The sequence below is a fragment of the Clostridium sp. 16K-1-R1 genome (assembly GCF_023921145.1).
Lineage (GTDB): Bacteria > Bacillota > Clostridia > Clostridiales > Clostridiaceae > Sarcina > Sarcina perfringens.
Genome location: NZ_CP046515.1, coordinates 346,029 through 461,371, shown reverse-complemented (window position 1 = coordinate 461,371; position 115,343 = coordinate 346,029). Strand labels below are relative to the sequence as shown.

Genomic DNA, 115,343 nt, shown 5'->3' with positions numbered 1-115,343 from the left:
TCTTATTTAAAAACTTAATTATCTCTAAGTCTGTTGATGTTATTGTTATTTTGAATCTTTTACAATGTTTATCATAACTTAAACATCCATCTGAAATTATTAAGCCTAATATATAAGCACTAATTTCATTTATACCTTTATCAAATATACTTAAATCTTCAATTTTTCTTAAAGTTGTATTGTGTGAATTTGCACAACTTTTTGAACAAAACCTTTGCCCTTTTTTTCTAGTTAAAAATTCTTTTGAACACTTTTCACATATATACTTATGCATAGATTCCTCCAAAATAAAAGTCTTACTTATATTTTGGTTTGCTAAATATATTTATATTCAATATGTCGGGCACTCGTGGAAAAGATTATTGCTTAGCTACTCACTTTTCTAGTCTCTGAACCTTTCTAGTACTTTTCTGCTATTCCTAGACTTGGCTGCTGATTGGCATATCTTTCGACTTAGCTTCCCAGCAATTCACCCGATTTAAACAGCGCATCTTAATTTACGCTCGAAGAGTAAGCTGTATTTCATAGGATCTATTTTTGTTATTCCTAAGGTATAGGCAACTAAGGCTCCAGCTGCTGATCCTCTTCCTGGGCCAGTTGGTATCCCATTATCATTGGCATACTTAATGAAATCCCAAACTATTAGGAAGTAATCAACATATCCCATTTGCTTGATTACTCCAAGCTCATATTCAAGCCTTTCAATATCCTCTTTTACTTTTTCATTATTCTCACCAATTTCATAAACCTTATCTATATCATATATTCCCTTTTCCTTAAGAGGCTTAAGTTCTTCTAATCTATCTATAAGACCATCAAAGCAAGTCTTTCTTAGATATTCAAAAGGCTCTACCCCTTCTGGAAGTGGGAACTTTGGAAGCTTTGAAACATGGAATTCATAATCAAAATTACATTCTTCTGAAATCTTTAATGTATTTTCTAAAGCTTCTGGAATGTAATCAAACATATCCCACATTTCCTCTGGTGATTTTAAATAGAATTGGTCAGAGGGGTATCTTCTTCTATTTGGATCATCTACAGTTTTTCCAGTTTGTATGCACATAAGTATGTCATGTGCCTTTGAATCTTCCTGGTTTATATAGTGAACATCATTAGTTGCAACTAAAGGAATATTAAGCTCTTTAGCTAACTGTATATTTACCTCATTAACCTTTTTTTGCTCTTCTATTCCATGATTTTGAAGTTCTAAATAAAATCCATCCTTAAATGTATCTCTATAGAATATTGCAGCTTCTCTCGCTTTATCTATATTTCCATTTAAAATAGCTTTTTGAACTTCTCCTCCAAGACAAGCACTTAGGGCTATTATTCCCTCTGAATGTTCTTTTAAATATTCTCTATCAATTCTTGGTTTATAATAAAAGCCTTCAATAGATGCTACAGAAACAATTTTCATAAGGTTCTCATATCCCTTTTCATTCTTAACAAGAAGAACTAAGTGATATGTTTTATTATCTTCATCATTGCTCTTTATCTTTCTAGACTTAGGCACAACATAAACTTCACATCCTAAGATAGGTTTTATTCCTTCTGCCTTAGCTTCTTTATATAAGTCAACACATCCATACATAACACCGTGGTCAGTTAATGCTATACTTTCCATTCCAAGTTCCTTTGCCCTTTTAATAAGTGGCTTTATTTTTCCAGAACCATCAAGCAAACTATACCCAGAGTGTAGATGCAAGTGACAAAACTTCTTATCCCCCATTTCCTTCACATCCTTTCATCTAATATTGTTTCTATAAAATATTTTTAATCATATATAAAATGCTATTTTTTAAGTTTAAATCTTAAAAATAATCTCTATTTTTTTATTAAAGTAAACACTTAAAAGTTATGTTTTAAATTAAGTGTAATATATTAATTTTACCATATTAAAGAGAAATACACTAAGAAAACTTTATTGTATTAATTCTAATTATTAACCTCTTAAGGAAAAATAATCTTTTTATACAAACATATCTAAATTACCATATTAATTCTAACTATCGTTTCTTAAAATTCTAATTTATATGGTGAAATTATCAACCTAATAATTTTTAATAGAGCTTAAAACCAGTTAATTTTTAAATAATATTAAAAACTTTTTATTATTTGTAAATAAAATAAAAACACCCATTTTTTATGGAACAATTCTGTATAATTTACTCTCTAATAGTTGAAAAAGAAGGGATGATGTTGGAACTAATAAGCTTTTTTAATAAAAATTCATTTAATAAAGTTTCGTATAAAAAATTAACCAAAGAGAGATTGTCTCAAAACTTTGAACTATTAATAAAAGAAAATCTCACTTCTATGTATAGGGTAGCTAAAGGAATTTTAAAAGTTGAAGAAGATATTGAAGATGCTATTCAAACTACTATTTTAATAGCCTTTAATAAAATTAATACTCTAAAGGATGAAAGGTATTTTAAAACATGGTTAATAAGAATTTTAATAAATGAGTGTAATAAAATCTATAAGAAAAATAAAAACACTCCAAAGGAGTTAAGTTCTGAATTATATATAACTGAAAACTATGAAAATATAGATTTATATGATGCAATCAAATGTTTAAAAGAAGATTTAAGAGTAATAACAATACTTTTCTACTTCGAGGACATGTCTTATAAAGATATTGCAGTGGCACTAAATATAGCTGAAGGAACTGTAAAATCTAGACTTTTTAGAGCTAAAGAAGCTTTATATGAAATTCTTAAAGATAATATTTAAGGGGGATGTATTTATGATTGATGATTTTGATAGAAAACTTTTTGAAATGGCTAGGGAGTCTAAAGTAAAAGAACCAAATGCTTTAAAAGCTAAAGTTGATTATACTTTTAAAAAACTTAAAAAAAATAAGTTTAACTTCAGACATTTAGGATCAATAGCTGCTATTTTAATCTTTTGTATTTTAAGTGTCGGAATTTACTTTCCAACGTATGCAATGAATATTCCTATCCTAGGTGATGTTGTAGAAATTTTAAGCAATAAATTCAATCTAAGTGGCTATGAAATAAATGCACAAAACCTAAACTATCAAGTTAGTAATGAGGACTATACCCTAACAATAGAAAGTGCTTATTATGATGGAATTGAAACAACATTTTTCTTTAAAATTAAAGGAAATGAAAAATTAAATAAATCTGGACAATACTTCTTTGAAGCAAATTTTAAATATAATGAAGATATTTCCTATGAAGGTAGTCTTGAAAAAGGTGAATTTATAGATGAGTACACTTTTGCTGGTATGATGACTTTCTATATAAATCCTTATAGTGGAAATAAGTTACCTGAAAAATTTAATATTAAATTCAGTATTCCAAACATAATTGCAGATTCTGAAATACTTGCAGTTAATAGCGATACTTTAAATCTTTCTTTTGATATAAAGGATTTAAATGTAAAAGAAACTAAAATTAATAAAGAAATACAGGCTAATGAGAACTCAATTTTAATATCCTCAATAAAAAAATATCCTACCTCCATAGTTATTGACTATGATGAAAAATTTAATAATCCAGAAAACAAATTATCTTTTATACTTTGGCATGAAACTTTAGGTCAAATTAATTATTTACTTCCTAGAACTCCTGAAAAATTATTTATAGTTCCTAAAACCAGAAGTAAACTTAATGTAGATAACCTTATAAAAGAATCTATGCCTTTATCAATAGGAGAAACTAAAACTTTTGGAAAAGTTGGAAAAGTATCTATAGAAAATATAGAAACTAAAGATGGGAAAACTTATATATCAATAAGAAAAACAGGTGATATAAATTCTTATGATTTTAATATTATAAAAAAAGAAAATATTAATTCAAAACTTAATATGTATGAGTATTAAACAAAAGTTATAGGCATACTAGATACCCTAACAACATATGTTATACCAGACTTTACCTCTGATATTGATTACCTTTTAGAATATGAGTATATTTCAAATGATGATATTGAAATATTATATGATCAAATAATAGAAATAAATTAATTTAAACTCATTTGTTTTTACTGAAACTTAACTTAATTTCTTTAAATTAATTAATTTAAATAGTTAGCTAAATTAACATTTAAACTAAATTAAGCCTATATTAAAAATAAAATTTTAATATAGGCTTAATTTCTTATTTAAAACTATTTTTTGCTGCATCTATAGATTCTTGAACTTTAACTCTAGCATCATATGCAGATTTTTCAATATCTTTCATTGCACCAATAAACTCATCTTTAGGCATTGCTAATATTTTATTTCTGTTAGCATCTAAATCGCTTTTAACAGTGCTTATAGACATTTTTAAATTATCTATACTTTCAACTATCTTTCTGTTGGCATCATTAACTTTTCCATCTGATGGAGAAACTTTGCTGTTAAGTTCATTTTTTAGATTTGTAAGTTCAGTATCTAGGTTTTTATAATATTTTTCATACTCTTCATAAGTTGCTTGCTTAGTATCCTCAGTTACCTTTGAAAAATCATATTCTGTACCTAAGTTCACATCACCAATATAAGTTTTTATTTTTTCTTCTAGCATTGTTTTATATTCTGCTGGAGTAGTTGCTGATAGTCCTGAGTTCTCTGTCATTTCATTAGTCTTCTTTGTACATCCAACCATACCTATAATTCCAAAGATCATTACTCCTACTAAAAGCCAAATTGTCTTTTTAAAATTTCTTGCCATATTAATACCTCCACTTAAAATAATATTTTTTCAAAATTATCTTCCCCATAAAAACAAATTAATATTATTCAATTTGGTAGGTATTTTTTTGCATAAAAAAACTTTTAAGTTTTTTAACAGCAAATTTAATATTCGCTGTTAAAATAATTACTTAAAAGATTTTAAAAACTCTGCTAGAAGTTGCCTGTTCTAAGCTCTTCAGCTATTTTTTCAATTTTTCTTAATCTATGATTTACTCCTGATTTTCCAACTGGTGGTTCAAGCATTTCACCAAGCTCCTTTAAGGATTCCTCAGGATAAGTTAATCTAAGCTCTGCAACTTCTCTTAAATTCTTAGGAAGTCTTGCAAGACCTATTTCTCTTTCTATAAGCTTTATACTCTCAACCTGTCTAACCGCTGCATTTACAGTCTTACTAAGGTTTGCAGTTTCACAGTTTACAAGTCTATTTACATTATTTCTCATCTCTTTCATGATTCTAATGTTTTCAAGTTCTAAAAGTGCAGTGTGAGCTCCTATTATATTTAATAAATCTACTATTTGCTCTCCCTCTTTTATATAAACTATATAACTATTTTTTCTTTGTATCACCTTAGCTTTTAAACCAAAAGTATTAATTAACTTTCCTAGATCTTCTGCATATTCTTGAGAGTGAGTAACAAACTCTAAATGGTAAGTTTTTTCTGGATTACTTATACTTCCTCCACCAATGAAGGCTCCTCTAATATAAGCTTTTTTCTTTTCTTCTGTATCAACTAAATTCTCATCTATATGATAGTCTAGTGACATTATTCCATCTATCTCTCTTAATATACCTGTTATTTCAAGTAATTTTTTTACTCCCATTTCTTCGGTTACAACAACCATATAAATATTATTTTTCTTTAAGGAATTACTTTTTTTAACCATAAGCTTTGCATGTATGTCGAAGTAATCCTTTAATATAGTAAACATCAATCTTGCAGATGCAGGATTTTCTGTTGTCATTTTGAAGCTTATTTGTCTACCACTAAAAGCAAGTGTACCGCATACTTTCATGATAGCTGATATTTGAGCAAGAGCTTCCTCTTTTGATATATCAATATATCTACATATTTCTCCCTTTACTTTTGCTGAAAATGACATGGCTACTCCTTCCTATTTGAACCTTCTCTTTTCTTAATTCTTTGTGATAAATATATATACTCTAAAATTTTCTTTCTATCATATAATAAATGCTTTTCCATTACTGTTTCAATGAGAAGTTGTGCTAAATAATCCGAATTATGTCTTATATAATCCCCTTTAACCTTAGTTAAATCTCCATCAACAACACATAGTCCCATCTTTTTAAGCTTATTAATATCAAGTTCTACAAGCTCAGAATTTTTATCTAAGTACTTTTCTTTTAATTCTTCTGAAATATCTTTAGAGTTTGCAATTATACAGTCTACCATATCTTTTCCACAATGATCTAATATAACTTGAACATGGTCAGATACCTTAAATCCATCAGTCTCACCTGGTTGAGTCATTATATTGCAATTATATATTTTAAATGCTTTACTTTTCTTTATAGCTTTACTTATATCTTTTACCAAAAGATTAGGTAATACACTAGTATATAAACTTCCTGGTCCTAAAACTATAGCATCAGCATCTTCTATAGCCTCTAAAGCCCTATCTAAGGCCTTAGCATCCTCTGGTATTATCTTTAATTTTTTTATTGGACTACTTTGGTCTATTACTTCCTCTCCTATTAGAGATTCCCCTCTTACCCTATGTCCATTCATAAGTTCTGCTTCTAAAACCATATTTTCTAAAGTTACAGGTAAAACTTCACCCTTAACGGCAAGTACAGAACTCATTTTTTGGACAGCGTCCTCAAAATTTTCAGATATTCCATCCATAGCCGCTAAAAATAAATTACCAAAACTTTGGCCCTTTAGTCTACCATCATTAAATCTATATTGCAATAATTCGTTCATCAAAGGCTCAGTATTAGCTAAGGCTAAAATACAGTTTCTTATATCTCCAGGTGGCAGTATTCCTAAGTCTTCTCTTAAAATACCAGATCCACCCCCATCATCTCCAACTGTTACTATAGCCGTTACATTAGATGTATAGTGTTTTAATCCTCTAAGCATGGTGGAAAGGCCTGTCCCCCCACCTATAACAACAATCTTTGGCCCTTTAATTAAAAGTCTATCATCTTCTATTAGGTCTTCTAAATCATCTTCTTCAATAGATAAATTTATATATCCTTTATTAACTAATGAAACCACTGACTTCACGCACCAAACTATTGATTTATATCCTACTAACCCAGAAAAAATTATTAGTATTATAAATACAGCTTTATCATGAATGGTGGTTAAATGCCTCTCATCAATTAACTTTGCAATGGCAACAGCCATTGTAATTATAGATGCTAAAGCCAAAAAAATGTATCTTTTAACTCTGATACCAGGCTTAAGCATTTTTTTCATCATCATAGTTTTCTATCTCCCCTATTTATATCCTCATTAATATCTCTATGCTCTAAGGTAACGTGGAAGTTCTTACATAGAAGGTCTTTATATAAAGCATTAGCTATGGCTACTGATCTATGTCTTCCCCCTGTACATCCAATAGAGATAATAAGTTGTCTCTTTCCTTCTTTTATATAATTAGGGATTAAGAATTCTGCCATATCTGAAAGTCTTGATAAAAATCCTTTTGTTTCTTCTTGAGCAAGAACATAATTTTTAACTGGTTCATCTTCCCCTGAAAATGGCTTTAATTCTGGAATATAAAATGGATTTGGTATAAATCTAACATCAAAAACTAAATCTGAATCTGATGGAATACCATACTTAAATCCAAAGGATAAAACAGTTATTGAAAGGTTTTGCTCAACTGGCTTACCATCTCCATATAAAAGATTTATTTTTTCTCTTAAATTTCTTATAGGATAATTTGAAGTGTCTATTATATTATCAGCTCTATCCTTAAGTTCTCTAAGTCTCATTCTTTCTTCACTTATACCAGTTATTATTCTTCCATCTGGTGAAAGCGGATGACTTCTTCTTGTTTCTTTAAATCTCTTAACTAAAACCTCATCAGAAGCCTCTAAGAATAAAATTTCGTAATTAAAATCATTAGCCTTTAAATACTCTATACTTTCAAATAAATCATCAAAGAATATTCCGCCTCTTATATCTATTACTAATGCTATTTTATCTATTTTACCTTCACTTTGAACACAGGCCTCTGCAAACTTAGGTATTAACTTTGGAGGTAAGTTATCTACGCAAAAGTATCCTAAATCTTCTAAACTTCTTGTTGCTTCTGTTTTTCCAGCCCCTGAAAGTCCAGTAACTATTACAAATCTCATATTATCATCTCCTATAAATCTATAATCTGTTTAATAACTTCAAAACATAAGAAATGCTTTAATCACTTAGTAATTAAAGCAAACAAACTAATTTCTTAAATAGATTATAACATAAAATAAGTCAATTATTACTTATTTTATAAACCTCTAATTTTATATATTTTTCTATTTTCTAAGTAAAGAATTTTTATATTATGATACGGCTAAAAAAAGAGTATGCACATGCATACTCCTTCTTACTAATCTCTACCAATTATTCTAACTTCAGTATGAAGTTCAACATCAAAATTTTCTTTAACTGTTTTTTGAACATGAGCTATAACATCTAAGACATCCTTAGCTGTAGCTCCACCTTTGTTTATTACAAAACCTGAATGCTTTTCTGAAACAGCAGCTCCTCCAATTGAGAAACCTTTTAATCCTGAATCTTGAATAAGTTTTCCAGCAAAATATCCTTCTGGTCTTTTAAATGTACTACCTGCTGATGGATATTCTAAAGGTTGCTTACTCTCTCTTCTGTTTGTAAGATCATCAATCTTATCTTTTATACTAGCATACTCTCCGCTTTCTAGTTCAACTGTAGCCTCTATAACTACATATCCCTTTTTCATAACTATTGAACTTCTGTAACCAAGTTCTAATTCCTCTTTAGTTAAATTTTTAATATTACAATTTTCATCAATTACTCTAGCTGATTTTATTACATGTGCCATTTCTCCATCATAAGCTCCAGCATTCATAAATACTGCGCCTCCTATGCTTCCTGGTATTCCACATGCAAATTCAAAGCCTCTTAAATTATTTTCTAAAGCAGCCTTTGATACATCTTTTAATAAAGCTCCACTCTGAGCTGTTACGCAATTTCCCTCTGTTGTGATCTTGTTTAACTTGTTAAATTTAATTACAACTCCAGAAATGCCACCATCTTTAACTAAAATATTAGAACCGTTACCTAATATAAAATAAGGTACATTATATTCCCTACAAAGTTTTAAAGTATTAACTACTTGTTCTTCATTAACAGGAGTTACTAGTATATCTGCTGGTCCTCCTACTCTAAAATAAATATGTTCGCTCATTGGAGAATCCACAGTAATATCTTCTTCATTATAAAATTCACCTAATAATTTATAAAACTCCATGTATTGATTCATACCCAAACTCCTCAATTTTAAATTTAATATCCTAATTTAATAGTATAAATTAATTCTTGACATATTTTCAATATTTAGTACAAATTTTTTTATTTTCCTATGCCATAATATTATATATATTATCCTAAGTCAATTTCTGTTAATAAAATTAACTTGAAAAATATTGTTTTATACTCTCTGCTGCTCTTTTGTCTATCCCTGGTGTATCTAATAATTCTTCCATAGATGCCTTTTTAATATTATCTATACTTCCAAACTTCATAAGAAGATTTCTTCTTCTCTTTTCCCCAATTCTAGGTATATCTTCTAATATGGAATGTAAGGTTCTTTTATCTCTTAAACTCCTATGATATGTTATGGCATATCTATGAACCTCATCCTGAACTCTAGTTATTAGATTCATAAGGCCTGAACCCCTTCTAATGAGGATTTCTTCGTTATTGAATATAATTCCTCTAGTTCTATGTTTATGGTCTTTAACAAGGCCACAGACAGGAATTTCTATACCAAAGTCCTTTAGAACCTCTAAGGCTATGTTTACTTGCCCTTTTCCCCCATCCATCATTATCAAGTCTGGGAAAATACAAAACTTTCCCTTTGAGTATTCTAAATTTCTCTCTTTTATTTTATTTACTTCCTCTAATCCATGAGAAAATCTTCTGCTTAATATTTCTCTCATACTTTCATAATCATTAGGACCTTTAACACTTTTTATCTTAAATCTCCTATAATCTGAATTTTTTGCTTTTCCATTTTCAAAGACTACCATGGTTCCTACTGAGTCTACACCCTGTATATTGGATATATCATAAGCCTCTATTCTAGCAGGCAAAGAATCTAATCCTAAAACATCTGCCAGTTCAGTTAAGGCAGACTTATTTAACTCTTTTTCCTCAACCATTTTTTCTTTAAATTGATCAAGCATTATCTTAGCATTATTTCTAACCATATCTAAAAGATTCTTTTTATCCCCCTTCTTAGGGACTTTTATCCAAACCTTAGATCCTCTTTTTTCTGTAAGAAACTTTTCTATAAGCTCTTGATCCTCTATTTCCTCTGGCACATAGATAGTCTTAGGTATTTGTGCAGTTCCTCCATAAAAGGATGCTATAAAGGAACTTATTACCTCTTTAACTGGATCATCACTAATATTTTCAATCATAAAGTGCTCTCTGCCTGTAACTTTTCCCTCTCTAACAAAGAAAACTTGAGCACATCCATCTTTTTCATCAGTATATAAGTCTATAAAATCCTCATCGCCCTCTTTTACAGTAAACATTTTTTGTTTTTCGCTAATCAATTCTATGGCCAAAATTCTATCTCTAATTTTAGCTGCTTTTTCAAACTCTAATTCTTCTGCAGCTTTTTCCATCTCTAATTTTAATTTTTTTATTATGGATGTGTCTGTACCATTTAAAATGTTTATAATTTCATCTATCATTTCCCAGTACTCAGCCTTAGATATATAGCCAGCACAAGGAGCTTTACAAAGGTTAATATGATAATTTAAACATGCTCTCGTAGGCTCTCCACCTTCCACAATGGCCTTTTTACAGGTTCTTAATGGGAATAACTTCTTTATAAGCCCCATAACCTCATAAACGGCTGTACCATTAGTATATGGTCCAAAATATCTATTCCCATCCTTAGCAAAATTCCTTGTAACATAAACCCTTGGAAAATCCTCATTAGTGGTTATTTTTATAAAGGGATAAAACTTATCATCCTTTAAGGCTATGTTATATCTTGGGCTATATTTTTTAATAAGATTACATTCTAAAATTAATGCTTCCATTTCAGAATCTGTAACTATGTACTCAAATTCAGCTATATTCTTAACCATAGCTCTAACTTTTTCAGAGTGATTCTTAGAGTTTTGAAAATATTGCCTTACTCTATTTTTCAATACCTTTGCTTTTCCTACATAAATAACTTCTCCAAGAGAATTTTTCATTATATAAACTCCTGGTTTATCAGGCAATATCTTTAATTGGTGTTGAAAATCAAACATCATTATCACCTCGCATCTTTTATTATAAAACTTATTTTTATAAATTAAATAACATTTATGTAAAATCACTATAAATTAATACGCCCTAACATACTATTTTTCATAGTAATATTAGGGCGATTATTTTTTTATTAAGTATTTAGTTATATTCTATAATTATTTATTAAAATATGCTTGCATTACCCTAGCTGTAACAGGAGCTGCCACCTTTGAACCTGAGCCACCATTTTCAACTATTGTTGCAACAGCTATTTTAGGATCATCAGCTGGAGCAAAAGCTATTAACCATGCATGAGAATTTCCATCAGGAACCTGTGCTGTACCAGTCTTAGCTGCCACATTCATTCCTTTAAAATATCCCCAGTTATCATTTATTCTATCTTTTGCAACGCCTTGCATATATTCATTTATGATTTGAGCTTGTTCTTTGCTCATAACTGTATCTTTTTTAGTTGAGCTAAACTCTTTTACAGTATCCCCATCTTTATCCACAACTTTACTAACTATATAAGGTTCCATTCTAACCCCATTATTAGCTACTGTTGCTGCAACCATTGCCATTTCAATAGGACTTGATAAAACTTCCCCTTGACCTATAGCATCATAAGCTATAAGTCCTTTGTCAACAGTTTTTCTATCTGGGAAACTTCCAGAATAAGCTTTAAGATTTCCTAAATATAAATCTTTATTAAATCCATACTTTTCTGCTGTCTCTCTTAGTTTTTTGTTTCCAAGCTCTTCTCCAAGAATTCCTCCAAATATTACGTTACTTGAAACTGATAAAGCTTTTCTTAAGCTTATATTTCCATAAGCATTTCCATTTTCATTTGGTAAATCTTTTGTACCAACATTTATAGAACCAGTATCATTGAAGGTTCTTTCAGTTACCCCTGGAAGATTTTCTAAAGCAGATGTTAAAGTTACAACCTTAAATGTAGATCCTGGAGGATATTGACCATTTAAAGCTCTATCAACTAATATAGCATCCTTAGGATTTCCATTAGGGTTATTAGCAATTTCATATGTTTCTTTCATGTTATTAGGATTAAATCCTGGCTTTGAAACACTGGCTAACACCGCTCCAGTCTTAGGATCTAAGGCAACTACAGCTCCTCTATTAGCTCCTAAAGCTGCATAGGCTGCCTTCTGTAAATCAGTATCTAAAGTTGTTACAATACTATTTCCTACTTTTTTATCACTTTCATTTCTTTCTTTAAAATCTTTTTTCAAGTTAAATGATTTTAAGAAAGCTTTTAATGATACATTTTCATAAGTAGTTAACTCTTTTGAATATGCTCCTTCTAATCCTGCATTTCCATATATTCCACTAGCATATCCAATTGGATGAGAATATATTTCTCCATAAGGATATTCTCTTTTTTGAGTTAAATCACCACTTTTAGTACTTTTAGCTAGAACATTTCCATCTCTATCTTTTATTTCTCCTCTTATGACCTCGTTCTGAGCAGCCATAACAGCAGAGTTGCTATCCATCTCAGCTATCTTTGGAACTTGTATTAATTGGAAGTAAGCTATATAACTTATAAGCCCTACTAATAGCACTAAATAGACAAACATAACTTTTTTTATACTTCCTGATAAATCTTTTTTCTTTGCCATCTATCTTAGTCCCTCCTCTGAAATTTTCTGAAGTATTCCTAAGGCGATGAACACTGTAAGCATAGATGTTCCACCATAACTAACTAAAGGTAAAGTTATACCTGTTAATGGAATTACTGCAAATACTCCTCCTATAATTACTAAAACTTGAGCAACTATAAGTGTACTAAATCCAACAGCATTTAATTGTGAAAATGGATCATCTGTATTTAATGCCGCTCTTATTCCTCTATAGAATAATAAGAAATATAATAATAGTAATCCTATACCAAAAACAAGACCTAACTCTTGCGCTATTAATGTAAATATGAAATCCGTAGATGCAAAAGGTACTAATTTAGGATAACCATTATAAAGCCCTGTCCCAAACATTCCACCTAAAGACATGGCATAAAATCCTTGAACTATCTGATAACTTTCATTGCTAGCATATTTCCAAACATCTTTCCAAATCATTACTCTTTTTTTAACATGGCTAAACAAGAAATAACTTACTGTTCCACCTAGTGAAAATAATACTAATCCAGTACCAACATACTTCCAATTACAAGTAGCTATGTAAAGCATAGTTATAGATACAAAGAAGAACATAAGAGCTGATCCTAAGTCTTTTTGTAAAACCATAAATCCTAAAGAGTACATTACAACTAATGCAGGCTCTAAAAGTTGTTTAAATTCATATTTTATATTATCTTTCTTTTCATACTTCATTAAAGCAGATGCTAAATAAAGTATTAAAAATATTTTACCTATTTCAGAAGGTTGAAAACCAAAGCTACCTATATAAACCCAGTTTTTTGAACCATTTACAGTTTTACCAATAATCATAGCCATAGCCATAAAAATTAAAGTACCACCCATATAAATATACTTATACTTAGCAAAACTTTTTAAATCTGGCATAACTATTACAATTCCCATATAAAGGGCTATTCCTAAACTAAACCAAACTAATTGCTTAATTGCTAATTTAGGATCTAATCTATAAAGAACTGCTATTCCAACTACAGCTAAAACCGATGCAAAAATAAGCATATATTTATCCCCATCAGGATAAAACTTTCTTATTATAAAATGTGAAAACCCAATAATAATTATTAATATACCTGCTATTATAAAAGCCATTTTGTCTATAGGGGTTTGCTTAACAGCTATATTAGTAAATAAGGCTAAGCATAAAAGATAGACTAATAGCAACATCCTTTTTTCATACTTTAAAGTAGTATTCATATTATCACCTCTTTTATCCTATAACCTTAAATACGGTGCTTCCCATTCTTATTTGATCATTTACTTTTAATCTCACTCTTCCCTCTACTTTTGAGTCATTTATAAATGTACCATTTGTACTTGCTAAATCTTCTAAATAAAAATCATTGTTTTTAACATAAATTTTAGCATGATATGATGATACAAACTGATCATTTAGCACAATTGAATTATCTTCTCTTCGCCCAATAGATATAGTACTCGTCACTGGTATAACCGAGCCAATGCCTAGAGTTCCATTAGAGATTGTCTTTAAGACTTCTAATCCATGTGCTTTCTTTCCAGGGGCTTTCTTCTTTTTCCCGCCTTTAACATCTTTATACATTATCTTTAATGCATAATAAATTATGGAATATAGTATTACTATAAATATTATTCCAAAAACCCATGTCATTAGTTTCGAAAACATCACTTCACCTCTACATATTTTATATTTCTTTTATATTTTACTTTATTTAATAACTTGATTATACAATAAAAGATTACAATTTCATAATCATAATTAAAATCCCTAATTATTATATCATCTAAAAAAGGGGAAATTATGATATTTATATTTTTATTTTACTTCTTTTTATATTTTTCTAACATTATTTTAATTTTATAACCATTAACTTACTAAATTAATATAATATCTATGAATAAAATATAGCTATCAGAATTTATAGCCATAAATTCTGGTAGCTATTTAAATTAATCTATTCTTAAATAATATATTTACTTTTTAAAATTATATTCCTTTATTAAAGATATTTCTTTAAATATTTACCTGTATAGGATTCCTTAGCCTCAGCTATTTTCTCAGGAGTTCCTGTAGCAATAATAGTTCCACCCTTGTCTCCGCCTTCTGGACCTAAATCAACTATATAATCTGCACATTTAATCATATCTAAATTATGCTCTATTACTATTACTGTATTTCCTCCATCAACTAATCTTTGAAGTATTTTTACAAGTCTATTTACGTCGTGTATATGAAGGCCTGTTGTAGGTTCATCTAAGATATATAAGGTTTTTCCTGTACTTCTCTTAGATAATTCATAGGCTAATTTAATTCTTTGAGCTTCTCCACCTGATAATTGAGTTGAAGGTTGACCTAATCTTATATATCCTAAACCAACGTCCATTAAGGTTTGAAGCTTATTTTTTATTCTTGGAATATTTTCAAAGAACTCTAAAGCCTCCTCAACAGTCATGTTTAATACATCAGCTATATTTTTTCCTTTGTACTTAACTTCTAAGGTCTCTCTATTATATCTTTTTCCCTTACAAACTTCACATGGAACATAAACATCAGATAAAAACTGCATTTCTATCTTTATTATTCCATCTCCACTACAAGCTTCACATCTTCCACCTTTTACATTGAAAGAAAATCTTCCTGGTTTATACCCTCTCATTTTAGCTTCTTGAGTTTGTGAGAACAGCTCTCTTATTATATCAAAGGTTCCAGTATAGGTAGCTGGGTTACTTCTTGGAGTTCTTCCTATAGGGCTTTGATCTATATCAATAATCTTATCAATATTTTCATAGCCTGTTATTTCTTTAAACTTTCCTGGTAAATCCTTAGCTTTATTTACGATTTTATTTAATCCTTTATAAAGAATTTCATTAACTAAGGTACTCTTTCCAGATCCTGAAACTCCAGTAACCATAGTTAGAGTCCCTAAAGGAAATTTAGCAGTAACATTTTTTAAATTATTTTCCTTAGCACCCTTAACTGTTATGAAATTTCCATTGCCTTTTCTTCTTTCCTCTGGAAGCTCAACCTTTTTAGCCCCAGTTAAATACTTACCAGTTAAGGAATTTTCATTTGACATTATTTCATCTAAAGTTCCTGAGGCAACTATCTCTCCACCATGCTCTCCTGCTCCTGGCCCTATATCAACTATGTAATCTGCTTCTCTCATAGTATCTTCATCATGCTCTACTACTATAAGGGTATTTCCCACATCTCTAAGTTGTTTTAATGTGGATATAAGTCTATCATTATCTCTTTGATGCAGACCTATTGAAGGCTCATCTAAGATATATAATACTCCCATAAGTTGAGAACCTATTTGAGTAGCCAGTCTTATTCTCTGAGCTTCTCCCCCAGATAAAGTTCCTGCTTTTCTAGCTAAGTCTAAGTAATCTAAGCCAACATTTATTAAGAAACTTAATCTTGATTGAATTTCTTTTATAATTTGACTACTTATTATCTTATCTTTTTCTGAGAAATTTATTGAGTTTATAAAATCTAACTCTTCTCTTATAGCCATGCTTGTGAATTCAAATATATTTTTTCCTCCCACTGTAACGGCTAAAGCTTCTGGCTTAAGCCTTGCACCCTTACATTTAGGACATGGATTATCACTCATATATTTTTCTATTTCAGCCTTCATGGTATCTGAGTTAGTTTCCATATATCTTCTTCTTAAATTGTTTATTTCTCCCTCAAAGGAATGATTATATACAGACGTTACATTTTCTTTTGTATATGTAACCTTTAATTTTTCTGGCTCTCCATACATTAAAACCTCTTGAACCTTCTTAGGTAAATCCTTATATGGAGTGTCTAAATCAAAGTTATACTTTTCCATTAAAGCTTTAAGAACACAATAAGTCCAAGATTCTTCCTTCATTCTTGAGTCTCCCCAAGTAGAAATAGCTCCTCCTCTTATGCTTAAATCCTTATTAGGAACAATTAAATCTTCATCAATCTCCATTAAAGTTCCTAATCCATCACATCTTTCACATTTTCCAAAGGGTGAGTTAAATGAGAACATTCTTGGTGCAAGTTCATCTATACTTATACCACAATCAGCACAAGCAAAATGTTCACTATAAAGTCTATCTTCCTCCCCTATTATATTAACTAAAACTAATCCTTCAGCCATTTTAAGAGATGTTTCTATAGAGTCTGTTAATCTACCTTCTATTCCGTCCTTAACAATTATTCTGTCAACTACAGCTTCTATATTATGCTTTATATTTTTTTCAAGTTTTATCTCATCTTCTGTTAAATCATAAATTTCTCCATCTATTCTAGCCCTAACAAAACCTTGCTTCTTTATATTTTCAAGAACTTTTTCATGAGTTCCTTTTCTTCCTCTTATTATTGGAGCCAAGATCATTATTTTACTTCTCTCTGGCAATTCCATAATTTGATCTACTATTTGATCCACAGATTGCTGAGTTATTTCTTTTCCACACTTAGGACAATGTGGTACCCCCACTCTTGCATATAATAATCTTAAATAATCATATATTTCTGTTACTGTACCTACAGTTGATCTTGGATTTCTAGAAGTTGTCTTTTGATCAATAGATATAGCAGGTGAAAGTCCTTCTATGGACTCAACATCTGGCTTATCCATCTGTCCTAAGAATTGTCTTGCATAAGATGATAAAGATTCTACATATCTTCTTTGTCCTTCTGCATAGATTGTATCAAAAGCTAGAGAACTTTTACCTGAACCTGAAAGTCCAGTAAAAACAATAAGCTTATCTCTAGGAATTTCTAAACTTACATTTTTTAAATTATGTACTTTTGCACCTTTTACTATTATCTTATCCTTCATAAAACTCTGCTACTTTAACTCTATCTCAAAATATCCATATTAAGAAATCATCTTCTCCATATAATAACTTATTATATGAATCTCTCTTTAATAAAAAGTTATATTTTCACTACTTCAAAAATTATGTTTTAACTTCTTCCTTTTGAATATTTTGAGTAGTAGCTTCTCCCTTCTTTTATATTTTTTAAATTTATATTTCCTTTAAAATCTGTCTATCCCACTTAATATCTCTCTATAATTTGTGCTTAATATATAGATTATAAATATTTAGTAATATATTTCTTGTACTTTATATTACTATACCTCTTATAAATATTGAGTTTTATATTTCTTTACATAACTCATTATTCTTAAAACTACCTTTATATCTTATAAACCTTTGGTTTATAGTAATAAGATTACGAAAATCTAAATAACTTCATATATTATTATGTCTCTAAAATTCGTGTATTATCTAATAAAGTACACTAAGATTTCTCCAAAGTTATTTAAGTAAATTCAACATATTACCCCTCAAACCAAACATAAGTTCGCATAATAATATTTTAATTCTCTCTCATTTATATGTCAAATTCTTTTTTTATAATAATTATTATCCTTGATTATTTTCTTAATTTTCAGACAATTAAGAATAATTCTCCATATTTTTCATATTATTATAATAAGAAAACTTTTAAAAGCCATCTCATTTATACATTAATATTAATCTTTTACTTTTAATAAATACTCCTCCAAAACAAAATCTATTATAAAAAAAATAAAGAGTGGTTAGCATGAATTTGCTCACCACTCTTTTATAGAATTTAAAGTATTAAGGCAATTTTATTGTTAATTCAGTAAACATTTTACATATACATCTATTAACAAATTCATTTTATCATGTATACTATAGGTATAGTTATGACATATGTCTTATAATATTTGCTTTTATAGGAGGTAAGCCATTGTTATTAGTAAAAAATGAAGAAAAGCTACTTGAAGTAATAAATAAATACGAACTTAATTCCATATTTTCACAAGAAATTATGCCCTTTTTAGAACTTCATATGTTTAAAAAAAATGAGCATATATGCTTTATGAATGAAGAACTTAATTACCTTTACTTTTTTGTTCATGGCAAAGCAAAAGTATACAAAACCTTACCTAACGGAAAGTCTTTACTTTTGGAATTTTATGAACCTGTCCAATTAATAGGTGATTTAGAATTAATATCTAAGATAAAGGCAAACTGTAATGTTAAAGCATTAAAATCTAGTCTTTGTATAGCTATTCCTATACAAGCTGTAAATTCAATAGCTCTTAAAGACCTTAATTTTCTTATGTACATAACTAAAAACCTTTCAAACAAACTTGCAAAATGCTCTGTAACAAGCTCCATAACTATTACCTATCCACTTGAAACCAAACTTGCTAGTTATCTTTTAGCAATGAATAGTAATAATATAATTATGATTGATAATTATTCAAATTTAGCTGATTTATTAGGTACAAGCTATCGTCACTTAAACAGAGTTTTAAATAAATTAGTTGAAAAGGGAATAATTTTAAAAGATAAAAATGAAATAAAAATTCTTAATAAAGAAGAGTTAGAAAATATTTGTGTAGACTTAAATTAACCATAATAAAGTAAAAGAACCCATTTATATTTAGATAATAACTATTTATCAAAATATAAATGGGTTCTTCTTTTTTATACTGTTTTATTAATTTTTTCAATTTTAATTTTTAATCTATACTTATTAACTATAAAACTTACTATAAATAATACTATTGACACTATTAGATTATTTAAAAATCCAGATATATTAAATCCAATAGTAAATATATCGGCTATATATACTATAAATGCATTTACTAGAAAAAGAAATATTCCAAAAGTAAGAACTGTAATTGGCAAAGATATAATTTGAAGAATCGGTCTTAAAGTAAACCCTAGTATAGTAAAAATTGCTGAAAATAGAACTATATTTAGCACACTTTTTGCTTCTCCAAGATTAAAAAGGTAAATTAATATCAATACCACTACTAGATTAATAAAAAAATTACTAATTATCCTCTTCATTTTTCCTCCTATACTAGTTTAATCTTTATACTTATATTTTCTTTTCCTAAACTTAAATCAAGAATTTCACTTTCTTCACACGCTCTAAATTCCTTTAATGCTTCTAAACCACCATATAGATAATTAATATAATTTTCTAATTTTCTTAATCTAAATATCCACTTTAGAAAACTTAATAAATCTATAATATCATTTAAGATAAGATTAATCACAGCAATAGGAAGGCTAATTCTTAACCAGTTAATACTAGGTAAAGTTATTTTTATATAAACAAAATTTTTCTTAGTCAACATAAATTTTTACTATAACTTTTCCATCATCTTTATTGTTTATATCAACATCACAGATAGTTGGATCATCTAATTCACCATTTTCAATTTCTTCAATTACTTTTTTAAAGTCAATATCCTTTAAATTAACTCCACCTTTTTCAATATTATTCATAGCATCTTCTGGTATAAATTTAGTAAATCCACTAGCAACCTTTATTAAACTTAGAGGAATACTTAAATTAACTTTTACTTCCTCATTTTCAACTTCAACTTTAACTTTAAGTGTTTTGTATATCTTTTTCTTTATAACAAACTCTTCTTTATTTTCCCCTAAGGCATTTAATAATTTCATTCCCTCTTCTGGACTAATCTTACCTTCACTTATCATCTCTAATATTTTTTTCTTTTCATCCATAAAAATTCTCCCCCTTTATTTTAATTTCTCTAATTCCTTTAAAGCTTCACTAGATGTTATTTCTCCTCTATCTAGCTTTCCAAGTATAATCTCTCTCTCCCTTTTTTTATCCTTTTTTTCATCTTCTAATTCTTTATCTTCAAACCCTAAAGCTGTTATTAATTGATTTAATCTACTCTTTACAGTTGGATAGGATATATCTAGTTCTTTTTCTATTTCTTTTATACTTCCTTTGCACTTAACAAATATCTTTAGAAAATATTGCTCTTCTGGAGTTAAATTACAAAAATCACAGCCCTTAAATTCACCTTCAATTTTAGTTTTGCATTTTTCACATTCTAATTTAACTATTTTTAGTTCACTATTACACACTGGACATTTGCTTGGTCTTACGTATCTCAAAAAAACACCTCCTTTTATATACATTATACTATCTTAAATTAATAAAAATCAATATATAAATTAATTTTATTAATTTATATATTGATTTATTTAATATAAATATTAATTATTTTAAGTTTTGTTTTTGTTTGTTTAAAATAAACATTAATTTTCATTGCAATAATAATTCATTGCCTCACTTAAAAAGTTAGTAAATCCTTCTCCATATTTATCTATATTCTTAGTAAACCTTTCATCATAAATATACATATCTGCAAGCCCTTTAAATATCTCAATACTACATTGGTAGAAATTTTTACTTATAAGCATTCTCCACTGATGAACTAAACTCTGAACCTCTTCATCTGAAACCTCTCTATCCATGAGTTCTGCTAAATTTTTATATAAATCATCTATTTCTCCCATTATATTATTCCAGTCTTCTTTTGAATATTTACTTGTTTTTTCCTTTGACTCCTTATAAGCATCACTTTTTCCATACTTATTTTCTACTTCTTCCTCATAAAGTTTATTGTGTTTTTCTATATCAAATCCTTCAAACATCCCTTTTTTGTTCATTATAAATTCCCCTTCCATATCTTTAATTGTGTTTTCTATGGTCTCAACTATTTTATTTAATCTATTTCTCTTATCTATTATGAATTGTTTTTGTGTCCTTAAAGTTTCCTTTAAGTCTAAATTTTCATTACTTAAAATCTCTTTTATTTCTTTTAAAGAAAAATCTAATTCACGGTAAATTAATATCTGTTGAATAAGCTTTAGATCATTGTCATTATATAATCTATATCCAGATTCACTTATAGCTGTAGGTCTTAAAAGTCCTATTTTATCATAATGATGTAGCATTCTAACTGATATTCCTGTTAATTCTGAAACTTCCTTAACTCTATACATATAACCACCTCCTGGAATTTATATTACTCTCTAACACAATGTTAGAGTCAAGGAGAAAATATTAATATTACTAATAAATATATCCTAAAATAAAAAGGTTACACTCACTTAATATGAATGTAACCTCTTAACTAAATTAATATAATTTCTATTTTTTAAATATTATTACCCACTTATTTCTATGTCTTTAGTTAAATTAACCACCCAAACCTTTGATAGAACTCTAGGCAATCCAAAGATGGCTTTAACTATTTCTTCTGAATAAGTAAATAATACTAACATATATATTGGAAAGCCATTTATTGCTCCAAAGAATGTTGATGGTATTGATACAAGCCACATACAGCCAAATTCTAGTGCAAAGGCATACTTTGTATCTCCTCCACTTCTTAATATTCCTACAATGACAAGAATATTAAATGATTTTAAGCCCATTAGAACTCCCATTATTACAAAAATTTTGCTTAAGTCTCCAGCCATAGTTGAAGATGTACTATAAACTTTAAGTAATATTGGAATACTTAATATTAACATTCCTCCTAAAATACTTCCCACAACAAAAACTATCTTAGAAAACTTATTAGAATAATCTATAGCCCTATCAGTATTATCTGCACCAAGCTCATTGCCAAGCATAATAGCTGCTCCAGTAGCAATACACATAGCTAACATTATAAATAAATTAGCTGTGCTAGTTGCAATCTGACTTGCCGCTATTGCTGATGTACCAACCATTGCATAAGCTACAGAGTATGAAACTGATCCAATAGCCCAAGCGAAGTCATTTATAAATATAGGCATTCCCTTAGACATATAAACTTTGAAAAAGTCTTTATTTATTCCTTTAATATCATTTATATTAAACTTAATTATATAATCTTTATCTTTTAAAATAACATATCCAACTAGTAATAAGCATTCTATTATTCTGGCAAATACAGTAGAGATAGCTGCTCCCTTAACACCTAACTCTGGGAATATACCTATTCCAAATATTAAGCAATAATTAAATATAATATTTATAATAAGAGAAGCTCCACTACAAAACATTCCTAGTTTAGGATTTCTCACAGCCCTAGCCCCTGCACTTATTACCATGCTCAAGGCTGTTAAAGGATATGAAATAGCAATAACAACTAAATAATTTTTACAAAGTTCAACTACTTTTGGGTCAGTAGAAAAGATTCCTATTATAAGCTCTGGAAAGAAAAATGCTAAAACAAAGAAAATAAAACTAAATCCCACACATAAAATAGTACTTAGTCCCATAACTTTCTTTATACTTTTTCTATCATTGCTCCCATAAAATTGAGATATAAAAAGTCCTGTAGCTCCTGTTAATCCTATTAATCCCATATTAAATAAGAAAAACACCTGATTAGCCACACCAACAGCTGCTATAGATTCCTCACCTAAACTACTTATCATAACTGTATCAATTACATTTACAGAAGTTGATATAAAGTTTTGAACTATTATTGGAATACATAAAACTAATAATACCTTATAAAATTCTCTATCTTTACCTACTAGCTTCTTTTTTAGAAATAAAGTTACTCCTAATATAATCAAAGCTGTAACAAAGAAATAGACTCCAAAATACATTGGTGAAAGTCCAAACAAAAAATCTCCCCCTAATTCATATATTTTATTTTAAAAAATTTATCTAATGACTAAAGAATTCATCAGATAAAAACACTATATCATAATAACATGATTCTTAATAAGAAATAAATCTCAGTAAAAATTATTCAATATAAAAATATAAAGTACTACATGTAAATCCTCCACCAGCTTTTAAAATCTCTGAATAATCTAAATAAAACACTTCAAAATCAGCCTTTTTTAATATATGAAACACTGTTTTATTTGAAGTCAATATTCTCCCATCACCTAAGGCTACTATATTAGCTCCTAGTTCTTCAGATGTCTTTTTATCAATGTTATAACAAGTTTTTATTCTCTTTTTAATTTTATCTTTATCATATAAATAATCACTAATTATGCATTGATCCTTACCTAATATATTAAAAACACAATCTAGATGAAGCATCTTTTCCTTATTAAAATTTATTTCTATAATTTCATATCCCATATTATATTCATTTATATATTCTTTTAGTTCCTTAATCGCTTCTAAGCTAGTTCTTTTGCTTAATCCTACAAAGATGTAATTTTCATATACTATTACATCTCCACCTTCTATTTTATTTTCCATTCTATATACTTTTAAGTTATGATTTTTTATATACTTTTCTAAGGCTTTAGTTTCTTCTATTCTCTCTTTGTTGCTCATACTAGAAATAAACAATGTATCCCCTATAACAAAACCTACATCCCTTGTAAAAACTTGATTCTCCCCATATATAGGTTCTAAAAGTTGAACTTTAACCCCTTCTCCGCTAATTAAATTTATAAAATTATTGTATTGTTCATACATTAAAGGATAATTTATTTGTACCTTCCCCTTAACTTTAAAATTACAAGGATAACACACTATTACAGTTTTAAGTTTTCCATATCCCTTATTATTTCTTATTTCCATACTTTCACCTCATTTTATACAAAATACTTATTACTTATTATTTGAAAATTATTATTCATATATCCTAGTAATTTATTCTTACTAATATTAAATAAAAAACTCCATGAAAAAGTCTTTGCACTCTTAGGTGGATATAAAAACATTGTTGTATTCTTTTTATATATTTAAATAAGGACTATGTCACTCTTGACATAGTCCTCCTTACTTTTCATCACAAACCTAAATTAACATTATTCTTTTCTTAAATTATTTATAGTTAATTTAGTAACTATAAACCTTATTTTTTCATAGGAAACATCCTCTTCTAGATTTTCCTTAATAGGTTTTAACTTGCTATACCCAACCTTATCTATGGCATCTAAAACCAATTCTTCTTCTCTTTTTGAAAATAAGGAATCAAAATCTATTTCAAAGTCTATTTTATTTCCCTCTTCTAAATATTGCTGAATATGAGAAAGCACTGTAGTAATAGAAGGTTCTCTTTCCTTTGCAATAGTATGAAACTTATCCCCTTCTCTAAGCATATCTATAGTAATTTCAAAAGACTTTTTCTTTCCATCTTTACCATTACTTTTTTTAAATTTTTCTTCCAGCTCATCCTTATTAATTTTTAATCCTGATTCCCACTTAACCTCAATATTGTTTACCTTAACATATTCCTTTATTACATTTAAGAACATTTCTCCATACTTAAGTATTTTCTTTTCCCCAACACCACTTATTTCTGAAAGTTGACTCTCATTTACTGGTATTCTTACACTCATCTCTTTAAGTGTATTATCACCAAATACTATATATGGAGGCACCCCTTCTTCTAAAGCAATTTCTCTTCTTAAGCTTCTTAATAAATCAAACAATTCATTATTTTTAGATACGCTCTTAGCTTTTATTTTTTCCTTAAACATAACTTTTTCATTACCCTTAAGAATATCTATGGAGCTTTGATTAAGTCTAACTACAGGGTACTCCCCTATATAATCTATATATCTATGCGAAATTAGAGTGTTTATAAAGTCCTTAAGCCCTTCTTTAGAATAATCCTTCATTATGCCATAGGTACTTAGCTGATCTAACCCTAAGTCAATTATCTTTTTATTTTTTGAGGCTCTTAAAACATCTATTATTACTCCTATTCCAAAGGGTCTTTTCATCCTATAAACACAGGAAATAACTTTTTGAGCATCTATTGTTTTATCAACTAATTCTCCTTCCATTTCACAATTGCTACAATTATGACAATCTTCCTCTAAGTCTTCTCCAAAATAATTAAGTATAAATCTTCTATAACATCCATTGGAATAAACTAAATCCATCATTGTTTGTAGCTTACTTAATTCATTTATTTTTCTTTCAGGATTTAAAGTTCCAGTTTCTATTATATATTTCTGTGTCTGAACATCTCCTGGTGAAAAAATAAGAATACACTCTGATTTTTCTCCATCTCTTCCCGCTCTTCCTATTTCTTGATAATATCCTTCTATATTTTTAGGCATATTATTGTGAATTACATATCTTATATTTGGCTTATCTATACCCATTCCAAAAGCATTAGTAGCAACCATTACACTTACCTTATCAAAAACAAAATCCTCTTGATTTTTCTTTCTTTCCTCATCAGAAAGTCCAGCATGATATTTTGTGCACCCTATTCCTCTTGAATTTATAAGCTCACATAAGGAATCTACCTCTTTTCTAGTAGCACAATAAATAATTCCAGAAACATCCTTATTTTCTTTTAAATAATCTAATATATAGTGAGCCTTGTTAACTCCCTTTTCTATTATTATTTTTAGATTATCCCTATCAAATCCGGAAACAAAAACCTTTGGATTATTAAGCTCAAGTAATTTTACAATATCTTTTCTAACTTCCTCTGTTGCAGTTGCTGTAAAGGCTGAAACTACAGGTCTTTTTCTTAAAAGATTTATAAACCTTCCAATAAATTTATAACTACTTCTAAAATCATGCCCCCATTGAGAAACACAATGTGCCTCATCAACAGCCACCTGTGAAATATCTATATTAGAAACTAAATTTAAAAACTCCATAGATTCAAGTCTTTCAGGTGCTACATATAATATTTTTATATGTCCATCTTTAACACTTTGAAATATATTATTTATCTCTTCATTACTAAGAGTAGAATTTATATATGCTGACTCTATTCCCATACTATTTATGGCATCAACTTGGTCTTTCATAAGAGAAATAAGTGGTGAAATTACAACTGTAACCCCTTCTAAAATCAATGCAGGAATTTGATAACAAATTGATTTTCCTCCACCAGTTGGCATTATAGCTACAACATCATTTCCATTTATAATCTCATTTATTATTTCCTCTTGTCCTTTTCTAAACCCACTATATCCGTAAAAACTTTTTAAAATCTCTTTCGCTCTTTTCAATATTTCTCTCCTTCCAATTTATAAACCAACAAAATTATTTGATAAACACTACTTATTTTCATGCTCTAAATTAAGTAAACACTCCTTTTTGCTTAATCCTCCACCATATCCTGTTAATGACCCATCTTTTCCTATAACTCTATGACAAGGAATTATTATAGGAATAGGATTTTTATTATTTGCTCCTCCTACTGCCCTAACAGCCTTTGGATTTCCTATTTTCTCAGCTATTTCTTTATATGAAACTGTCTCTCCATAGGGAATATCTCTTAAAGCATTCCATACCTTTCTTTGAAATTCAGTTCCCTTTGCTAAATCAACCTTTACTGAAAACTCACTTCTTCTACCACTAAAATACTCTTCTAATTCTATTTTACACTTTTCTATCTCTTCACTAATAAATTCTTCTAAACAATTATCATCTTCTACAAAATTAATCTCTACTATATATCCATCTGACTCTATTATCTCTAAAATTCCTATAGGAGAATTGTAATATCCCTTTTTTATTAAACTTTCCTTCATAAACATCATCTCCTTTTTAATTATTTACACATATTAAACTAAAATTAACATTATCAATATTTAAACATGCATTTATTATCTATAGATTAATAGTGTTTGGCTAAATATATAAATTAATTATACTATATATTTTTCATATAAAATTTTATATATTCTACTAATAATAATTGTTATAAACATAAAAACTAAAACTTCTAAAATATAAAAATAAGGCAAATAATATCTAATATTACTTGCCTTACTTTTATTATTTACCTACTATTAATTTTTAAGCTTGTCTTTTTTTCTATATAACTTATTCTATACTAATTTTGTGATTTATATTGATTATAATATTCAGATAACAATTCTAAAACTTGTTTTGCTATTTTCTTATATGCCTCATCTGGCAAGTTAGCTTCAGAAACACGCAATATTCCTGGTGCTGCTCCAAAGCCTACTCCCTCCATTAAGACTACTCCATTTATCTCTGCTAAACGTAATAAGAAATCAATAGGTTCAAAATTTTCCTTTAGATATTCCTTAAACTTATGATCATATAAATCTCCAGCTAACTCATAAATATCTATTAATGAATAGTATTTAGCATTTTCTCTACTATCATCTTCTTTAATTCCTAGGGTATTGCATAAATCATGATATCTCTCTCTTACTAAATTTTTAGAGCTTTCTATATATGGATCTCTGCCCTTAGTAATCAATGAAGTTAAAGCAAATAAAGCCATTTGAATTTGTTGAGGTGTTGATAAGCCTGAAGTGTGATAAAGTCCAACTGAACGGCTATCTGCAACAATCCTCTCAATAAATTTAAACTTTCTTGGTTCAAAAGTTACAAGGCCATATCTTTTCTCTAAATCCTGTAATTTTTCCTCTGGTAATTTACTTATTAACTTATCAAAAACATTGTTTTCATTAGCAGCTATTAATCCTAATCTCCACCCTGTTACACCATATAGTTTAGAGAATGAATAAACTAATAAGGTATTATGAGGTGCTACTGAATATATGGTCTTAAAGTTTTCAACAAAGGTTCCATAAACATCATCAGTTATTATCATTAAATCCTTACGTTCTTTAACTATATCAGCTATGTGATTTAAAGCCTCTTCACTTAAGGCCTTAGAAGCTGGATTTGAAGGATTTACAAAAAATAAGGCTTTAATCTCCTTATCTCTTAACTTGTCTAATTCTGAATCCTCTATAACCCAATTATTTTCTTCCTTTGAAATTAAATCTACTTCAACCATCTCATAATCTTTTAATTCTGGTATTTGTAAGTAAGGTGTAAATATTGGAGTGTTTATAGCAATCTTATCTCCAGCTTTTATTAGTCCATTTTCTTTTAATGAATTAAATATATAGCATATAGCTGCTGTTCCCCCCTCTGTTGGGAATACATTGGTTTCCTTAGCTAATTTTACTCCTCCAAAAAGTTCTTTTTCTAAATACAATTTTAAAATCTTTTCTGTATTTACTAAACATCTATTTGGAACTGGATAATCATTCCCAATTGCTCCATCCACAAATTCTTTAACTAATTCATCTTTATTAACACTTAAAGTTTTAATGCTATAATCTATGGCATCACGTAAAAATTTATCTACTTCATGACCCCCATTTAAGAAATCCATTAATCTTTCATATATACCATCTAAATTGGTGTATCCAGCTAAATTTCCCTCATGTATAGTTCTTCTTGATTCAAAAACACCAAATTCCACTATTCTACTTAAGGCTAGTCTTCCTTCAGTATTTATCCAGTTAGGATTTCCTCTTCCTGCATTCAAAAATTTATTGTGCTTTTCATTGTTTTTAGCTAACTTTAACATCTTGCTACTAATTTCAAAAGCTCCTAATCCTTCTAGCTTTTTTTCAAGATCTTTTGTTATCATGAATAACCACTCCTTATAGTAAATTATCCCCAAATGGTTTATACCTTTATTTTAACACTTTGTTAACTTTTATGGTTAAATTCCCACATTATTTAAGCATAATTTTCCTATAAAGATACAAAGTCAATCCCTTTAATAATTACTATATTCCACTAAGATTTTAGAATTATTACTCTAAACATCCTTATGAAAATTATATAGGTATTTTCTTTATACTATTTGTAAGTTTTATAAAAAGTTATTTTAATACAAACCCTTAAATCTTATTTTGGTATAGCCCTATAATACAAAACTATTAATAATAAATATTATTCTCCAGCTACAGAAAGTTCCTTAATAAGAATACTTGGACTACCATATCCAGAAGTTACTCCACTTTCCTCTAAATCATTTCCTACCTCTTCAATATTATTTAGTAAATCAAAGAAGTTTCCTGCAATAGTTATATGTTTTATTGCCCCTTTTAAAACTCCATTTTCTATTTTTATCCCCTCAGCAGCTAAGGAAAAGTCTCCTGTTACTGCATTTGCTCCTGAATGAAGACCTGCTAAGTCTATTATATAAATTCCATTTTCCACAGAACTTAAAAGCTCTTCAAATGACTTATCCCCTTCTTTTATATAAAGATTAGTAGGACTTGCCTTTACTGTAGATTTAAATCCTGCTTTAAAACCATTTCCAGTTGGATTAACCTTTGACTTCTTCGCAGTTTTCAAACTGTGTAAAAATCCTTTAAAAACTCCATTTTCAATTATATTTTTAACTCTTGTAGGCACCCCCTCATCATCAAAGGAACAAGTTGAAATTCCTCCCTCTAAGAAAGGATCATCCACAAGGGTAACTTTATTAGACGCAACCTTCTCTCCAATTTTATCCTTTAAAAGCGTTTTGTTCTCTTGAGCTATATGACCTAAGAAATTATCTTCCATAGTTCTTATTAAGGCAGCCATAACTTCTCCATCTATAATAACTTTGTATTTACCTGATTTTATGGAAGTAGCTCCTTTTTTTCTTAAAGTATTGTTTATTGCTTTCTTCATTAATTCATCTATATTAACATCATTTAACTTAGTTGAAACCCTAGAAACTCCATCTACAATCATATTTTCTCCATCTTTAGCTATAGGAGAAATTGAAGCTTGAACAATAGTTTTTTCTTCTTTTAAATCAATTCCTTCTGAATTAACTATTACTCTCTCTAACTTAGTTGTATTAAATTTAGTGTACTCACTTTTTATTATTTCAAAATTTATCTTTGATGGCTCAGTACTTAACTTTAAAGCCTTTTCTATTTGCTCCTTTGGAGTTAATTTACTAATATTTTCATCATAGGAATTTACTTCTACATACTTGGCTTTATCCCCAAATATAAACTCCTCATCTTCACTTTCTACAAGTTCAGCACATTCAATTGCTTTTAAAAGTAAGATTTCTATTGATTCCTCATCTAATTTCTCTGTATATGAGTATCCCATTTTTCCATTATATATACCTCTAAAAGAAACTCCTATAGATGTACTTAGGCCGTATCTTTCAACCTCTCCATTAGATGAAGTAATATTTAATGATTCACTTTTACCATAATATAATTCATATTTTTTAAAATTAAGCTCCTTAGCTCTATTAAATAATCTTTCTTTAAAATCCTTAAATTCCATAATAACAAATACCTCCTATCTTCCCCCAACTGTGATTTCTTTAACTCTTAAAAGTGGCTGACCTACGTTAGTTGGGACTGCTCCACTTAAGGAACCACAAACTCCTTGCCCATGATCTAAGTTTTTTCCAACCATATCTATGTTCATTAAGATATCAGCACCATTTCCTATTAAACTAGCTCCTCTTACAGCCCTATCAATCACTCCATTTTTAACTAAATATCCCTCAAGAACGTTAAAATTAAAATCGCCAGTTATAGGATTTACTGATCCTCCACCCATTTGCTTAGCATATAATCCATTTTCTATAGATTTTATGATTTTTTCATTATCGTCTTCTCCATTTGCTATAAAAGTATTTGTCATTCTTGAAGTAGGAGCATATTTATAAGATTCTCTTCTTCCACTTCCTGTAGAAGGCATACCCATTCTTCTTCCATTAAACTTATCAATCATATATGACTTAAGTATTCCATTTTCTATTAAAACTTTTCTTCTAGTTGGTTCTCCCTCATCATCTATATTTAATGAACCCCATGCATTAGCTATAGTTCCATCATCTATTGCAGTAACCTTTTTAGAAGCTATTTGCATGCCAAGTTTATCACAGAATATAGAATTTCCTTTAGCAACAGCAGTTGCCTCAAGGGAATGGCCACAAGCTTCATGGAATATAACCCCACCAAAGGAATTTTCAATGGCTACAGTCATCTTACCTGCTGGGCAATAATCTGCATGAAGCATTGTTACTGCTGACTTAGAGGCTTCTTTTCCTAAATTACTTAAATCTATAGTATCAAAAAACTCAAATCCCATAGATGCCCCTGGAGATCTTGTTCCGGCTTGATTATCTACTCCATTTGAAGCTATGGAACTTATGGCTATTCTTGATCTTATTCTTCTATCTTCAGTAAATAATCCTTCACTATTAGCAATTAAAACCCTTTGATCCTCATCCTTCATAGTAACTGTAACTTGAGATATCTCATGATTATATCCCTTTGCTCCCTTATAAGCTTCCTTCATTTTCTCAATTTTCTTAGCTGAACTTATAGATGAAGGAACATATAAAATAGGATGAATATTGGTATTTATTCTTTCAACTAAATTTAAATTAACTGTATGTCCATCTATAACGTCCCCTAAAGCTAAAGCCGCCTTTTTAGCAGTATTAACTAAACTCATAAGGGAATCATCATTTGTATATGCATATATGCACTTTAGTCCTTTAAAAATTCTTATACCAATTCCATAATCTTTTCCTGAAATAATATCCTTAACAGCCCCTGAAGTTAATACAATATTATTATTTAACTTTTCTTCAACAAAAACTTCTGCAAAGTCTCCTCCTGTACTAAGAGCTACAGAAAGTACTTTTTTAATAGTATCTTTACTTAACATAAAATCACTCCCCAAATTAATAAACAATTATCTTTAATAAGATTATGCCTTGTTTTAAATATTTAATTCTATTTTAATTGTATAAACATGAAAATTATATAATTAAAAGAAATATTATCATTATAAAAAATTTTAAATTAATTAGCTTTTTCAATCCATCTTAAAGTTATCATCTATTTACATAAGATTTGAAAAGTGACATACAATGTTAATTAGCTTAAAATATAGGTTATTGAACTTATTTTTAAATTAAAGGAAAAGAGGAATTAATGTGAGTATTACTAAGGAAAGATTCTTTAATGAATTTAAGAAAGATCAAGCTACATATGATGAAATTCATGAAAATATATTAGATGGGGTTAATATAGGCGGGGCTAATTTTATCATATTAATGTGTGCCATAATAATAGCCTCTGTTGGTTTAAATATGAATGCTACTGCTGTTATTATAGGTGCAATGCTTATTTCTCCACTTATGGGGCCAATAATAGCCATCGGATATTCAGTAGGAATTTATAATTTAAAGCTTTTAAAAAAATCTGCAATTATACTAATAATAGAAATATTCATAAGTATAACTACTGCCACTATTTATTTTTCTTTAAGTCCAATATCCAGTGCAGGAAGTGAGATTTTATCTAGAACCGCCCCTAATATATGGGATGTAATAATAGCTTTTACTGGAGGAATTGCAGGAATAATAGGTATAACTCGTAAAAAATCAGGAAACATTTTACCTGGAGTTGCCATAGCAACTGCCTTAATGCCTCCACTTTGTACAAGCGGTTATGGTTTAGCCACTAAAAACATTCATATATTCTTAGGTGCAGGTTACTTATTTTTTATAAACTCATTTTTCATAGCACTTTCAACCTTACTTGTTGTGAAATTTATGAAAATACCAACTAGAAATACTTTATCAGAAGTAAAACAAAAGAAACTAAAAAAAATGATCATAGTTTCAACCATTTTAGTTACTATACCAAGTTTAATCTCAGCAGCAACTATGGTTAATAGCTTTTTAAACAATGCTAATCTTAGTAACTTTATTGAAAATGAAATGCCTTCTGAATATATTCTTAACAAGGAAATAAACACAAAGAATAAAACAATAGACTTAGTTATAATAGGTAACACCATAGATAATTCAGAGGAAGAAAAATTACAAGAGGCATTAAAATATTATAATTTCAGCGGATATAAACTTATAATTCAACAATCAACTGATAATTTCCCTGAATTAAAAATGTATTTAGATAAAATTAAAGAACAGGATTCTGGTTTTATAGGTGATTTAGAAATAAATAAAGGAAAAAATAACTCTAGTATCAATAATAATGTTACATCAGCATTAAACTCAGTTACTTCATCATTACCAGGAAAGTTTGATGACATAACTAAAGTTTACAGTGGAGTTTTAGATAATGAATTACCTGTGTTTATTATAAATCACTCTAAAGATTACATTGATAAAGATGCTATTAAGGCTTATATTCTATCTAACCCTGAATTAAAAAATGCTAAAATTTACTTTGAAAAAGAAGATTCAAATAAGGAAAATACAAAACCTCAATAGCTTTTATATTAAGAAACTTCTAAAAGGTAATTTTTAAAAAAACAATAAAAAAAATGATTCTAAAAGAAAATAGGAAATTTTAAACTTCATAATATAAAACACAAATAAAGAGCTACAAAAGATTTTAAAATAATTTATGAGTTCTAAAGGTTTATAAACCCTTTAAAAAACTTATAAATTTAAAATAACTTTTATAGCTCTTTTTATTTATATAACTTAAAAGACTTTATTTCATTTTAAATATAATCAAACTAAAAATAATTAAAAACATACTTTTATTAGCTTTATAACTCTTTTAATTTAATTAATTCTAAAATAAAATCCCTATATTAATTATCATTGTTTTTATTTATTAATGAATGCTTTCTTCCATAAATTAAGTAACTTATGATTAATAAAACTAAAACCACAATAAATATTTTCCATGTTTCTTCTGATAAATTGCCCATTAAAAATAAGCAACTAAATGCCCCTAATAAAGGAATAAATGGCACTAATGGGGTTTTAAATCCTCTTTTTACATGAGGATATTTTTTTCTAAAGGCTATTAAAGATATACAAACTAAAGTATATGTTAATAAAAAGGCTATATTAGCAAAGTTAGCTAACTGTCCTAGATTAAAAAATCCTGCTAATAAGGCACCTATTATACCAACAGTCCATAAGGCTGTATATGGCACATCTTTTTTATCAACTTTACTAAAGAATTTTGGTAATAATCCATCTCTACTCATGGCTAAAAGTATGTGTGATGTTGTAAAGTTCCCTGCAAATATTACAGCAAGGATTCCTATTACAGTTCCTAAGGATACCACAAAAGCAACTCCACTTTGCCCTACTAATTTTAAAGCATAGGATAATGCATCACCAACATTTAAATTAGTATATGAGGTTACTCCTGTTAAGACTAAGGAGACAGCTATGTATATAATTGTGCATATTACTAAAGAACTTATAAGACCTAATGGTAAAGATTTTTGTGGATTTTTAACCTCTTCAGCAGCTGAGGCCGTTGCATCAAATCCACAATAAGCAAAGAATAAAGAAGCTGTTCCAGTGACTATACCCTTAACTCCAAAGGGAGCAAATGGATGCCAATTACTAGTGTTTACATGAAAAGCTCCAACCCCTATGAATAAAGCAATAACTGCAATCTTTATAAATACCATAATATCATTAACCTTCTTACTTTCTTTAGTACCTAAAGATATTACAAAAACTATAAATAAAATTGATATCATTGCTGGTAGATTTACTATTCCCCCTTCACTTGGAATAGCTGTAAATGTCTTTGGTAATTTTATTCCTAGAATATCTAAAAGACTTAAAAGATAAGCTCCCCATCCCGATGCTACTGTGGCTGTGGACAAGGTATATCCAATAACAATGCATAATCCTGATATATATGCAATAATCTCACCTAAGGAGACATAAGTAAATGAATAAGACCCTCCAGCACTTGGAATACTTGAACTAAATTCTGCATAGCATAAAACAATTATAGCCGCCGCAATTCCTCCTCCAATAAATGCTATGGAGGTAGCTGGTCCAGACTGTTTAGCTGCAACGATCCCAGTTAAAACCATAACTCCAGTACCAATTACTGACCCAACACTCATCAGTGTTAAATCCAAAGCACTTAGGGTTCTTTCCTTATTTTCATTTGCTTCGCTAAGTATTCTTTTTAAGCTTTGCTTTTTAAAAATCTCCATAAATTAATCACCCTTTTAAATTTAGTAAATTTTGCTTTATACATTATATGTTAACACTTTATTCATTATTAAGAAATATTTTATTACATAAAAAAAGGCTGCATCTAAATAGATACAGCCTAATCAATAATTTATAATATTCATTTTAAGTCAGGGATTTTTAAAATTTATATTATAATTTATTAGCTAATTAATTTTGATTTATAAATTTCAACTTAAATACATTGTTTATTCTTTCTTTATCTAATTTCAACTCTAATATTATGGCAGCTATAATTATTAATATAGCACCAACTATTTGCTTACCATTTAATACTTCTCCAAAAATAAAGAAAGCAAATATACTTGATAGTACTGGTTCCATAGAAGCTAATATACTGGTAACACTAGCCTCTATGTATTCAGTTGATTTTATATAGAATGTATTAGATATAAATGTACTTAAAATACCTATAGATAATATATTTAATATGACCACCCCAATATTAGGTGCATTTGCAATTATATCAAATGATTCTTTAAAATCTGTAAATAAACCTATAAATATACTTGCAAATATATAGCCATAAATAAGCAATGTGTCTTTTCTATAACCACTAAAAAATTTAGGAAATATTATTTGAAAAGCAAATAAAAATCCTGTTCCTAATCCAGCAGCTATTCCTATTGCACTCATATTAAAATGTCCTAAAGACATATTTGAAACCATTATGCATCCTACTAAAGTTAATAGGATAACAGATCCCTTTTTCATATTGAACTTTTCACCAAAGAATAATACCCCAAAGATTGTTACCCATATTGAGTTAGTAAACATCAATACTGTAGCTACAGATATAGGTATATATTCTACGGACAAGTTATATCCAATAAAACATAAGGCAAAAGTTCCTATTCCATATAATGCTGAAATAGCTAAGCCTCTTGGATCTATCTTTAAAATTTTTCTATCAGTTATCATTATCCAAATAAAAAAGCAAATAGAAGATAAAAAACTTCTACTAAAAGCTATAAACATTGTGCTTAATCCCGCTTCATATAGGATTCTACTGCTTATGCCCATTATGCCCCAAAAAACTGTCGCTATTAAAACTAGACTTATTCCCTTCTGCTTATTGTTCATTACAATTCCTCTTTTTCTAAGTTTTTAACACAAATTCTATTATATACTTATTAAGAAAATTTAAAAGCTCCAAAAATGACATTTTACTTTTGTTAACTTTCATTTTCTACCCTATTATATAATTTTAGTTGTTATATCTTAAAATTGCTCAAATTAGCTTATAATGTGGTTCTTGATTAAAATTAAAAACTTTTTACTTTCTTAAAAGTTGTCAGTTCTATATCATTTTTGAATGAAAATTTTAATAATTATTCAACACTAAGTTTATAAAATTAATTTTTTTAACACTTTCATAAAATAAATCAAAGCTCTATATTTTTATAAAGAAAAAGAAGCTGCATCAAAACTAATAAATAAAACTTATGAATATATAAAACTTCATATTATTTTTAAGCTTTATTTACATGTTATTTTGATACAACTTCTTTAAACAATATCTTTATATTTATTATGTAACTAACTTATGTGCTAAAAGTTTCTATAAATTATTTAAAGTAAACTTTATTATCTTCTAATTTATCTATTATTGCAAGAGATTCAACTCTTACCCCTAAATCTTCTAAAACTTTTCTTCCGTCTTGGAATCCTTTTTCTATAACTATTCCTATTCCCACTAACTCAGCACCAGCTTGCTCAACTAAGTCTATCATTCCTTTAGTTGCACATCCTTGAGCTAAGAAGTCATCAATTATTAAAACTCTTTCACCTTTATTTAAGAATTGCTTTCCAACTCTAACTTTGTAATCTTTTTTCTTTGTAAATGAATGTACATTTGATTCATAAACATCTTTATCTAAATTTAAACTTTCAGTCTTTTTAGCAAAAACTACTGGAACATAATCAAAGTATTGAGATGCTATCCCTGCAATAGCTATTCCTGAAGCTTCTATTGTAAGTATTTTATCTACTTTTTCACCTTCAAATCTTTTTCTAAATTCCTTACCAACCTCATTAAGGAATTTTATATCCATTTGGTGATTTAAGAAACAATCAACTTTAAGTATGTTTCCCTCTCTAACTTTTCCTTCTTTTAATATCTTTTCTTTTAATGCTTCCATCTTCCTTTTCCCCCTGCTATAAAAATTATTTCATTATAATAAATAACTCTGTTTAGAATTTTCTCATTGAATCTATTAAAGCTCTATGTAGAGGCCTACTTTACTACAAAGATAATTTCTATAAAGCATATTAAAAAGAAAGCTTTATTAAAGCTTTTACATAGTAATTTTATATGAATTAAAAAAATTCCTAAGCCAAAAAGCCTAGGAATATATAATAATCTCACAAAAAAATATAGAAATCACCTATATATTCGTAGTTAGGATGTTTACGGCCTCCTAGTAGAAACACTCAACCCATATCGTCGAGCATATACGATATACTTATATAAGTACATATTAAGTTATTAAATAGTATTATAACTACTTATTCTTTCAATGTAAAGTTTTATCACTAAAAAAATTTTAATGAACATAAGAAACATTAAATAACCTATTTAGTTTATTATATCTTAGAAATGAAACATTACTAATTTTATATTTTCTAAAAATGAAAACTTTAAAACTTACTCTGATAATTTTAAAATAGAGTTATTATATATATAATCTTATTTGAAATCTAGTCTTGGAATAATCGTCCAAACTCTCCTAATACGCTACCTTCCCCAACATCTCTAGATCCTGGAACTTGAGGTGCAGATGAAACAACCTTAGATGCAAGTCTACTAAATGGTAAACTTTGAATCCAAACTTCTCCTGGCCCTACTAAACTTGCAAAGAAAATCCCTTCTCCTCCAAAGACAGCATTCTTTATTCCCTTAACATACTCTATATCATAATTTACATCCTTTGTCATAGCAACTAAGCATCCTGTATCCACTTTTAATTTTTGTCCTGGTAGAAGTCTCTTTCTAACAATAGTACCACCAGCATGAATAAAAGCCATACCATCTCCCTCAAGTTTTTGAAGTATAAATCCTTCTCCCCCAAAGAACCCAGTTCCTAATTTTCTTCTAAAATCAATTCCTATACTTACTCCCTTAGCTGCACATAAAAAAGCATCCTTTTGGCATATAAGTTTACCACCATAATTTCTTAAATCTACTGGAATTATCTTTCCTGGATATGGTGAAGCAAAGGCAACCTTTTCTCTTCCTAATCCCATATTTGTAAATGCAGTCATGAATAAGCTTTCCCCTGTTAAAACCCTTTTAGCAGCTCCTCCTAACTTTCCAAAAAAGCCACCTGAGCCACTATTGCTCCCATCGCCAAAAATAGTTTCCATCTCTATGCTACTATCCATCATCATCATTGCTCCAGCCTCGGCAACAACAGTTTCTCTTGGATCTAATTCAATCTCTACAAATTGCATATCATCTCCAAAAAGTTCAAAGTCAATTTCATGTGAATTCATCATATACACATCCTCCAATAAATAAATCTATTCCAACACTAAATCATAATTTTATTTTAAATACTATCATAGAATATATAACTTCTACAATAAAAATATTCTAAGAAATAAAGCCCTTATTATGCTTTTCGTAATTACTAAAGCCTTTATTCACATATCTTTATATAAGCTCATAGTATTTATTAAGATGGTTTTCAAAATCTTAATAAAATCATAGTATTTTCGTAATAAAAACTTATTGACAGACAACTCAAAGAGATATAATATGATATTAAACTTAATAATACTTAATATCTATTGTATTAAGAGGGAGTAGTTGCAAGTTATAATATCAACATCGCGGTTAACGAAAAGTTACCTGGTATTATACACCAATTTGGTTACAAGACTTTTAATATAATCTAAGGAATTTAAGGTATTTTATATACTATTCCTTAGATTATATTAGGAGTCTTATTTTTTTGCCTCCTATACATAGATATTATTTGTTAGAAATTATCCTTAATCAATAATTTATATTAAAGAAAGGAGATAATAATATGAAGAAAGTTTATTCAAAATCAAAAGAAGAACTTTTTAAAGAACTCGGTGTGAACAAGGACGGTTTAAATGACACTGAGGTTAAAAGCATGGAGGAAAAATATGGTAAAAATGAATTAGTTGAAGGTAAGAAAAAATCTACTTTCCAAGTATTTCTTGATCAATTTAAGGACATGCTAATAATAATTCTTATATGTGCTGCCGCTATTTCAATGTTTTTAGGAGATATTGAAAGTGCTGCTGTTATCATATTCGTATTAATAGTAAATGCTACTCTTGGAACTATTCAGCATCTTAAAGCTGAACAATCATTAAGTAGCTTAAAAGCTCTCTCCTCACCTTCTACTAAGGTGCTTAGAAATGGTGAAAGAATAGAAATAGACTCAAAGGATGTAGTTGTTGGAGATATTATCTTTCTTGAAGCTGGAGACTATGTTCCTGCTGATGGTAGAATTCTTGAAAACTATAGCTTACAAGTTAATGAAAGCTCATTAACAGGAGAATCTGAAAGCATAGTTAAAATGTCTGAAATAATAAAAGGAGAAGAAATTCCTATTGGTGATAGAAAAAATATGGTCTTCTCTGGAAGCTTAGTAACTTATGGTAGAGCTACTATTTTAGCAACAGCCGTTGGTATGGATACTGAAATAGGTAAAATAGCTCAGTTATTAAATGATACTAAGGAAAAGAAGACTCCTCTTCAAGCTAACTTAGATAACTTTGGTAAAAAGCTTGCAATTGGAATACTTGTTATCTGTGCAATAGTATTTGCTCTTAGTCTTTATAGAGGTGAAGCTATTATAGATGCATTCATGTTTGCAGTTGCCTTAGCAGTAGCTGCTATCCCAGAAGCTTTAAGTTCTATAGTAACAATAGTTCTTTCTTTAGGAACTCAAAAAATGGCTAAAGAAAATGCCATCATAAGAAAATTACAAGCAGTTGAAGGCTTAGGTAGTGTATCTATTATATGTTCAGATAAAACTGGTACATTAACTCAAAATAAAATGACCGTTAAAAAGATTTTTGTTGATGGAAAAGTAATAGATTCAAATGAATTAAATTTAGAAAAGAAAATAGATAATGATTTATTAACTATGAGTTTACTTTGTAATGATGCAATTACAGATTGCGAAAAAGAAATAGGTGATCCAACTGAGGTTGCCCTTGTAAACTTAGGTGATTTATACGGAGTAGATGAACTTGTTCAAAGGGATAAATTTAAAAGACTTGGTGAAATTCCTTTTGATTCAGATAGAAAACTTATGAGTGTTGTTTATAACATTCATGGTGAAAATATTATAGCTACTAAGGGAGCTGTTGATGTTCTTCTTAAAAGATCTACTAAGATTGAAACTTCTGAAGGGGTTAGACCTATAACTAAAGAATATATAGCTAAAATAGAAGAAATTAACCAAGAATTCTCAAAAACAGGTCTTAGAGTTTTATCTTTTGCATATAGAAATATTGAAAGTAGAACAGATATAAAACTTGATGATGAAAATGACTTAACCTTCATAGGTCTTATATCAATGATGGACCCACCAAGAGAAGAATCTGCTGAAGCCGTAAGAGCTTGTATAGAAGCTGGAATTAAACCTGTAATGATAACTGGTGACCATAAAATAACAGCTTCTGCCATAGCAAAACAAATAGGTATATTAAAAGATGAAAGTGAAGCTATTGAAGGTTCTGCTTTAGATAAAGTTAGTGACGAAGAACTTAAGAATATGGTAGAACACATTTCAGTATATGCTAGGGTTTCTCCAGAGCATAAAATAAGAATAGTTAGAGCATGGCAAGAAAAAGGCAATGTAGTTGCCATGACTGGTGATGGTGTCAATGACGCCCCTGCTTTAAAACAAGCTGATATAGGTGTTGCAATGGGTATTACAGGATCTGAAGTTGCTAAAGATGCCGCTTCTATGGTCTTAACAGATGATAACTTTGCAACCATAGTAAAAGCTATTGAAAATGGTAGAAATATTTACTCAAATATTAAAAATGCTATTAAATTCTTATTATCTGGTAATACTGCTGGTATATTATCAGTATTATATGCTTCCATATTAGCATTACCAGTTCCATTTGCTGCGGTACACTTATTATTTATAAACCTTTTAACTGATAGTTTACCTGCAATTGCTTTAGGTCTTGAACCTCATAAAAAAGAAGTTATGAAAGAAAAACCAAGAAAAGCTAATGCTTCTATATTAACAAAAGACTTCATTACAGATGTATTATTTGAAGGTGTAGTTATTACTATTGTTACTATGATAGCCTTCCATATTGGATTAAACCAAGGTGGACCTCTATTAGCAAGTACAATGGCCTTTGCTACTTTATGTTTATCAAGACTTGTTCACGGATTTAACAGTAAATCTAAAAAACATGTAGTATCAAAAGAATTATTCTCTAATAAATATTTATGGGCTGCATTTGGTGTAGGATTTGTACTATTAAACATTGTTCTTTTAGTACCTGCATTTGAAGGATTATTCCAAGTTGCTCCACTTACACTTAATAACTTATTAACTATATATGGATTATCATTATGTACTTTCATAGTTGTTCAATTTGTTAAATTTATAAGAGAAAAATTTACTGAAAATAAAACAAACACTGTTCAAGAATCAAATAAAGAAAATAGAGCAGCTTAATTATAGTTTTCTATAGACCATGCCAATTCGGTATTAGCATGGTCTATATTTATATCTAATAATACCAATTAAGAATAGACAGGAGGATTATTTTGCATGGAGTTTTTAGGATCTCTATTAACATTTTTAATTGATATTGTAGGTTCCTTTGGATACTTTGGAATCTTATTAATAGTTGGGTTAGAATATGCTTGTTTCCCATTACCTAGTGAAGTGGTTTTAACCTTCTTTGGTCTTAGTGCATCTCAAGGAGAATTTTCACTTATTGGAGTTATAATATTTAGTATTATAGGTGGATTATTAGGTTCATTAATCTGTTACGCCATTGGCTACTATGGTGGTGTCCCTCTTCAAGAATGGTTAGGACGTAAATTTCCAAGCAGTCAAAAAAGTATGTTAGCATTAAATAAATGGTTTAAAAAATATGGAAAGCCAGCTGTATTGCTAGCTAGGATAGTTCCACTTACTCGTACATATGTATCTTTATTAGCTGGCGCTGAGAAATTCAGCTTAAAATATTTCATCTTATACTCTTCTTTAGGTATAAGTATTTGGAACATTTTTTTAGTTTCCTTAGGATATTTTATAGGTGATAATCTACCACTTATAAATTCAATAATGGAGAAATACACCTTTGTCACTTTAGCTATTTTAATTATTGCTGTGATTATTTTCATTTATCTTAAATTTTTCAAAAAAGAAAAGAACACATCAAAATAATTATAATTAAAAAGACTATGCTAAAATCTTATTTCTTAGTTTTAGCACAGTCTTTTTTTAATTAAATAACAATCTCAACTTTTATTCTAAATTATCTATTTCACTACTTATTATTCATTTAATCTTTCTTTAATTAAATAATAGTTTTATCAATTATGATAAAATTTATTTTTATTCCTTTGTATATTTTTATTAAATAGTAGTGTTAGCACTTCTTATTCCTTTATAGAAAAGATAGTAAGTTAACATCATATATGGTTGTAACCAAAGCATACCTATTCCAAAAGTAAGGAAAGATAATATCATCCATCCTATAAAGCTTAAGTTCATAACTATATACTTCCATCTATATCCCTTAGTTATATTAAAGCTCATTTCTATAGCTTCCATTACTCCAACACCCTCATCTTCTGTCAATATCATAGGTACAGGGAATAATATTGCCTCTATAAAAAATCCTAAAGCAACTAAAATAATAAGAACTACAATAAATACTACGATGCTTTGACTAGCTATAAAAGCAACTGAAAATATCATTGTAAATATAATCCAACCTATTCCTACAACTAATCCAATTAAAATATCACATAATAAAATTTTAAGAGTAGTCTTGAAACTTATTAAGCATTCTAAGTATTTTACTTTTCCCTCTGTTTCATTTAGCTTAATACAATACTTTATAAAGCTTCCAGTTAAAAATGTTGAGATTAGTGCAATTATAATCCACCCGAATACAGGTATTGGAGATAATAAAAAACTTAATAAAAATGTTGAAACAAAAAATAACAAACATGCTCCTACAGCATTTTCCCATCTTCCTCTTAATAATTCTTTGGCTTTTAGTTTACACTCTACTCTATCAGTCACTAAATAGCGCCTCCTAAAAATTGATTGCTTAATTAAATACATCTAATTACTTTTATATTATTCATAACCTTTAAAAATTAACACAAAAACTTAAGGAATATATTAAAATATAAATTTCACTTTATTATCTGATATAATTTAAACAATAGGATTCCTATAAAACTATGATTTAGGTAATAAACCTTTTAAATCTATTACTAATTATAAAGTTTATCTCTTTACTAAACCAAGATTTAAAAGAACCTAATTAAGCTAATCTTAATGAGGATTTCTATAAAGCTTTTTAATAAAATATAATTTAATGAAAGGTATAAATTTATGAGAAAAAAATATTTTATATTAACCATTTTAACCATGATACTTGGTCTTTTATCTAGAAAATTCATGTCCTATGTTCCTAGTTTAATATCACCATACTTAGGTGATGTCCTTTGGGCAACTATGGTTTATTTTGGCTTTAGATTTCTACTTCCCAAACTAAATACTAATACTTCTTTTTTAATCGCTATTCTTTTCTCCTTTGGAATAGAATTTAGCCAAATATATCAAGCAAAGTGGATTAATAATATTAGAGCTACAACCCTTGGCGGCTTAGTTCTTGGACATGGCTTCCTTTGGAGTGATTTACTTTGTTACACCATAGGGATATTAATTGGATCTTTTATAGACAGGCTTGCTCTTATTAAAAAAAAGCTCTAAGGTAAGCAAAAAACCTTAGAGCACAGAAGAGGTATCTACAATAGCAACCACTATGTGATAAATAGCTTTAAGTTTCTATCTTTAAGCTATTTATTATCTTATATTCAAATCTTTCTTAAAATATTCCTATTTATATAATACCTCTCCATTTAACTTCAAAGTGCTTCCTTTAGTTACATACTTATTTTCTCCAACATCAACTTCTACTTTCATATCTGAAATCATCTCATGAATTTCAATATATCCACCATCGCCAATTCCATAATTATATGAAACAATAGAAATTATGTTTTTTCTAACAGATTCCATATATTCAAACTTTAAATCATTATCTAATTGTTCAAATTTATCATTACCCTTTGCTATAACAGTAGAGTTTCTAAATCCCGATAATTTATAACTTGATATATACTGATTTAATCTTGAACCTCTAATAAAAGTTTTTATTTCATATGTATTTTTTACTAAAGGAAATGTAATAATAATTACTATTATAGTAGTAATTAAAATTCCAATTAACCATCCAAAACTCGCCTTTGCCCCTAGTTTATTAGTTAAAAATTCTCCTTTAAGCAGATCATAAATCCACCATATAATTAATATTAAAAGCAAGCAATCTATAAATAACCATGTACTCATAAAAACCTCCTTAATTTTATTCTTTAGTTTGCAAAGTTAAACCTATTTAAAGGCCATACTGTTATTTGAGCTTTTCCTAATATATCATCCCCATCTATATATTTATCACTCCAATACCTTGCATCTTTGCTGTTATCTCTATTATCTCCTAATAAAAGATATTTGTCTTCTGGAACTTCAAAATTCATATTCACTTTCCCACCTGGGTATTTTATATAAGGCTCATCTAACTTTTCATTATTTACATTCACTGTTCCATCCTCTTTTATTTCCACCTTATCTCCTGGTAATCCTATTAGTCTTTTTATCATTCTTTCATCAAATTCCTTTGAATAAAAAACTATCATATCTCCTCTTTCCATCTTAGATAAATTATGTATTCTTGTAGCAAAAAGTTGATCTCCCGGCTCAATAGTTGGTGCCATGGATGGGGTTGGAACTACTATTTTAAAAAGTAAAAATTTATTTATAAGAAGTGTTAATACTATTGCTGTAAAAATAATAACTACGTACTCTTTTAAATTTTTAGACATTTCTATTCCCCTTTCTAAACCTAATTTTTTATTATAATTAATTACATCTATTATATCATTAAATACATTTTTTTCTTTAATTTCTTTTAAAATACAAATTATTTCCCTAAAAATTAATTTTAATTAGATAAATATGTTAAACTAAAAATAAATTTTATTTTTTAAACAAATTGTAAACAAAACTTTCTCATTAGGTCTATGAATTTTTTGTGAATATGTTATTATTAATATGAACCTAGTCCACAATGAAAATTAATTTTCACATATTAAAGTAAATCCAAACTTTAGATTTCTTTTAATATATGAAAACTTCAACTTAAGGACAGGCTATAAAATTTTATTCTAATTTAAGAAAGAAGGTTTTTTTATGCCTAAATTATTAATTCCAGCTATTATATTTATAACATTAGCACTAATATTTTATACAATTGGTGTTTGGAGCGAGCATAGAGCAGGTATATTAAAGAAAAAACATGTAATAATCTTTTGGTGTGGTTTAGTATGCGATACTCTTGGAACTTATACAATGAGTAGAATCGTTGCTGCAGGAACTGACAAAGGTATTACTCCAACTGATTTATTAATACATCAATCAACAGGTATGCTTGCTATTATTTTAATGCTTATACATGCTGTTTGGGCAACAATTGTTTTAAACAGAGGTAGTGAAAAAGCAAAGGCTATATTCCACAAATTCAGTTTAGTAGTTTGGTTCATATGGCTTATCCCATACTTTGTAGGTATGTATATCGGAATGACATCATAATAAAAAATACTCCTTTTAAACTAAGTTTAAAAGGAGTATTTTTATTGTTAAATTTTATATGCTAATTAAATTTTCAACTTATTTTATTCACAAACCTTACCTGGATTTAAAATATTATTTGGATCAAAGGCTAATTTTATTCCTCTCATAATATCCATTGTGGCCTTATTTAAGGATTCATTTAGATATAATCTCTTAGCTAAGCCTATTCCATGTTCTCCAGAAACTTGTCCATTAAGTTCTCTTTGTTTTCTATAAAGTATTTCCATAGCTTCATTAAGTTTTTTATGCCATTCATCCTCTGACAATTCATCCTTTAATATATAAATGTGTAAGTTTCCATCACCAGCATGTCCAAAACTTCTTATTCTAACATTAAGTTTTTTCTCTACTTCATTAGTGAATTTTACAAACTCTGCTACCTTATTTCTTGGTACAACAACGTCAACCTCATCTAAATCACTTGTTGATGCCTTTATGGCTTCTAAGAAAGCTCCCCTAGCTGACCATATTGATTCTTGTCTTTCTTCTGTATCTGATATAAATACATCTAAAGCTCCTTCTTTTAAACATATGTCAGCTACTTTTTCATAATATCCTTCAACCTCTTCCTTTGAGTTTCCATCAAAGCTTAATATTAAATAAGCATTTGATGAATTATCAGGAAATTTCTTTCCTAAGAATTCCTCTGCTGAAATTATTAAATCTCTTTGCATAAATTCTATAGCTGTAGGAATATTCTTAGATTTTATTATTTTAGGCACTGTTTCTATGGCACTTTCTAAATCATTAAATGGAACTAAAAGGCTTATTACCTTCTTTGGAAGTGGTAATAGTTTTAATACTATTTTTGTTATTATTCCTAATGTTCCTTCTGATCCAATAATTAAATCTTTTAAGCTATATCCTGAACTATTTTTAACAACTTTTCCACCAAGCTCTAAGACTTCTCCACTAGGAAGAACTACTTCCATTCCTCTTACATAATCCCTTGTTACTCCATATTTAACAGCTCTCATTCCTCCTGCATTTGTACTAACATTACCACCTATGGTTGCTGTTTTTTCTCCTGGATCTGGTGGATAAAATAAATCATGTTCCTCAACAAATTTAGCTATTTCCATAATAAGAACTCCAGGTTCAACTGTAAGAGTTAAGTTATCTTCATCTAACTCTAATATTTTATTCATTCCACTTAAATCTAATAAAATTCCTCCTAGTATTGGAACTGCTGCTCCAACAAGTCCAGTACCAGCTCCTCTTACTGTTACAGGAATATTGTTATTATTTGCATATTTCATTATTTCTACAATTTCATCTCTATTAATAGCCTTAACAACAATATCAGGCATATGCTTTTCTGAACCTAACTCATCATGAGAATAGTCTTCACTTATTTCTTCTCCAATAAATACTCTTTCATTATCATTTATTATTCCTTTTATAAATTCAATTCCACTTTCATTTATTTTGTTATAACTCATATTAAAGCACCCCTTCCCCTTTTATTTTTTCAATAAGTTTAGGAACAATTTCATAAATATCACCAACTATTCCATAGTGAGCAACCTTGAATATAGGTGCTTTTTCATCTTTATTTATGGCAAATATGTAATCTGCATTGTTCATTCCTGCTACAAATTGAATAGCTCCAGAAACTCCACAAGTTATTATAAGTTTTGGTCTTACTGTTCTTCCGCTTAATCCAACTTGTCTATTAGCATCAGCCCATCCATTTTCTATAAGAGGTCTTGTAACTGCAAGCTCTCCACCTAATAGATCAGCAAGCTCTTTTATGATTTCTAAATCTTTTTCTGATTTAACTCCTCTACCAGCTACTACTATTACCTCAGCATCAGATATACTGTGTTCTTTAGGTTTTTGTTTAATTTCTTTAACTTCTATATCTGATTTTAATTTATCCTTTTCTATTTCAAAGTACTTAATTTCTCCAGTACATTCCTCATTTCTTTCAGGAGCAGACATAACTTTATATCTAACAGTTGCCATTTGAGGTCTTGAATTTGGAGTTACTATTTGTGCCATAATATTACCACCAAAAGCTGGTCTTATTTGAACTAAATCTGTATTTTCTTTTATATCAAGTATAGTGCAATCTGCTGTAAGTCCTGTTCTACATCTAGCAGCTACTCTTGGGGCTAATGATCTACCTAATGTAGTTGCTCCTACTAAAATTGAACAAGGTTTAATCTTGTTTATAAAGTCATAAAAGACAGCTGTATATGGCTCAATTCTAAAGTTTTCAAGCTCTTTATAATCATATACAATAACTTCGTCTACTCCATAATGTAAAAGCTCTCCAGCCTTATCTTTTATTCCATTCCCCATAAATAAACAATAAACTTTTTGATTAACTTTATCAGCTAATTCTCTAGCTTTTCCTATTAGTTCTAATGTAACTGGATGAATTTCTCCATTTACATGGTCAACATAAACGGCTATACCTTTCCATTCATCCTTATTTACTAAGACCTTATTCTCATCTTCAACAAACTCAAAGGCTCCTTTAGGTCCTTTTCTAACACATACCTTACACATTCTACAACTTGCATTTATTTCAACTTTCCCATTAGCTATTTCCATAGCTCCAAAGGGACAAATTTTTATTACACTATTTGCATCCTCTATTTTATCTTGATGAACAACTAATCTTCCCATAACTCTTACCCCCTATATAAACTTAAGCTCTCTTAATTTATCTTCCATTCTTTCACTTAATTCAGATGAATCTCCTGTCCAAATCTCATGGTCATCATTATTGCTTGGTGGAAATATTCTTTCAACTTGAGTTGGTGACCCATTTAAACCATATTTTTTCTCATCTTTATCTTCAAAATCATTTAAAGATATTACATTTATTTCTCTTTCATCTGTTTCAAGTTTCTTTTTATAGGAAGGTAATCTAGGTTGAAAAATATCTTTATCTACAGTTAAAAGACAAGGATATTTTACTTCTAGTACCTCTATTGTATTAGGCATATCCATTTCAACTTTAATAAAATCATCATTAACATCTAATATTCTTCTAACATTAGCAACATGAGGAATTCCTAAATATTCAGCCATTTCTGGTCCAACCTGTGCTGTATCTCCATCTGTAGTTTGTTTTCCACAAAGAATAATATCAAAATCTCCACATTTTTTAACTCCTTGTGATAATGTATATGAAGTTGCTAAAACATCAGCCCCAGCAAACTTTCTATCTGAAACTAAGGTTCCTTCATCTGCTCCCATAGAGTAAGCTTCTTTTATTACTGCCTTAGCTTGTGGTGGCCCCATACTTATAACCTTTATATTTCCACATTTCTTTTCTTTTATCCTCAATGCAGTTTCTAAAGCATATAAATCATAAGGGTTCATTTTAGAATCTACTCCATCTCTCTTTAAAACCCCTGTTTTTTCATCAACCTCAACCTTTGAAGTTCCTGGAACCTGTTTAATACAAACCATAATCTTCATAAAAATCACTCCATTCCCTTTATAAATCCTTTAATTTTTAATACTTTAATAATTGAGACTTTAATTAATAAACATCAACAAACGTTTTCAAAAATTACACAAAAATTAGGCTTCCTAAATAGCTTATTAAACCTAATAAAATTACATATACTATACATACTTTTAATGTTGAATTTAATATCTTTCCTTCTTTACCTGCTAGTCCTGTTGCCGCAGTGGCCACAGCTATGCTTTGAGGAGATATCATTTTACCTGCAGTTGCCCCACAAGTATTTGCTGCCCCTAGCCATGCTGGGCTTATTCCTAAAGAATTTGCTGCCTCAGCTTGAAGAGAACCAAATAATACATTGGCAGATGTATCACTTCCTGTTACAAAGGTTCCTAAAGCTCCAATAAAAGGTGCTATAAAAGCATAAAATGAACCTGTTATCATAACTAATACTGTTGCTATAGATGCAACCATTCCACTATAGCCCATTACCTTAGCTAGAGCTATTATTGCAAGTATGGTTATGGTAGATTTACTCATTTGTTTAATCGTCTTCAATAAAATTTCTACCATTTCTTTAAAAGAGGCTTTTTGTATAAACCCTCCAATAAAAGAAGCTATTAATATTAATATTCCAGGAGTTGTTAACCATACAAAAGTATATGGTTTAGCTCCCACACCAGTATATATATTAACTGATGTCCTTACTTCGCTTAATTTATTATATAAGCCTGGAAATAAAGGACTAATTCCTATTATTATGACTAATATTAATATAAATGGTGAAAAGGCTACTAAGACACTTTTTAATTCAAACTTTTCTTCTCTTTTTGTTTCTTCATTATGTTTATAGAATTTTTTTGCTATAAAAATTGTAACTAATAAAGAAACTATTGATCCTAAAACTGCTGGTAATTCAGGTCCTAAAAATTTTGCTACAAGGACTTGAACTATTCCAAAGGAAAGACCAGAGGCTAAAGTTATACCAAAGACTCCTTTTATCCCCTTTAAACTTTTTTCAGTTAAAGCTACCAAGGCAAATGGAATTAATAGCACAAAGAGAAATAATTGTAGTACTACATAATAACTTAAGGATTCTATAGGAATTCCTGATACATTAGCTAAGGTTATAACAGGAAGACCAATTGCTCCAAAGGCTGTGGGAGTTGTATTAGCCACTAAACATATAACAGAGGCAAAAAAAGGATTAAATCCTAAGGCTGCCATTATTCCAACTGGAATAGCAACGGCTGTTCCAAATCCTGCCACTGCTTCTAAAAAGCCACCAAATCCCCATGCTAGTATAAGAACTAAAATTCTTTTGTCATCACTAACACTTATTAACATTGATTTGATTACTTCCATGGCCTTTGTGTGAACTACTAAGTTATAAGTAAATACTGCCGCTATAATAACTATCATTATTGGCCATATTCCTAGGGCAATACCTTCTAAGGCTGCTGTTAAGGAGTCTATAGTAGGCATTTTCCAAATAAATATAGAAAGTAAAATGGTAATTATTAAAGCTATGGGACATATTTTATGAGCTGGAATTTTAAGAACTCCTAAACCTATAATTAGAATTATTATAGGTATAAGAGCAAGAAAAAACATAAGATACGTATTCAATTCTTTCACCCCTCATAATAACTTTTATACCATAAAAAATTTTGGTATGACCAATTTTCTTTTATAAAATATAGCATATTATTTTAATATGCTATATTGATATTTATTACTAAAAGTCTCTTTTTATACCCTAATTTAACCTTATACCTTTTAGATATTTTAGTCAATTTTTACAGTTATTATATAGGCTTATAATAGGTTAAAATTCACTTTAATTTTAGATAAAGTTTCTATTACTAAATATTTTCCTTTATTAATTGGAAATGCTCTTGCATATGTTTATATGCAGAATAAGCATCTCTATTTTTTATAGCTAAATATATTTTTTCATGAAAATCTAATAGCTTTCCTCTATTTCTCTCATCACTTAAAATAGCTCTTCTTCCTTCACTTATAAACTTATCAACTAACTCAGATACACCTTCTAATAAATTAGTTATAAGTACATTATTTGCTCCTTTAACAATTATGCTGTGAAATTCGCTATCAATTTTAACATTCTCTTCTTCATCCCTAGATGTCTTAAACCTCTCCACAAGTTCACCAAGCTTTTTTAATTCTTCATCAGATATTCTCATTACAGATAAAAATATAGTAGACAATTCTAAAACTTCTCTTAATTCAAATATATCTTTATTTGTTCCATTTTGAAGCATAAATACTATTGAAAGTGGTTCTAATAATACATCATCAAACTCTTCTCTTATATAATTACCTGCTCCCTGTCTACTTTCTATTAATCCTACAACCTCTAAAGCTCTCATAGCTTCTCTTATAGAAGTTCTACTTACTTGAAGCTCTTCTGCCATAACTCTCTCTGTAGGAAGCTTATCTCCTTTTTTTATCTGTCCTACTCTAACCATTTCTTTTATTTGATCAACAACCTGCTCATAAACTTTCATGTTTTTAACTGGTTTAAACATCCTAACAATCCTTTCTAAATAAAGCCTTCTAGCTTTTCTGATCTTCTATATGACTTGTTTATTATATCTTTTGGATAACCTATATATTCTAGTAACTTTATAGCATTTCTAGTTTTAGATACTCCTCTTTTTAGCTTATAATCAAAACTTAATCCATTCTTACTATCAACATTTTCGCTAAAATAATAAAACTCATAACTTTCTTTTAATATGTCAACTAATTCTCTATCATGAGTTGCAACTATAGAAATACTGTTTTTATTATTGATATAAGTAAGAATTTCTGCTGAAGCTGATATTCTCTCTATTGGATTTGTCCCTCTAAAAATCTCATCAATTGCACAAAATACTGGTAGCTTCTTATCTAAGGCTCTTATTATTCTTAAAATTGATTCTGCTTCGGCCATATAAAAACTTTTACCAACACTTAAATCATCATTTGGACTAATTGAAGTAACTATATTAAATATTGGCCCCTCATATTTTTCTGCTAAAACAAAATTAAAGGCTTGAGCAAAAAGCATATTTACTCCTAACATCCTTAAAAAAGTTGATTTACCTGACATATTAGTTCCAGTAAGAACAATTCCTCTCTTACTCATGTTTATGGAGTTAGCCACTGGATTTTCTATAATTGGGTGTATTCCATTTTTTATTTCTAATGTTGTTTCTCTTATGAATTTAGGTCTAGTTATCTTATCCTTTTTTTCTTCTTCATAACTTCCAATAGATATTATTGCTTCCATTTCACCTAATGTTTTATAAAGGCTTAAAATTGAATCTTTATTTTTCTCTATTGAATCAGCAATTTTATAATATGCAGTTTCTTCTAGTAAAAATAATACGGATATAAATTCAAATACTCCACCCCACATATTAATAAAGCTAATCATTATAGTATTTCTATCTATTGATTTTAAATCTTTTAAGTTTTCTCTTATCTTTATATTAAAAGACTCTAAATTTTTATCATTAATTTTAACTATCTGCTTAGATGCCTTTATTACTCTTCTTAAATACATAAGCCCATTAGCCTTAATTCTGTCTCTTTCCTTACTATTTATATAAATATTAACGAAGGTTACAGCCATTAAGCCAAGCATTGCACTTACGCTTACAAAGATTGCAGTAAGTATTAATATTAAAGGTAATATCTTTCCTGTAATTGTATAAAAATAATATTTAAACTTATTAGATTCTATTAGCTTTTCATTAATCATATCTAACAAGCTATTCTTTTTATCTCTTCCTAACTCAAAAAATATCCACATAATCTTAAATCTTACTTCTTCGTTTTCTTTAAAGTACTCTATTTCTTCTCTTCTCTTATTTAACTTTTTTTCATCATTTAGTGGATTTCTAAGCATTGAATAAAGGGAAGCTTCTCCTAAACTACTATAATTTCTATCTAATTTTGAATAAACCTTATCTAAATCTAAATCATTCCATGTTTGTTCATCTATATGGTATTCTTCTTTTTCGTTCATATCATATAGTGTTCTTATAGCTTTTAGGTTTCTCTTTTTATCCATTTCTACTGCATAGTCATGCTTTAATACTTTTAACAACCTCTTATCCATATAAAACTCCTTACCCTAAAAAAATTTGATGGTTTTATTATATCTTCTTTTACAATAAAAGTGAAATTTTAACCAATTATGATATAATTTATAAACTTTAATTTTAAAAAACTTAAATGATAAGTAGTTATTAAAATATATAAAAATTTAGCTTTCTATTAAAACTTAGTATTAAAAAGTATAAAGTTTAAAACTTTAAACCCAAGTTCAAATACTTCATTTACATCAACTTGAGAAAAATCATGGCCACTATTTTCTAAGGTAAGTATTTGAATATCGTTACCCATATCCTTGCTCTTATTATATAAGTTCATTGAATTACTGTATGGAACCAATTTATCCTGACGTCCATGAACTATTAAAGTCTTTGGTAAGTTAGGCTTAACATAATTTATTGGACTATATTTATCCATGTATTCTGTTATACTTTCTTCCCCTCTTAATTGCTTTTCAGTTTTCTCTATTGAATTATTTAAATCCCATGAAGCCATAGTCATGTCTAAGGCACTAAGTTCAGTTGGTCCAAAGAAATCTACAACATATTTAACCTTTGATGGATAGTTAGAGAGTTCCTTATCATCAACAAATTCATCTTCCCCACTATATGTGGCTAACAAGGATAAATGTGCCCCAGCAGAAGCCCCTATAACTCCTATTTCATCAGTGTTAAATCTATAAGTTTCTTTATTTTTATAAACCCATCTTATGGCATCCTTAACATCTGAAGCTTGTTTCTTAAAATCAACCTTATCAGTAGCAAGTTCATACCCTACACTTATTATGGTATATCCTTCTTTCCTAAAAGAATCTAAAAGAGGTGCTATAAGATCTGGTATTTCTTTGTTTCCATAAATCCAGCTTCCTCCATGAACATAAAGAATTACTGGTGACCCATGTCTTAACTTCTTTTCTGGTCCATAAATATCTAAAGTCTGAGCTTTCCCATTAGTATCTTTATAAACTACATCCTTAAAATCCATATCCTCACTCATTTTAATGTTCTTTAAATCCTCAATACTAGGTGGATTTTCCTTAAACTCTAAATACTCTTTTCCTATGTTTATATAAAAACCTATTTGTCCTCTAAAATAATAAGCTAAAGCTCCAATCATAATTATTAAACTTAGTAATATAACTCCTACTACTTTTAAAAATTTTTTCATTCTTTCCCTCCTTATAATTTAAATTTTTCCTATGCTTTATTTGAATAATAACCTTAAATCATGGTAAATACACAATTATACTTACATCTATTTTAAATTTTTATATATTTAAAAAGAACAAATTAAAACTTTTAAATTTTAATTTGTTCTTTACTAAAATAATATCAAATATACTTATTTTATTATTTATAAAAAGGTTACGTTTTTATAAATTATTATATTATAACCTTTTATAAGCCTCTAATCCTTTTTTCATAAGAATTTTATATAAAATTAAGCTTACTATTAACAGAATACTTATGTCTATTAAAAATACTATTATTGGACTTTTGGTAACAATTAAACCTATATTAAATCCTCCTATTACTAAGCAAATTAACATTACTAATAAAGGTTTAAAATTTTTACTATATAAATTCTTTGTATCTGTCCATTCTAACTTAGGTGATAAATAATCTAGAATCATTCCCCATAAAGATATTGCGACTATGGTTCCCATTTGTACTAATAAACTCATTACGATAACCAATGGAGATGCCTTTAAATAAATTAATATAGCTATTCCCAATATAAGTGCTAATCCATTTACTATGAAAGAAACTATAAGCTTAGATTGAATCTGCACCTTATAATCTACTGGAATATATTTCGATATAAATATTTCTTTTCCTTCTCTACTTAAGGCTGTTGATGCAACTGAGTTACCTGCTATTGTTAAGGCTGTAACTATAAAAGTAGATGCCATTATTATTGTATCCTTTGCTAATTGAGTATCATTTGCTAAAATATTTCCTTTTATAAAGAAAATAAATATAAATATAGGCATATAAACAATCATAACAACACAGTTTATAAAGTTACTGGGGTCTCTTAATATTGTTCTAAGCTCTCTTAATACCATTGCTTTTCTTACTGAACTCCTTACAACAACATTATTCTTATTATTTTCTAGTATATTCTTTCTCTCGCTATATACATTTAAATTTCTACTTAGTATCTTTTTATACATTGATTTTCCTAAGAAATATGCAATTATTAAAGCTACTATTGATATAAGAATTAAAAGGCCTAAATTTAATAATCCCTTTAAAGAATTGCTATAAAGTAATGCTTTTACACTAAAGATAGTAGTTATGAATATTTTATTAGTTAAATCCACTAATGCTGTCTTATTTTTTAATGCCACTGAAACATTCTCTGAATTTAATCCTGTTGAATTTAAAGAATATACTCCTAAAATTAAGACTATTCCTAATGTACCAAATATTATTTTAAAAGCATTTTGATATTTAGATACATTTATGAAACTCATTAAAATCATAGTTATTAATATACAAAATATTACTATTATAATTGGAGCAAATAAATAAACTGGAATAATCATAAGAAAATAAGAAAATCCCATTTTAGCATTTAGCCCAAAAGATATTAAGGGAATTATTGTAATACTTAAATAGATATACATATCCACTAAACATGTTATGAATTTTCCTATCATTATTTCACCACTTTTAAATGGTAATGGCATTAAGGGTTCTATATCCTGTGAAAAGAAAAATGAATCTAAAATATCATAAACTCCTAAAACCAATAAAGTTAGTGATCCAATTAAAAATATAATTGAAAGAAGATATCCTTCTTGTCCAATACTAGCAAAGTTAGGGTACATAGAATCTATCATATTAGCTATAGGTGTAGATATTCCTATTATTATTAAGATATACATAACTATAGCTAGATTTCTAGATTTTATGTTACTAGAAGCATTATAAAAAGAGTTTCCTATAAAATATTTTAATAATAATTTAATTCTATTCATTTTCAGTAATCTCCAAGAACATTTTTTCTAGTGATTCATCACCTTTAAATTCTTCTTTTAACTCTTCTAATGTACCTACAAAAATAAGTTTCCCTTTTTTTATTATGCCTACCCTATCACATAACTTTTCTGCAACTTCTAAGACATGTGTAGAAAATAATACAGTATTCCCTTCACTTGCATGTTCTCTCATCATCTCTTTTAATATATAAGAAGATTTTGGATCTAATCCAGTTAAAGGTTCATCTAATATCCAAATACTAGGCTTATGAATTAAAACACCCATTATTATTATTTTTTGTCTCATTCCATGAGAATAACTTTGAATTTTATCTCCCAAAGCATTAGTCATTTCAAACCTTTCAGCTAATTCTTTAATCCTGTCTTCTCTATCTGACTCACTAACATTATAAACATCTCCCATAAAATTAAGATACTCTATACCTTTATATCTTAAAAACATATCTGGACTATCAGGAACATATCCAAATTGCATTTTAGCTTCTACAGGATTTTTGTTTATATCAATATTATTTATTTTTATTTCTCCCATAGTAGGCTCTGTTATTCCTGTAATCATACTTATTGTAGTAGTCTTTCCAGCTCCATTTGGTCCTAATATACCAAATATCTCACCATCTTTAATTTCTAGATTTAAATTATCTACAGCTTTTATTCCCTGTGTGTACTCCTTATTAATCCCTTTTAAACTAATCAATATTTCAATCCTCCTTAACCTTTTAGTAACATTATTTTAACACAATATATATACATATTATAGTTTTAAATACAATTTTAACCACCTAAATCTTAATGCTTAATAAAGTCTTTAATTTTAGTTTATCTTTAGACAAAAACTTCTTTCATAAATATATGCTCTATTTATGTGAAATAATAAAAAGAAGCTTGATAAATTTGTATAAATTTATCAAGCTTCTTTTTAAATTATATTTAATTAAGATTCTCTAGCGTAAGCTATACCTACACTCTTAACTCCTACATGTACACCTATAACTGCACTTATTTCACCAATCATAGAGTCTAAATCTAATTCTTCTTTAAGTCTCTTAGCTAAATCTTTAGCTTCATCTTCAGCTAATATATGACATACAACTGCTTGCTTTATTCCTTTTTCCTTTAAATCCTGTTTAACAACTTCTACAATCTTATCTATTGCTCTCTTTTTAGTTCTAACTTTATCCATTACAACAACAGCGCCCTCTTTAACTGTTAGAATTGGATTTATCTTAAGCATTTTTCCAAATAAAGCTGCTGCTCCACCTATTCTACCACCTTTTTTAAGGTTCTCTAAAGTACCTGGAACAAATATTATCTCTGATTCTTCTATAGTATTTCTAACTATTTTTGAAACCTGGTCAAAATCTTTTCCCTCTTGAGCCGCCTTAGCTCCTTCTAACACACCAATTCCAAGTGCCATTACTGAAGTTTGAGAATCTATAAGATCAATCTTAACATCAGGATATTTTTCTAAAATCATATCTTTTATTATATGTGATGTTGTGTATGTTCCACTTAATTTAGATGATATAAACGCTGCGACTATATCATGACCATCCTTAGCAAATTTTTCAAAAGCATTATAAAACTCATCCATTGGTGGTTGAGATGAAGTTGGAAGTTTATCACATTTAGCTAATTCATCATAAAAAGCTTCACTATCTATATCAACTTCCTTATAACTTTCTCCATTCATTATAACGCTTAAAGATACTATCTCTACTCCGTACTTTTCTGCTAAATCTTTTGGTATGCAACTAGTGCTATCTGTAATTACTTTAACAGCCATATATTCCTCCTAAAACTTAAATACATTCTTTCAGCTCTTTTAGATTTCCCTATAAAATTAAACATTAATATCTATTTAATTAACTCTAATAGTGCTTTTAATTATATACTTATGTTTTTTTTATTTGTATTATATTTTATCTCGTTTTATGTTTATTTTTATAATCTATTATCCATTTTAACATCTAATTTAAATTTGTAAAACTCTTTTCAATACAATAATTACTTTAATAAACATAATTATGTAAATACATCTAAAAAAATCTTTATTTAGAGTTTTCTTTTAAATCTTTTATTATATCTCTAAGTTCAGCAGCTCTTTCAAATTGAAGATTCTTAGCTGCTTCCTTCATTTCTTCCTCATATTGCTCTATAAGTTTTTCTACTGGAATATCTTTCTTAGCTGCCTTTTTAACTTCGCTTTCATAGTTTTCTTTTTCTTCTGAAACCTTAGTAGCTTCAATTATATCCCTAACTCCTTTGATTACAGTAGTAGGGGTAATATTATGTTCCTCATTATACTCCATTTGAATAACTCTTCTTCTTTCAGTTTCCTTAATAGACTTATCCATGGATTTTGTAATATTATCTGCATACATTATTACTTTACTTTCTGAGTTTCTAGCTGCTCTACCTATGGTTTGTATTAAGGAAGTTTCAGATCTTAAAAATCCCTCTTTATCAGCATCTAATATTGCAACTAAAGCAACCTCAGGTATATCTAAACCTTCCCTTAAAAGGTTTATACCTATTAATACATCAACCTCTCCAAGTCTAAGTTCTCTTATTATCTTCATTCTTTCTAAGGTATCTATATCTGAATGCATGTATGTAGCTTTAACATTTAAGTCTTTTAAATACTTAGTTAAATCCTCAGCCATTCTCTTTGTAAGAGTTGTTATAAGAACTCTAAATCCTCTTTGTACAGTTCTTTGAATCTCACCATAAAGATCATCAATTTGTCCATGTATAGGTCTTATTTCAATTACAGGATCTAAAAGTCCTGTAGGTCTTATTATTTGTTCCGCCACAATCTCAGAATGATCCAGTTCATACTCTCCTGGAGTAGCACTTACAAAGACTACTTGATTTATTTTGCTTTCAAATTCACTAAATTTAAGAGGTCTATTATCAAATGCACAAGGTAGTCTAAATCCAAAGTCAACTAAAGATGTCTTTCTAGATCTATCCCCAGCATACATTGCCCTAACTTGAGGTAGTGTAACATGGCTTTCATCTATAAACATTAAGAAATCATCTGGGAAATAATCAAGTAAAGTTTGAGGTGGAGTTCCTGGCATTCTTCCATCTAATATTCTTGAATAGTTCTCTATTCCTTGACAATATCCCATTTCTCTAATCATTTCTATATCATAATTTGTTCTCTGCTTTAACCTTTGTGCCTCTAATATTTTATCCTCAGCTGTAAGAACTTTTAATCTATCTTCAAGTTCATCTTCTATTACCTTTATTGATTTTTCTAAGGTTTCCTCAGAGGCAGCAAAGTGAGATGCTGGAGTTATACTAACATGTTGTCTTTCCCCAATTATATTTCCTGTAAGAACATCAAACTCTCTTATTCTATCTATTTCATCTCCAAAGAACTCAATTCTAATACCCTTAGAAGAGGAAGATGAAGGAATTATATCTAAATTATCTCCTCTTACTCTAAATGTTCCCCTTGCAAAGTCTATGTCATTTCTTTCATATTGTATTTCTATAAGTTTCTTAATAACTTCATCCCTGTCTTTAATCATACCTGGTCTTAAAGATATTGTAAGCTTTTTATACTCTTCTGGATTACCAAGTCCATATATGCAAGAAACTGAAGCAACTATTATTACATCTCTTCTCTCTAAAAGTGCAGAGGTAGCTGAGTGACGAAGTTTATCAATCTCGTCATTAATAGATGCATCCTTCTCTATAAAAGTATCTGTTTGAGGTACATAAGCCTCTGGTTGATAGTAATCATAATATGAAACAAAATATTCTACTATATTGTCGGGAAAGAATTCCTTAAATTCAGCACAAAGTTGAGCTGCCAATGTCTTATTATGAGCTAAAATAAGGGTTGGTTTTTGAGTTCTTTCTATGATATTTGCCATAGTGAATGTTTTTCCTGATCCTGTAACTCCTAAAAGAGTTTGCCCTCTATTACCATTTTCAATAGACTGAACTAAAGTATCTATTGCTTTAGGCTGATCCCCTGTAGGTTTAAATTTTGATTGTATTTTAAATTCTCCCATAATTTTTTCCCTCCTAACTATAAAAGGCTGTATCTTAAAACACTTCTCACCTTAATAGGTGAATCTTAGATACAGCCAAGTTAACCATTATTTATTTTTTACTTCTTCATCCTTACTGGCTTTTTTCAATTTTTCTAAAAATTCATCTATCTCTTTATCAAAGGATATTCCCTTAGGAACTAACACTATGCCAAACTGCTTTCCTCTATCCTCGCCTGTAATTGTATGCTTCTCAATATTTCCATTATTTTTTCTTATTTCAAGATCTAAACCATAAAAATTTCTCTTTATTGCCATAAATACTTCTTTTTCATTCTTAGGGATTTCTTCATTAATTTTAACTATTTTATCTCCACTTCTTAATCCCTTCTTGTATGCAATAGAATTTGGTAAAACATCTAAAATGCATATTTCATCATCATTTGAAAAATATAAAGGCTCTCTAAGAGACTCTAATTTTAGTTCCATTCTTATTCTAAGTTCATATAATAATGGAATTAAAATAATTAGTGCAATAGTAAAAACAAGGCTTTCTTTTAATAAATAAGCTAATATTATAACTACTATACCATATGCAATATTAATTAATCCAGATGTTATGGTCTTACATCTTTTACTTTGAGTAAACGTAGTTCCTTCATATGAAGTTGCTCCATAAGCTGCTAATGTTCCTAAGGCCGCAACACTCATTAGTGCTCTTGCTTTATCTCCATTAAAAAATGGTAACCACTGTGGTAAATCTTTAACTTCATTAATAATTGAATTTCCACTATTAGCTCCTAAAACAACTAATAAGCATAAAGGCAGTGCCCAAAATCTTTTAAAGCCAAATCCACCTAATAACTTTCCATCCTTTTGAGTAAAGATAGGTAAATAACCTTTGTCTCCATCTATCATTGCTAAGATACCCTCAACTATTGAAAAAACACCTATTAATACAATAATTGAAGTTAAATTAATAGAAAAACTAAAGCCCCTTCCAAAGTATTCAGTATTTTTACTTACTAAAACTCCTATAACCCCTAGCAAGGATGCTATATAAGGGAATTTAAGAAATCTATTTTTATATAAAACAGAAAATACTGATACTGTTAAAATAACATCTATTAAAGAACTATTTTCAAAGGTTACTCCTAAAATACTTAGTAATAAACTAGCTATTAGCCCTCCTAATATACCAATTAATATCTGAAGTAAAGTCATCTCAAGAGGAGATTGAATACTCCTCCCAAGCATTAACTTTTGCATAAAAGCTATCTTCCTATTTTTAAAATAAAATATTATAGCTATTACTATTAACATTAAAGACAAGGTAGGACTTACTAATGCATAAGATATACCTCTTATATTTTCTATAAGTAAATTCATTTTAAGTCCTCCAAAAATTTATTTATTTTATCTTTTCTTGTATGATTTCTAAGGCTTTTTCAAATTGAGGATCAGTACTTCTTGAATATGTCTTTTCTTTAAGCTCTTTTGGATATTCAACTGTAACATCTGGTCCTATACCCTTTTTGTGAATATTTTCTCCATTTGGAGTATAGTATTTTGAAATAGTTACCTTTAAAGCTGTACCATCTTTTTCTTGACCTATCTTATCTAAAACAACTTGAACTATTCCTTTACCAAAGGATGTTGTTCCAACTAGAGTTCCTAAATCATAATCTCTAATAGCTCCCGCAACTATTTCTGAGGCAGAAGCAGTACCTCCATCAATTAAAACTACTAAAGGCATTCCCTGTGCGATTCCGCCTTTAGATACACTTTCCTCTTTATTACCATACTTATCTATTGTAGACACTATAACCTTATCCTTTGGAACAAAGTTTGATACTAGGTCTACACATTCTTTCATAAATCCTCCTGGATTTCCTCTTAAATCAAGGATTAACCCCTTCATACCTTTCTCTTCTAAAGCTTTTAATTGAGTTTCAAAGTCTTTAGCTGTTCCCTCATCAAAAGCTAAAACTTCTATATATCCAATATCTCCATCAATCATTTCACTTTTAACGTTAACTGTTTTAATTACATCTCTCATAACATCAACGTCAAATTCGCCTTTACCTTCTCTATATAATGTTAATTTTATATTTTCTTTTGTAGTACCCTTCATCATTGAAACGGCTTTATCCAATTCATTTCCTGAAACTGGTTCTCCATTTACTTTTAAGATAATATCTCCAGTTTTTATTCCTGCTTTTTCAGCTGGCCCTCCTTGAATAGGAGAAATTACTACTATCTTACCATCCTTAACAGCTACTTGAATCCCAATTCCCATGTAGTTTCCTTGACTTTTTTCTTTAAAATCTGAAAATTCTTTTTCATTCATATAATATGTGTATTGATCACCTAAAGATGAAACCATACCCTTTATAGCACCTTCAGCTAATTTACTATCATCAATTTCTCCATCATACCATCTATAAAGCATTTCCCTTACTTCTAATACCTTTTTAAAATTTTCTGTATCATTTACCTTCTCTAATGAAGATTGAACTGCACTTACACTAGTTATAGGTAAAATACCAAAGGCAGTTAATCTATTCCCTGCATATACAGAAACACCAATTATTAAAGTTAAGGCAACACCCATGGCTAAAGCTCTGAATCCTTTTTTCTTCTTAAGATTTTTAATAATATTATTATATTTATTTTTTTCATCCTTATTGCGACTCATAAAAACCCACCCTTTCAAAAAAAAGCTTAAAATACGCTATATTTAAATAGTTTACGTATTTTAAGCTTTTTATATTCTATATTAGATATTAAACGTCTAAGAATTTTCTTAAAGCTATTATACTACCTATTGCACCAATAACAATACCTGCTAGTATAAACTGCCATGACATTGTTGTTAAAACATACATTGGTTGTACAAATTGTGGCATATATAGTGATGATGAAGATACAATTTTTCCATATAAGAAGTTATACCCTGCGAATAATAAAAGTGTTGAAAGAATACCACCTACAAGGCCGATTATAACCCCTTCTATTACGAAAGGCCATCTTATAAACCAGTCGGTTGCTCCAACGAATTTCATTATTCCTACTTCTCTTCTTCTTGAGTAAACTGTTATCTTTATTGTATTTACTATTAGGAATAGTGATACACCTACGAATACTACACCTAAAACTAATCCTACTGTATTAATAACTTTTACAAAGGAGTTTATAGTACCTATAAGCTCTTCGTCATTACCTACATCTTCTACACCAGCCATAAATTTATCATTAGTTTTCATAGCGCTTTCAACGCTTGAAGCTACTTCTGGGCTTTCTAATCTTACTATGTATGAAGCTGGTAATGGGTTATTTTCTTTGCTATATCCAGCTAAAATCTCTTTATTATAATCACTTGAACCTTCCATCTTTGCAAAGGCTTGATCTTTAGATTCAAATTCTACTTCTTTTACCCCTTGAACAGTCTTAAGTTTTGCTTCAACTGCATCCCTTTGCTCTTGTGTTACGTCATCTTTAAGGAAAACCTTAACCTCAACTTTGTCTTGAACATCTGTAACCCCATTTTTAACATTTAAAGCAGTTAATAAAAATGCTCCAAATATAAATAATGTAGTAAGAACAGTTGCTATAGAAGCTATACTTATTGTTCTATTTCTCTTTAAACTTTTGAAAGCATCTGATATGAAATATCCTATAGTACTAAACTTCATATTCATATCCTCCTTTCTGAACATCACTAACTACTTCACCTTTATCTATAGCTATAACCCTCTTTTTCATTGAGTTAACTATTTCTTTAGCATGAGTAGCCATAACTACTGTTGTCCCTGCCTTGTTTATATCATCTATTAATTCCATAATTTCTTTAGCTGTTTCTGGGTCTAAGTTACCTGTTGGTTCGTCAGCTATTAAAACTTTTGGATTATTAACGATAGCTCTTGCTATTGAAACCCTTTGTTGCTCTCCTCCTGATAATTCAGTTGGGAACATTTTATATTTATTAGATAATCCAACTAGTGATAATACCATTGGAACTCTCTTTCTTATTTCTTTTGGTGAAGCCCCTACTACCCTCATTGCAAAGGCAACATTTTCATAAACATTAAGAGTTGGTATTAATCTAAAGTCTTGGAATACCATTCCTATTTTTCTTCTATGATAAGGTATTTGTCTTCTTTTTATTTTAGATAAATCTTCGTTTCCCATAACTATGTTTCCAGTTGATGGTTCAACTTCTTTTAATAACATTTTTATGAAAGTTGACTTACCAGCACCACTCGGTCCAACTAAGAATACAAACTCACCTTTATCAATATTTATATTGACATTTGTAAGTGCTTTGACATTCTTATTATAGACCTTGCTAACATTCCTAAATTCTATCATTGTTAACACTCCTTAATAACTTTTTTCTACTCAACAAATTAAAATCTAAACAAATATTTAGAAAATATATATATAAATTTACCCGATTGCTATCAACACTAATCTATTTTACTATTTTACCCTACTTTTCTACATTAATCTACTTAATTTTTGTTAATATTTCATACCTTAATGTAAAGCATCTTAATTATATCATAACAAAGTTCTACATTTCTACTAAATCAAGAAAACCTTCTCCAAAGACTTCTTTAGAATCATTTACTGTTATAAAGGCTCTTGGATCTATTTCCTTAATTTTCTTCTTAAGACTTATAAACTGTCTTCTATTTACTACTACATAAAGTATTGTTACAGGTTCCTTTGAATATCCTCCAGTACCTTCTATTTTAGTACATCCTCTTTCAATTTCTTTCATTATTACCTGAGAAATCTCTTCACTTTTTTCACTAATTATTAAAAGTTGTTTACATGAGTTAAAACCTTCTATTATTTTGTCAATCAATATTCCCATTATAAAAACACCAATTAATCCAAATAAGGCTTTATCAACTCCAAATACTAGAAGTGCACATACTACAACAACACAATCTGCACATAAAAGTGATTTTCCTATTTCAATATGTAAATACTTATTTAATATTTTAGCTACAATAGCTGTTCCCCCTGTTGAGGAATTTTGGCTAAACACTAATGCTATTCCAAAGGCTCCAACTACGCTACCAAAGATAGTAGCTAAAAGCATATTTTCTGTTACTGCAAAAGTTGGTAAGAAGCTTTCTATTAAACTTATTGTTATGGATAATCCAAAGGCTGCATATATACTACGTCCTCCAAAGCTTCCACCTATAAGCCAAAATGCTAAAGCAAATAATATAACGTTAGCAACATTCATAAACATTCCTTGTGATATACCTGTTATCTTGTTAACAACTAAAGCTAAACCTGATACTCCACCAGCAGCAATATCATTAGGATAATAAAAGTATTCTAAAGATATAGCTAAAAGAATTACTCCTAAAGTAATTATTCCATACTCTTTTAATGTTTTCATACTAATCTTCATTTTAAAAACCCCCTCTTAAATAGATTTATATTTAATTTGCTCTCCCCATTTTAAATTAATTATTAATTCATCATTTATATTATTGCCCTCAATTTTTAATATTAACATTTATATTCATATTTTGGCAATAAAATTCAAATTAATACTTTTTTTGTATTTTTATGTATAAAGAAAAAAGCAGCATGAGAAAAATTACTCATGCTGCTTCTTTTTTATATCTTATAGATTATCTTTTTAAGCTCATTGCTTTCTTAGCAGCCTTAACTGCTTCTTCTGAAGTTAATCCATAAGCCTTTAATAATTGGTCTGGTTTACCACTTTCTCCGAATGTATCTTTAACACCAACTCTAACTACTGGTACTGGATATTCTCCTCCAACAACCTCAGCTACAGCTGATCCTAATCCTCCGATTATATTATGCTCTTCTAATGTAACTATTGCTCCAGTTTCTTTAGCAGCTTTTAATATAAGCTCTGAATCTATTGGTTTAATAGTATGAATGTTTATTAATCTAGCGTTAATTCCTTCTTTAGCTAAAGCTTCAACAGCTTCTATAGCTACATCAACCATTATACCTGTTGCAAATAATGTTACATCATTACCTTCTTTTAATTCTATACCTTTTCCAATTTCAAATTTGTACTCTGGTCTATCATTTATTACATTAACTCCTGCTCTTCCTAATCTTACATAGCAAGGTCCATTGTATTCAGCAATAGCTCTTATTGCAGCTTCTGTTTCAACTGCATCTGATGGGCATATTACTGTCATGTTTGGTATACTTCTCATTAAAGATAAATCTTCTATAGCTTGGTGTGATGCTCCATCTTCACCAACTGTTAAACCAGCATGAGTAGCACATATTTTTACATTTAATCTTGGGTAACATATTGAGTTTCTTATTTGCTCAAATGCTCTTCCAGCAGCAAACATAGCAAATGTACTAGCAAATGGAATTTTTCCACAAGTTGATAAACCTGCTGCTACTGACATCATATTTCCTTCTGCAATACCCATATTTATGAATCTTTCTGGACATGCTTTTTTGAAATCAGCAGTTTTAGTTGATTTTGAAAGGTCTGCGTCTAAAACTACTATGTTCTTATTTTCGTTAGCTAAAGCAGCTAATGCTTTTCCGTATGCTTCTCTAGTTGCTATTTTTTTCGCCATTAGTTGTCCCCTCCGATCTCTTTTATAGCTTGCTCACATTGCTCTTTAGTTGGAGCTGTTCCATGCCAAGCTGCTTCATTTTCCATAAATGAAACACCTTTACCTTTTACTGTGTTACAAACTATGCAAGTTGGTGCTCCTTTTGTACTCTTAGCTTTTTGTATAGCATTTATTATTTCTTCATAATCATGTCCGTTTATAACTATTACATTCCATCCGAAAGCTTCGAATTTCTTGTCTATTGGACATGGACTCATTACTTCTTTAATGTCACCATCTATTTGTAATCCATTGAAGTCAACGAAAGCAGTTAAGTTGTCTAGTCTGTAGTGAGCTGCTGACATAGCTGCTTCCCAAACTTGACCTTCTTCTAACTCTCCATCTCCTAAAATAGTAAATACTCTGTAATCTTTGTTGTCTAATTTACCAGCTAATGCCATACCTACAGCCGCTGATATACCTTGACCTAAAGAACCAGTTGACATATCGATTCCTGGTAAGTCGTTCATATTTGGATGTCCTTGAAGGTTTGAACCAAATTTTCTTAATGTTGTTAATTCTGCTGGATCAAAATATCCTCTTCTTGCTAAAGCACTATATAATACTGGTGCTGCATGTCCTTTTGATAAAACGAATCTATCTCTATTTGGATCCTTTGGATTTTTTGGATCAATATTCATTTCATCGAAGTATAAAATTGTTACTATATCTGCTATTGATAAAGATCCACCTGGATGTCCTGATGCTGACTCAGTAAGCATAGTTACTATGTCTTTTCTTATAACCTTAGACATGCTTTTTAACTCTTGTATCTTGTTGCTCATAATGACCTCCTGTACATTTATGTAAACTTTTTTAAAATATTGTTTTACCTTTTTGCCAAGTTCATTCTATCACAAAAAATTGATTTTTCATATAGTAATTTTTTATTTATGCTAATCTTTTTGTGCTTTTTGCTTTCATTAAGAGTACTCTAATACCCTATTAGACTACTCTATTTTTCTTTGATTTTTATGGCTTAAACTGATCTTTTTAATATTAAAGACTATAATAGTATATCCTGGATAAATTTTTATATGAAAAAGTTTTAATTAGAGTATCACATTTATAGCTTTAATACTATACAGAAATTATATCGATTACAGTTAATTATTTTTTTAAATTTTATATATTATTAGCTAAAAAATATTGAAAAATTCCTTTTTAAGAGTAAAAAATTAAGGCTATGATTAAATATTTAATCATAGCCTAAGTTATCTAATTATTGTAAATTTAAACTTATTAACAAAGATTTATTTACTTTTTTCATATCATCCTCTGTCATATGTCCAATTTTCTCTTTTAATCTCTTCTTATCTAAAGTTCTTATTTGTTCTAAAAGAACAACAGAATCTCTATTTAACCCATATTCCTCAGAAGAAATTTCTACATGTGTAGGCAATTTCGCCTTATTTATTTGTGAAGTTATAGCCGCAACAATTACAGTTGGACTATACCTATTTCCTATATCATTTTGTATTATTATGACTGGTCTTATTCCCCCTTGCTCTGATCCAACAACTGGACTAAGGTCAGCATAAAATATATCCCCTCTTTTTACATTCAAACTAGCCATTTATATCACACTCCGCAAAGCCATGTCTCATATTCTATTTGATCAAAGTATTCTACAGAAGTTCCTTCTTCAGCATATTGTGAATTTATTAAAGCCATAGCCTTATATCCTTCCTTCATTGCTTCGTAAAAGTCGTCTTCTTTTTTGTCCTCACTATATGTTATTATATTTCTTCCTTTTAATTGACTAAAATTTTCGATTTTCTTTTCTTTTTTTGAATCTTGTTTATTAATCTTTGATACTGACATGTACATCACTCCTAAATGCAAAAAGAGTTATAAAATTATGTATAGATTATATTACAAAATATGCCACCTTGTCAAAGATTTCATCTTATGCAAATGATATTTTTTGACATAATATTTATTATTAAATTTGTTTACTATTATTTTTTCTTAATAAAATATATTAAATATGTAGAATTATACTTAAATATAAATAATTTACAACATTTAATATTGTGATTGCTAAAAAAGCAATCACAATATTAATTTTAATTTTTAACTTTACTAAAGTTATTAAACTTTATAGAAACACTTTCTGAATCATCCCTATCATAAATTGTAGCTTCTTTAGGAACTTTTTTCTTTGCATCTATAATCATTACTTCTCTTGAAAAATTTTCATTCCCATTTAAATTTTTAAACTCTAGTATTATTTCAGACTTCTCATTTTCATCATTCCACTTGTAAGTAAATTCATGTTCTTCATTACATAAATCCTTTAATTCATTTATGAACATAAATCTATAGAACTGATCATAGTCTCTTCCAACTTCATAAGTCTTTTCATCTTTAACGTAGTTTATTATTATTTTGTCCTTTTCAAATAATTGTTCTCTATCATCTAAAACAATTTTTGTGCCAACTTCTTCGTCATAATAAATTCTACCTTTTTCTTGGAACTGACCTCTAGAATTTTTAACATCATATATTATTTCTGTTTCATAAGATTCTATAGAAAACATATCTTCCAATATATCTTCTGGTGTTAAATTATAAGTTCTTTGATAGATAGCTAGTCCACCTATAACACCTAAGATTATAATTAATAGTATTATGAGTATGGCATTTCTTTTACCCTTCATGAAAATCCTCCCAATGAAACCTTATACCTTACATACTATTAATTAGTAATCCTTTTTATTCTAAAAGCTAATCAATTCTTTAATTTTATTAGGAATATTTTTTATAATTTCCATAGCACTTACTGTGAAATTCTCCTTGGATAATTCATCACCTATGTATCCATGTATATATGCTCCTAAAATAGCCGCATCAAAACTATTTACTCCTTGAGATATTAATGAAGTTATAATTCCTGTTAATGTATCTCCCATTCCCCCTGATGCCATAGCACTATTTCCAGTAGGATTCACAAATACTTTATCCCCATCAGTTATTATTGTATTATATCCTTTTAATAGAACTGTAACTCCATTTTCTTTTGCAAAATCCTTAGCAATTCCAATTCTATCTCTTTCAACATCTTTAATCTCTATACCTAATAATCTTGCCATCTCTCCTGGATGCGGTGTTAATACTATGTCCCCTTTAAATTCTTTTAAAATGGATTTTTTTCTCTCTAACACATTGATTCCATCTGCATCTATGACAAGAGTTCCACTATAAAGATTGCATATATTATTTAACACTTCAAATGTTAAATCATTATTACCCATACCTGGACCAAAAGCAATTACATTTGCCCCACCAATAAATTCTTCGTATTCTTCTTTAGAATTATATGTTCCTGTCATTCCTTCGTTTAACTTAATAGATAATTCACTTTGGACATCTTTATGAGTAAAAACTGTAACTAAACCAGCTCCAGTCTTTATGGCTGCTTGCCCTACCATGTAAGCAGCTCCAATAAATCCTTTATGTCCAGCAAATATCAAGGATCTTCCATATGTACCTTTATGACCATATTTATTTCTATAAGGAAATTTATTTCTTATGTACTCTCTATCTGTAAATCTCATATTATCTGAGTTTTTATAAACTATACACTTAGGTATTCCTATATCTACAATTTTTAAATCGCCTAAATATTCAAAGCTTTTGTAATTTAAAAATCCTAATTTATAAACCTGAAAACTTATAGTTTCATTAGCCTTAACAGCTATTTCACAAATACTACCATCATCTGAATTTATACCTGATGGAACATCTATAGAAACTGTAAATTTACTATTTTCATTTATACATTTTATAGCCTCAAAATATATTCCAGAAATCTCCTTATTAAGTCCAGTTCCAAAAATACCATCAATAAGTATTTCACTATTTATTATGTTATTTTTTAGTATCTCTAAATCCTTATTATTAGAGATACCCTTTATATAGCAACCTAGCTTTTCTAATATAGTAAGATTAGTTTTATAATCTACAGACCCCTCTTTTTCTTTCTCTAATATATGTACATAAACTTTTTTACCTTTATTTAATAGATGTCTTGCAATACCTAAGGCATCACCACCATTATTGCCTCTTCCAGAAATAATAGTAAAACTTTCTTTAGTTAAATCTATATTTTCTAAAAATTTAATTATGGCATTTTCCATTAAAACTATGCTTGGCATATTAAACTTTTCTATATAATCTTTGTCCATATTTCTTATGCTATTAGAACTACATATTTCCATAATATTCACCCTCCAAAACAGAATATGCAATTGCACTACTATTATTATGAGAGATACTTAAATGTACCCTTAGTGAATTATTATTTCCAACTAATTTATTTCCTATTAAATTTGCACCATTATGCAAAATAACTTCAGGTTTTCCTAATTCATTTCTAAGAATTTCAATATCTTTAAAAGAGAATCCCCTTATACCAGTTCCTAAAGCCTTACTTACAGCTTCCTTAGCAGCAAAATTTCCAGCTATAACCTCACTATTCATGTTTCTACTAATAAAATAATCTATTTCTCTTTCAGTAAATAACTTACTTAAAAAATTTTTATTATTTTGAATAGCTTGTCTAACTCTTTCTATTTCAATGATGTCCACACCAATACCTATTATCATAGAGATCCTCTCCCTTAATCATTAATATATTTATCTACTATGATACTACTAGAAAGCAAAATCAGCCACACAGTTATCAACGTCTTCACCTATAACATCAATTAGATGTATAGGTGATACTTCGTACTTATGCAATTTCTCCACTAAGACTTCTACCTTATCTTTATTTGGAGATATCTTATCAACTGAATCTCTTTCTATATTAATTAAATCTGAATCCTTAAAATCTTTTCTTTCAACTTCTATTCCATACACTGTTGTTCCCTTAAAACAACTTTCTATTAATCTATAACAGAATTTGTAACATTTATCTTCTAAATTTATTTCCTTATACAGATTTTTTACGATTTTCATTTAATTTCCTCCCTATTTCCCCTAATCTTATATAAATGTAAACCTTAATCACCTTTATCTTATCACCTTTATAAAAAAAAACATGTCAAATCATGCACATATAAACATATTTTTTATCGTTATTTAACGACATAAGTCTCTTAATAGAAACCCAAATTTCATTTTTTTTGTATTTTTCTGTGAAAATTTCTTCTTTTTTATCTTTATTTTTTTATCTTTTCATAATTTAGTAATAAATTTTATGAAAACGATGTAAATTCTATAATTTATCCACTTATTATGTAATTAGTTATATTTATGAAAATATCTAATTATGTAATAATTCTTCCTGTAATCGTTATACATAAATTAAATATTAGGGGGATTTTTTATGACTAACAAACAAAAAATGCGTAAGCGTAGAAGGGCTTTACTTTGTGTTTTTGCAGCATTTGCATTTTCTTTTAATCCTTTAGGAAAGATAGCTTACGCAACACCTAAACAAGATACAAGTGTTGTAAATTATGTGAAAACTCAAGAAGAAACTTCAAACTCAATTCAGAATCAACCAATCTCATCTTATTGGTATCCAGAAGATTTATTAAAATGGAGTGCTAACAATGATAAAGATGCAAAGTTTAATAAAAGCACAGTTCCATTAGCAAAAAGAGTCGAAAAAGATAAACTTGATACTATTAATGACACTCAAAATAAAGATGTTAAAGTTGTAGCAATTTCAATAATGAATGCTAACACTAGTGGTAATCCATCACAAGGTTCAAATAAATTTAGTGCTAATACATTCTCTTATTGGCAATACATAGATAAATTAGTTTACTGGGGCGGATCAGCTGGAGAAGGATTAATAGTTCCTCCAAGTCCAGATGTTACTGACTCAGCACACAGAAATGGGGTTCCTGTTTTAGGTACTGTATTCTTCCCTATGACAGCTCATGGTGGAAAAATGGAATGGTTAAATAAATTCCTTGAAAAAGATGCTAATGGAAACTTCCCTATAGTAGATAAATTAATTGAAGTTGCAGAAAACTATGGCTTTGATGGTTGGTTCATAAATCAAGAAACAGAAGGAACTGAACAAGAACCTTTAACTCCTGAACATGCTAAGCTTATGCAAGAATTAATAAAGCAATTTAAAGCTAAGTCTAACGGAAAATTTGAAATCATGTGGTATGATTCCATGACAAAAGATGGGGATATGGATTGGCAAAATGCTTTAACTGATAAAAATGAATATTTCTTATTAGATGGAGATAAAAACAAAGTTGCTGATAGTATGTTCTTAAATTTCTGGTGGACATATAATAGTTTAAAAGATAAAGATTTATTAAGAGTATCTAATGAAAAAGCTAAAGAAATAGGAATAAACCCTTATGACTTATATGCTGGAATAGATGTTCAAGCAAATGGATATAAAACTCCTCTTAGATGGACTCATTATCAAAGAGATGACCAAGCTCCATTTACTTCATTAGGTCTATATTGTCCAAGCTGGACTTATTTCGATGCTAAAACTCCAGAACAATTCCAAGAAAACGAAAGTAGATTATGGGTTAATGAACATGGTGATCCATCAAAGGCAACTAATGCTCAAGGAGTTGATTGGAGAGGGATTTCAACATACTCTGTTGAAAAAAGTGCTGTAACTAGCCTTCCATTTACAACTAACTTTAATATGGGTAATGGATATGATTTTTATGTTAATGGTAATAAAGTATCTACTCAAGATTGGAATAATAGAAGTTTAAATGATATAATGCCAACTTACAGATGGGTTATTTCAAATGAAGAAAATAATAATGTAAAAGCTGACATAGATTATACTACTGCTTACTATGGTGGTAACTCAATTAAACTTTCTGGTTACCTAGCTGAAGGAAAAGCTTCTACAATAAAACTTTATAGTTCTGATTTGACTTTACCTGAAGGTGTACAATTCACTACTACTGCTAAGGCTAATGGAAATACTGTAGATATGGATTTAGTTCTTACATTCCATGATGGTACAGAAACTACTATTTCTGCTGATAAGAAACTTGGTACTGATTGGACTAAACTTACTTATGATGTTTCACCATATGTAGGAAAATCAATTAAAACTATTTCTTATAAACTTTCAAGCCCAGTATGTGTTGATAACTTCTCTGCAAACTTAGGTAATATAACAATAGAAATTCCTAACTCAAGTTCAAAAGTAAATATATCTAATGCTAAATTAAATGATGTTGACTTTAAAGATGGAATATATGCAGGTGCTAGACTTTCATGGAGTCCTGAAGGAAATTCTTCTGATGTACATCATTATGAAATTTACAGAGTTATGAATGATGGAACTAAAGTTTTACTAGGTGCAACTCCTAATACAAGTTATTATGTTAGTGATTTAAGAAGAAATGATAAAGAAACAAATACTAATTTTGAGGTAATTGCTGTTAACAAAAACTATAACAGAGGAAATAGTCAAAGTATAAATATGGAATGGCCTGATTATCCTGCCCCAACAGCATCATTTAAGGTTTCAAATACCCTAATAGCCCCAGGACAATCAGTAACCTTTACTAACACTAGTTCTGAAGTTACAGAAGAAATCCAATGGAAATTCCCAGGTGCTAAAGTTGAAAGTAGTACAGAACAAAATCCAACTGTTACTTATGAAAAAGAAGGTGTTTATCCAGTAATACTTACTGCTAAAAACTCTTCTGGAGAAAATGTAGAAACTAAAACTGAACTTATAACTGTTACAAATGCTGCAAAAGATGGTTTAGTAAACTTATCACTTAATAAATCAGCTACAGCATCAAGCTTTGTAAACGAGAATGAAGCTCCTCAATATGCTTTAGATGGAAATGTTAAAACTAAATGGTGTGCCGTAGGCTCTGCTCCTCATACATTAACAATAGATTTAGGAGATATTAAAACTATAGGAGAATTAGAAATAAGCCATGCAGAAGCAGGTGGAGAAAGCAGTGGTATGAACACTAAAGCTTACTCTCTTGAAGTTAGTAATGATGGTGAAAACTTTACTCCTGTATTAAATGTAGATGATAATACAAAGGCTATAAGCAATGATGCTTTCCCTGTTACTAAAGCTAGATATGTTAGATTAAATATTATTCAGCCAACTCAAGGTGCAGACTCTGCAGCTAGAATATACGAGGTTGCTGTAAAGGGATTAGATGGAAATGTTGATTTACCACCTGTAATAAACCCTGATGATTCAAATAAACCAGTTGATCCTGATAAGCCAGTAAATCCAGACAAACCAAACAATCCTGAAAGCCCAGATAATCCTAGTAATACAGATAAACCTGTTAATCCTGATCAACCTGGCGATTCTGAAAAACCAGAAAATCCAAACAAACCTGGTGATACAGAAAATTCAGGTGAAAAACCTTCTGAGCCATCTGCTTTAGTTAGTAAAGAAATTACTGAAAATAGTGCTTTATTAAGTTGGAAGGCTCCTGAAAAAGTAGACTTAATTAAAGAGTACGTTATTTATAAAGATGGAAAAGAAATTGGTAGAGTTCCTGCTGACAAAACTCCACTTGAGTTCTTAGCTAAAGACTTAAAACCTAATACTAAATATAACTTCCAAGTATCTTCAATTGATAAAAACGGAAAAGAATCAGATAAAATATCATTAGAAGTTACTACAAATAAAAAAGATAATGGAAATTTACCTAATACAGGATCACCTATAGGGGCTGGTACTTTAGCTACTACTGGACTTGCTTTATCATCTGCTGGTGTTTATTTAACTTTAAAGAAAAAAAAAAATAAATAATGAATTATAAATAAAAATCAATTTAAAATAGCCATACTTTAGTATGGCTATTTTTACTTCTATCCAAAGATATTTTTACAGTTTATACCAAGGGTTTCATGCAATTTTTAACTAAAACTTATTAAATATTCATGCTAATTTTCTGAAAATTCTCAATTGTTTTTTAGTTTAAAAATCAGTTAATAATGCCCAATTTCTATTTACTTTTAACCCTAAAAGTGTATAATTAATAATATCAAATAATAAATTTTATTAATTGATATTATTAATTAATTAAAAGGATAATTACACTTTTTTATATCATTTTATCAAATATTTATAAATTTGTTTAACATAGTGAAATAATTATTGGTAATTCTATATAAAGCTAATTTGTACTTTTAATTAATTTAATATCATTTTAGGTTTATGTATAAAATAATTCTTAATTTATAAAAAATATTACATTTTGAAGGGAGGTAGCTGCATATTATTCTACAAAAAATATGTAGCGTATGTAGTGAAGCACTTAAATATTAAAGACGATTTATTTTGGGTAGGAGCATTAGATCCAAACCTTAGAGTATTTGACATAATAATGTACACACCTTACGGAACAACTTATAATTCATATGTTGTAAAAGGTAGTGAAAAAACAGCAATATTTGAAACTGTAAAAGCTGAATTCTTCGATCAGTATATAGCAAGATTAAAAGACTTAGGTGTAGAACCTTCAGAAATTGACTATATCGTTGTAAGTCATACTGAGCCTGACCATGCTGGTTCTATAGGTAAAATATTAGAATTAGCTCCTAAGGCTAAAATAGTAGCGTCACCTATAGCTATTAACTATATAAAAGAAATAGTTAATGGAGATTTCGAATCAATCCCAGTTAAAGATGGAGATTCAATTTCTTTAGGAAATAAAACTTTAAAATTCATGTCAGTACCATTCTTACACTGGCCTGATACAATCTACACTTACGTAGAAGAAGATAAAACTCTTATCACTTGTGATTCATTCGGAAGCCACTATTCTTGTGAAGAAATGTTTGATGATTTAATTCCTAATGAAGAAGAATATATGGAAGCATTAAAATACTACTTTGATTGTATAATGGGACCATTTAAACCATATGTTTTAAAAGCTCTTGATAAAATAAAAGGATTAGACATAGAAATAATCTGTCCAGGTCATGGTCCAATCTTAAGATCTAACCCATATAAAGTGGTTAATCTTTATAAAGAATGGAGTACTCCAGCTCCAGCTAAGGAAGTTAAAAAAGCTTCAATATTCTATGTTTCTGCATATGGATATACTAAACAATTAGCTGAAAAAATAGCTGAAGGTATTAAATCAACTGGAAACTTAGACATAAATCTATTTAATATAATAGAACATGATATGACAGAATTAGTTGGCGAAGTTGGTTCATCAGATGCTATATTATTTGGTTCTCCAACAATCGTAAATGAACTTGTTGAGCCAGTAAGAGATTTAATGGCAAAACTTAACCCTGTAATTCATGGTGGAAAAATAGCTGGTGCCTTTGGTTCATATGGATGGAGTGGTGAAGCTGTTCCTAGAATAGAAAGTAGATTAAAAGAATTAAGAATGAAAATGCCTGTTGAAGGTTTAAGAATTAAATTTAAGCCATCAGAAGAAGAAGCTCAAAAAGCTTTCGACTTTGGTGTTGAAATAGGAAATGCTTTAAAATAATTCTTAACTTAATTATACTAAATATACATTAACCAAAAAGTAGTAAGTAACTATTTGCTTACTACTTTTTTATATTAAAAGTTATTATCTACTCTATCATGATTAAAATTAACACATTTAAAATCTTCTACTGATACTTCTACAATATATCTTCTCTTCCCTTCAGTATCCTCAAAGCTTCTTGTTATAAGTCTTCCACTAACACTTAAAAGATCTCCCTTTTTTAGATATTTACAAGCTATCTCTGCTTTTTTCTCCCACATTATTATTGGAATAAAATCTTTTTTTCTTTCTCCTGTGGAAGATTTAAAATTTCTTGCCACAGCAATTGTGAATTTTGTATATACCTTCTCCCCACCCTCTACATATCTTAACTCTGGATCCTTTACTAAACGTCCTAATAAAACTATTTTATTCATTTAATATGACCTCCTAAAAAATTCTCACCTGTTATTTTAACCAAAAAAGTGAAATTTATTCAAAATTCATATTAAATTTCGTTTATTTTAGTAAAACTTTTACTTAAAATAGTATATAATGTTATTAGAATAAAATTTACTGGAGGTATTAACATGGCAATTTTAGTTTGTGGTGGTGCTGGCTATATAGGTAGCCATATGGTTGCAGAATTAATTGAAAACAATAAAGAAGTTGTTATCTTAGATAACTTCGAAAAAGGACATGAAGATGCTATTCTTGGCGGAAAACTTTATAAAGGTGATTTAAGAGATAGAAAAATATTAGACAAGATTTTTACTGAAAATAACATAGAAGCTGTTATTGATTTTGCTGCCTACTCTCTTGTTGGAGAAAGTATGACAGAGCCTTTAAAATATTTCAATAATAACGTTTCAGGAACTATAAGTTTATTAGAGGCTATGAGAGATCATAATGTAAAATACATAGTTTTCTCTTCAACAGCTGCTACTTATGGAGAACCTGAAAATATTCCTATATTAGAAACTGATAAAAATCTTCCTACAAATGCTTATGGAGAATCTAAGCTTCTTGTTGAAAAGATTTTAAAATGGTGTGATACTGCTTATGGAATAAAATACACTGCTTTAAGATACTTCAATGCTGCTGGCGCTCATGTTAACGGAAAAATTGGAGAAGATCATGCTCCTGAAACTCATTTAATTCCTTTAATATTACAAGTTGCATTAGGAAAAAGAGATAAAATAATGATGTTTGGAGATGATTATGATACTAAAGATGGTACTTGTGTAAGAGATTATATCCATGTATCAGATTTAGCATCTGCTCACTCATTAGCACTAGAAAGATTAATGAATGGTGGAGAAAGCAGAATATACAATCTTGGTAATGGTACTGGATTTACTGTAAAAGAAGTTGTAGAAGTTGCAAGAAAAGTAACTGGCCATCCAATCCCAGCTGAGGTAGCTCCTAGAAGAGCTGGAGACCCAGCTATATTAATAGCTTCATCAGATAAAGCTATAGAAGAATTAAATTGGAAACCTAAATTCAATTCATTAGAAACAATAATTGAAACTGCTTGGAATTGGCATAAAAACCATCCAAATGGATATGAAAAATAATAAATGATAATTATAAAAAGAGTCATTTAACCATTAAGGTAATGACTCTTTTTTATTTCTCTATAAATCTTTTAATCTATTTTTTTCAGCTAAAACAGCATTTATTTCTCCACCTAAAATTAATATCATAGAAGTTATAAACATCCATGTCATAAACATAAATACTGCTCCCAAACTTCCATATAATCTTGAGTAATTACTAAAATTATTTACATAATAGGCAAAAATATATGAAATTGATATCCATCCTAATGTTGTTATGACAGCTCCTGGAATTACCTCAAGCCATCCTAACCTTACACAAGGAGTTGCATTATATAAAAACATAAAAAATAATATCATTATTAAAATAACTACTACATACCTTAATATATTCCATATATAATATATAAACTCTGGATGCTCTAATACTTTCATAAAGAAATCCCCTATTACATCACCAAATACAAATAAGAATAAAGTAGCTATAACAATTAAAGCTAATAAAATTGTGTATATCATAGAAATTAATTTTAACTTTATATAAGATCTAGTCTCTTTAACTCCATAGGCCTTATTCAGCCCCTTTATTACGGCTTTAAATCCTGAAGATGATACCCATATGGCTAAAGCTATACTTATCCATAATAATCCTGTTTGTTCTCTGTCTACTATTTCAATAACAGTACTTTGAATTAGATTAAAAGCTTCTGTTGGCATTACATTACTCAATAAATTAAGAACTGCATCACTATTTAAATGACTAAATCCTACTAAGGTCATTAAGAACATTAGAAAAGGAATGAATGATAATACCATATAATATGCCAATTGAGCTCCTAATGCAAAAATATCGTCATCTCCTATTTTTTTTATAAACATAACAAGAAATATTACGGTTTTTCTCAGAAAACCTTTTGATTTCTTTTTCATAAATTGCTCCTTATAAATAATACTAATTTTATAATTAACTATAGATATATTAATTATACACATTTATAATTAATATGTATAATTAATAAAAATGTAACTTTTTTGTTAATCTATAGGAATAAAATTATACTAGTAAATTGTGTAAAATTTTAAAGGGCGAAGGTTGGTGAAATTAATGTCGCAAGGCAAACATGCAAAAAAAAATGATTCTAATAGTCAAGGTAATACACCTAAGAAAAAAAGTAAAGTGAAAATAATAGTATTAACATTATTCTTCTTATTACTTATAGGTATAGGACTTGGAGCTACATATGTTTACTCAACATTAAATAAAATGGATATAAAGAAAATAGCTCAAGATGATAAATCTTTAGGTATTGATGAATCAAATAAAGACCTATTCCAAGATGGTATTTTAAATATAGCTCTTTTTGGAGTAGATAGTAGAGAACATGATAATGTTGGACGTTCTGACTCCATAATAATAGCTACAATAGATACTAAACATGATAAAATAAAGCTTACATCTCTTATGAGAGATAGTTATGTTGAAGTTGATGGACATGGTAAAACTAAATTAACTCACGCTTATGCTTATGGTGGTCCTACTTTAGCATTAAAAACAATAAACGAAAACTTTGGATTAGATATAAAAGACTATGTAACTGTTAACTTTGATAACTTAGCTGAAATAATAGATGATTTAGGTGGAGTACCAATAAATATAAAACCTTATGAAGTTAAGGAAGTTAATAATTACGCTAAAAATGTTGCAGAAATTGCTGGAAGAGAATATACGCCAGTTAGTGAAGGTGAGCAAGTATTAAATGGTGCCCAAGCTGTAGGTTACTCTAGAATTCGTTACGTTGGTGATGGAGACTATGAAAGAACTGAAAGACAAAGAAATGTTCTTGATGCAATCATAAAAAAACTTTCCGCATTAAAACCTTCTGAATACCCTGAAACAATAAAAAAACTTTTACCTTATGTTGAAACAAACTTAACTCCATCTAAAATACTTAGTATTGCTACTTCTGTAGCCTCAACTGGTATTCCACCAGTTGAAAATATGCGTTTCCCTCTAGATGGATATTGTAAAGGTGAAATGATTGATGGTGTTTGGTATTTAACATTTGATGAAGCTAAAACAAAGGAACAAATACAAGACTATATATATAAGGATGTTAATCCAAAATAATATATTAACTAGCTGGAAAATAATCTTAAAAGATTGTTTTTCAGCTTTTTTACTATAGAGAATTAATGATATAATTATTTTAAAATATACTACTCTGAAAGGATGAGATTATGATTTATACTCTTGAAAATCAACACTTAAAAATCTCTTTAAGTAATCATGGTGGCGAATTACATAGTATAAAGGGAAAAAAAGATAATACTGAATTTTTATGGTCTGGAGACGAAGCTTATTGGAAATATCATGCTCCAATACTTTTCCCTATAGTTGGTAAAGTATTTAATGGTAAATACACAGTTGATGGCATTACTTATGAACTTCCTCAACATGGATTAGCTAGAGTTCGTGACTTTGAAATGATAGAACAAACTAAAAACTCAATATCTTTTGAACTAAAATACTCTGAAGATACATTAAAAGTTTATCCTTTTAAATTTTCACTTATAATAAAATACACTTTAAATGATATAAATTTAAGCATAGACTATATTGTAAAGAATTTAGATAATAAAGAAATGTATTTCTCAATTGGTGCCCATCCAGCATTTATGTGTCCTATTGAAAATGATAAATTTGATGATTACTACTTCGAATTTAATGAGAAAGAAAATGCAAGCATAATGCAATTAGTTGGTCCTGGTTATTTCTCAAAAGAAGAAAAACCATATTTAAAGGATGAAAATATAATAAATCTATCTACTGATTTATTTAAAAATGATGCTTTAGTTTTTAAAAATCTAAAATCAAATAAAATTTCATTAAAATCAAAAAATCATAAAAAGTACCTAGAATTTGATTTTGGTGAATTCCCTTACTTAGGATTATGGACAAAAGATACTGGTGCTCCATTTGTCTGTATAGAACCTTGGTTTGGACATGCAGACTTTGATGGATTTAATGGAGAATTTAAGGATAAAGCTGCAATCCAGTCACTTATGCCTAATAAAGAATTCCATTGTAACTATAATATATCTTTCTTTGAATAAAAAAATAAAAAAGTTGAAGCTTTATCTTCAACTTTTTTATTTTTCTTCTTTATGATATCCATTAACTATTTTTTGCACTACTTTCTTTACTACACTTGCTTGTGCTATTAATGTCATAACAGTTAGGAAAGTCACTATGCAATCTCTATCTTCTTCTTTTATATCAGAAACCTGTATTATTTCTTCTATTTTATCGTTATCAACTAATGGCACCTCTAAGAATCTTTTTATGCTCTCTTCTTGTACTTCTCCGAACATCTTATAAGCCGTTTCCCAAGATATTATATCATCGCTTCTATCATTAATATCATTAAATGCTAAAGCAAATACTTTTTTGATCTCATCGGTTTTTAATAGGGGTCTCATATAACTTAATAAAACCAATTGAGCTAAGTGCACCTTAGTATATCCACGTTTTTTCCCATCTTCCGGCTTTGATATTACCTCACTTTTAATATAGTTTTGCACTATATTATTAGTAAATTTATCTTCCGTAAACTTATCATTTAGATAGTCTATAACCTGTGAAAGAAATAAATCATACTTTGGCAAATCATCATAAGAAACCATACTGTTTTTTGACATCTCTTCTGCCAAAACTTTTATTTGTTCAGAATTAAAATTATTAATATCCATAGCACACCTCAAATTTCGTTTTAAACCCTTATTATGTATTATATAGTATTTATAATCACATTACAAGTTAATACCCTCTATTTTGTTTTACATAACTTAAATTTATAAACAATATATAGAATAAATCATATTTATTACAAAAGTTTTTTATATTTAATACTATATAAGTAAAATATATTCAAATTTTTTTGAAAAACTTTAAATATATTTTATCTATTAATGTATTTTTTTTATTAAAAAGTAAATATTTCATTATAAATTTTTAAATTCATATATTTTACCCTATTTTCTTAAATAATAATAAACAATATATTAATTTAATCATAGAATATTATATAAATTAAATAATTTTCTATACGACATTTTTATTATTTTTTTCCAATTTTATTTTTAAATATATATTTTATAAGTTAATTGTTATTTTCCAAGTATAAATTTATATTAATATATCAATATTTATACTTTTTTTTAACTTTTTGTCAAACAAAAATTAGTCTATTTATGTAAAATAAATTAATCTTTACCTTGACTTTTCAAAAAAATGGTAGTATATTTAATATATAATTGATTGAGAATAAAAAAAATTGTAAACAAACATTTTTTTTGACAAAACATATTGACTTAATATGACAAGTTTGTTAATATTATAATGCGTTTTGTCGAAAGTTGTAAAATGCAAGGAGGAAGTATAATGAAATCAACAGGTGTAGTAAGAAGAGTAGACGAATTAGGAAGAATAGTTATTCCTATAGAGTTAAGAAGAACATTAGATATAGCAGAAAAGGATGCTTTAGAAATCTATGTAGATGGAGAGCAAATCATATTAAAGAAATATGAGCCAGCATGTATATTCTGCGGAGATGCTAGAGATGTTGTTAACTACAAAGGTAAAAACATCTGCCAAAAATGTTTAGATGAATTAAAAAAATAGTAATTAACTTATTTAATATAAATAATTAATTAACATTTTAACCCTAACCAATAATAATTTTTAACACTATATCCCCTTATAGTGTTAAAGCACTTCATAATCCCCTATGAAGTGCTTTATTTTTATTATCTATATTTTAATAAATATTTTCTTAAAATCATAATTCTTTAATTATAAACTATTTTTTATTTGTTAATCCTAATCGCATAATTATATATGCTAAAATGCCCTTTAGCTAAAATATAATTTTATTAAAAGTTACCACATATCTTAAATTAAATATTATAATACTTAAATCTTATATGTTAACCCTAAATATCTAATGAAAATTTATATATTTCTGATTTTGCAACTCCTCTATCCTTTGCTACTTGTTTTATAGCATCTTTTTTCTTCATTCCTTCATTATCTATATAATGTATTATATGTTCCTCTATAGACATACTAATCCATTTTGAAGTATTTTCTTCTTCTATTTCTTTATCTGTTTTTCCTGATATTACACAAACAAATTCACCTTTTGGAGCATTTTCTTCAAAATGAATTTTTGCTTCCTCTAAAGTTCCTCTAAATATTTCTTCATGAAGCTTAGTTAATTCTCTACATATAGCTACTTTCCTATTTCCTAATCCTTCTTTTAAAGTATCTATAGTATCTAATATTCTATATGGTGATTCATATATTATTATTGTTTCTGTTCTATCCTTTATGTCTTCAATAAAAGATCTTTTATCCTTATTTTCTCTTGGGAAAAATCCCTTAAACATAAATTTAGTTGTATCTAATCCAGAATATATTAAAGCAGTTGTAAAAGCTGTTGCTCCTGGTAAAACTTCAAATTCTATACCTTCCTCTATACATTTCTCAACAACTACACTTCCTGGATCTGATATTCCTGGAGTTCCAGCATCACTAACTATAGCAACTGATGTTCCTTCTTTAACTCTTCTAAGTATTTCTTCACCTTTACCTTGCTCATTATGCTTATGATAACTAATTAAAGGCTTTTTAATCTCAAAATGATTTAAAAGCTTAAGAGTTTGTCTTGTATCCTCAGCAGCTATTAAATCAACATTTTTTAAAACCTCTAAGGCTCTTAAAGTTATATCTCCTAAATTTCCTATTGGAGTCGGTACTAAATAAACTTTACTCATTTTTATTTACTCTCCCTTCCATATATCTTATCTATTTCTTCACTATATCCACCTTCATCTTTATACACATATAAAGGTGCTTCCCATTTTAAGAAAGCTCCGCCGTCTCTTTGACCTTCTACTAAAACTATGTTTGCAGCTTTTTTTGTATTAGGATGAACCATTCTAACCCTTTTAGGTTCTATTTTATATTTTCTCATAAGACAAAATATATCAGCTAACCTTTCAGGTCTATGTACCATATAAAGTCTTCCATTATCCTTTAGAAATCTTCTACTTGCTGCTATAACATCCTCTAAATTACACATAATCTCATGTCTAGCTATAGCAAGTTTATCTTCTGGATTTACAATACCTGCATTATTTAACTTATATGGAGGATTTACTGTAACAACATCAAATTTAGGCATTGATTTATTAAGCTCTTTATCCTTTAAATCGCCACATACAAAAGATACTTTATCTTGAATATTATTAATCTTTGCACTTCTATTTGCCATTTCAGCAAATTCTTCTTGTATCTCAATTCCAACTACTTCTTTAGGATTTTTTTTTCCGTAAATAATAAAAGGAATTATTCCTGTACCTGTGCACAAATCTAATACAGAATGTTTTCTGTTAACATTAGCAAAATTAGCTAGTAAAACAGCATCCACTCCAAATCTAAACCCTTCTTTTTTCTGAATTAGATGTAATCCATCTAACTGTAGATCATCAAGAGTTTCATTCTCGTTAACTAAAGTTAAATCCAACTCTTTTAAAGTTTTATTCATACTTCTTCACACTCACCTTTATTGTAATCAGTAGACCTGTAAAATCAGTAAATAAATTAAGGTCTCTTTAATTGTTATAGTCTATATTATAGCATATACTCAAAATTCTTAACCTTTTATAAAAAAATATGCCAAACAGCTATTTCTACTGTTTGGCATAAATATATTTTAAATTATAATATTCTTCTTGCTGATGAGAAATTATATATAGGGCCTACTATTACACCAACACCTGGTCTAGCAGCGTGAATCATTTGTCCACCACCTACATATATTCCAACGTGTCCTACACCATTAGTAAATACTAAATCTCCTGGTTGTAACTGATCTCTTGATACAGGTCTACCTTGATTTATTTGTGTATAAGTAGTTCTAGTAATTTCTCTACCTACTGCATTTCTATAAACATAACTAGTAAATCCTGAACAGTCAAATGAATCTGGACCAGTTGCACCAAATACATATGGTCTTCCTATAAACTGATATGCATATGATACTACTGCTGAAGCTGCCCCTTCACTTGGAGGAGCTACTGTGCTTCCACTATTTGATGATGAACTTCCATTACTAGTTGAAGATGAACTTCCGCCAGAATTAACATCTCCACCTCTGTTAGGTGCGCTACTTACTGCTTCTTCTGCTTTTTTAGTTTCGATTAAATCTTTAGCTTTTTCTATAGCTTGAACAGCTTCTGCATCTACCTCTGGAGTTTTTATTTGATTTCTTAAACCTCTTAAGGCTGTCACAGCTTGATTTAAATCATTTACTGAACTATTTGAATTTATTTTAGAAGTCCATGGCTCAATTAACTGTCTTTCTAGTGGAGCTAATTCGCCAACAACTTTTTCTTGCTCAGCTTTCATATCTTTTATAGCACCTTCTTGCTCAGCTTTCATTTTGTTTAACTCATCTATTTTTGATTGAGTTTCTGAATTAAGCTTATTTAATTCGGCAGTCTTATCTTCTAATTCTTTAACTTGGCTATCAAGCTTTTCCTTTTCAGAAGTTAACTCATCAATAACTTGCTTATCCATACCCATTACTTTGCTTATAGCTTGTACTCTTGATAAGAAGTCACCAATTCCATTAGAATCTAATAAAGCAGTTAAGTAGTTTGCTTGTCCACCACTTTTATATGTTGCTCTTATTCTTTGACCTAAAACTTCTTGTTGTTTTTCTATTTTCTTCTTTGATTCCTCAATTTGAACTTTAACTGTTGAAATTGATTCCTCTGTTTTAGATATTTCTTCTTTATTTTTTTCTACTTGGAAAAATAAAGGTTCTATTTTAGCTGATAACCCATCTATCTTATCTTCTAACTCTCTTATCTTACTATTTATATCTGCATATTTATCTTGACTTTGTTCCATTTGTTGCTTTTGATCATCTGTAAGTGGAGTTGCGAATACACTATGTCCTACTCCAAATGTCATTGTAGCAGCAAGAACTGTTGAAATTATTTTTTTCTTCATATCTACTTGCTCCCATTTAATGAAAAATAGGAACTCATCCCTCCCCTATGTTAAAAGTTTTACACTTATACATTATAGCATTTGAAACCTTTTTGTAACAATATAAATTTGTCATTTTTTTGTTAAATAAATATAATTTTTTCACTTTTTTTACACTTTTTTAACTTTTTCTTACATATATATACTATTTTGAGATTTTATTTCCAACTAATTTCTGAACAATTGACCCACCTATTATAATAACTACGAAAGCTATTTTTATTGAATTTCCATTAACAAAGTTATCAAGTACTCCTAAAATAGTTCCTAAAAATCCTATAAAAATATTTCCTATTGCATTGCTTTGTATGTACTTAGCACTATATTTCCCTGCTTGATTTTCTCCTTCAAATCTTTTTTTGTTTGCAAATAATACTATTCCAACAACTATTAATAAAAAACTAGCTGCTAGCATAACAATTGAACTTATCTTCATTTGTTTCACCTCATCTTTTAATTTTTAAATTACTACTTAACATTATAACATCCTCACAGAAATATAATATATTTTAAGTAGAATATAATATTTTTTAATTTTTTAAACTTTTTTTATTTTTTTGTTGACAACCTTATTATTTTCTCATATAATAATAAATGTCGCCGGGGTGTGGCGCAGATGGGAGCGCGCGTGGTTTGGGACCATGAGGTCGCAGGTTCGATCCCTGTCACCCCGACCAAAAGGAATTGCAACAGCAATTCCTTTTTTTATTTTATATAAGATTTTAATATTAATACTCCAGTTAAATCTATTTAGACTTAACTGGAGTATTATTTTTATTAGTAGATAATTTTAATATAAAATATATAATCTACTTTAATCTTATTAATAAATTATATTCTTAAACATATTTTTTATTCTAAATTATCATTTCCCTCTTCTTTAATACTCTTTGCAAATTCTTCTTCAAAGTACCTATCTTCCTTTGCGGCTGCAGTAAATAAAGCCATATAAAACATCCATATAAGTGCTAATATCCCAGTTAATATAATATATTTCATTGTATATCTCCCTCTTTTTAAATTAGTATCTACTTAAAATACTTTCCAAAACATAAAAATTTATACACTCCACTAATACAATTTGAATTTTTGTACATAATAATTTTATTAAAATGATTGTAGGAGGATCGATCTATTATGAATAAAAAGTATGACTCTTTATTTAAAGAACTTATCTCTTCATATTATTCAGAAGATAACTTTGATGAAAAATTAAATGATATAGTAAAAAATAATTTTAATAGTAAAGAAGATGCTATTGATGTTCTTTCATCCCTATGTGGAGTTGATATAGATAAAAACTCAGATAATATTGCTTATGACATAAGAAAAGCTATAACAACACACAAAATCAAAAAAAATATAGTTGATAAAGTTTCTGTATGTACAAAAAACTGTTCAAAAGAAAGTAAAGGTAAATGTCAAAGCCTTTGTCCCTTTGATGCAATACTGACTGATCCTATAGATAATAGTAAATATATAGATCCAAATCTATGTCAAAATTGTGGTATATGTGTTCAGGTATGCGAAAGTGGTCACTTCTTAGATAGAATTGAACTTCTTCCTATTATTGATTTAATAAAAAATAATGAGACTGTAATTGCCGCAGTAGCTCCTGCTATAGCTGGACAATTTGGTGAAAATGTCTCCTTAGATATGCTAAGAGAAGCATTTATAAAAATAGGCTTCTCAGATATGATTGAAGTTGCCTTTGCCGCTGATATGCTTTCAATTAAAGAAGCTGTTGAATTTAATCATCATGTAGAAAAAACTGGAGATATATTAATAACATCTTGCTGTTGCCCTATGTGGGTGGCCATGTTAAGAAAGTGTTATACGGATTTAGTAAAGGATGTCTCCCCTTCTGTTTCACCTATGATAGCTGCTGGGAGAGTAATAAAAAAATTAAATAAAGATGCTAAGGTAGTTTTTATAGGTCCCTGTATAGCTAAGAAAGCTGAAGCAAGAGAAAAAGACTTAGTTGGTGCTATAGATTATGTCTTAACCTTTGAAGAATTAAAGGGTATATTTGAAGCATTAAAAATAGATCCATCATCTATGAAAGGTGTTCCCTCTATAGAATACACCTCTAGAGGTGGAAGGCTTTACGCTCGAACTGGAGGGGTATCAGAGGCCATAAATGATGTGGTTAAAGAACTCTATCCTGATAAAGCTAAGATATTTAAGGCAGTTCAAGCTAATGGAGTTAAAGAATGTAAAGAACTCTTAAATAAAGTTCAATCTGGTGAATTAAAAGCAAACTTTATTGAAGGTATGGGATGTGTTGGAGGATGCGTTGGTGGTCCTAAAAGAATAGTAGATCCTAGCATAGGTAAAAAACACGTTGATGAAGTTGCTTATAATTCGCCAATAAAAGTTGCTACTCATAGCCATACTATGGATGAAGTCCTATTGAGATTAGGAATAAATTCATTAAAATCTTTTGAGGATAAAGAAAAAATATCTATTTTTGAAAGAGAATTCTAAAACATATTTACTTATAAGCTTAATATTTAACCTTACCTTCTATATAATTTATATGTTAAACTGTATTGGGGGTGAGGCAACAATGCTTAGCAATATAAAAGGTGTAATCTTTGATTTAGATGGAACTTTAGTTGATTCAATGGGAGTATGGGCTAAAATAGATTCTGATTACCTAACTGATCTTGGTCTTGAAGTTCCTAAAAACCTTAAAGAAGAAATCACTCATTTAGGCTTCAAAGAAGTTGCTAAATATTTTAAGAAAAGATTTAATATAGCAAGTTCAGAAGAAGAAATAATGAAAACTTGGCATGATATGGCCTATGTAGAGTATAAAAATAATATCAAACTTAAACCTGGTGCAAGAGAATTTCTTGAGCAATTAAAAGAATCTAACATAAAAATAGGATTAGCTACTAGTAACTCTTATCCTTTACTAGAAGTTTGCTTAAAATCAAATAATATCTTTCATTTATTTGATTCAATAACAATAACAGGTGAAGTACCTAGAGGAAAGGATTTTCCTGATGTTTACTTGTTAGCTGCTGAAAGATTAGGCTTAGAGCCTAAAGAGTGTGCAGTCTTTGAAGATATCTTACCAGCAGTTAAAGGAGCTCTTAGTGCTGGAATGAAAGTTTTTGCCGTAGAAGAACATACTGTTTCTAAAGAAGAAAAATCACAAATTAAAGAAATTGTACATGAATACATAGATTCATTTAATGATTTACTTGTAAATTAATATTATACTTACATAATAAAACTATAAAAATTAAACTACATAATAAAAAGATAAATTACTTATGTAGTTATAATAATAAAAACTCAATTTAAAACTTAGTAATGTTTTAAATTGAGTTTTTTTGTAAAATCTATTTTATTCTAGGTTTTTAATAGCCTCTTTTATTAATTCAGCTCTATTATCCCAGGTATTTTCTTCAGCTTCTCTTCTTAAGATATTAAAATATTCTTTGTTATCTACTTCTAGCTTTAATGCCTTATCAATATTTCTTATAAATTCATCATAATCCTTTGAAATCAAACAAGATTCATAATTTTTACACTCATTTATATCAGTAGTTACTATGGGCTTTTCTAAAGCCATATACTCAAATATTTTTAATGGTGATGTAGAATCAGTTATATCATTTTTTATAAAAGGTACAATACATACATCAAAATATCTTGAATAGTTTATTAAATCTTTATAATCAATCATACCAAGATAAGATATATTTGAATAATATTTTAGATTACTTTGATCATAAGACCCATCATAATCCATTCCTATTAAAACTATTTCGTAATCTTCTCTTTCCTTTGCTAATTGCTCAATTAATTTATAATCAAACCACTTAGCTAAAGCTCCATAATAACCTATTATAGGCTTTCTCTTATTAACTATAGGCTGAATTTTTTCACCTATTTCATTTCCATGATTTTTAAAGTCTTCTAAATTAACAGCATTAGGAGCTAAAATATTATTTTCATTTTCTCCCCTAAATTTATTTGCAATATCTTTTAATTTTTTTGCAGTTGAAACAACTAATACATTTTCTTTATCTCTCAAGAGTTTTTCATGATCCTCTATCATTTTAGAAGTTATGTTATATCCACTTATTTCACTAGATAACTCGTCTACAAAATCATATATGACTTTAAAGCCTTTATCCATATATGTTTTTATCTTTTCGTAATCAACTGAGTTTAAACATGTAGCATAAACATGTACAAATTTAGGCTTATTAATTGATTTTATTGCCTCAAAAAATGCCACATTTAAACTATACATATCTAAATTAAGAACATATAAATTGTCCTTTATCTTTTTAATTGAATAAATGTTATCATTTTTTACATCGCTTCTATATATATATAGTACTTTCTTTTTACTTAATGCCTCTGCTAAATGTTGAGGTCTTTGCTTCATTTCTATATTCCATCCAAAGGAAGCATGAAAAACAATAATTTCATCAAAGTCTTCTAATTCCAATATGCTTTTAATCTTTTCATAAAAACAATTAAATTGTCCCTCAAATAATATTGAGCTTATAGCATCATCTATATATTTAGATGTCTTAGAACATAATTCATTGAAATTTCCTGATAAAATATCTTCTTCGGTTATTTTATTATCATAGTATGCTGTTTCTTCCCCATCCTCATTAATAACTTTAGTAAGTTCTAATCCAGAATATATAAGTTCTTTAAGTTTTAAATTTTCTATAAGCCAGTTATTTAATTCCCTTTTCTCTTCATATGTAAAATCTCCAATATTCTTTTTTAACATAACTTCAAAAATATTACTCATAAGAATTCTCCTTATCAAAAGACTTTAATATTTTTCATTATTAACATCTTTTCACATAATTAGTACACAAAAGAGGATATAAGCCATATAAACTATGGTCATATCCTCTATTTTTTATGTCCATGTAGAATCTAAGAATACAAAACCTTCAGACTCTCCTTCATTTTTAACCTCAAATGAAACTACGTCTTCTTGTGTTTCTAAAGCAACAAGATTTTGGCTTTCTGAAAATATAGCATCTAAATAATAAATTCCTTCCTTAACATCTAGAGAGTCAATTTTAAAAGTAATTTTATTTCTTCCCTTTTTCCAAGGTATAGTGAATTCATCAACATTACTATTTACTGAGAATATAAACTGATCTGCATTTCTATACTCACAAGGCTCTCTGTATGCCTTTCTCATTTCAATAGTAATACCAGCATTTTTAACTGATGGATTAAACACCTCATATTCAACTAAAAATTCTATAGATTCGCCCTTTTTATAAACTTTTTTATCATCTAATATTTCCACATTGATAAGCTCAACAAACTTTCCTGTTTCAAGCTCTTCCTCGTCATCACTTTTCATAAGTTTATCATAATATTTTTCAACTATATCAAAGGATGGTCCAATATCAACTACTCTTCCTTTTTCAAGCCATATAGCTCTTTCACAGAAGGTTTGAACAGTTTCAAGGCCATGTGATACATAAAGAACTGTTTTACCAGCCTCTTTAAATTCATTAAACTTATCCATACATTTTTTTTGGAATCCAACATCTCCAACGGATAATATCTCATCTACAATAAGTATATCTGGATTAATATTTATAGCAACGGCAAAGGCTAATCTAGCATACATACCACTTGAGTAACTTTTTACTGGTTGATTTATAAATTCTCCAATATCAGCAAACTCTATAATATTATCCTTTACCTTATCAATTTCATCTTGAGTTAATCCCATGAGACTTCCATTAAAATATATATTTTCTTCTCCAGTAAGCTCTGGATTAAAACCAGTTCCTAATTCTAAAAGAGAAGATACTCTTCCATTAACATTAACTTCTCCTGATGATGGAAATGAAACTCCTGTTAATATTTTTAATAAAGTAGATTTACCAGCACCATTATTTCCAATGATACCTACTATTTCACCCTTATTTACATGAAAAGAAACATCAGTTAAGGCTTTAAACTCTTTAACTTCTTTTTTTGCAAAAGGATTTATTATGTTTCTTATTCTACTTGATTTTGAATCATAAACTCTGTAATTTTTACAAAGATTTTTTACTTCTATTGCCTTTTCCATGATTTCTCCCCCATTAAGAGTTTAGTATAAGCTCCTTAATGTCCTTTGCCTTTTGTCTCCAAGTATTTTGATTACCTTCTTTTCTAAGTAATTCTATATATTCCTTAGAATTCTCTAACTCAGCGGCTTTCTTAATGTTATTTATGAAATCTTCATGTGAATCACTTACTAAAGGTGATTCATATTTTCTACACTCTGGTAAAGCTGTTGTAACTATAGGCTTACCTAAAGCCATATATTCAAATAATTTTACTGGTGAAGTAGCTTCTGTTATTTCATTTACCACAAAAGGAATTATAGAAACATTAAAGAACTTGGAATATGTTGGAAGTTCATTATAGTTAACAGTTCCTAAATAATGAACATTGTCTAATTTTAATATTCCGCTCTTTCCTAAGGATTGATCATAATCTATTCCTATAAGAACTATTTCATAATCATCCTTAAATTCTTCTGCAAGCTCTTTAATTAAATCATAATCAAACCAACTAGCTAAGGCTCCAAAATATCCTATTATCTTTTTCTTACTATTAACAATATTTTTCATCTTATCAGGAATCTTTTTGCAATCAATATTAGCAAAATGCTCATATTGAACTCCATTAGTTACAAGAGCTAATTTATTTTCTCCTCTTAATTCTTTAGCTTCTTGATAAAGCTTATCCGCAGTAGTTACCACATAAACTTTTTCTGTATCTTCAATCATTCTCTTATGACTTGCTTTAATTTCATCTGATATTTTAAATCCAGCAATATCATCTGATAAATCATCAACATATTCATATATTATTTTAAAGTTTCTATCTGTAAATTTCTTTAACCAACTGTCATATTCAACAAATGAAGTTGAATATATTTGACCAAAAGCAGGAACTCCACTTTGAGATACTATATCTATTAAACACTCTTGTAACCAATATAGATCTGTGTTAACTAGATAAAGATTTTCTTCCATCTTCTTGTAAGTTTTAATATCCTTATCAACATAAGGTGATGCTTTATAAAAATATAAAACATTTTCCTTAGCTAGGTTTAAAGCTATATGTTGAGGTCTTTGGAACATTTTAACCTCAAATCCAAAGTAAACATCAAATATAACTATAGCATCATAATTTCCATTCTTTATTGCACCAGTTATTTCATCAAAGAATACTTGTTTTTGATCTTCATGTCCTTTTTCTCTATATTTAAGCAACATTGGCTTCAATATAGGTCTTAATAAATTTTTTAAACTTCTTTTTAAACTCATACTATTACCCTCTCACTCTTAAATGTTTTTTTCAATTAATCTATCTAGTATAGCTGCCTTTTCTCTCCAAGTATTTGCTAGAGCTTCTTCTTTTAGATAGTTATAATACTCATCTTTTTTATCAAGAGTTAATGCAAAGTCTAGTTTTTCTATAAAGTCTTCATGGCTTTTTCCTATTAATACTGACTTATACTTTCTGCATTCTCTCATATCAGTAGTAACTATAGGATGCCCCATTGCCATATATTCAAAAAGTTTAACTGGACTTGTAGACTCAGTTATATCATTTAATAAAAATGGTATAGTTGATATTGTGAAGTATTGAGAATATTGATTTAATTCCTTATAATCAACAATACCTAAATAATGAACATTTTCAAGTTCATCTATTTTACTATCTTTAAAGCTGTTATCATATAAAAATCCTATTAATACAATCTCATAATTAGGTCTTTCTTTAGCTACTTTTTTAAGTAATTCATAATCAAACCATTTTGCTAAAGCTCCAAAATATCCTATTATAGGGTTACCTTTGCTTACTATATCTTTTAATTTTTCTGGAACCTCATTACTTCTATATTGCCAATGATCATATTGAACTCCATTTGTTATCATTGCAACATTTTCTTTTCCTCTAATCTCTTCTATTTCTTCTATAAGCTTATCTGCTGACCCTACAGCTATATTACTCTTATCTTCTATAATATTCTTATGTCTATCATATACAAAATCAGGTAAATGTCCTGATATTTCATCTGAAAGTTCATCTATATATTCATATATTATTTTAAAACCATTATCAATGTATTTCTCTTTAATATATTGCTCATCTAAATAAACATCTGTTGAATAAAGAGATAAGAATTTATGACCTTTATACTCCTTAAGAAGATCAAACATAGCATTTTGTAAAGCAAAATTAGCCATGTTAACTAAGTAAAGTCTATCCTTCAGCTTTTCAACAGTCTTTACATGCGGATCAAACTGCTCTGAAGTTCTATAGAAATAAAGATATCCATCATCAGTAAGCTCATTTGCCATATGTTGAGAACGTTGGAATAAAGGAATATTCCATCCAACTCTTGAATCAAAAACTACTACCGCTTTGAATTTCTCTTTTTTTAATATCTTATGAAATATAGCATTAGCCTCTTCATAATTTTTTCTATAGGTTAATGCATTATTATCTAATTTATCTTTAATACGTCTTTTTATATATCTTAAAACTCTCTTTATAACTTCTATTAAACCATCTTCTTTAAGAACTTCCGTTGTTCTCCTAGCAATTCTACCTACGCTCATACTATTCCTCCGATTAATTACCCCAAGAATGCCCCAGTATTAAGAAACCTTCTCCTCTATACTTGTCATTCAAAGTAAAACTATATCCATTTATTTTTCTATATACTTCCTCTTCACCATCTCTTAAAACAAAGTCAATATAATAAACTCCAGCAACTAAGTTAACCTTATTTAAAGACACCTTTAACTTATTAACTCCTAAATTAAAAGGAATATTTTTTATATTATCTTTACTATTTATACCACAAACAAACTGATCATTTCCTCTAGTTGTACCTGGCTCATAGTCAGTTTTTCTAAACTCTAAAACTATGTTAGGGTCTTTTAAGTCATTTGAAATAAGATCATATTCAACCTCTAAATCTAATTTTTCAAGATATTCTACATTTTTTGTATTAGATTTAACTGCTATACTATTTATTATGTCACTTTTATGATCTTTTAATTGTTCTATATTAGCAGGATTAAAATTTAAATTATAATATCTCTCTACTACAATTACAGAATTCCCATCATCTACAACTTCACCTTTTTGAAGCCAAATTGCTCTGTCACAGAACTTTTTCACTGTTCCAAGTCCATGAGAAACATAAAGTATTGTTTTTCCCTTTTTCTTAAATTCATTGAATTTTTCCATACATTTAACTTGGAAACCAACATCTCCAACGGATAAAATTTCATCAACTATTAATATATCAGGGTCTACATTAATAGCAACGGCAAATGCTAATCTAGCAAACATACCACTTGAATAATTTTTTACTGGTTGCTCTATAAAATTACCTATATCAGCAAACTCAAGTATATCCTTTAATTTTCCATCTATCTCTTCCTTAGTTAAACCATTTAAACTACCATTAAAATAAATATTTTCCATACCAGTAAGCTCAGGGTTAAATCCTGACCCCAATTCTAGCATAGATGCTAATCTTCCATTTATCTCAATCTCTCCAGAAGTAGGGAAAGCCACTCCTGTTAGTAATTTTAAAAGTGTTGATTTACCGGCCCCATTATGACCGATAATACCAACACATTCTCCCTTGCTTATCTCAAAAGAAACGCCCTTTAAAGCATAAAATTCTTTTATATTCTTTTCTTTACCAAAAGCATTCGCTAATCTTTCAGATCTCTTTTGATATAACTTATATTTTTTAGTTAAGTCTTTAACTCTTATAGCAACAGACATATTCTGTACCTCTCTTTTTATAAAACATCATCAAATTCTGGTCTAAATTTTTTAAATACTTTAGATCCAAATATGAATAATATTATAGTTACTACCCAGAAATAAACTCCATATGCTAAACTAACTGTATGTGTTCCTAAATATGCGTCCCTAAATAAAACAGCTAAGTAATATAAAGGGTTTAATTTTAGTATTTTCTCAATCCAAGGCATACTAGAACCTACAGGCAATTCTCCCGCTTGCCACATAACTGGACACATCCAGAATAAAAATTGCATAAATACAGATATTCCATGTAATATATCAATTGACATTACTACCCATGCAGATAGTAATCTTGATAAAGCTGCCAAAAATATTATAGTTATGATAATGGCATAAATCAATTTAGGTATATTTATTAGATTTAAGTTACCATTTACTGCAAATATTATAAAACTTATTACTAGCAAAATTAAAAATGTGTAAAAACTAATTACTATTCTTATAGTAGGTAATATTTCTACAGGGAATTTAACCTTTTTAACCAAAAAGGAATTAACCCTTATGGAACCTGCGCCTGACATAATTACATCAGAAATAAATATCCATGGTATGTATGCTGAAACTAGCCAAACTAAATAATTAACCTGTACATTTGAACTAGTTGTTCTCATTCCAGTTGAAAATATCATCCAGAAAACAGTTATCATAGCTAGTGGTCTTATTATCGCCCAAGCCATACCTAACTTAGAACCAGCAAACTCTTTTTTAAATTCTTTCTTGGATATGCTAAATATCATTCTCCAATGAGAAAAAATACTTTTCTCAATCTCAAGCCAATCCTTCAAGTTGTTCACCTCTGCTTATCATCTATTTTTTTGTAAAATAACTAAACCTAATTATACCACAAATACTTAATAAATATTTATACATTTCTCTTACAAAGTAGCAAAATATACTTCTTGTTTAAGCCTTTTCTTAAAAGCTACAAATATAGCTAATACTTCTTTCAATAAACTAACTTCATATAAAATCCAAATTCACTAAAAACTATTAAATATAAATACTAAATATATAAATTAATCTTAATTAATAATAAAGTTACTAGGACATTTTTATTATTCTAAATTCTAAAATATAATTTAGAATTTATATTTTTAATATCTTCTAATTTTAAAAATATATAAATTAAGTTTATTAAGAATCTCTAACTTAAGTATTGTCATTTATACATATTACTACACTAAAAACAATAAAAAAAGTTAGATATAGAATAAAATTCTACACCTAACTTTTTAATAGAGTCTTAAATTAAGCTAATTTAACTCCATATTTTTCTCTTAATTCTTTTATTAATTCTAAGTATTTCTTTTGTTGTCTTTCTTGAATTAACATATTAACAACTTGCTCTTTAACATCTTCAAAAGCTTTAGTTTTAGCTTCTGTTTTGTCTTCAACTTTTATTAAGTGATATCCAAATTGAGTTTTAACTGGAGCACTAACTACTCCTAACTCTAAGTTAAATGCAGCTTCTTCAAATTCTGGAACCATCATTCCTTTTGAGAATGAACCTAAGTTACCACCTTGTTCCTTTGAAGGACAGCTTGAGTATTTGTTAGCAGCATCTTCAAAAGTTATTGAACCTGAAGCTATTTCTTCTTCTACTTTTTTAGCTTCTTCTTCTGATGCAACTAAGATGTGCTTAGCTGTTACAGTTTCTAATTCAACGAAGTTTTCTTTATGCTCTTCGTAAAAAGCTTTTGCTTCATCATCTGTTACAGTAACTGATGATAAAGTCTTTTTCATTACCATTTGAGCTAATAATTCTTTAGCAAATTTATTTAATTGATCTTTAAACTCTTCAGTCTTATCTAATCCAGTTTCTTTTGCAAATTCAGACATTAATTCAAAAGCAATAGCTTGCTCTAAAACTTGTCTTTTACCTTCATCACTAGCAAGCATAGCTTGTTGTTGAGCTGGGTATCTTGCTATTATCTCATCTATATAGTCTGAAGTTATTTCTGTATTTCCAACTGTTGCTAGAACTTTCTTTTCCATATATATTATCTCCTTTTTAATTAAAGTTTTATTTTCCTATACTTCATATATTAACATACATTTAATGAATTAAAAAGAAATTCTGAGTATTTTCCTAATCTATAAAATAAGTTTATACTTTAATAATATATAATTAAAAATTTCTTACTTATAAATTTTTTCTCTTAAAAATCAGGCTCAAGTTTAACAAACTAATACTACATATTTTTTATATTCTTAAACCTTAAGATTTTAAATACTAACTTTAAGGTTTCTAACACTTAAAATTCAAGTTAATTTCTAACTTCTAACTTCTAACTTCTAACTTCTAACTTCTAACTTCTAACTTCTAACTTCTAACTTCTAAAAAAATTATAATTCACCCTATAAAGTTAATCACTAAAAACTTACAATTCACACTTTAAATTTAATTATTAAAAACTTTAGAATATAAACTAAAGTTTTTATCAACTAATAAAAAGTTATAATTCTTATCTCTATAATTTTCTCCCTAAAGTTCATGTTAATTACTAAAAGACAATAAATTCCTCCTCTAAAATTTAAATTTTTATATTTAAATTTTATACATATGAATATCTCTCTTCCACTTTGTTGATAATGAATAGTAATTATTATATAATATATATAATTTAAAGGAGGGATTCTTATGTCAATTGAAATAAATAAATTAGCTCCAGATTTTAAACTTATGGGTTCTGATGGAAAAGAACATTCACTAAGTGATTACAAAGGAAAAAATATAGTTTTATATTTTTATCCTAAGGATAACACTGCTGGTTGTACTACAGAAGCTTGTGATTTTAGAGATAACATACAAAACTTTCATGATTTAAATGCAATTATTTTAGGTGTTTCTAGAGATTCTTTAGCATCTCACGATAAATTTATTACTAAATTATCACTTCCATTTGTATTACTTAGTGATCCAGATGAAATAGTTTGTAAATTATACGATGTAATAAAAGAAAAAAATATGTACGGCAAAAAATATATGGGTGTAGAAAGAAGTACTTTCTTAATAAATAAAGAAGGAATATTAATAGAAGAATTTAGAAAAGTAAGAGTTAAAGGACACATAGAAAAAGTTCTAGATAAATTAAAAGAAATAAATTAAAAAATAAAATTAAAAGAGGATCTTATTAAGATCCTCTTTTAATTTTTAACATAAGTTCAAAATATAAATTAAAAATATAAATTATATTCTTATTTTACATTTTAATAATCTCATATAAAAATATTTTTTATGCTCTATAAAAAATAGCCTTCTATGTATGTAGAAAATAATTATACTATCACTAAAACTTTTCTATATTTAATAAAAACCAGGTTGTATTGATACCTAGTTTAACCGTTCTACCCTTAAAATATATATTTTGTTTAATAAAAACAAATATATATTTTTTTATTCTTATAGTCTTCTTATTGTAATCTAACTATTTTATAGATATTTATGACTTATTCAAATCTCAATATAATATTATAACTTCTTATTTAGAACTCCTTATTTTAAATAAGAGTTTGAAATTTATGTACAAAAAAAGCTTAGTGAATTATTCACTAAGCTTTTGGTGGCTCGAGCAGGAATCGAACCAGCGACACGAGGATTTTCAGTCCTCTGCTCTACCGACTGAGCTATCGAGCCATAAAATAAAAACCTGGCGACCACCTACTCTCCCACACAGTCTCCCGTGCAGTACCATCAGCTTCTAAAGGCTTAACCGTCGTGTTCGGAATGGGAACGGGTGTTACCCTAAAGAACATCATCACCAGATGTTTGAAAAAACTTTGTTCTTTCAAAATTGCACATATTTAATTTACTATATTTGGTCAAGCCCTCGATCTATTAGTATCGGTCAGCTGAACATGTTACCATGCTTACACTCCCGACCTATCAACCTTGTGTTCTTCAAGGGATCTTACTAGCTTACGCTATGGGAAATCTCATCTTGAGGTTGGCTTCACGCTTAGATGCTTTCAGCGTTTATCCATTCCCGACTTAGCTACCCAGCTGTGCTCCTGGCGGAACAACTGGTACACCAGAGGTCAGTCCATCCCGGTCCTCTCGTACTAAGGACAGCTCCTCTCAAATTTCCTACGCCCGCGACGGATAGGGACCGAACTGTCTCACGACGTTCTGAACCCAGCTCGCGTGCCGCTTTAATGGGCGAACAGCCCAACCCTTGGGACCTACTTCAGCCCCAGGATGCGACGAGCCGACATCGAGGTGCCAAACCTCCCCGTCGATGTGGACTCTTGGGGGAGATCAGCCTGTTATCCCCGAGGTAGCTTTTATCCGTTGAGCGATGGCCCTCCCACGAGGTACCACCGGATCACTAAGCCCGACTTTCGTCCCTGCTCCACTTGTGGGTGTCGCAGTCAGGCTCCCTTCTGCCTTTGTACTCTTCGAACGATTTCCGACCGTTCTGAGGGAACCTTTGGGCGCCTCCGTTACTTTTTAGGAGGCGACCGCCCCAGTCAAACTGCCCACCTAACAATGTCCTGTGACCAGATTCATGGCCGCCAGTTAGAATTTCAGTACTGTCAGGGTGGTATCCCAAGGTTGACTCCACCAAGGCTGACGCCCTGGTTTCCTAGTCTCCCACCTATCCTGTACAGACAATACCAAAACTCAATGCTAAGCTACAGTAAAGCTCTACGGGGTCTTTCCGTCCAATCGCGGGTAGCGAGCATCTTCACTCGCACTACAACTTCGCCGGATTTACAGTTGAGACAGTGCCCAAGTCATTACGCCATTCGTGCGGGTCAGAACTTACCTGACAAGGAATTTCGCTACCTTAGGACCGTTATAGTTACGGCCGCCGTTTACTGGGGCTTAAGTTCACACCTTCGCTTGCGCTAAGTGTTCCCCTTAACCTTCCAGCACCGGGCAGGCGTCAGCCCCTATACATCAGCTTACGCTTTAGCAGAGACCTGTGTTTTTGCTAAACAGTTGCTTGGGCCTATTCTCTGCGGCCTACTCTCGTAGGCACCCCTTCTCGCGAACTTACGGGGTCAATTTGCCGAGTTCCTTAACTGTAATTCTTCCGCCGGCCTTAGGATTCTCTCCTCACCTACCTGTGTCGGTTTGCGGTACGGGCACTACTTCTCTCTCTAGACGCTTTTCTTGGCAGCGTGGAATCATGTACTTCGGTTCCGTGGAACCTTCCCCATCACGCCTCAGCATTATGAGAGCGGATTTGCCTACTCTCACTGCCTAAACGCTTAGACTAGCATCCAATAGCTAGCACACACTATCCTCCTGCGTCACGCCATCGATAATAACGATGGTAGTGGTACTGGAATATCAACCAGTTGTCCATCACCTACGCCTTTCGGCCTCGGCTTAGGTCCCGACTAACCCTCAGCGGACGAACCTTCCTGAGGAAACCTTAGGTTTTCGGCCTGTGGGATTCTCACCCACATCTCGCTACTGATGCCAACATTCTCACTCGTAACCAGTCCACCGCTCCTTACGGTACGACTTCAGCCCGGTTACGACGCTCTCCTACCGCTTGAACTATGTTCAAGCCCGTAGCTTCGGTGGTAAGTTTAGCCCCGTTACATTTTCGGCGCAAGATCTCTCGACTAGTGAGCTATTACGCACTCTTTTAATGAATGGCTGCTTCTAAGCCAACATCCTAGTTGTCTTAGAAATCTCACATCCTTTCCCACTTAACTTACACTTTGGGACCTTAGCTGACGATCTGGGCTGTTTCCCTTTTGACCACGGATCTTATCATTCGTAGTCTGACTGCCGAGCTCAAAGTATGTGGCATTCGGAGTTTGATAAGGTTCGGTAAGCGCTATGCCCCCTAGCCCATTCAGTGCTCTACCTCCACTACTCATACTCGACGCTAGCCCTAAAGCTATTTCGGAGAGAACCAGCTATCTCCGGGTTCGATTGGAATTTCTCCGCTATCCACAGCTCATCCCATGCTTTTTCAACAGCAACGTGGTTCGGTCCTCCACGAGGTTTTACCCTCGCTTCAACCTGGCCATGGATAGGTCACCCGGTTTCGGGTCTACGGCATGCAACTAGTCGCCCTATTCAGACTCGGTTTCCCTTCGGCTCCGTACCTTAAGTACTTAACCTTGCTACATACCGTAACTCGTTGGCTCGTTCTACAAAAAGCACCTCATCACCCTCATAAGGGGCTCTGAGCGGTTGTAGGCACACGGTTTCAGGTTCTATTTCACTCCCCTCCCGGGGTTCTTTTCACCTTTCCCTCACGGTACTGCTTCACTATCGGTCATCAGGTAGTATTTAGCCTTGGGAGGTGGTCCTCCCTGCTTCCCACAAGGTTTCACGTGTCTCGTGGTACTCTGGATCATAACTCGTGGTCTTCTCGTTTCACTTACAGGACTATTACCTTCTACGGTGGAACTTTCCAGTTCTCTTCAGTTACAATAGCCTCCACTTTCATGCTATGTCCACAACCCCGGAAACAAGTTTCCGGTTTGGGCTCTTTCCCTTTCGCTCGCCGCTACTAAGAAAATCGATTTTTCTTTCTCTTCCTCCAGGTACTTAGATGTTTCAGTTCCCTGGGTTACCTTCATTAAGCTATGTATTCACTTAATGATACATGGGGTTTCCCATGTGAGTTTCCTCATTCGGAGATCTTCGGATCTCAGGCTATGTGCGCCTACCCGAAGCTTATCGCAGCTTATCACGTCCTTCATCGGCTCCTGATGCCAAGGCATTCACCATACGCCCTTTGTAGCTTGACCTATATTAGTTATAGTTCTCATTTTACAAAGAATAGAAATTGGTTTTGCCAATTTGGCTTGTTGTTTCTATAAATTAAATTATGTGCAATTTTCAAAGAACAATTTTGAGAGATAGTCTCTCAAAATTAAACAGAGATATTATCCAGAATTCATTATCATCTTAGTTGTCCTAAGATGTATTCCTTAGAAAGGAGGTGATCCAGCCGCAGGTTCTCCTACGGCTACCTTGTTACGACTTCACCCCAATCGCTGACCCTACCTTCGGCCGCTGCCTCCTTGCGGTTAGCTCACGGACTTCGGGTATTGCCAACTCTCATGGTGTGACGGGCGGTGTGTACAAGACCCGGGAACGTATTCACCGCGACATTCTGATTCGCGATTACTAGTAACTCCAGCTTCATGTAGGCGAGTTTCAGCCTACAATCCGAACTGAGACTGGTTTTTAAGTTTGGCTCCACCTCGCGGTATTGCATCTCTCTGTACCAGCCATTGTAGCACGTGTGTAGCCCTACACATAAGGGGCATGATGATTTGACGTCATCCCCACCTTCCTCCTGGTTAACCCAGGCAGTCTCGCTAGAGTCCTCAACTTAATGGTAGTAACTAACGACAAGGGTTGCGCTCGTTGCGGGACTTAACCCAACATCTCACGACACGAGCTGACGACAACCATGCACCACCTGTCACCTTGTCCCCGAAGGGATTTCCTCGATTAAGAGTAATGCAAGGGATGTCAAGTGTAGGTAAGGTTCTTCGCGTTGCTTCGAATTAAACCACATGCTCCGCTACTTGTGCGGGTCCCCGTCAATTCCTTTGAGTTTTAATCTTGCGACCGTACTCCCCAGGCGGAATACTTAATGCGTTAGCGGCGGCACGGAGGTGTTGAAACCCCCACACCTAGTATTCATCGTTTACGGCGTGGACTACCAGGGTATCTAATCCTGTTTGCTCCCCACGCTTTCGAGCCTCAGCGTCAGTTACAGTCCAGAGAGTCGCCTTCGCCACTGGTGTTCTTCCTAATCTCTACGCATTTCACCGCTACACTAGGAATTCCACTCTCCTCTCCTGCACTCTAGATAACCAGTTTGGAATGCAGCACCCAAGTTGAGCCCGGGTATTTCACATCCCACTTAATCATCCGCCTACGCTCCCTTTACGCCCAGTAAATCCGGATAACGCTCGCCACCTACGTATTACCGCGGCTGCTGGCACGTAGTTAGCCGTGGCTTCCTCCTTGGGTACCGTCATTATCTTCCCCAAAGACAGAGCTTTACGATCCGAAAACCTTCATCACTCACGCGGCGTTGCTGCATCAGGGTTTCCCCCATTGTGCAATATTCCCCACTGCTGCCTCCCGTAGGAGTCTGGGCCGTGTCTCAGTCCCAATGTGGCCGATCACCCTCTCAGGTCGGCTACGCATCGTCGCCTTGGTAGGCCGTTACCCCACCAACTAGCTAATGCGCCGCGGGTCCATCTCATAGCGGATTACTCCTTTGGTTGAATGATGATGCCATCTTTCAACGTTATACGGTATTAATCTTCCTTTCGGAAGGCTATTCCACTCTATGAGGCAGGTTACCCACGTGTTACTCACCCGTCCGCCGCTAATCCGTTTCCCGAAGGAAACTTCATCGCTCGACTTGCATGTGTTAAGCACGCCGCCAGCGTTCATCCTGAGCCAGGATCAAACTCTCAATTTAAAAGTTTAATCTATACTCATATTACTTATAAAAGAATTGCTGGTTTATGTTAATATCTTCTGTTTAATTTTCAAAGACCATTTCGTCGTCGCCATCAAGCGACTTTCTTAGTTTAGCATCACTTCGAAACTTTGTCAACAACTTTTTTCAAAACTTTTTATTTATTTTGTTAAGTTGTTTGTGTGTCTCTCAGCGACGAGATTTATCTTACCATGTATATTGATTTAACCGATTTTATAATACACATTATTTTCATTATTATTCCTATAATTCTTTATTTTCCTTAATTTTTCTATATAATTCTTACATTGATACGCTGGGATAAGTTTTCATATAATTTATTGTATTAATATGTAAAATAAAAGGAATACTGTAAAAAAGCATTCCTTTTAAAAAAATTTATATTGTTTTACTTACTATTTTCTTTTAAATCTTTTGCTTTTTAATCCAATTCCAACTAAAAGTGATAGAGACCCTAATCCAAAAATGAATTCTTTACCAACACCTGAACCTGTTTGTGGTAATTCATCTTTATTATTATCATCACTATTCTCTAAATCCTCATTATTTTCTTCATCTTCTTTATCCTCATCTGGGCTTAGAGGCTTATCCTCTTTATTATCTTCTATCGAAAATTCTGAAATAACATATTTCTGTTTAAAACATCTTCCTTTTTCATCAATAAGTTCTGAACTTGTTATTTCTATACTAGTTAATTCAGCTTTATCAATTGCCTTAAATTCTAAAATGAAATTCACTTCATTAGCCTTAAGAGAACCCTCTTCTAAATTTATTAAAACTTCTAAAGTATTATTATCTATAATATTAGTTTGTAAATCTTCACTAAACTCTACCTTACTATTAATAAATTCTAATTTTTCTCCTTGAAATTTAATCTTGGCTCTATATTTACCTGCTACTATTTCATTAAAATCACTTAAATTAAACTTTACTTGAAAATTATCACCTAAATTTATTTTTTTATTCATACTAATATTAACATTTCCCAAGCTATTGATGTTTGTAATGCCATGTCCATAATCGTAATAATTAACTTCAGTATTCATAGTTCCATCATTATTTAAACTTGGAATATCTACTGGTAACTTTCCCTTAGGCTCTACAGCTCCAAAAACAACTCCCATAGATGCTGGTATATTAGGTCCTGAAGATTTAGTTAAAAAAAAGTATCTCTTCTATTTGAAATTGTTTTTTAGCATTATATGGTTCCTGAACATTTAGTTGGGAACGAAGTATCTTCTTCTGTTGAATCCATTCCTTTAAATCCATATGCAACTCCCTGTGCCTTAGCGTTATCATAAGCTGCCAAATCATATGGATTTCTTAAGCTTATTAATATAAAATCTTTGTTTACTTTTAATTATGGAATTCTAACTATTTTGTTATTGATTAATTGCAACTATTTTAACCCAAATTATATTTAGCACCCTTGTTATAAGAAATTATTAAGTATAGAATTTAATTATGATTTTGACAAAATTTATTTTTATATAAGGAGGTAATTAAATGGCTGCTGAATTTAATAATGATTGGGATGATTTATTAAAAGATGAGTTTGAAAAGGAATATTACTTAAATCTTAGAAAGTTTCTTATAAATGAATATAAAACTCAAAAAATACATCCAAGCATGTATGATATATTTAACGCATTAAAATTCACACCTTACAAAGATGTTAAAGTTGTTATTTTAGGTCAAGATCCATACCATGGACCAAACCAAGCTCATGGATTTAGTTTTTCTGTTAAACCAGGAGTTCAAACTCCTCCATCTTTGAGAAACATGTTTAAAGAATTAAATTCTGACCTTGGATGTTACATACCTAATAATGGATTTTTGGAATCTTGGGCTAAACAAGGTATCCTTTTATTAAATACTGTTTTAACAGTTAGAGAAGGGCAAGCTAATTCTCATAAGGGTAAGGGTTGGGAAATATTCACTGATAGAGTAATTGAATTATTAAACAAAAGAGAAGAACCTATAGTATTTATTCTTTGGGGAAGAAATGCTATTTCAAAAGAAGCTTTAATAACTAATCCAATACATAAAATAATAAAATCAGTGCATCCAAGTCCCCTATCTGCTACTCGTGGATTCTTTGGTTCAAAACCTTTCTCTAAAACTAATGATTTTTTAGTTTCAATAAATAAAGAACCTATAGATTGGCAAATACCTAATATATAACCAAAACTTTATACTTAATATTAATTATTATTTTAAGTTTACATTGATTTATATAAAACTCTTTATCAATACCTAATCTAGCTTTTGAAATTGCAATTTTAAATTTATATTGATTTATATAAAACTAAATTGATTTTTAAGGAAACTTTACACCTCTAACTTAATATACTCTATTAGGAGTATTAATTAAGTTAGGGGTGTAATTTTATGAAAAATTATAAAGATAATGATGAGAATTTTAAATTAGTTCCTATGAACATGAAATGTAATCAAGAATATTCTTTTATGCCTATGAATAAATTCAATTCAAATTCAATGAATCTTAATCCTATGATTAATAATAATTCAAATCATAGTTGTTGCTGTATGCATAACTACGTAATGAAACCATCACCTTACAATAATAATTATTATGAAAATCAAATGTTTCCTCAAAATCATACAGATAATATGATGGTAAAAACATTAATAACAGTAAAAAAGAAATCAGATCTATTTGATTAATCTATATGTAGTGTATATCTCTACATATATTAAGCCACTACTAGTATATAAATTAATATTATACTAAAGTGGCTTTATTTGTTTCTTTTTTATTACGATTACTGTAATCATCTATTCTTTTAAAGATTTATATTATATAATCTACTTAAATTTATTATTATTTTAAAATATAAAATAAATTAATCTTAAAATATATTTTTATTAAGGAGTGTTGCTATTGTTGAAAAGGTTACCACAAGAATACCTTATACATTTAATTTTATATATTTCTTTTATTATATTTGCCTTTTTTTTAGAAAGCCCTAAAGAAATACTTAATGGACTTTACAATATAATTTCAAATTCAGACATATTAATAACAGATTATATAAGTATAGGTGGTTTTGGAGCAACCTTAATTAATAGTGCTCTTTTAGGCTTAATATTTATATTTTTATTTTATATAACTGATACGAAATCTACAGGAAAAAGCATAATGTCTTTATGGTTTTTAACTGGTTTTGGAATGTTCGGTAAAAATATAATAAATATATGGCCTATAGTTTTAGGTACTTTTATATATTCTAAAGTGAAAAAAAAGCCCTTTAAAGATTACTTAGTTATAGCATCTCTTGGGACTGCTCTAGCCCCTACAGTAAGTCAATTTTCGTTTTTTCCAGGAGTTCATCCTATATCTGGAGCTATTATGGGTGCATTAGTTGGAATAATAGTAGGATTTATTCTTCCTCCAATTGCTAAAAATGCATCTAAGATTCATTCTGGTTTCTCTCTTTATAACGTTGGCTTTGCTGGAGGAATTATAGCTATAGCAGTAATGTCTTTAATGAGAGCCGTTGGACATGACTTTGAGACAAACTCTATATGGCATAAAGGAAATAATATATTATATATGCTATTTTTATTTACTATAAGTGCTTACTTCATAATTTGTAGCCTTATACTAGATAAATCAAAGAAAAGTGTTCTGAAAGATCAAATAGGAATTAATAAAGAACATGGTATTTTCCCTAGTGACTTTTTTTCAATCTATGGTAGTAGTTGTTATTTTAATATGGGAGTACTTTGTATATTCTCAACGCTTTTTGTTTTACTTATAAATGGTGATTTAAATGGTCCAACTATTGGAGCTATTTTTTCCATGGCAGGCTTTGGATGCTACGGAAAAAATTTAGCTAACTCTGTTCCATTAATTATAGGAGCTTCATTAGCATCTTTAATTAGCATATCAGATATAAATTCTCCTGTTACAGTAGTTTGTATATTATTTAGTACGGGATTAGCTCCTATTTCTGGCTACTATGGTTGGCCTTATGGAATAATAGCAGGATTTCTTCACATATTTATGGTTTTTAATATTGGTGAATTACATGGAGGATTAAATTTATATAATAATGGACTTGCAAGTGGCTTTGTAGCCGCAATTATTGTTCCAGTTATAGAATCTCTTCAAGTTACAAATACAAAAAATAATTTAAAAGATTCTTCTAAGAAACATTCTATTAGTTTAGGAATAAAAAAAGAAGCAGATTAATCTGCTTCTTTTTTCTTTACATTTATAAATTTTATATTAAAAGGGGCTTATAGTTTAAGTAGGGGGAAATTAACACTATGTTAATTTTATACTATAAACCCGAACAAACTCATTTATATATTAATTGATTAACTTTTTATCTGATTTAATCTTAGCTCTTTTTACTAAAGTATAAATAAGAGAGGCTACTATTCCAGTTACTCCACCTAAGGCAAAGCCAAACTGAGGATTATTAAAAATAGCTCCTAAAGCAAGTCCTATTAAAACTCCTCCCGCTATACTTTTAGCAAGATATTCACATTCTTTATCACTTAATATCATCTTCTCTAACACCTTTACCACTCCCAACAAATTCCTTTAACTTAATTATACAAATTACTTATTACAAAGTATTTACATTGAATTTAAGCATTGGTTACTTTTGTAAATTAGCTTTTATCTTATGTTAGAAAATAGATATTATTTTAAATAATATCCTAATATCATATGACTTAAAGTCTTATATCATTTAATAATATTGTCATTGTAATATACAAATAATATTACAATATTTATAATACACACCATTATTTATTGCTTTGGTTGTTCTATATATAATATTAAGACATTCATCTTACTTTGTAAAGAGTTATTTTTTACTGTTTTAAAAGATTAATTATATATATTAAGAGTTATTTCTAATCATTTCTATTGTTTTTATAAATTTCCTACTATTTTGGTTCCATGTAACTCCCTAGCATTGGTATAATCTTTTAACTCTAAAAAATTATCTTTAGTAACTCCTCCACCTGGAAGTATTATTATTTTATCTTTAGCATGTTCAACTAATTCTTTTAAGGTATCTTTATTTTTAAAAGCATTATCTAAACCACCCTTTGTTAAAACCCTATCTACTCCTAAATCTATAAGCTTACCTAAGGCATCAACCTTATTTTCTATTTCATCAAAGGCCATATGAAATGTAATGCTTAAAGGTTTAGCTAACTCAACAAATTCCTTTGTTGTTTCATAATCTAAAGTATTATCTTCCTTTAGAAATCCAAATACTACTCCTGTTACCCCTATATCCTTACAAAGTTTTATATCATTTTTCATTATGTTCAATTCTTCTTTAGAATAAACAAAATTTCCTCCTCTTGGTCGAATAATTACATTAATATCTATATTAATATCCTTTTTACATTGAAGAATTGTTCCATAGCTTGGTGTTGTTCCCCCTTGAGCCAAGTTATCACAAAGCTCTATTCTATTAGCTCCTAATTCCTCAGCTCTTTTTCCTTCCTTATAATTTCCAACACATGCTTCTAACTTAATTGTCATACTCCTCTCTCCTCCTCAGTAATATTTTTTATTGATTCCAACTCAGTGTTTTCAAGATTACAATTCCCAGATCTTCTCTCAAAACCTTTAAAATCAAAATTTAAAAACATTAAACTAACATTTTCTTCTCTTAATATTTCTAAGATTTTTATATTTATTTCTTCCTTAAGCTTTTCATATTTTAAATATTCAAATTCATCTGTATAGAAATATATAAAAACTCCAAAACCATAAGTTGAAAGCTCATTAAAACTTACTATTATCAAATTTTTATCTATTTTATCATGTTTTTTTAGCATATTTTCTATTTTATTAACAGAATTTTTTATACTTTCTATTGGTGTCTTGCAATCCATAGTAAATTTAAAATGGATTCTCCTTAATTTTCTTTGAGTCCAATTTATTATGTTACTATTAGCAAGTTTTGAATTAGGTACAGTAGCAATTGCCATGGAAAAGGTTCTTATCCTTGTACTTCTAAATGTAATCTCCTCAACAACTCCTTCAACATCTCCAGCCTGTATCCAATCTCCAATAGAAAAAGGTCTATCTAAAACTATTACCATTCCCCCAAACAAATTTGAACAGGTATCCTGTGCAGCTAAAGCAAAGGCAACTCCACTTACACCTAACCCAGCAATAAAGCCAGTTAAGCCAAATTCATTTGCAATTATAATTATTCCAACTAGCAATATTATTAATCTAATAATTATAGAAACAAAAGGAAATACAATAGTATTACCACCATCATTTTTATGTAACTTAGAATAAAGTAATGAATTTTCTAAAGTTAAGTTATAGGCAAAATATATAAATGAAACTATTATTCCTACTCTTAGAATCTTATATGTAGATAAAAAATCTATACCTAAGGAATCAAGATTTATAACTTTAAATATTGAATATATTCCAACAAAGGATACAATAAGCTTTAATGGATTTTCTAAAGCTCTAACAATATTATTATCTAAGTAATTTTTAGTCCTTCTTGCCCCTCTCATTAGTAATTTAAATAGATTATTTATTAGTATTTTATTTATGATTAAAACAATTATCATAATAACAAGAATTATAATAATTTCTTTTATATTGATAATTGTTAACCTTCCTAAAAGTCTTTCTAATTCCTTCATAGCACACCTCAAAAGATATTCTTCTTTTTATCTTTTCCTGAAATGACTAATTTATTTTAAATTTAAATATAAAAATAAACCTAGATAAAATATTTTTTATATTTTATCTAGGTTTATTAATTTCCACTTTTATACTATTTCATCAAAGTATTCACTAACTTCTTGATTACTTTTCTTTATGCTTTATTGAGGTATATGACTTTTTATATAAGACTTTACCTCTTCTGGACGAATATCAAGGATAACTGCAAACTCTTCATTTATTAATTTTTCCGCAGTTTGCATAATCTCATCGTCGCCCTTACATGCCTTTTTACCATCTAATTTTCTTTTCTTTTTATCTAAATATATACTTCTTATTAATACAATTAAATCATCACAATTTCCACTTCTAAGCATTGTTTTAAACTCATCATTTCTTTGTCTATCATTATCTATCCATAAAGTTTCCGTCTCTGGGATACTATTTATAATGGAATTTACATCCTCCTTAGAAAGAAGAGTTCTCATAGAAATTTTCTTATTATCAACTGGAATTTTAATTACTGTCTTTTTAGGATACTTAGAATAAACTGGACTTAATACATAATATTCTTTTTCAATATTATTCATAAGAGTTTCTTTAGTAATATCTATAACCTGACAAACCCCAACAGTTCCATACATTATATAATCATTAATTTTAAACAATAAATTTTCACCTTCCTTAAATTAAAATTTTGCTTTCATCTCATCATTAAGAGATTGCTCTTTTAACTCAAGTAGTTAGCACTATACTTTTCTAAAATAAAAAAAGTAGTTTTAACAACTGGAATTACGTCATTAAAACTACACGCTGTATACTTCTATTTTACCACATTAAAAATATTTAATGTAAGGAAATATTTTATTTTTAAAATATATATGATTTTACTCAATATCAATTTTCATATCTCTATAATAATATTTCATATCATTTTCATTAATTTCTCTTAATACTCTACATGGATTTCCTACAGCAACTACATTAGATGGAATGTCCTTTGTAACAATACTTCCTGCTCCAATTACTGAATTATCTCCAATATTAACGCCTGGAAGTATCACAGAATTTGCACCAATCCAAACATTATTTCCTATATGTATAGGAATATTATATTGAGCTTGTTTACTTCTTAATTCTGGATGTATAGGATGTGTCCCTGCTGATACTGTAACATTTGGGCCAAACATCACATTATTTCCAACAAATATATCGCAGTCATCAACCATTGTTAAATTAAAATTAGCATAAACTCCATTGCCAAAATGTACATTTTTTCCTCCCCAATTAGCATGGAAAGGCGGTTCAATATAACAATCATCTCCTATTTCAGCAAACATCTTCTTTAGTATTTTCTCCCTTTTATCCTGTTCTGAAGGTCTTGTTTTATTAAAATCATAAAGTAACTCTAAAGCCTTCATCTGTTCCCTCATCAAATCTTCATCATTACAATAATAAAGTTTTTGGCCATACATTCTTTCTCTTATTTCTTTCAAGTCCATAATCTTCTCATCCTTTTATAGAATTCGTATTTTTTAAGTTCTTAATATAAATTTTATAAAAAAACTATATAGTATCAACATAAAATTCTAAATTTATTTAAGATATAATGTAAATTTTTATTATGAATTAAAATACAAAATATTAATAAAAAATCTGCCTCTTAATTAAATATAAGAATCAGATTTTACTTAATAGCCTTTTAATTTTTATTAGAAGATATATAAGTTTACTTAAAATATATTTTGCATTTTAATATATTAATTTACATTATCATAGGCATCTACTAAATATTTTTCCAAATCATATAATTCATCTATAGAATTAATATATACCCTTGATTCTCCTATTCCCTTTGGAGCTTGCTCAATCTCCTTATTAGGACAAATATTTTTTGCGTATTCTACAGGTAATTTAGTCATTACATTTTTCTTACTAGCATCTAAATTAAATCTAATAATCCATCTAGTTGTATTCCTTAAATACACAGAAAAATAGTTTGTAGTATCTTTATAATTAATCTCTGAAATATCTCTATTATTTTTCTCTAGTATATCTTTAACTATATTAAAACCTTTAAGTTCATTCTCTGTGGTTATTATCCCCTTCTGAACTTTATTTCCTATTTCAATTTCAGATAAGTCTTCTCTATTAACACTATCATTATTTATATTTTCTTCTTTTTTTATAGTTAATGTCTCTTGTTGATATAACCCCTTACTAACTATATCTAAAACTGCATTTGAAATTGCTTTTTTTACAAGTGGTCTAAATCTCTCAATCACATTGGATGTTATTCTCATTTCACTAAAATCCTTTACTATGAATCTTACAAAATCATCACTTGGATTGCTAAAAAGTCTTCTTAAACTTTCATTTAAAGTAGAAGTATAAACTAATTCTTCAGCATAAGTTATTAATGAATCCTTATCAAAATTTTCTTTTCTTAATTTATTTAAACTTTCTATATCCGATTCTTTAATCTCTAGTAAATTTATATTTAAAAATGGAGTATCATCCATCACATTATTTGCATTTAAATCAGTAAAAAATTTATATTCAATCCCATTAGTTAATATAGCAAGCTTAACTTCTTTTGTTGAATTG

96 protein-coding genes, 2 tRNA genes, 3 rRNA genes, 1 pseudogene and 1 riboswitch (2 of these 103 cut by a window edge) are annotated in these 115,343 nt (G+C 29.2%); of the genes and pseudogenes, 21 read left to right on the top strand and 81 right to left on the bottom strand.

What is annotated here, in order from left to right; translation table 11 throughout:
* Both GOM42_RS02030 and dnaE read right to left on the bottom strand, forming a co-directional pair.
* Window positions 1-274: the beginning of an LAGLIDADG family homing endonuclease gene (locus tag GOM42_RS02030; RefSeq protein WP_004457554.1), read on the bottom strand. Its footprint begins 506 nt before the window's first position; the window shows 274 of its 780 coding nt (coding positions 1-274); its start codon is at window positions 272-274; its stop codon lies off the left edge, out of view.
* Between the two features lie 225 nt (window positions 275-499).
* A pseudogene (gene dnaE / locus GOM42_RS02025) lies at window positions 500-1,729 on the bottom strand (DNA polymerase III subunit alpha); the annotation flags it as partial.
* A 467-nt stretch (window positions 1,730-2,196) separates the two neighbouring features.
* On the opposite strand from dnaE, the gene GOM42_RS02020 reads away from it, so the two are divergent.
* Complete coding sequence (locus GOM42_RS02020) at window positions 2,197-2,733, top strand: sigma-70 family RNA polymerase sigma factor (RefSeq protein ID WP_003479012.1); 537 nt, start codon at window positions 2,197-2,199, stop codon at window positions 2,731-2,733.
* A 13-nt stretch (window positions 2,734-2,746) separates the two neighbouring features.
* Window positions 2,747-3,847 carry a DUF4179 domain-containing protein gene (locus GOM42_RS02015; protein ID WP_242122194.1) on the top strand — a complete coding sequence of 367 codons (1,101 nt, stop codon included), beginning with the start codon at window positions 2,747-2,749 and terminating at the stop codon, window positions 3,845-3,847.
* A 277-nt stretch (window positions 3,848-4,124) separates the two neighbouring features.
* Here the strand turns inward: GOM42_RS02015 and GOM42_RS02010 are convergent, their stop codons facing one another.
* From GOM42_RS02010 to uvrA, 10 genes are all read right to left on the bottom strand, one after another.
* Window positions 4,125-4,679 carry a hypothetical protein gene (locus GOM42_RS02010; RefSeq protein WP_003457989.1) on the bottom strand — a complete coding sequence of 185 codons (555 nt, stop codon included), beginning with the start codon at window positions 4,677-4,679 and terminating at the stop codon, window positions 4,125-4,127.
* A 173-nt stretch (window positions 4,680-4,852) separates the two neighbouring features.
* Window positions 4,853-5,803, bottom strand: coding sequence for a DNA-binding protein WhiA (gene whiA, locus GOM42_RS02005; RefSeq protein WP_003457993.1), 951 nt, complete (start codon window positions 5,801-5,803; stop codon window positions 4,853-4,855).
* Between the two features lie 2 nt (window positions 5,804-5,805).
* On the bottom strand, window positions 5,806-7,152 hold the full coding sequence (locus GOM42_RS02000) for a gluconeogenesis factor YvcK family protein (protein ID WP_003458089.1): 1,347 nt from the start codon (window positions 7,150-7,152) through the stop codon (window positions 5,806-5,808).
* The gene (gene rapZ / locus GOM42_RS01995) at window positions 7,149-8,033 is read right to left on the bottom strand and encodes an RNase adapter RapZ (protein WP_003457961.1); all 885 of its coding nucleotides are present in this window, start codon (window positions 8,031-8,033) and stop codon (window positions 7,149-7,151) included. The genes GOM42_RS02000 and rapZ overlap by 4 nt, the downstream gene beginning before the upstream one ends.
* A 239-nt stretch (window positions 8,034-8,272) precedes the next feature.
* The gene (murB, locus tag GOM42_RS01990; protein WP_003457971.1) at window positions 8,273-9,187 is read right to left on the bottom strand and encodes a UDP-N-acetylmuramate dehydrogenase; all 915 of its coding nucleotides are present in this window, start codon (window positions 9,185-9,187) and stop codon (window positions 8,273-8,275) included.
* A gap of 148 nt (window positions 9,188-9,335) precedes the next feature.
* Window positions 9,336-11,198, bottom strand: a complete 1,863-nt coding sequence (uvrC, locus tag GOM42_RS01985; RefSeq protein WP_003458095.1) for an excinuclease ABC subunit UvrC — start codon at window positions 11,196-11,198, stop codon at window positions 9,336-9,338.
* A 156-nt stretch (window positions 11,199-11,354) separates the two neighbouring features.
* A complete protein-coding gene (locus tag GOM42_RS01980; protein ID WP_003452191.1) occupies window positions 11,355-12,818 on the bottom strand; it encodes a penicillin-binding transpeptidase domain-containing protein in 1,464 nt (487 codons plus the stop codon).
* Complete coding sequence (locus tag GOM42_RS01975) at window positions 12,819-14,048, bottom strand: FtsW/RodA/SpoVE family cell cycle protein (protein WP_003457997.1); 1,230 nt, start codon at window positions 14,046-14,048, stop codon at window positions 12,819-12,821.
* A 13-nt stretch (window positions 14,049-14,061) separates the two neighbouring features.
* Window positions 14,062-14,496: an FHA domain-containing protein gene (locus GOM42_RS01970; RefSeq protein ID WP_003473867.1), complete on the bottom strand. Its 435-nt coding sequence runs from the start codon at window positions 14,494-14,496 to the stop codon at window positions 14,062-14,064.
* A gap of 334 nt (window positions 14,497-14,830) precedes the next feature.
* Complete coding sequence (uvrA, locus tag GOM42_RS01965) at window positions 14,831-17,650, bottom strand: excinuclease ABC subunit UvrA (protein ID WP_003458035.1); 2,820 nt, start codon at window positions 17,648-17,650, stop codon at window positions 14,831-14,833.
* 944 nt (window positions 17,651-18,594) lie between these two features.
* Between uvrA and GOM42_RS01960 the strand changes: the two genes are divergently transcribed.
* Window positions 18,595-19,266: a cyclic nucleotide-binding domain-containing protein gene (locus tag GOM42_RS01960; RefSeq protein ID WP_003458068.1), complete on the top strand. Its 672-nt coding sequence runs from the start codon at window positions 18,595-18,597 to the stop codon at window positions 19,264-19,266.
* Window positions 19,267-19,340: 74 nt separating this feature from the next.
* Here the strand turns inward: GOM42_RS01960 and GOM42_RS01955 are convergent, their stop codons facing one another.
* The 12 genes from GOM42_RS01955 to GOM42_RS01900 form a co-directional block, all read right to left on the bottom strand.
* Window positions 19,341-19,712 (bottom strand): phage holin family protein, encoded by a 372-nt coding sequence (locus GOM42_RS01955; RefSeq protein WP_003458048.1) that lies wholly within the window; start codon window positions 19,710-19,712, stop codon window positions 19,341-19,343.
* An 8-nt stretch (window positions 19,713-19,720) separates the two neighbouring features.
* On the bottom strand, window positions 19,721-20,005 hold the full coding sequence (locus tag GOM42_RS01950) for a hypothetical protein (protein WP_003479024.1): 285 nt from the start codon (window positions 20,003-20,005) through the stop codon (window positions 19,721-19,723).
* On the bottom strand, window positions 19,995-20,399 hold the full coding sequence (locus GOM42_RS01945; RefSeq protein ID WP_003458015.1) for a hypothetical protein: 405 nt from the start codon (window positions 20,397-20,399) through the stop codon (window positions 19,995-19,997). Before GOM42_RS01945 ends, GOM42_RS01950 begins: the two co-directional genes overlap by 11 nt.
* 15 nt (window positions 20,400-20,414) lie before the next feature.
* A complete protein-coding gene (locus GOM42_RS01940; protein WP_003458031.1) occupies window positions 20,415-20,801 on the bottom strand; it encodes a DUF2089 domain-containing protein in 387 nt (128 codons plus the stop codon).
* 144 nt (window positions 20,802-20,945) lie between these two features.
* Window positions 20,946-21,695 carry a MerR family transcriptional regulator gene (locus GOM42_RS01935; RefSeq protein ID WP_003457974.1) on the bottom strand — a complete coding sequence of 250 codons (750 nt, stop codon included), beginning with the start codon at window positions 21,693-21,695 and terminating at the stop codon, window positions 20,946-20,948.
* 165 nt (window positions 21,696-21,860) lie between these two features.
* Window positions 21,861-23,318: an MATE family efflux transporter gene (locus GOM42_RS01930; RefSeq protein WP_003457991.1), complete on the bottom strand. Its 1,458-nt coding sequence runs from the start codon at window positions 23,316-23,318 to the stop codon at window positions 21,861-21,863.
* 124 nt (window positions 23,319-23,442) lie between these two features.
* Complete coding sequence (locus tag GOM42_RS01925; RefSeq protein ID WP_003458093.1) at window positions 23,443-24,240, bottom strand: arginine deiminase family protein; 798 nt, start codon at window positions 24,238-24,240, stop codon at window positions 23,443-23,445.
* Between the two features lie 230 nt (window positions 24,241-24,470).
* Complete coding sequence (gene recQ / locus GOM42_RS01920; RefSeq protein ID WP_252597688.1) at window positions 24,471-26,645, bottom strand: DNA helicase RecQ; 2,175 nt, start codon at window positions 26,643-26,645, stop codon at window positions 24,471-24,473.
* Window positions 26,646-26,693: 48 nt separating this feature from the next.
* Window positions 26,694-27,170, bottom strand: a complete 477-nt coding sequence (locus GOM42_RS01915) for a methylated-DNA--[protein]-cysteine S-methyltransferase (protein WP_003458082.1) — start codon at window positions 27,168-27,170, stop codon at window positions 26,694-26,696.
* Window positions 27,171-27,475: 305 nt separating this feature from the next.
* Window positions 27,476-29,062, bottom strand: coding sequence for a bifunctional aspartate transaminase/aspartate 4-decarboxylase (locus GOM42_RS01910; RefSeq protein ID WP_003458011.1), 1,587 nt, complete (start codon window positions 29,060-29,062; stop codon window positions 27,476-27,478).
* 308 nt (window positions 29,063-29,370) lie between these two features.
* Window positions 29,371-30,720, bottom strand: a complete 1,350-nt coding sequence (locus tag GOM42_RS01905) for a TldD/PmbA family protein (protein ID WP_003458070.1) — start codon at window positions 30,718-30,720, stop codon at window positions 29,371-29,373.
* 15 nt (window positions 30,721-30,735) lie between these two features.
* Window positions 30,736-32,121 (bottom strand): TldD/PmbA family protein, encoded by a 1,386-nt coding sequence (locus tag GOM42_RS01900; protein WP_003458022.1) that lies wholly within the window; start codon window positions 32,119-32,121, stop codon window positions 30,736-30,738.
* 271 nt (window positions 32,122-32,392) lie between these two features.
* Here GOM42_RS01900 and GOM42_RS01895 point away from each other — a divergent pair, with 271 nt between their 5' ends.
* Complete coding sequence (locus tag GOM42_RS01895; RefSeq protein ID WP_003457973.1) at window positions 32,393-33,697, top strand: TIGR00341 family protein; 1,305 nt, start codon at window positions 32,393-32,395, stop codon at window positions 33,695-33,697.
* A gap of 329 nt (window positions 33,698-34,026) precedes the next feature.
* On the opposite strand, the gene GOM42_RS01890 is transcribed toward GOM42_RS01895, so the two are convergent.
* The 4 genes from GOM42_RS01890 to GOM42_RS01875 all read right to left on the bottom strand — a co-directional run bounded on the left by GOM42_RS01890 (window position 34,027) and on the right by GOM42_RS01875 (window position 38,944).
* Window positions 34,027-35,409 carry an amino acid permease gene (locus GOM42_RS01890; RefSeq protein WP_003458003.1) on the bottom strand — a complete coding sequence of 461 codons (1,383 nt, stop codon included), beginning with the start codon at window positions 35,407-35,409 and terminating at the stop codon, window positions 34,027-34,029.
* Between the two features lie 190 nt (window positions 35,410-35,599).
* Entirely contained in the window at window positions 35,600-36,532 is a 933-nt protein-coding gene (locus GOM42_RS01885) for an EamA family transporter (protein ID WP_003458020.1), read from the bottom strand.
* A gap of 485 nt (window positions 36,533-37,017) precedes the next feature.
* Window positions 37,018-37,590, bottom strand: coding sequence for a xanthine phosphoribosyltransferase (locus tag GOM42_RS01880; protein ID WP_003458080.1), 573 nt, complete (start codon window positions 37,588-37,590; stop codon window positions 37,018-37,020).
* A gap of 237 nt (window positions 37,591-37,827) precedes the next feature.
* Window positions 37,828-37,930, bottom strand: a riboswitch (purine riboswitch).
* A 219-nt stretch (window positions 37,931-38,149) separates the two neighbouring features.
* Window positions 38,150-38,944 (bottom strand): TIGR00266 family protein, encoded by a 795-nt coding sequence (locus tag GOM42_RS01875; RefSeq protein ID WP_264547906.1) that lies wholly within the window; start codon window positions 38,942-38,944, stop codon window positions 38,150-38,152.
* A gap of 539 nt (window positions 38,945-39,483) precedes the next feature.
* Here GOM42_RS01875 and GOM42_RS01870 point away from each other — a divergent pair.
* A complete protein-coding gene (locus GOM42_RS01870) occupies window positions 39,484-42,141 on the top strand; it encodes a calcium-translocating P-type ATPase, PMCA-type (protein WP_110035036.1) in 2,658 nt (885 codons plus the stop codon).
* Between the two features lie 96 nt (window positions 42,142-42,237).
* Window positions 42,238-42,861, top strand: a complete 624-nt coding sequence (locus tag GOM42_RS01865; protein WP_003458062.1) for a DedA family protein — start codon at window positions 42,238-42,240, stop codon at window positions 42,859-42,861.
* Between the two features lie 192 nt (window positions 42,862-43,053).
* Here the strand turns inward: GOM42_RS01865 and GOM42_RS01860 are convergent, their stop codons facing one another.
* On the bottom strand, window positions 43,054-43,728 hold the full coding sequence (locus tag GOM42_RS01860; protein WP_003457977.1) for a DUF975 family protein: 675 nt from the start codon (window positions 43,726-43,728) through the stop codon (window positions 43,054-43,056).
* A 318-nt stretch (window positions 43,729-44,046) separates the two neighbouring features.
* On the opposite strand from GOM42_RS01860, the gene GOM42_RS01855 reads away from it, so the two are divergent.
* Window positions 44,047-44,427 (top strand): DUF2809 domain-containing protein, encoded by a 381-nt coding sequence (locus tag GOM42_RS01855; RefSeq protein WP_003457984.1) that lies wholly within the window; start codon window positions 44,047-44,049, stop codon window positions 44,425-44,427.
* 126 nt (window positions 44,428-44,553) lie between these two features.
* Here GOM42_RS01855 and GOM42_RS01850 read toward each other — a convergent pair whose 3' ends face one another.
* Together GOM42_RS01850 and lepB are read right to left on the bottom strand one after the other, a co-directional pair.
* Complete coding sequence (locus GOM42_RS01850) at window positions 44,554-45,066, bottom strand: hypothetical protein (RefSeq protein WP_003458006.1); 513 nt, start codon at window positions 45,064-45,066, stop codon at window positions 44,554-44,556.
* Window positions 45,067-45,089: 23 nt separating this feature from the next.
* On the bottom strand, window positions 45,090-45,599 hold the full coding sequence (gene lepB / locus GOM42_RS01845; RefSeq protein ID WP_003458021.1) for a signal peptidase I: 510 nt from the start codon (window positions 45,597-45,599) through the stop codon (window positions 45,090-45,092).
* Between the two features lie 367 nt (window positions 45,600-45,966).
* Here lepB and GOM42_RS01840 point away from each other — a divergent pair, with 367 nt between their 5' ends.
* A complete protein-coding gene (locus tag GOM42_RS01840; protein ID WP_003457995.1) occupies window positions 45,967-46,365 on the top strand; it encodes an HsmA family protein in 399 nt (132 codons plus the stop codon).
* Window positions 46,366-46,448: 83 nt separating this feature from the next.
* On the opposite strand, the gene GOM42_RS01835 is transcribed toward GOM42_RS01840, so the two are convergent.
* From GOM42_RS01835 to GOM42_RS01720, 24 genes are all read right to left on the bottom strand, one after another.
* Window positions 46,449-47,849, bottom strand: a complete 1,401-nt coding sequence (locus GOM42_RS01835; RefSeq protein WP_003458014.1) for an FAD-linked oxidase C-terminal domain-containing protein — start codon at window positions 47,847-47,849, stop codon at window positions 46,449-46,451.
* A gap of 1 nt (window position 47,850) precedes the next feature.
* The gene (locus GOM42_RS01830; RefSeq protein ID WP_003458027.1) at window positions 47,851-49,044 is read right to left on the bottom strand and encodes an electron transfer flavoprotein subunit alpha/FixB family protein; all 1,194 of its coding nucleotides are present in this window, start codon (window positions 49,042-49,044) and stop codon (window positions 47,851-47,853) included.
* Window positions 49,045-49,056: 12 nt separating this feature from the next.
* A complete protein-coding gene (locus GOM42_RS01825) occupies window positions 49,057-49,845 on the bottom strand; it encodes an electron transfer flavoprotein subunit beta/FixA family protein (protein WP_003457975.1) in 789 nt (262 codons plus the stop codon).
* Between the two features lie 94 nt (window positions 49,846-49,939).
* Window positions 49,940-51,463, bottom strand: coding sequence for an L-lactate permease (locus tag GOM42_RS01820; RefSeq protein WP_003458066.1), 1,524 nt, complete (start codon window positions 51,461-51,463; stop codon window positions 49,940-49,942).
* 236 nt (window positions 51,464-51,699) lie between these two features.
* Window positions 51,700-52,386, bottom strand: a complete 687-nt coding sequence (locus GOM42_RS01815) for a FadR/GntR family transcriptional regulator (RefSeq protein WP_003458079.1) — start codon at window positions 52,384-52,386, stop codon at window positions 51,700-51,702.
* 14 nt (window positions 52,387-52,400) lie between these two features.
* Entirely contained in the window at window positions 52,401-53,966 is a 1,566-nt protein-coding gene (locus GOM42_RS01810; protein ID WP_003457982.1) for a MutS family DNA mismatch repair protein, read from the bottom strand.
* A 158-nt stretch (window positions 53,967-54,124) separates the two neighbouring features.
* Window positions 54,125-55,129 carry an alpha/beta hydrolase gene (locus GOM42_RS01805; RefSeq protein WP_003458043.1) on the bottom strand — a complete coding sequence of 335 codons (1,005 nt, stop codon included), beginning with the start codon at window positions 55,127-55,129 and terminating at the stop codon, window positions 54,125-54,127.
* 220 nt (window positions 55,130-55,349) lie between these two features.
* Window positions 55,350-56,948: an ABC transporter permease gene (locus GOM42_RS01800; RefSeq protein ID WP_049039587.1), complete on the bottom strand. Its 1,599-nt coding sequence runs from the start codon at window positions 56,946-56,948 to the stop codon at window positions 55,350-55,352.
* Entirely contained in the window at window positions 56,941-57,666 is a 726-nt protein-coding gene (locus tag GOM42_RS01795; protein ID WP_049039586.1) for an ABC transporter ATP-binding protein, read from the bottom strand. The genes GOM42_RS01800 and GOM42_RS01795 overlap by 8 nt, the downstream gene beginning before the upstream one ends.
* A gap of 237 nt (window positions 57,667-57,903) precedes the next feature.
* The gene (locus GOM42_RS01790; protein WP_003465642.1) at window positions 57,904-58,755 is read right to left on the bottom strand and encodes a DegV family protein; all 852 of its coding nucleotides are present in this window, start codon (window positions 58,753-58,755) and stop codon (window positions 57,904-57,906) included.
* A 265-nt stretch (window positions 58,756-59,020) separates the two neighbouring features.
* Window positions 59,021-61,000, bottom strand: coding sequence for an excinuclease ABC subunit UvrB (uvrB, locus tag GOM42_RS01785; protein ID WP_061414337.1), 1,980 nt, complete (start codon window positions 60,998-61,000; stop codon window positions 59,021-59,023).
* 87 nt (window positions 61,001-61,087) lie between these two features.
* Window positions 61,088-62,368: a site-2 protease family protein gene (locus GOM42_RS01780; protein ID WP_110016435.1), complete on the bottom strand. Its 1,281-nt coding sequence runs from the start codon at window positions 62,366-62,368 to the stop codon at window positions 61,088-61,090.
* A 22-nt stretch (window positions 62,369-62,390) separates the two neighbouring features.
* Complete coding sequence (locus GOM42_RS01775) at window positions 62,391-63,677, bottom strand: S41 family peptidase (protein WP_003458081.1); 1,287 nt, start codon at window positions 63,675-63,677, stop codon at window positions 62,391-62,393.
* Window positions 63,678-63,765: 88 nt separating this feature from the next.
* Window positions 63,766-64,674, bottom strand: coding sequence for a permease-like cell division protein FtsX (ftsX, locus tag GOM42_RS01770; protein WP_003457959.1), 909 nt, complete (start codon window positions 64,672-64,674; stop codon window positions 63,766-63,768).
* Window positions 64,664-65,350, bottom strand: coding sequence for a cell division ATP-binding protein FtsE (ftsE, locus tag GOM42_RS01765; protein WP_003458050.1), 687 nt, complete (start codon window positions 65,348-65,350; stop codon window positions 64,664-64,666). Before ftsE ends, ftsX begins: the two co-directional genes overlap by 11 nt.
* Window positions 65,351-65,555: 205 nt before the next feature.
* Window positions 65,556-66,413 carry a YitT family protein gene (locus GOM42_RS01760; RefSeq protein WP_003458017.1) on the bottom strand — a complete coding sequence of 286 codons (858 nt, stop codon included), beginning with the start codon at window positions 66,411-66,413 and terminating at the stop codon, window positions 65,556-65,558.
* 226 nt (window positions 66,414-66,639) lie between these two features.
* The gene (locus GOM42_RS01755) at window positions 66,640-67,584 is read right to left on the bottom strand and encodes a transketolase family protein (protein ID WP_003458019.1); all 945 of its coding nucleotides are present in this window, start codon (window positions 67,582-67,584) and stop codon (window positions 66,640-66,642) included.
* Window positions 67,584-68,411 carry a transketolase gene (locus GOM42_RS01750; protein WP_279510802.1) on the bottom strand — a complete coding sequence of 276 codons (828 nt, stop codon included), beginning with the start codon at window positions 68,409-68,411 and terminating at the stop codon, window positions 67,584-67,586. Before GOM42_RS01750 ends, GOM42_RS01755 begins: the two co-directional genes overlap by 1 nt.
* A 434-nt stretch (window positions 68,412-68,845) precedes the next feature.
* The gene (locus tag GOM42_RS01745) at window positions 68,846-69,199 is read right to left on the bottom strand and encodes a type II toxin-antitoxin system PemK/MazF family toxin (protein WP_003458025.1); all 354 of its coding nucleotides are present in this window, start codon (window positions 69,197-69,199) and stop codon (window positions 68,846-68,848) included.
* Window positions 69,200-69,204: 5 nt separating this feature from the next.
* Window positions 69,205-69,447: a hypothetical protein gene (locus GOM42_RS01740; protein WP_003465652.1), complete on the bottom strand. Its 243-nt coding sequence runs from the start codon at window positions 69,445-69,447 to the stop codon at window positions 69,205-69,207.
* Between the two features lie 245 nt (window positions 69,448-69,692).
* Window positions 69,693-70,286, bottom strand: a complete 594-nt coding sequence (locus GOM42_RS01735) for a germination lipoprotein GerS-related protein (protein WP_003458078.1) — start codon at window positions 70,284-70,286, stop codon at window positions 69,693-69,695.
* Between the two features lie 60 nt (window positions 70,287-70,346).
* On the bottom strand, window positions 70,347-71,846 hold the full coding sequence (locus GOM42_RS01730) for a bifunctional ADP-dependent NAD(P)H-hydrate dehydratase/NAD(P)H-hydrate epimerase (protein WP_003458085.1): 1,500 nt from the start codon (window positions 71,844-71,846) through the stop codon (window positions 70,347-70,349).
* Window positions 71,833-72,234 carry a holo-ACP synthase gene (gene acpS, locus GOM42_RS01725; RefSeq protein ID WP_003458033.1) on the bottom strand — a complete coding sequence of 134 codons (402 nt, stop codon included), beginning with the start codon at window positions 72,232-72,234 and terminating at the stop codon, window positions 71,833-71,835. The genes GOM42_RS01730 and acpS overlap by 14 nt, the downstream gene beginning before the upstream one ends.
* Before the next feature lie 48 nt (window positions 72,235-72,282).
* A complete protein-coding gene (locus tag GOM42_RS01720) occupies window positions 72,283-72,588 on the bottom strand; it encodes a DUF6514 family protein (protein ID WP_003458000.1) in 306 nt (101 codons plus the stop codon).
* 370 nt (window positions 72,589-72,958) lie between these two features.
* Between GOM42_RS01720 and GOM42_RS01715 the strand changes: the two genes are divergently transcribed.
* Both GOM42_RS01715 and GOM42_RS01710 read left to right on the top strand, forming a co-directional pair.
* The gene (locus tag GOM42_RS01715) at window positions 72,959-76,369 is read left to right on the top strand and encodes a discoidin domain-containing protein (protein ID WP_110035039.1); all 3,411 of its coding nucleotides are present in this window, start codon (window positions 72,959-72,961) and stop codon (window positions 76,367-76,369) included.
* A 499-nt stretch (window positions 76,370-76,868) separates the two neighbouring features.
* Complete coding sequence (locus GOM42_RS01710) at window positions 76,869-78,068, top strand: FprA family A-type flavoprotein (RefSeq protein WP_003458024.1); 1,200 nt, start codon at window positions 76,869-76,871, stop codon at window positions 78,066-78,068.
* Window positions 78,069-78,142: 74 nt separating this feature from the next.
* Here the strand turns inward: GOM42_RS01710 and GOM42_RS01705 are convergent, their stop codons facing one another.
* Entirely contained in the window at window positions 78,143-78,487 is a 345-nt protein-coding gene (locus tag GOM42_RS01705) for a single-stranded DNA-binding protein (RefSeq protein ID WP_003457980.1), read from the bottom strand.
* Between the two features lie 153 nt (window positions 78,488-78,640).
* Between GOM42_RS01705 and galE the strand changes: the two genes are divergently transcribed.
* Window positions 78,641-79,627 (top strand): UDP-glucose 4-epimerase GalE, encoded by a 987-nt coding sequence (gene galE, locus GOM42_RS01700; RefSeq protein WP_003458072.1) that lies wholly within the window; start codon window positions 78,641-78,643, stop codon window positions 79,625-79,627.
* 60 nt (window positions 79,628-79,687) lie between these two features.
* Here the strand turns inward: galE and GOM42_RS01695 are convergent, their stop codons facing one another.
* The gene (locus GOM42_RS01695) at window positions 79,688-80,539 is read right to left on the bottom strand and encodes a YihY/virulence factor BrkB family protein (RefSeq protein WP_003471493.1); all 852 of its coding nucleotides are present in this window, start codon (window positions 80,537-80,539) and stop codon (window positions 79,688-79,690) included.
* 175 nt (window positions 80,540-80,714) lie between these two features.
* Between GOM42_RS01695 and GOM42_RS01690 the strand changes: the two genes are divergently transcribed.
* Window positions 80,715-81,737, top strand: coding sequence for an LCP family protein (locus GOM42_RS01690; protein ID WP_011590120.1), 1,023 nt, complete (start codon window positions 80,715-80,717; stop codon window positions 81,735-81,737).
* Between the two features lie 110 nt (window positions 81,738-81,847).
* Window positions 81,848-82,723 carry an aldose 1-epimerase family protein gene (locus GOM42_RS01685; protein WP_004456007.1) on the top strand — a complete coding sequence of 292 codons (876 nt, stop codon included), beginning with the start codon at window positions 81,848-81,850 and terminating at the stop codon, window positions 82,721-82,723.
* A gap of 36 nt (window positions 82,724-82,759) precedes the next feature.
* On the opposite strand, the gene GOM42_RS01680 is transcribed toward GOM42_RS01685, so the two are convergent.
* Window positions 82,760-83,359 (bottom strand): DUF1836 domain-containing protein, encoded by a 600-nt coding sequence (locus GOM42_RS01680; RefSeq protein ID WP_003458091.1) that lies wholly within the window; start codon window positions 83,357-83,359, stop codon window positions 82,760-82,762.
* A gap of 691 nt (window positions 83,360-84,050) precedes the next feature.
* Here GOM42_RS01680 and GOM42_RS01675 point away from each other — a divergent pair.
* Entirely contained in the window at window positions 84,051-84,290 is a 240-nt protein-coding gene (locus GOM42_RS01675) for an AbrB/MazE/SpoVT family DNA-binding domain-containing protein (protein WP_003476163.1), read from the top strand.
* A 311-nt stretch (window positions 84,291-84,601) separates the two neighbouring features.
* Here GOM42_RS01675 and rsmI read toward each other — a convergent pair whose 3' ends face one another.
* The 4 genes from rsmI to GOM42_RS01655 all read right to left on the bottom strand — a co-directional run bounded on the left by rsmI (window position 84,602) and on the right by GOM42_RS01655 (window position 88,164).
* Window positions 84,602-85,444 (bottom strand): 16S rRNA (cytidine(1402)-2'-O)-methyltransferase, encoded by an 843-nt coding sequence (rsmI, locus tag GOM42_RS01670; protein WP_003453470.1) that lies wholly within the window; start codon window positions 85,442-85,444, stop codon window positions 84,602-84,604.
* 2 nt (window positions 85,445-85,446) lie between these two features.
* The gene (locus GOM42_RS01665) at window positions 85,447-86,217 is read right to left on the bottom strand and encodes a tRNA1(Val) (adenine(37)-N6)-methyltransferase (RefSeq protein ID WP_003473109.1); all 771 of its coding nucleotides are present in this window, start codon (window positions 86,215-86,217) and stop codon (window positions 85,447-85,449) included.
* A 173-nt stretch (window positions 86,218-86,390) separates the two neighbouring features.
* Complete coding sequence (locus GOM42_RS01660) at window positions 86,391-87,689, bottom strand: NlpC/P60 family protein (RefSeq protein ID WP_003470217.1); 1,299 nt, start codon at window positions 87,687-87,689, stop codon at window positions 86,391-86,393.
* 184 nt (window positions 87,690-87,873) lie between these two features.
* The gene (locus GOM42_RS01655; protein ID WP_042268404.1) at window positions 87,874-88,164 is read right to left on the bottom strand and encodes a hypothetical protein; all 291 of its coding nucleotides are present in this window, start codon (window positions 88,162-88,164) and stop codon (window positions 87,874-87,876) included.
* Between the two features lie 165 nt (window positions 88,165-88,329).
* Between GOM42_RS01655 and GOM42_RS01650 the strand changes: the two genes are divergently transcribed.
* Window positions 88,330-88,405: transfer RNA gene (locus tag GOM42_RS01650), tRNA-Pro, on the top strand.
* A gap of 175 nt (window positions 88,406-88,580) precedes the next feature.
* Here GOM42_RS01650 and GOM42_RS01645 read toward each other — a convergent pair.
* Window positions 88,581-88,727: a hypothetical protein gene (locus GOM42_RS01645; protein WP_003453473.1), complete on the bottom strand. Its 147-nt coding sequence runs from the start codon at window positions 88,725-88,727 to the stop codon at window positions 88,581-88,583.
* 138 nt (window positions 88,728-88,865) lie between these two features.
* On the opposite strand from GOM42_RS01645, the gene GOM42_RS01640 reads away from it, so the two are divergent.
* Window positions 88,866-90,215 (top strand): [Fe-Fe] hydrogenase large subunit C-terminal domain-containing protein, encoded by a 1,350-nt coding sequence (locus tag GOM42_RS01640; RefSeq protein ID WP_003473104.1) that lies wholly within the window; start codon window positions 88,866-88,868, stop codon window positions 90,213-90,215.
* Window positions 90,216-90,297: 82 nt separating this feature from the next.
* A complete protein-coding gene (locus GOM42_RS01635) occupies window positions 90,298-90,951 on the top strand; it encodes an HAD family phosphatase (protein ID WP_025648471.1) in 654 nt (217 codons plus the stop codon).
* A gap of 135 nt (window positions 90,952-91,086) precedes the next feature.
* On the opposite strand, the gene GOM42_RS01630 is transcribed toward GOM42_RS01635, so the two are convergent.
* The 7 genes from GOM42_RS01630 to GOM42_RS01600 form a co-directional block, all read right to left on the bottom strand.
* Complete coding sequence (locus GOM42_RS01630; RefSeq protein ID WP_110016438.1) at window positions 91,087-92,520, bottom strand: glycosyltransferase; 1,434 nt, start codon at window positions 92,518-92,520, stop codon at window positions 91,087-91,089.
* Window positions 92,521-92,634: 114 nt separating this feature from the next.
* Complete coding sequence (locus GOM42_RS01625; protein ID WP_025648473.1) at window positions 92,635-93,816, bottom strand: ABC transporter ATP-binding protein; 1,182 nt, start codon at window positions 93,814-93,816, stop codon at window positions 92,635-92,637.
* 13 nt (window positions 93,817-93,829) lie between these two features.
* Window positions 93,830-95,065 (bottom strand): glycosyltransferase, encoded by a 1,236-nt coding sequence (locus GOM42_RS01620; RefSeq protein ID WP_003476155.1) that lies wholly within the window; start codon window positions 95,063-95,065, stop codon window positions 93,830-93,832.
* Window positions 95,066-95,083: 18 nt separating this feature from the next.
* The gene (locus GOM42_RS01615; RefSeq protein ID WP_061414326.1) at window positions 95,084-96,367 is read right to left on the bottom strand and encodes a glycosyltransferase; all 1,284 of its coding nucleotides are present in this window, start codon (window positions 96,365-96,367) and stop codon (window positions 95,084-95,086) included.
* A 13-nt stretch (window positions 96,368-96,380) separates the two neighbouring features.
* Complete coding sequence (locus GOM42_RS01610) at window positions 96,381-97,553, bottom strand: ABC transporter ATP-binding protein (protein WP_003453458.1); 1,173 nt, start codon at window positions 97,551-97,553, stop codon at window positions 96,381-96,383.
* 17 nt (window positions 97,554-97,570) lie between these two features.
* A complete protein-coding gene (locus tag GOM42_RS01605; protein WP_223932420.1) occupies window positions 97,571-98,392 on the bottom strand; it encodes an ABC transporter permease in 822 nt (273 codons plus the stop codon).
* A 454-nt stretch (window positions 98,393-98,846) separates the two neighbouring features.
* On the bottom strand, window positions 98,847-99,593 hold the full coding sequence (locus GOM42_RS01600; RefSeq protein ID WP_003453475.1) for a peptidylprolyl isomerase: 747 nt from the start codon (window positions 99,591-99,593) through the stop codon (window positions 98,847-98,849).
* Window positions 99,594-100,239: 646 nt separating this feature from the next.
* Between GOM42_RS01600 and GOM42_RS01595 the strand changes: the two genes are divergently transcribed.
* Window positions 100,240-100,707, top strand: a complete 468-nt coding sequence (locus GOM42_RS01595; RefSeq protein WP_003453479.1) for a peroxiredoxin — start codon at window positions 100,240-100,242, stop codon at window positions 100,705-100,707.
* Between the two features lie 452 nt (window positions 100,708-101,159).
* On the opposite strand, the gene GOM42_RS01590 is transcribed toward GOM42_RS01595, so the two are convergent.
* The 5 genes from GOM42_RS01590 to GOM42_RS01570 all read right to left on the bottom strand — a co-directional run bounded on the left by GOM42_RS01590 (window position 101,160) and on the right by GOM42_RS01570 (window position 107,166).
* Window positions 101,160-101,235 (bottom strand) — tRNA-Phe (locus GOM42_RS01590).
* A gap of 11 nt (window positions 101,236-101,246) precedes the next feature.
* A 5S ribosomal RNA gene (gene rrf, locus GOM42_RS01585) occupies window positions 101,247-101,364 on the bottom strand.
* 52 nt (window positions 101,365-101,416) lie between these two features.
* Window positions 101,417-104,321, bottom strand: a 23S ribosomal RNA gene (locus GOM42_RS01580).
* A 187-nt stretch (window positions 104,322-104,508) separates the two neighbouring features.
* Window positions 104,509-106,021, bottom strand: a 16S ribosomal RNA gene (locus GOM42_RS01575).
* The 16S, 23S and 5S rRNA genes sit together here with 1 tRNA gene alongside, the layout of an rRNA operon.
* Window positions 106,022-106,437: 416 nt before the next feature.
* Entirely contained in the window at window positions 106,438-107,166 is a 729-nt protein-coding gene (locus GOM42_RS01570) for an LPXTG cell wall anchor domain-containing protein (protein ID WP_223932419.1), read from the bottom strand.
* A gap of 382 nt (window positions 107,167-107,548) precedes the next feature.
* Between GOM42_RS01570 and GOM42_RS01565 the strand changes: the two genes are divergently transcribed.
* The 3 genes from GOM42_RS01565 to GOM42_RS01555 all read left to right on the top strand — a co-directional run bounded on the left by GOM42_RS01565 (window position 107,549) and on the right by GOM42_RS01555 (window position 110,261).
* Window positions 107,549-108,226: a uracil-DNA glycosylase gene (locus GOM42_RS01565; protein ID WP_003458249.1), complete on the top strand. Its 678-nt coding sequence runs from the start codon at window positions 107,549-107,551 to the stop codon at window positions 108,224-108,226.
* Between the two features lie 207 nt (window positions 108,227-108,433).
* Window positions 108,434-108,730: a hypothetical protein gene (locus GOM42_RS01560; RefSeq protein WP_003458384.1), complete on the top strand. Its 297-nt coding sequence runs from the start codon at window positions 108,434-108,436 to the stop codon at window positions 108,728-108,730.
* A 220-nt stretch (window positions 108,731-108,950) separates the two neighbouring features.
* Window positions 108,951-110,261 (top strand): DUF1576 domain-containing protein, encoded by a 1,311-nt coding sequence (locus GOM42_RS01555; protein WP_004455865.1) that lies wholly within the window; start codon window positions 108,951-108,953, stop codon window positions 110,259-110,261.
* A gap of 120 nt (window positions 110,262-110,381) precedes the next feature.
* Here the strand turns inward: GOM42_RS01555 and GOM42_RS01550 are convergent, their stop codons facing one another.
* The 6 genes from GOM42_RS01550 to GOM42_RS01525 all read right to left on the bottom strand — a co-directional run.
* Window positions 110,382-110,594 (bottom strand): hypothetical protein, encoded by a 213-nt coding sequence (locus tag GOM42_RS01550; RefSeq protein WP_003464293.1) that lies wholly within the window; start codon window positions 110,592-110,594, stop codon window positions 110,382-110,384.
* Between the two features lie 363 nt (window positions 110,595-110,957).
* On the bottom strand, window positions 110,958-111,581 hold the full coding sequence (locus tag GOM42_RS01545; protein ID WP_011590116.1) for a copper homeostasis protein CutC: 624 nt from the start codon (window positions 111,579-111,581) through the stop codon (window positions 110,958-110,960).
* The gene (locus GOM42_RS01540) at window positions 111,578-112,714 is read right to left on the bottom strand and encodes a mechanosensitive ion channel family protein (RefSeq protein ID WP_003479534.1); all 1,137 of its coding nucleotides are present in this window, start codon (window positions 112,712-112,714) and stop codon (window positions 111,578-111,580) included. Before GOM42_RS01540 ends, GOM42_RS01545 begins: the two co-directional genes overlap by 4 nt.
* A 183-nt stretch (window positions 112,715-112,897) precedes the next feature.
* The gene (locus tag GOM42_RS01535; protein ID WP_003464290.1) at window positions 112,898-113,404 is read right to left on the bottom strand and encodes a CarD family transcriptional regulator; all 507 of its coding nucleotides are present in this window, start codon (window positions 113,402-113,404) and stop codon (window positions 112,898-112,900) included.
* A 219-nt stretch (window positions 113,405-113,623) separates the two neighbouring features.
* Window positions 113,624-114,238 carry a sugar O-acetyltransferase gene (locus GOM42_RS01530; protein WP_011590113.1) on the bottom strand — a complete coding sequence of 205 codons (615 nt, stop codon included), beginning with the start codon at window positions 114,236-114,238 and terminating at the stop codon, window positions 113,624-113,626.
* A gap of 258 nt (window positions 114,239-114,496) precedes the next feature.
* Window positions 114,497-115,343 carry the 3' portion of a type I restriction endonuclease gene (locus GOM42_RS01525; RefSeq protein WP_003479536.1) on the bottom strand. Its footprint extends 296 nt past the window's final position, so the window shows 847 of its 1,143 coding nt (coding positions 297-1,143); the start codon falls outside the window, past its right edge; its stop codon occupies window positions 114,497-114,499.

Excerpts from the sequence above, each read along its gene's own strand:
- GOM42_RS01655 (WP_042268404.1), bottom strand. The coding sequence starts at position 88,164 with ATGAAGATAAGTTCAATTGTTATGCTAGCAGCTAGTTTTTTATTAATA.
- murB (WP_003457971.1), bottom strand. The coding sequence starts at position 9,187 with ATGAATCAATACATGGAGTTTTATAAATTATTAGGTGAATTTTATAAT.
- GOM42_RS01635 (WP_025648471.1), top strand. The coding sequence starts at position 90,298 with ATGCTTAGCAATATAAAAGGTGTAATCTTTGATTTAGATGGAACTTTA.
- GOM42_RS01715 (WP_110035039.1), top strand. The coding sequence starts at position 72,959 with ATGACTAACAAACAAAAAATGCGTAAGCGTAGAAGGGCTTTACTTTGT.
- GOM42_RS01815 (WP_003458079.1), bottom strand. The coding sequence starts at position 52,386 with ATGTTTAAACCAGTTAAAAACATGAAAGTTTATGAGCAGGTTGTTGAT.
- GOM42_RS01970 (WP_003473867.1), bottom strand. The coding sequence starts at position 14,496 with ATGTTTTCGAAACTAATGACATGGGTTTTTGGAATAATATTTATAGTA.
- GOM42_RS01840 (WP_003457995.1), top strand. The coding sequence starts at position 45,967 with ATGCCTAAATTATTAATTCCAGCTATTATATTTATAACATTAGCACTA.
- GOM42_RS01560 (WP_003458384.1), top strand. The coding sequence starts at position 108,434 with ATGAAAAATTATAAAGATAATGATGAGAATTTTAAATTAGTTCCTATG.
- GOM42_RS01600 (WP_003453475.1), bottom strand. The coding sequence starts at position 99,593 with ATGGAAAAGAAAGTTCTAGCAACAGTTGGAAATACAGAAATAACTTCA.
- GOM42_RS01690 (WP_011590120.1), top strand. The coding sequence starts at position 80,715 with ATGTCGCAAGGCAAACATGCAAAAAAAAATGATTCTAATAGTCAAGGT.
- GOM42_RS01905 (WP_003458070.1), bottom strand. The coding sequence starts at position 30,720 with ATGGAATTTAAGGATTTTAAAGAAAGATTATTTAATAGAGCTAAGGAG.
- GOM42_RS02000 (WP_003458089.1), bottom strand. The coding sequence starts at position 7,152 with ATGATGATGAAAAAAATGCTTAAGCCTGGTATCAGAGTTAAAAGATAC.
- GOM42_RS02015 (WP_242122194.1), top strand. The coding sequence starts at position 2,747 with ATGATTGATGATTTTGATAGAAAACTTTTTGAAATGGCTAGGGAGTCT.
- ftsE (WP_003458050.1), bottom strand. The coding sequence starts at position 65,350 with ATGATAGAATTTAGGAATGTTAGCAAGGTCTATAATAAGAATGTCAAA.
- GOM42_RS01865 (WP_003458062.1), top strand. The coding sequence starts at position 42,238 with ATGGAGTTTTTAGGATCTCTATTAACATTTTTAATTGATATTGTAGGT.
- GOM42_RS01885 (WP_003458020.1), bottom strand. The coding sequence starts at position 36,532 with ATGAACAATAAGCAGAAGGGAATAAGTCTAGTTTTAATAGCGACAGTT.
- GOM42_RS01755 (WP_003458019.1), bottom strand. The coding sequence starts at position 67,584 with ATGGCGAAAAAAATAGCAACTAGAGAAGCATACGGAAAAGCATTAGCT.
- GOM42_RS01955 (WP_003458048.1), bottom strand. The coding sequence starts at position 19,712 with ATGAAGAGGATAATTAGTAATTTTTTTATTAATCTAGTAGTGGTATTG.
- GOM42_RS01695 (WP_003471493.1), bottom strand. The coding sequence starts at position 80,539 with ATGAAAAAGAAATCAAAAGGTTTTCTGAGAAAAACCGTAATATTTCTT.
- ftsX (WP_003457959.1), bottom strand. The coding sequence starts at position 64,674 with ATGAAGTTTAGTACTATAGGATATTTCATATCAGATGCTTTCAAAAGT.
- GOM42_RS01805 (WP_003458043.1), bottom strand. The coding sequence starts at position 55,129 with ATGAAAAAATTTTTAAAAGTAGTAGGAGTTATATTACTAAGTTTAATA.
- GOM42_RS01880 (WP_003458080.1), bottom strand. The coding sequence starts at position 37,590 with ATGGAAGCATTAAAAGAAAAGATATTAAAAGAAGGAAAAGTTAGAGAG.
- GOM42_RS01530 (WP_011590113.1), bottom strand. The coding sequence starts at position 114,238 with ATGGACTTGAAAGAAATAAGAGAAAGAATGTATGGCCAAAAACTTTAT.
- GOM42_RS01680 (WP_003458091.1), bottom strand. The coding sequence starts at position 83,359 with ATGGATATTAATAATTTTAATTCTGAACAAATAAAAGTTTTGGCAGAA.
- GOM42_RS01630 (WP_110016438.1), bottom strand. The coding sequence starts at position 92,520 with ATGAGTAATATTTTTGAAGTTATGTTAAAAAAGAATATTGGAGATTTT.
- GOM42_RS01615 (WP_061414326.1), bottom strand. The coding sequence starts at position 96,367 with ATGAGCGTAGGTAGAATTGCTAGGAGAACAACGGAAGTTCTTAAAGAA.
- GOM42_RS01945 (WP_003458015.1), bottom strand. The coding sequence starts at position 20,399 with ATGGATGAAAAGAAAAAAATATTAGAGATGATAAGTGAAGGTAAGATT.
- GOM42_RS01935 (WP_003457974.1), bottom strand. The coding sequence starts at position 21,695 with ATGTATAGAGTTAAGGAAGTTTCAGAATTAACAGGAATATCAGTTAGA.
- GOM42_RS01780 (WP_110016435.1), bottom strand. The coding sequence starts at position 62,368 with ATGAATTTACTTATAGAAAATATAAGAGGTATATCTTATGCATTAGTA.
- GOM42_RS01620 (WP_003476155.1), bottom strand. The coding sequence starts at position 95,065 with ATGAGTTTAAAAAGAAGTTTAAAAAATTTATTAAGACCTATATTGAAG.
- GOM42_RS01950 (WP_003479024.1), bottom strand. The coding sequence starts at position 20,005 with ATGTTGACTAAGAAAAATTTTGTTTATATAAAAATAACTTTACCTAGT.
- GOM42_RS01645 (WP_003453473.1), bottom strand. The coding sequence starts at position 88,727 with ATGAAATATATTATATTAACTGGGATATTAGCACTTATATGGATGTTT.
- GOM42_RS01900 (WP_003458022.1), bottom strand. The coding sequence starts at position 32,121 with ATGTTAAGTAAAGATACTATTAAAAAAGTACTTTCTGTAGCTCTTAGT.
- GOM42_RS01640 (WP_003473104.1), top strand. The coding sequence starts at position 88,866 with ATGAATAAAAAGTATGACTCTTTATTTAAAGAACTTATCTCTTCATAT.
- galE (WP_003458072.1), top strand. The coding sequence starts at position 78,641 with ATGGCAATTTTAGTTTGTGGTGGTGCTGGCTATATAGGTAGCCATATG.
- GOM42_RS01540 (WP_003479534.1), bottom strand. The coding sequence starts at position 112,714 with ATGAAGGAATTAGAAAGACTTTTAGGAAGGTTAACAATTATCAATATA.
- GOM42_RS01720 (WP_003458000.1), bottom strand. The coding sequence starts at position 72,588 with ATGAAAATCGTAAAAAATCTGTATAAGGAAATAAATTTAGAAGATAAA.
- GOM42_RS01980 (WP_003452191.1), bottom strand. The coding sequence starts at position 12,818 with ATGGCAAAGAAAAAAGATTTATCAGGAAGTATAAAAAAAGTTATGTTT.
- GOM42_RS01625 (WP_025648473.1), bottom strand. The coding sequence starts at position 93,816 with ATGGAAAAGGCAATAGAAGTAAAAAATCTTTGTAAAAATTACAGAGTT.
- GOM42_RS01660 (WP_003470217.1), bottom strand. The coding sequence starts at position 87,689 with ATGAAGAAAAAAATAATTTCAACAGTTCTTGCTGCTACAATGACATTT.
- GOM42_RS01910 (WP_003458011.1), bottom strand. The coding sequence starts at position 29,062 with ATGATAACAAAAGATCTTGAAAAAAAGCTAGAAGGATTAGGAGCTTTT.
- GOM42_RS01790 (WP_003465642.1), bottom strand. The coding sequence starts at position 58,755 with ATGGCTGTTAAAGTAATTACAGATAGCACTAGTTGCATACCAAAAGAT.
- GOM42_RS01740 (WP_003465652.1), bottom strand. The coding sequence starts at position 69,447 with ATGTCAGTATCAAAGATTAATAAACAAGATTCAAAAAAAGAAAAGAAA.
- GOM42_RS01705 (WP_003457980.1), bottom strand. The coding sequence starts at position 78,487 with ATGAATAAAATAGTTTTATTAGGACGTTTAGTAAAGGATCCAGAGTTA.
- acpS (WP_003458033.1), bottom strand. The coding sequence starts at position 72,234 with ATGATAATAGGTATTGGTGTGGACATCATTGAAATAGAAAGAGTTAGA.
- uvrB (WP_061414337.1), bottom strand. The coding sequence starts at position 61,000 with ATGGGAGAATTTAAAATACAATCAAAATTTAAACCTACAGGGGATCAG.
- GOM42_RS01850 (WP_003458006.1), bottom strand. The coding sequence starts at position 45,066 with ATGAGTACATGGTTATTTATAGATTGCTTGCTTTTAATATTAATTATA.
- GOM42_RS01830 (WP_003458027.1), bottom strand. The coding sequence starts at position 49,044 with ATGGGAAGATTAGTTGTTCATCAAGATAAAATAGAGGATGCAAATAGT.
- rsmI (WP_003453470.1), bottom strand. The coding sequence starts at position 85,444 with ATGAGTAAAGTTTATTTAGTACCGACTCCAATAGGAAATTTAGGAGAT.
- GOM42_RS01760 (WP_003458017.1), bottom strand. The coding sequence starts at position 66,413 with ATGAAGATTAGTATGAAAACATTAAAAGAGTATGGAATAATTACTTTA.
- GOM42_RS01685 (WP_004456007.1), top strand. The coding sequence starts at position 81,848 with ATGATTTATACTCTTGAAAATCAACACTTAAAAATCTCTTTAAGTAAT.
- GOM42_RS02020 (WP_003479012.1), top strand. The coding sequence starts at position 2,197 with ATGTTGGAACTAATAAGCTTTTTTAATAAAAATTCATTTAATAAAGTT.
- GOM42_RS01745 (WP_003458025.1), bottom strand. The coding sequence starts at position 69,199 with ATGGCTAGTTTGAATGTAAAAAGAGGGGATATATTTTATGCTGACCTT.
- rapZ (WP_003457961.1), bottom strand. The coding sequence starts at position 8,033 with ATGAGATTTGTAATAGTTACTGGACTTTCAGGGGCTGGAAAAACAGAA.
- GOM42_RS01730 (WP_003458085.1), bottom strand. The coding sequence starts at position 71,846 with ATGGAAATATGTAGTTCTAATAGCATAAGAAATATGGACAAAGATTAT.
- lepB (WP_003458021.1), bottom strand. The coding sequence starts at position 45,599 with ATGTCTAAAAATTTAAAAGAGTACGTAGTTATTATTTTTACAGCAATA.
- GOM42_RS01975 (WP_003457997.1), bottom strand. The coding sequence starts at position 14,048 with ATGAATACTACTTTAAAGTATGAAAAAAGGATGTTGCTATTAGTCTAT.
- GOM42_RS01915 (WP_003458082.1), bottom strand. The coding sequence starts at position 27,170 with ATGAAGGAAAGTTTAATAAAAAAGGGATATTACAATTCTCCTATAGGA.
- GOM42_RS01925 (WP_003458093.1), bottom strand. The coding sequence starts at position 24,240 with ATGGAAATAAGAAATAATAAGGGATATGGAAAACTTAAAACTGTAATA.
- GOM42_RS01595 (WP_003453479.1), top strand. The coding sequence starts at position 100,240 with ATGTCAATTGAAATAAATAAATTAGCTCCAGATTTTAAACTTATGGGT.
- uvrA (WP_003458035.1), bottom strand. The coding sequence starts at position 17,650 with ATGAAGGATAAGATAATAGTAAAAGGTGCAAAAGTACATAATTTAAAA.
- GOM42_RS01875 (WP_264547906.1), bottom strand. The coding sequence starts at position 38,944 with ATGAATTCACATGAAATTGACTTTGAACTTTTTGGAGATGATATGCAA.
- GOM42_RS01665 (WP_003473109.1), bottom strand. The coding sequence starts at position 86,217 with ATGAATAAAACTTTAAAAGAGTTGGATTTAACTTTAGTTAACGAGAAT.
- GOM42_RS02010 (WP_003457989.1), bottom strand. The coding sequence starts at position 4,679 with ATGGCAAGAAATTTTAAAAAGACAATTTGGCTTTTAGTAGGAGTAATG.
- GOM42_RS01570 (WP_223932419.1), bottom strand. The coding sequence starts at position 107,166 with ATGGGAGTTGTTTTTGGAGCTGTAGAGCCTAAGGGAAAGTTACCAGTA.
- GOM42_RS01800 (WP_049039587.1), bottom strand. The coding sequence starts at position 56,948 with ATGAATAGAATTAAATTATTATTAAAATATTTTATAGGAAACTCTTTT.
- GOM42_RS01735 (WP_003458078.1), bottom strand. The coding sequence starts at position 70,286 with ATGAAGGGTAAAAGAAATGCCATACTCATAATACTATTAATTATAATC.
- uvrC (WP_003458095.1), bottom strand. The coding sequence starts at position 11,198 with ATGTTTGATTTTCAACACCAATTAAAGATATTGCCTGATAAACCAGGA.
- GOM42_RS01835 (WP_003458014.1), bottom strand. The coding sequence starts at position 47,849 with ATGAGTTATAACAAAATAAATGAAAGTGGAATTGAATTTATAAAAGGA.
- GOM42_RS01775 (WP_003458081.1), bottom strand. The coding sequence starts at position 63,677 with ATGAGTCGCAATAAGGATGAAAAAAATAAATATAATAATATTATTAAA.
- GOM42_RS01870 (WP_110035036.1), top strand. The coding sequence starts at position 39,484 with ATGAAGAAAGTTTATTCAAAATCAAAAGAAGAACTTTTTAAAGAACTC.
- GOM42_RS01855 (WP_003457984.1), top strand. The coding sequence starts at position 44,047 with ATGAGAAAAAAATATTTTATATTAACCATTTTAACCATGATACTTGGT.
- GOM42_RS01890 (WP_003458003.1), bottom strand. The coding sequence starts at position 35,409 with ATGGAGATTTTTAAAAAGCAAAGCTTAAAAAGAATACTTAGCGAAGCA.
- GOM42_RS01810 (WP_003457982.1), bottom strand. The coding sequence starts at position 53,966 with ATGGATAAGAGGTTGTTAAAAGTATTAAAGCATGACTATGCAGTAGAA.
- GOM42_RS01825 (WP_003457975.1), bottom strand. The coding sequence starts at position 49,845 with ATGAAGATTATGGTTTGTATTAAACAGGTTCCAGGAACTTCAAAGGTT.
- whiA (WP_003457993.1), bottom strand. The coding sequence starts at position 5,803 with ATGTCATTTTCAGCAAAAGTAAAGGGAGAAATATGTAGATATATTGAT.
- GOM42_RS01545 (WP_011590116.1), bottom strand. The coding sequence starts at position 111,581 with ATGACAATTAAGTTAGAAGCATGTGTTGGAAATTATAAGGAAGGAAAA.
- GOM42_RS01610 (WP_003453458.1), bottom strand. The coding sequence starts at position 97,553 with ATGTCTGTTGCTATAAGAGTTAAAGACTTAACTAAAAAATATAAGTTA.
- GOM42_RS01565 (WP_003458249.1), top strand. The coding sequence starts at position 107,549 with ATGGCTGCTGAATTTAATAATGATTGGGATGATTTATTAAAAGATGAG.
- GOM42_RS01675 (WP_003476163.1), top strand. The coding sequence starts at position 84,051 with ATGAAATCAACAGGTGTAGTAAGAAGAGTAGACGAATTAGGAAGAATA.